General features: G+C 63.5%; 114 protein-coding genes, 1 tRNA gene and 3 pseudogenes (2 of these 118 only partly in view). 55 read left to right on the top strand and 63 right to left on the bottom strand.

From position 1 onward, the window contains the following. The 3 genes from RX331_RS16840 to rpoZ all read right to left on the bottom strand — a co-directional run. Positions 1–163: the 5' end (the start) of a pyridoxine 5'-phosphate synthase gene (locus tag RX331_RS16840; protein WP_317257588.1), read on the bottom strand. Its footprint begins 602 nt before the window's first position; 163 of the gene's 765 nt are visible here — the first part of the coding sequence; its start codon is at positions 161–163; its stop codon lies beyond the left edge, outside the window. 154 nt (positions 164–317) lie between these two features. Beyond that, the gene (locus RX331_RS16835; protein WP_317257587.1) at positions 318–2,615 is read right to left on the bottom strand and encodes a bifunctional (p)ppGpp synthetase/guanosine-3',5'-bis(diphosphate) 3'-pyrophosphohydrolase; all 2,298 of its coding nucleotides are present in this window, start codon (positions 2,613–2,615) and stop codon (positions 318–320) included. A gap of 295 nt (positions 2,616–2,910) precedes the next feature. Continuing rightward, positions 2,911–3,303 (bottom strand): DNA-directed RNA polymerase subunit omega, encoded by a 393-nt coding sequence (rpoZ, locus tag RX331_RS16830; RefSeq protein ID WP_024512695.1) that lies wholly within the window; start codon positions 3,301–3,303, stop codon positions 2,911–2,913. Between the two features lie 354 nt (positions 3,304–3,657). Here rpoZ and RX331_RS16825 point away from each other — a divergent pair, with 354 nt between their 5' ends. Together RX331_RS16825 and RX331_RS16820 are read left to right on the top strand one after the other, a co-directional pair. Then, positions 3,658–4,290 carry an NYN domain-containing protein gene (locus tag RX331_RS16825; protein ID WP_283034422.1) on the top strand — a complete coding sequence of 211 codons (633 nt, stop codon included), beginning with the start codon at positions 3,658–3,660 and terminating at the stop codon, positions 4,288–4,290. A 143-nt stretch (positions 4,291–4,433) separates the two neighbouring features. Beyond that, entirely contained in the window at positions 4,434–5,087 is a 654-nt protein-coding gene (locus RX331_RS16820; protein WP_317257586.1) for a uracil-DNA glycosylase, read from the top strand. 45 nt (positions 5,088–5,132) lie between these two features. Here RX331_RS16820 and RX331_RS16815 read toward each other — a convergent pair whose 3' ends face one another. The 4 genes from RX331_RS16815 to dapA all read right to left on the bottom strand — a co-directional run bounded on the left by RX331_RS16815 (position 5,133) and on the right by dapA (position 7,639). Continuing rightward, entirely contained in the window at positions 5,133–5,708 is a 576-nt protein-coding gene (locus RX331_RS16815; RefSeq protein ID WP_317257585.1) for a peroxiredoxin, read from the bottom strand. Positions 5,709–5,816: 108 nt separating this feature from the next. After that, positions 5,817–6,290, bottom strand: a complete 474-nt coding sequence (gene smpB / locus RX331_RS16810) for an SsrA-binding protein SmpB (RefSeq protein WP_317257584.1) — start codon at positions 6,288–6,290, stop codon at positions 5,817–5,819. A 1-nt stretch (position 6,291) separates the two neighbouring features. Next, a complete protein-coding gene (mscL, locus tag RX331_RS16805; protein ID WP_283034418.1) occupies positions 6,292–6,705 on the bottom strand; it encodes a large conductance mechanosensitive channel protein MscL in 414 nt (137 codons plus the stop codon). Positions 6,706–6,748: 43 nt separating this feature from the next. After that, positions 6,749–7,639, bottom strand: a complete 891-nt coding sequence (dapA, locus tag RX331_RS16800; protein ID WP_317257583.1) for a 4-hydroxy-tetrahydrodipicolinate synthase — start codon at positions 7,637–7,639, stop codon at positions 6,749–6,751. Positions 7,640–7,930: 291 nt separating this feature from the next. Here dapA and RX331_RS16795 point away from each other — a divergent pair, with 291 nt between their 5' ends. The 4 genes and pseudogenes from RX331_RS16795 to RX331_RS38805 form a co-directional block, all read left to right on the top strand. After that, positions 7,931–10,174 carry a lytic transglycosylase domain-containing protein gene (locus RX331_RS16795; protein ID WP_317257582.1) on the top strand — a complete coding sequence of 748 codons (2,244 nt, stop codon included), beginning with the start codon at positions 7,931–7,933 and terminating at the stop codon, positions 10,172–10,174. A 481-nt stretch (positions 10,175–10,655) separates the two neighbouring features. Next, positions 10,656–10,749: transfer RNA gene (locus RX331_RS16790), tRNA-Ser, on the top strand. A 161-nt stretch (positions 10,750–10,910) separates the two neighbouring features. Next, positions 10,911–11,486: pseudogene (locus tag RX331_RS38810) on the top strand (DUF1186 domain-containing protein); the annotation flags it as partial. A 215-nt stretch (positions 11,487–11,701) separates the two neighbouring features. Then, positions 11,702–11,818 (top strand): annotated as a pseudogene (locus tag RX331_RS38805) (SEC-C metal-binding domain-containing protein); the annotation flags it as partial. An 18-nt stretch (positions 11,819–11,836) separates the two neighbouring features. On the opposite strand, the gene RX331_RS16780 reads toward RX331_RS38805, so the two are convergent. The 8 genes from RX331_RS16780 to gatC form a co-directional block, all read right to left on the bottom strand. Beyond that, positions 11,837–12,103, bottom strand: a complete 267-nt coding sequence (locus RX331_RS16780; RefSeq protein WP_317257580.1) for a hypothetical protein — start codon at positions 12,101–12,103, stop codon at positions 11,837–11,839. A 310-nt stretch (positions 12,104–12,413) separates the two neighbouring features. Continuing rightward, complete coding sequence (locus RX331_RS16775) at positions 12,414–13,100, bottom strand: HD domain-containing protein (RefSeq protein ID WP_317257579.1); 687 nt, start codon at positions 13,098–13,100, stop codon at positions 12,414–12,416. A 23-nt stretch (positions 13,101–13,123) separates the two neighbouring features. Next, positions 13,124–13,702 (bottom strand): helix-turn-helix transcriptional regulator, encoded by a 579-nt coding sequence (locus tag RX331_RS16770; protein ID WP_317257578.1) that lies wholly within the window; start codon positions 13,700–13,702, stop codon positions 13,124–13,126. A 1,119-nt stretch (positions 13,703–14,821) separates the two neighbouring features. Then, the gene (gatB, locus tag RX331_RS16765) at positions 14,822–16,306 is read right to left on the bottom strand and encodes an Asp-tRNA(Asn)/Glu-tRNA(Gln) amidotransferase subunit GatB (RefSeq protein WP_317257577.1); all 1,485 of its coding nucleotides are present in this window, start codon (positions 16,304–16,306) and stop codon (positions 14,822–14,824) included. Beyond that, positions 16,303–16,596 (bottom strand): hypothetical protein, encoded by a 294-nt coding sequence (locus tag RX331_RS16760; protein ID WP_317257576.1) that lies wholly within the window; start codon positions 16,594–16,596, stop codon positions 16,303–16,305. Before RX331_RS16760 ends, gatB begins: the two co-directional genes overlap by 4 nt. Positions 16,597–16,598: 2 nt before the next feature. Further along, complete coding sequence (gene gatA, locus RX331_RS16755) at positions 16,599–18,074, bottom strand: Asp-tRNA(Asn)/Glu-tRNA(Gln) amidotransferase subunit GatA (protein ID WP_317257575.1); 1,476 nt, start codon at positions 18,072–18,074, stop codon at positions 16,599–16,601. Then, a complete protein-coding gene (locus RX331_RS16750) occupies positions 18,071–18,283 on the bottom strand; it encodes a hypothetical protein (RefSeq protein WP_317257574.1) in 213 nt (70 codons plus the stop codon). Before RX331_RS16750 ends, gatA begins: the two co-directional genes overlap by 4 nt. Positions 18,284–18,367: 84 nt before the next feature. Further along, positions 18,368–18,655, bottom strand: a complete 288-nt coding sequence (gatC, locus tag RX331_RS16745) for an Asp-tRNA(Asn)/Glu-tRNA(Gln) amidotransferase subunit GatC (RefSeq protein WP_317258154.1) — start codon at positions 18,653–18,655, stop codon at positions 18,368–18,370. 370 nt (positions 18,656–19,025) lie between these two features. Between gatC and RX331_RS16740 the strand changes: the two genes are divergently transcribed. From RX331_RS16740 to RX331_RS16730, 3 genes are all read left to right on the top strand, one after another. Beyond that, on the top strand, positions 19,026–19,190 hold the full coding sequence (locus RX331_RS16740) for a hypothetical protein (protein ID WP_283034407.1): 165 nt from the start codon (positions 19,026–19,028) through the stop codon (positions 19,188–19,190). A 422-nt stretch (positions 19,191–19,612) separates the two neighbouring features. Then, positions 19,613–20,230, top strand: a complete 618-nt coding sequence (locus RX331_RS16735; RefSeq protein ID WP_317257573.1) for an alpha/beta hydrolase — start codon at positions 19,613–19,615, stop codon at positions 20,228–20,230. A 34-nt stretch (positions 20,231–20,264) separates the two neighbouring features. Next, positions 20,265–21,143, top strand: a complete 879-nt coding sequence (locus tag RX331_RS16730; RefSeq protein ID WP_317257572.1) for an MBL fold metallo-hydrolase — start codon at positions 20,265–20,267, stop codon at positions 21,141–21,143. 14 nt (positions 21,144–21,157) lie between these two features. Here the strand turns inward: RX331_RS16730 and RX331_RS16725 are convergent, their stop codons facing one another. Next, positions 21,158–22,234, bottom strand: coding sequence for a nitronate monooxygenase family protein (locus RX331_RS16725; protein WP_317257571.1), 1,077 nt, complete (start codon positions 22,232–22,234; stop codon positions 21,158–21,160). 34 nt (positions 22,235–22,268) lie between these two features. Then, entirely contained in the window at positions 22,269–23,243 is a 975-nt protein-coding gene (locus RX331_RS16720) for a nitronate monooxygenase (RefSeq protein WP_317257570.1), read from the bottom strand. Between the two features lie 104 nt (positions 23,244–23,347). Here RX331_RS16720 and RX331_RS16715 point away from each other — a divergent pair, with 104 nt between their 5' ends. The 4 genes from RX331_RS16715 (at position 23,348) to RX331_RS16700 (ending at position 26,087) form a co-directional block, all read left to right on the top strand. Next, the gene (locus tag RX331_RS16715; protein WP_317257569.1) at positions 23,348–24,229 is read left to right on the top strand and encodes a LysR family transcriptional regulator; all 882 of its coding nucleotides are present in this window, start codon (positions 23,348–23,350) and stop codon (positions 24,227–24,229) included. Between the two features lie 195 nt (positions 24,230–24,424). Beyond that, the gene (locus tag RX331_RS16710; protein ID WP_317257568.1) at positions 24,425–24,598 is read left to right on the top strand and encodes a hypothetical protein; all 174 of its coding nucleotides are present in this window, start codon (positions 24,425–24,427) and stop codon (positions 24,596–24,598) included. A gap of 73 nt (positions 24,599–24,671) precedes the next feature. Further along, the gene (ruvX, locus tag RX331_RS16705; RefSeq protein WP_317257567.1) at positions 24,672–25,154 is read left to right on the top strand and encodes a Holliday junction resolvase RuvX; all 483 of its coding nucleotides are present in this window, start codon (positions 24,672–24,674) and stop codon (positions 25,152–25,154) included. 3 nt (positions 25,155–25,157) lie between these two features. Continuing rightward, positions 25,158–26,087, top strand: a complete 930-nt coding sequence (locus tag RX331_RS16700) for an AEC family transporter (protein ID WP_317257566.1) — start codon at positions 25,158–25,160, stop codon at positions 26,085–26,087. Here RX331_RS16700 and RX331_RS16695 read toward each other — a convergent pair. The 3 genes from RX331_RS16695 to RX331_RS16685 all read right to left on the bottom strand — a co-directional run bounded on the left by RX331_RS16695 (position 26,084) and on the right by RX331_RS16685 (position 29,395). Continuing rightward, positions 26,084–26,866, bottom strand: coding sequence for a type II CAAX endopeptidase family protein (locus tag RX331_RS16695; protein WP_317257565.1), 783 nt, complete (start codon positions 26,864–26,866; stop codon positions 26,084–26,086). The genes RX331_RS16700 and RX331_RS16695 overlap by 4 nt on opposite strands. A 132-nt stretch (positions 26,867–26,998) precedes the next feature. Beyond that, on the bottom strand, positions 26,999–28,642 hold the full coding sequence (locus tag RX331_RS16690; RefSeq protein WP_317257564.1) for an acyl-CoA dehydrogenase family protein: 1,644 nt from the start codon (positions 28,640–28,642) through the stop codon (positions 26,999–27,001). A 21-nt stretch (positions 28,643–28,663) separates the two neighbouring features. Then, a complete protein-coding gene (locus RX331_RS16685; protein WP_317258153.1) occupies positions 28,664–29,395 on the bottom strand; it encodes a M15 family metallopeptidase in 732 nt (243 codons plus the stop codon). A 252-nt stretch (positions 29,396–29,647) separates the two neighbouring features. Here RX331_RS16685 and RX331_RS16680 point away from each other — a divergent pair, with 252 nt between their 5' ends. From RX331_RS16680 to plsY, 3 genes are read left to right on the top strand one after another with little or no spacing between them, the layout of a single operon-like run. Beyond that, a complete protein-coding gene (locus RX331_RS16680; protein WP_317257563.1) occupies positions 29,648–30,601 on the top strand; it encodes an aspartate carbamoyltransferase catalytic subunit in 954 nt (317 codons plus the stop codon). Positions 30,602–30,605: 4 nt separating this feature from the next. Further along, complete coding sequence (locus RX331_RS16675; RefSeq protein ID WP_317258152.1) at positions 30,606–31,907, top strand: dihydroorotase; 1,302 nt, start codon at positions 30,606–30,608, stop codon at positions 31,905–31,907. Between the two features lie 36 nt (positions 31,908–31,943). Continuing rightward, positions 31,944–32,534, top strand: coding sequence for a glycerol-3-phosphate 1-O-acyltransferase PlsY (gene plsY / locus RX331_RS16670; RefSeq protein WP_317257562.1), 591 nt, complete (start codon positions 31,944–31,946; stop codon positions 32,532–32,534). Positions 32,535–32,537: 3 nt separating this feature from the next. Here plsY and RX331_RS16665 read toward each other — a convergent pair whose 3' ends face one another. Further along, on the bottom strand, positions 32,538–33,779 hold the full coding sequence (locus tag RX331_RS16665) for an amidase (protein ID WP_317257561.1): 1,242 nt from the start codon (positions 33,777–33,779) through the stop codon (positions 32,538–32,540). A 143-nt stretch (positions 33,780–33,922) separates the two neighbouring features. On the opposite strand from RX331_RS16665, the gene dprA reads away from it, so the two are divergent. After that, the gene (dprA, locus tag RX331_RS16660; RefSeq protein ID WP_317257560.1) at positions 33,923–35,041 is read left to right on the top strand and encodes a DNA-processing protein DprA; all 1,119 of its coding nucleotides are present in this window, start codon (positions 33,923–33,925) and stop codon (positions 35,039–35,041) included. A gap of 98 nt (positions 35,042–35,139) precedes the next feature. On the opposite strand, the gene RX331_RS16655 is transcribed toward dprA, so the two are convergent. After that, positions 35,140–35,541 (bottom strand): helix-turn-helix domain-containing protein, encoded by a 402-nt coding sequence (locus RX331_RS16655; protein ID WP_317257559.1) that lies wholly within the window; start codon positions 35,539–35,541, stop codon positions 35,140–35,142. 99 nt (positions 35,542–35,640) lie between these two features. On the opposite strand from RX331_RS16655, the gene RX331_RS16650 reads away from it, so the two are divergent. Further along, positions 35,641–36,249 carry an FMN-dependent NADH-azoreductase gene (locus RX331_RS16650; protein WP_317257558.1) on the top strand — a complete coding sequence of 203 codons (609 nt, stop codon included), beginning with the start codon at positions 35,641–35,643 and terminating at the stop codon, positions 36,247–36,249. Positions 36,250–36,321: 72 nt separating this feature from the next. Here the strand turns inward: RX331_RS16650 and RX331_RS16645 are convergent, their stop codons facing one another. Together RX331_RS16645 and RX331_RS16640 are read right to left on the bottom strand one after the other, a co-directional pair. Continuing rightward, complete coding sequence (locus tag RX331_RS16645) at positions 36,322–36,462, bottom strand: hypothetical protein (RefSeq protein WP_317257557.1); 141 nt, start codon at positions 36,460–36,462, stop codon at positions 36,322–36,324. A 147-nt stretch (positions 36,463–36,609) separates the two neighbouring features. After that, on the bottom strand, positions 36,610–37,383 hold the full coding sequence (locus RX331_RS16640) for an SDR family oxidoreductase (RefSeq protein WP_317257556.1): 774 nt from the start codon (positions 37,381–37,383) through the stop codon (positions 36,610–36,612). A gap of 101 nt (positions 37,384–37,484) precedes the next feature. On the opposite strand from RX331_RS16640, the gene RX331_RS16635 reads away from it, so the two are divergent. Continuing rightward, a complete protein-coding gene (locus RX331_RS16635; RefSeq protein WP_317257555.1) occupies positions 37,485–37,961 on the top strand; it encodes a helix-turn-helix domain-containing protein in 477 nt (158 codons plus the stop codon). 169 nt (positions 37,962–38,130) lie between these two features. Here RX331_RS16635 and RX331_RS16630 read toward each other — a convergent pair whose 3' ends face one another. Beyond that, positions 38,131–38,379 carry a hypothetical protein gene (locus RX331_RS16630; RefSeq protein WP_410708231.1) on the bottom strand — a complete coding sequence of 83 codons (249 nt, stop codon included), beginning with the start codon at positions 38,377–38,379 and terminating at the stop codon, positions 38,131–38,133. Positions 38,380–38,608: 229 nt separating this feature from the next. Between RX331_RS16630 and topA the strand changes: the two genes are divergently transcribed. The 6 genes from topA (at position 38,609) to rpmG (ending at position 46,838) form a co-directional block, all read left to right on the top strand. Beyond that, positions 38,609–41,383 carry a type I DNA topoisomerase gene (gene topA / locus RX331_RS16625; RefSeq protein ID WP_317257554.1) on the top strand — a complete coding sequence of 925 codons (2,775 nt, stop codon included), beginning with the start codon at positions 38,609–38,611 and terminating at the stop codon, positions 41,381–41,383. Further along, positions 41,384–43,729 carry a ribonuclease R gene (gene rnr / locus RX331_RS16620; RefSeq protein WP_317257553.1) on the top strand — a complete coding sequence of 782 codons (2,346 nt, stop codon included), beginning with the start codon at positions 41,384–41,386 and terminating at the stop codon, positions 43,727–43,729. Next, complete coding sequence (locus tag RX331_RS16615; RefSeq protein WP_317257552.1) at positions 43,717–44,157, top strand: DUF983 domain-containing protein; 441 nt, start codon at positions 43,717–43,719, stop codon at positions 44,155–44,157. Before rnr ends, RX331_RS16615 begins: the two co-directional genes overlap by 13 nt. A 39-nt stretch (positions 44,158–44,196) precedes the next feature. After that, complete coding sequence (locus tag RX331_RS16610; protein ID WP_317257551.1) at positions 44,197–44,934, top strand: NUDIX domain-containing protein; 738 nt, start codon at positions 44,197–44,199, stop codon at positions 44,932–44,934. 223 nt (positions 44,935–45,157) lie between these two features. Further along, a complete protein-coding gene (locus RX331_RS16605) occupies positions 45,158–46,483 on the top strand; it encodes an LLM class flavin-dependent oxidoreductase (protein ID WP_317257550.1) in 1,326 nt (441 codons plus the stop codon). 187 nt (positions 46,484–46,670) lie between these two features. After that, complete coding sequence (rpmG, locus tag RX331_RS16600) at positions 46,671–46,838, top strand: 50S ribosomal protein L33 (protein WP_057756569.1); 168 nt, start codon at positions 46,671–46,673, stop codon at positions 46,836–46,838. 199 nt (positions 46,839–47,037) lie between these two features. On the opposite strand, the gene RX331_RS16595 is transcribed toward rpmG, so the two are convergent. Beyond that, on the bottom strand, positions 47,038–48,270 hold the full coding sequence (locus RX331_RS16595) for an MFS transporter (protein WP_317257549.1): 1,233 nt from the start codon (positions 48,268–48,270) through the stop codon (positions 47,038–47,040). Positions 48,271–48,404: 134 nt separating this feature from the next. Between RX331_RS16595 and RX331_RS16590 the strand changes: the two genes are divergently transcribed. Further along, a complete protein-coding gene (locus tag RX331_RS16590) occupies positions 48,405–48,989 on the top strand; it encodes a TetR/AcrR family transcriptional regulator (RefSeq protein WP_317257548.1) in 585 nt (194 codons plus the stop codon). Positions 48,990–49,157: 168 nt separating this feature from the next. Next, positions 49,158–50,384, top strand: a complete 1,227-nt coding sequence (locus RX331_RS16585; RefSeq protein WP_317257547.1) for a serine hydrolase domain-containing protein — start codon at positions 49,158–49,160, stop codon at positions 50,382–50,384. 149 nt (positions 50,385–50,533) lie between these two features. On the opposite strand, the gene RX331_RS16580 is transcribed toward RX331_RS16585, so the two are convergent. Together RX331_RS16580 and RX331_RS16575 are read right to left on the bottom strand one after the other, a co-directional pair. Further along, a complete protein-coding gene (locus RX331_RS16580; protein ID WP_317257546.1) occupies positions 50,534–51,907 on the bottom strand; it encodes a PleD family two-component system response regulator in 1,374 nt (457 codons plus the stop codon). Positions 51,908–51,920: 13 nt separating this feature from the next. Then, positions 51,921–52,286, bottom strand: a complete 366-nt coding sequence (locus tag RX331_RS16575) for a response regulator (RefSeq protein ID WP_027538546.1) — start codon at positions 52,284–52,286, stop codon at positions 51,921–51,923. A gap of 224 nt (positions 52,287–52,510) precedes the next feature. Between RX331_RS16575 and RX331_RS16570 the strand changes: the two genes are divergently transcribed. Then, on the top strand, positions 52,511–52,810 hold the full coding sequence (locus tag RX331_RS16570) for a DUF3572 domain-containing protein (protein WP_317257545.1): 300 nt from the start codon (positions 52,511–52,513) through the stop codon (positions 52,808–52,810). Next, the gene (locus tag RX331_RS16565) at positions 52,807–54,117 is read left to right on the top strand and encodes a DNA polymerase IV (RefSeq protein ID WP_317257544.1); all 1,311 of its coding nucleotides are present in this window, start codon (positions 52,807–52,809) and stop codon (positions 54,115–54,117) included. Before RX331_RS16570 ends, RX331_RS16565 begins: the two co-directional genes overlap by 4 nt. A 106-nt stretch (positions 54,118–54,223) precedes the next feature. Here RX331_RS16565 and RX331_RS16560 read toward each other — a convergent pair whose 3' ends face one another. Next, positions 54,224–54,625 carry a RidA family protein gene (locus RX331_RS16560; protein WP_317257543.1) on the bottom strand — a complete coding sequence of 134 codons (402 nt, stop codon included), beginning with the start codon at positions 54,623–54,625 and terminating at the stop codon, positions 54,224–54,226. A gap of 405 nt (positions 54,626–55,030) precedes the next feature. On the opposite strand from RX331_RS16560, the gene RX331_RS16555 reads away from it, so the two are divergent. Together RX331_RS16555 and RX331_RS16550 are read left to right on the top strand one after the other, a co-directional pair. Continuing rightward, positions 55,031–55,852: a hypothetical protein gene (locus RX331_RS16555; protein WP_317257542.1), complete on the top strand. Its 822-nt coding sequence runs from the start codon at positions 55,031–55,033 to the stop codon at positions 55,850–55,852. Between the two features lie 133 nt (positions 55,853–55,985). Continuing rightward, complete coding sequence (locus RX331_RS16550; RefSeq protein WP_317257541.1) at positions 55,986–56,540, top strand: hypothetical protein; 555 nt, start codon at positions 55,986–55,988, stop codon at positions 56,538–56,540. A gap of 87 nt (positions 56,541–56,627) precedes the next feature. On the opposite strand, the gene RX331_RS16545 is transcribed toward RX331_RS16550, so the two are convergent. Then, positions 56,628–56,828, bottom strand: a complete 201-nt coding sequence (locus tag RX331_RS16545; protein ID WP_317257540.1) for a hypothetical protein — start codon at positions 56,826–56,828, stop codon at positions 56,628–56,630. On the opposite strand from RX331_RS16545, the gene RX331_RS16540 reads away from it, so the two are divergent. The 3 genes from RX331_RS16540 to RX331_RS16530 all read left to right on the top strand — a co-directional run bounded on the left by RX331_RS16540 (position 56,827) and on the right by RX331_RS16530 (position 59,899). Then, positions 56,827–57,666 carry an MBL fold metallo-hydrolase gene (locus tag RX331_RS16540; RefSeq protein ID WP_317257539.1) on the top strand — a complete coding sequence of 280 codons (840 nt, stop codon included), beginning with the start codon at positions 56,827–56,829 and terminating at the stop codon, positions 57,664–57,666. The two genes, RX331_RS16545 and RX331_RS16540, sit on opposite strands and share 2 nt — an antisense overlap. Before the next feature lie 104 nt (positions 57,667–57,770). Further along, entirely contained in the window at positions 57,771–58,916 is a 1,146-nt protein-coding gene (locus RX331_RS16535; protein WP_317257538.1) for a hypothetical protein, read from the top strand. Positions 58,917–58,933: 17 nt separating this feature from the next. Continuing rightward, the gene (locus RX331_RS16530; RefSeq protein WP_317257537.1) at positions 58,934–59,899 is read left to right on the top strand and encodes a hypothetical protein; all 966 of its coding nucleotides are present in this window, start codon (positions 58,934–58,936) and stop codon (positions 59,897–59,899) included. Positions 59,900–59,979: 80 nt separating this feature from the next. Here RX331_RS16530 and RX331_RS16525 read toward each other — a convergent pair whose 3' ends face one another. The 4 genes from RX331_RS16525 to RX331_RS16510 all read right to left on the bottom strand — a co-directional run bounded on the left by RX331_RS16525 (position 59,980) and on the right by RX331_RS16510 (position 64,691). Further along, positions 59,980–60,855, bottom strand: a complete 876-nt coding sequence (locus RX331_RS16525; protein WP_317257536.1) for a hypothetical protein — start codon at positions 60,853–60,855, stop codon at positions 59,980–59,982. Between the two features lie 375 nt (positions 60,856–61,230). After that, a complete protein-coding gene (locus RX331_RS16520) occupies positions 61,231–61,995 on the bottom strand; it encodes a slipin family protein (protein WP_317257535.1) in 765 nt (254 codons plus the stop codon). Next, on the bottom strand, positions 61,985–63,394 hold the full coding sequence (locus RX331_RS16515) for a nodulation protein NfeD (RefSeq protein ID WP_317257534.1): 1,410 nt from the start codon (positions 63,392–63,394) through the stop codon (positions 61,985–61,987). Before RX331_RS16515 ends, RX331_RS16520 begins: the two co-directional genes overlap by 11 nt. A 430-nt stretch (positions 63,395–63,824) precedes the next feature. Continuing rightward, complete coding sequence (locus RX331_RS16510; RefSeq protein WP_317257533.1) at positions 63,825–64,691, bottom strand: cell envelope integrity EipB family protein; 867 nt, start codon at positions 64,689–64,691, stop codon at positions 63,825–63,827. A gap of 255 nt (positions 64,692–64,946) precedes the next feature. On the opposite strand from RX331_RS16510, the gene RX331_RS16505 reads away from it, so the two are divergent. From RX331_RS16505 to RX331_RS16490, 4 genes are all read left to right on the top strand, one after another. Then, positions 64,947–65,414, top strand: coding sequence for a RidA family protein (locus RX331_RS16505; protein WP_317257532.1), 468 nt, complete (start codon positions 64,947–64,949; stop codon positions 65,412–65,414). A gap of 15 nt (positions 65,415–65,429) precedes the next feature. Further along, positions 65,430–66,182, top strand: coding sequence for a glycerophosphodiester phosphodiesterase family protein (locus RX331_RS16500; protein WP_317257531.1), 753 nt, complete (start codon positions 65,430–65,432; stop codon positions 66,180–66,182). 107 nt (positions 66,183–66,289) lie between these two features. After that, positions 66,290–67,531 (top strand): GNAT family N-acetyltransferase, encoded by a 1,242-nt coding sequence (locus RX331_RS16495; RefSeq protein ID WP_317257530.1) that lies wholly within the window; start codon positions 66,290–66,292, stop codon positions 67,529–67,531. A 51-nt stretch (positions 67,532–67,582) separates the two neighbouring features. Next, positions 67,583–68,005 (top strand): HIT family protein, encoded by a 423-nt coding sequence (locus RX331_RS16490; protein WP_317257529.1) that lies wholly within the window; start codon positions 67,583–67,585, stop codon positions 68,003–68,005. Positions 68,006–68,052: 47 nt separating this feature from the next. Here RX331_RS16490 and tsaA read toward each other — a convergent pair whose 3' ends face one another. The 5 genes from tsaA to RX331_RS16465 all read right to left on the bottom strand — a co-directional run bounded on the left by tsaA (position 68,053) and on the right by RX331_RS16465 (position 71,964). Further along, on the bottom strand, positions 68,053–68,544 hold the full coding sequence (tsaA, locus tag RX331_RS16485) for a tRNA (N6-threonylcarbamoyladenosine(37)-N6)-methyltransferase TrmO (RefSeq protein WP_317257528.1): 492 nt from the start codon (positions 68,542–68,544) through the stop codon (positions 68,053–68,055). 7 nt (positions 68,545–68,551) lie between these two features. Continuing rightward, positions 68,552–69,523 carry a tripartite tricarboxylate transporter substrate binding protein gene (locus RX331_RS16480; RefSeq protein ID WP_317257527.1) on the bottom strand — a complete coding sequence of 324 codons (972 nt, stop codon included), beginning with the start codon at positions 69,521–69,523 and terminating at the stop codon, positions 68,552–68,554. 60 nt (positions 69,524–69,583) lie between these two features. Continuing rightward, entirely contained in the window at positions 69,584–69,928 is a 345-nt protein-coding gene (locus tag RX331_RS16475; protein WP_317257526.1) for an AzlD domain-containing protein, read from the bottom strand. Further along, positions 69,925–70,704, bottom strand: coding sequence for an AzlC family ABC transporter permease (locus RX331_RS16470; RefSeq protein ID WP_410708227.1), 780 nt, complete (start codon positions 70,702–70,704; stop codon positions 69,925–69,927). The genes RX331_RS16475 and RX331_RS16470 overlap by 4 nt, the downstream gene beginning before the upstream one ends. 306 nt (positions 70,705–71,010) lie before the next feature. Next, positions 71,011–71,964 carry a lytic transglycosylase domain-containing protein gene (locus tag RX331_RS16465; protein ID WP_317257524.1) on the bottom strand — a complete coding sequence of 318 codons (954 nt, stop codon included), beginning with the start codon at positions 71,962–71,964 and terminating at the stop codon, positions 71,011–71,013. A 234-nt stretch (positions 71,965–72,198) separates the two neighbouring features. Between RX331_RS16465 and RX331_RS16460 the strand changes: the two genes are divergently transcribed. Both RX331_RS16460 and RX331_RS16455 read left to right on the top strand, forming a co-directional pair. Then, positions 72,199–72,582, top strand: a complete 384-nt coding sequence (locus tag RX331_RS16460) for a PilZ domain-containing protein (RefSeq protein WP_317257523.1) — start codon at positions 72,199–72,201, stop codon at positions 72,580–72,582. Between the two features lie 40 nt (positions 72,583–72,622). Beyond that, positions 72,623–72,808 (top strand): DUF1737 domain-containing protein, encoded by a 186-nt coding sequence (locus tag RX331_RS16455; protein ID WP_410708225.1) that lies wholly within the window; start codon positions 72,623–72,625, stop codon positions 72,806–72,808. 161 nt (positions 72,809–72,969) lie between these two features. Here the strand turns inward: RX331_RS16455 and clpA are convergent, their stop codons facing one another. Both clpA and clpS read right to left on the bottom strand, forming a co-directional pair. Continuing rightward, entirely contained in the window at positions 72,970–75,381 is a 2,412-nt protein-coding gene (gene clpA, locus RX331_RS16450) for an ATP-dependent Clp protease ATP-binding subunit ClpA (protein WP_317257522.1), read from the bottom strand. A 273-nt stretch (positions 75,382–75,654) separates the two neighbouring features. Beyond that, positions 75,655–75,987: an ATP-dependent Clp protease adapter ClpS gene (clpS, locus tag RX331_RS16445; protein ID WP_317257521.1), complete on the bottom strand. Its 333-nt coding sequence runs from the start codon at positions 75,985–75,987 to the stop codon at positions 75,655–75,657. A gap of 64 nt (positions 75,988–76,051) precedes the next feature. Here clpS and RX331_RS16440 point away from each other — a divergent pair, with 64 nt between their 5' ends. After that, positions 76,052–76,327, top strand: a complete 276-nt coding sequence (locus RX331_RS16440) for a hypothetical protein (RefSeq protein WP_317257520.1) — start codon at positions 76,052–76,054, stop codon at positions 76,325–76,327. A 355-nt stretch (positions 76,328–76,682) separates the two neighbouring features. Here RX331_RS16440 and RX331_RS16435 read toward each other — a convergent pair whose 3' ends face one another. Beyond that, positions 76,683–77,021 (bottom strand): phasin family protein, encoded by a 339-nt coding sequence (locus RX331_RS16435; RefSeq protein WP_317257519.1) that lies wholly within the window; start codon positions 77,019–77,021, stop codon positions 76,683–76,685. 401 nt (positions 77,022–77,422) lie between these two features. Between RX331_RS16435 and RX331_RS16430 the strand changes: the two genes are divergently transcribed. Then, a complete protein-coding gene (locus RX331_RS16430; protein WP_317257518.1) occupies positions 77,423–79,243 on the top strand; it encodes a serine hydrolase in 1,821 nt (606 codons plus the stop codon). 253 nt (positions 79,244–79,496) lie between these two features. Here RX331_RS16430 and RX331_RS16425 read toward each other — a convergent pair whose 3' ends face one another. The 4 genes from RX331_RS16425 to RX331_RS16410 form a co-directional block, all read right to left on the bottom strand. Next, on the bottom strand, positions 79,497–80,222 hold the full coding sequence (locus tag RX331_RS16425; protein WP_317257517.1) for a DnaJ domain-containing protein: 726 nt from the start codon (positions 80,220–80,222) through the stop codon (positions 79,497–79,499). A 67-nt stretch (positions 80,223–80,289) separates the two neighbouring features. Beyond that, entirely contained in the window at positions 80,290–81,048 is a 759-nt protein-coding gene (locus RX331_RS16420) for a VWA domain-containing protein (protein ID WP_317257516.1), read from the bottom strand. Positions 81,049–81,153: 105 nt separating this feature from the next. Next, entirely contained in the window at positions 81,154–82,053 is a 900-nt protein-coding gene (locus RX331_RS16415) for an alpha/beta fold hydrolase (RefSeq protein ID WP_317257515.1), read from the bottom strand. Between the two features lie 291 nt (positions 82,054–82,344). Further along, complete coding sequence (locus RX331_RS16410) at positions 82,345–83,118, bottom strand: helix-turn-helix transcriptional regulator (protein WP_317258149.1); 774 nt, start codon at positions 83,116–83,118, stop codon at positions 82,345–82,347. A gap of 117 nt (positions 83,119–83,235) precedes the next feature. Between RX331_RS16410 and RX331_RS16405 the strand changes: the two genes are divergently transcribed. Then, positions 83,236–84,306, top strand: coding sequence for a zinc-binding alcohol dehydrogenase family protein (locus RX331_RS16405; protein ID WP_317257514.1), 1,071 nt, complete (start codon positions 83,236–83,238; stop codon positions 84,304–84,306). 23 nt (positions 84,307–84,329) lie between these two features. Here the strand turns inward: RX331_RS16405 and RX331_RS16400 are convergent, their stop codons facing one another. Further along, entirely contained in the window at positions 84,330–85,265 is a 936-nt protein-coding gene (locus RX331_RS16400) for a division plane positioning ATPase MipZ (protein WP_317257513.1), read from the bottom strand. A 314-nt stretch (positions 85,266–85,579) separates the two neighbouring features. Between RX331_RS16400 and panC the strand changes: the two genes are divergently transcribed. Together panC and RX331_RS16390 are read left to right on the top strand one after the other, a co-directional pair. Further along, positions 85,580–86,431, top strand: coding sequence for a pantoate--beta-alanine ligase (gene panC, locus RX331_RS16395; protein ID WP_317257512.1), 852 nt, complete (start codon positions 85,580–85,582; stop codon positions 86,429–86,431). Between the two features lie 81 nt (positions 86,432–86,512). Further along, on the top strand, positions 86,513–87,271 hold the full coding sequence (locus tag RX331_RS16390) for a hypothetical protein (protein ID WP_410708284.1): 759 nt from the start codon (positions 86,513–86,515) through the stop codon (positions 87,269–87,271). 3 nt (positions 87,272–87,274) lie between these two features. Here RX331_RS16390 and RX331_RS16385 read toward each other — a convergent pair whose 3' ends face one another. The 4 genes from RX331_RS16385 to RX331_RS16370 form a co-directional block, all read right to left on the bottom strand. Further along, complete coding sequence (locus RX331_RS16385; RefSeq protein WP_317257510.1) at positions 87,275–87,715, bottom strand: DUF1489 domain-containing protein; 441 nt, start codon at positions 87,713–87,715, stop codon at positions 87,275–87,277. Between the two features lie 56 nt (positions 87,716–87,771). Continuing rightward, positions 87,772–88,743 (bottom strand): hypothetical protein, encoded by a 972-nt coding sequence (locus RX331_RS16380; RefSeq protein WP_317257509.1) that lies wholly within the window; start codon positions 88,741–88,743, stop codon positions 87,772–87,774. A 152-nt stretch (positions 88,744–88,895) separates the two neighbouring features. After that, a complete protein-coding gene (locus tag RX331_RS16375; protein ID WP_171712330.1) occupies positions 88,896–89,099 on the bottom strand; it encodes a hypothetical protein in 204 nt (67 codons plus the stop codon). A 297-nt stretch (positions 89,100–89,396) separates the two neighbouring features. Further along, on the bottom strand, positions 89,397–90,053 hold the full coding sequence (locus RX331_RS16370) for a glutathione S-transferase family protein (RefSeq protein WP_317257508.1): 657 nt from the start codon (positions 90,051–90,053) through the stop codon (positions 89,397–89,399). A gap of 104 nt (positions 90,054–90,157) precedes the next feature. On the opposite strand from RX331_RS16370, the gene RX331_RS16365 reads away from it, so the two are divergent. Continuing rightward, positions 90,158–90,835, top strand: coding sequence for a DUF599 domain-containing protein (locus RX331_RS16365; protein ID WP_317257507.1), 678 nt, complete (start codon positions 90,158–90,160; stop codon positions 90,833–90,835). Between the two features lie 42 nt (positions 90,836–90,877). On the opposite strand, the gene RX331_RS16360 is transcribed toward RX331_RS16365, so the two are convergent. Then, entirely contained in the window at positions 90,878–91,111 is a 234-nt protein-coding gene (locus tag RX331_RS16360; protein WP_317257506.1) for a hypothetical protein, read from the bottom strand. Between the two features lie 428 nt (positions 91,112–91,539). Between RX331_RS16360 and RX331_RS16355 the strand changes: the two genes are divergently transcribed. Next, positions 91,540–92,352 carry a phytanoyl-CoA dioxygenase gene (locus RX331_RS16355; protein ID WP_317257505.1) on the top strand — a complete coding sequence of 271 codons (813 nt, stop codon included), beginning with the start codon at positions 91,540–91,542 and terminating at the stop codon, positions 92,350–92,352. 48 nt (positions 92,353–92,400) lie between these two features. Here RX331_RS16355 and RX331_RS16350 read toward each other — a convergent pair whose 3' ends face one another. The 4 genes from RX331_RS16350 to mgtE form a co-directional block, all read right to left on the bottom strand. Continuing rightward, a complete protein-coding gene (locus RX331_RS16350) occupies positions 92,401–93,234 on the bottom strand; it encodes a hypothetical protein (protein WP_317257504.1) in 834 nt (277 codons plus the stop codon). A 65-nt stretch (positions 93,235–93,299) separates the two neighbouring features. Continuing rightward, on the bottom strand, positions 93,300–94,118 hold the full coding sequence (locus tag RX331_RS16345; protein ID WP_317257503.1) for an aldo/keto reductase: 819 nt from the start codon (positions 94,116–94,118) through the stop codon (positions 93,300–93,302). Between the two features lie 110 nt (positions 94,119–94,228). Beyond that, a complete protein-coding gene (locus tag RX331_RS16340; RefSeq protein WP_317258148.1) occupies positions 94,229–94,558 on the bottom strand; it encodes a helix-turn-helix domain-containing protein in 330 nt (109 codons plus the stop codon). Positions 94,559–94,632: 74 nt separating this feature from the next. Continuing rightward, positions 94,633–96,066, bottom strand: a complete 1,434-nt coding sequence (mgtE, locus tag RX331_RS16335; RefSeq protein WP_317257502.1) for a magnesium transporter — start codon at positions 96,064–96,066, stop codon at positions 94,633–94,635. Positions 96,067–96,170: 104 nt separating this feature from the next. Here mgtE and RX331_RS16330 point away from each other — a divergent pair, with 104 nt between their 5' ends. Together RX331_RS16330 and RX331_RS16325 are read left to right on the top strand one after the other, a co-directional pair. Beyond that, positions 96,171–96,965 carry a polysaccharide deacetylase family protein gene (locus tag RX331_RS16330; RefSeq protein ID WP_317257501.1) on the top strand — a complete coding sequence of 265 codons (795 nt, stop codon included), beginning with the start codon at positions 96,171–96,173 and terminating at the stop codon, positions 96,963–96,965. Between the two features lie 213 nt (positions 96,966–97,178). Beyond that, a complete protein-coding gene (locus RX331_RS16325; protein WP_317257500.1) occupies positions 97,179–98,447 on the top strand; it encodes a polysaccharide deacetylase family protein in 1,269 nt (422 codons plus the stop codon). 102 nt (positions 98,448–98,549) lie between these two features. Here RX331_RS16325 and RX331_RS16320 read toward each other — a convergent pair whose 3' ends face one another. Continuing rightward, positions 98,550–98,924, bottom strand: a complete 375-nt coding sequence (locus RX331_RS16320; protein WP_317257499.1) for a hypothetical protein — start codon at positions 98,922–98,924, stop codon at positions 98,550–98,552. 456 nt (positions 98,925–99,380) lie between these two features. Continuing rightward, positions 99,381–99,806 carry a hypothetical protein gene (locus RX331_RS16315; RefSeq protein WP_317257498.1) on the bottom strand — a complete coding sequence of 142 codons (426 nt, stop codon included), beginning with the start codon at positions 99,804–99,806 and terminating at the stop codon, positions 99,381–99,383. A 262-nt stretch (positions 99,807–100,068) separates the two neighbouring features. Between RX331_RS16315 and RX331_RS16310 the strand changes: the two genes are divergently transcribed. From RX331_RS16310 to RX331_RS16300, 3 genes are all read left to right on the top strand, one after another. Beyond that, entirely contained in the window at positions 100,069–100,857 is a 789-nt protein-coding gene (locus tag RX331_RS16310; RefSeq protein ID WP_317257497.1) for a hypothetical protein, read from the top strand. 422 nt (positions 100,858–101,279) lie between these two features. Beyond that, a complete protein-coding gene (locus RX331_RS16305) occupies positions 101,280–101,471 on the top strand; it encodes a hypothetical protein (RefSeq protein WP_317257496.1) in 192 nt (63 codons plus the stop codon). A gap of 123 nt (positions 101,472–101,594) precedes the next feature. Next, entirely contained in the window at positions 101,595–102,737 is a 1,143-nt protein-coding gene (locus tag RX331_RS16300) for a DUF2235 domain-containing protein (RefSeq protein ID WP_317257495.1), read from the top strand. 1,660 nt (positions 102,738–104,397) lie between these two features. On the opposite strand, the gene RX331_RS16295 is transcribed toward RX331_RS16300, so the two are convergent. After that, positions 104,398–104,862, bottom strand: a complete 465-nt coding sequence (locus RX331_RS16295) for a hypothetical protein (RefSeq protein WP_317257494.1) — start codon at positions 104,860–104,862, stop codon at positions 104,398–104,400. Between the two features lie 156 nt (positions 104,863–105,018). Here RX331_RS16295 and RX331_RS16290 point away from each other — a divergent pair, with 156 nt between their 5' ends. Genes RX331_RS16290 through RX331_RS16280 form a run of 3 tightly spaced genes read left to right on the top strand, consistent with a single transcriptional unit; the run spans position 105,019 to position 107,333 of the window. Next, complete coding sequence (locus RX331_RS16290) at positions 105,019–105,576, top strand: diguanylate cyclase (protein ID WP_317257493.1); 558 nt, start codon at positions 105,019–105,021, stop codon at positions 105,574–105,576. A 3-nt stretch (positions 105,577–105,579) separates the two neighbouring features. Continuing rightward, entirely contained in the window at positions 105,580–106,854 is a 1,275-nt protein-coding gene (locus tag RX331_RS16285; protein ID WP_317257492.1) for an SDR family oxidoreductase, read from the top strand. Next, positions 106,854–107,333 (top strand): DUF2269 domain-containing protein, encoded by a 480-nt coding sequence (locus RX331_RS16280; RefSeq protein WP_317257491.1) that lies wholly within the window; start codon positions 106,854–106,856, stop codon positions 107,331–107,333. Before RX331_RS16285 ends, RX331_RS16280 begins: the two co-directional genes overlap by 1 nt. A gap of 95 nt (positions 107,334–107,428) precedes the next feature. On the opposite strand, the gene RX331_RS16275 is transcribed toward RX331_RS16280, so the two are convergent. The 4 genes and pseudogenes from RX331_RS16275 to RX331_RS16260 all read right to left on the bottom strand — a co-directional run. Continuing rightward, positions 107,429–107,668 (bottom strand): hypothetical protein, encoded by a 240-nt coding sequence (locus RX331_RS16275; protein WP_317257490.1) that lies wholly within the window; start codon positions 107,666–107,668, stop codon positions 107,429–107,431. 919 nt (positions 107,669–108,587) lie between these two features. After that, positions 108,588–108,824 carry a hypothetical protein gene (locus RX331_RS16270; RefSeq protein WP_317257489.1) on the bottom strand — a complete coding sequence of 79 codons (237 nt, stop codon included), beginning with the start codon at positions 108,822–108,824 and terminating at the stop codon, positions 108,588–108,590. 436 nt (positions 108,825–109,260) lie between these two features. Then, positions 109,261–109,875: a hypothetical protein gene (locus RX331_RS16265; protein ID WP_317257488.1), complete on the bottom strand. Its 615-nt coding sequence runs from the start codon at positions 109,873–109,875 to the stop codon at positions 109,261–109,263. 247 nt (positions 109,876–110,122) lie between these two features. Then, a pseudogene (locus tag RX331_RS16260) lies at positions 110,123–110,492 on the bottom strand (SIR2 family protein); it runs 448 nt beyond the window's last position.

Below are 110,492 nucleotides of genomic sequence, written 5' to 3'. Positions count from 1 at the left end.
TGTGCCGGCGGTCTTCGCGCAGATGCGCGGTGATGCCGTCGGCGCCCGCCGCGATCGCGGCCAACGCAGCGCGGACCGGATCGGGCCGTTCGCCGCCGCGCGCGTTGCGCAAGGTGGCGACGTGGTCGACATTGACGCCGAGGCGCAGCGGAGGAACGGGCATAATGGTCTCACAAACTGGCTTGCCGGCCGAAAAATGGCACGGACGTCATGCGCGGGCGTGACCCGCGCATCCATCTACTTGAGAAGGATGGATTGCCGGGTCGTTTAATTCAAGGGACGCGCTTCGCGCTTTTGCCCGGCAATGACGATACCGCCTAGCCATTGACCCGCTCAACCTTGGCGACGACGGCCTTGGCGCGCAATTGCGCGATAATTGCACTGAGATGCTTGAGGTCATAGACCTCGAGGTCGATGGTCAGCTCGGTGAAATCGGGCGAGCGGCGTGACATGCTGATATTGTCGATATTGCCGTCGTGCTCGGCGATCACGGTGGCGACCTGGGCGAGGCTGCCGGGCTCGTTGACGTTGTGCACCAGGATGCGCGCCGGGAAACGTTGCGGCATGGTCTCGTCGATGTCCCAGCGCACGTCGAGCCAGCGCTCCGGCTCCTCCTCGAAATCCTTCAAGGCGGGCGACTGGATCGGATAGATCGTGATCCCCTCGCCCGGCGTGACGATGCCGACGATGCGGTCGCCCGGCACGGCGCCGCCGTTCGGCGCGAACTTCACCGGCAGGTCGGAATTGATGCCGCGCACCGGGATAACCGAGGCAGAGCGCGCCGGATGCGGCGGCTCCGACTTCAGCTTCAATTTCACCGCCAGGCTCTTCTTGGCAGCGCCGTACTTCACCAGCCGCTCTTCCTTGTAGTCCGGATACATCGCGCGGGCGACATCGGAAGCCTTCAGTTCGCCGCGCCCGACGGAGGCCATCACGTCCTCGATCGACGCGCGCGCCAGCCGCGGCAGCGCGCCCTTCAGCTTGTCGTCGGCGTATTCGATCTTGGCGCGGGCGAACAGGCGGTCGATGATGCGGCGGCCGAGGCCGGCATATTGGTCGCGCACCGCGGTGCGGGTGGCACGCCGGATCGCCGCACGGGCCTTGCCGGTGACCGCCAGCGATTCCCAGGCCGAGGGCGGCGCCGACTGCGCCTTCGAGGTCAGGACCTCGACCTCGTCGCCGTTCTGCAGCTCGGACGACAGCGGCGCGAACTTGCCGTTGATCTTGCAGCCGACTGCTGAATTGCCGACGTCGGTGTGCACGGCATAGGCAAAGTCGATCACATTGGCCTGGCGCGGCAGCGCAATCAGCTTGCCCTTTGGGGTGAAGCAGAACACCTGGTCGTGGAACAGCTCCAGCTTGGTGTGCTCCAGAAACTCTTCCGGATTAGAACTTTCCGACAGGATTCCGACGGTATGGCGGAGCCAGGCAAAGGCGTTGGATTCATGCTTGAGCCGTTCGGTCGGAGAGCCCATGCCCTCCTTGTAGAAGGCATGCGCGGCGATGCCGAACTCGGCGATCTGGTTCATCTCCTCGGTGCGGATCTGCAGTTCGACGCGCTGGTTACCGGGGCCGATCACGGTGGTGTGGAGCGAACGATAGTCGTTCTGCTTCGGCGTCGAGATGTAGTCCTTGAAGCGTCCCGGCACCACCGGCCAGGTGGTGTGTACGACGCCGAGGGCGCGGTAGCAGGCCTCGACGTCGGTCAGGATGATGCGAAAGCCGTAGATGTCGGACAATTGCTCGAAGCCGACCGATTTGCGCTCCATCTTGGTCCAGATCGAGAACGGCTGCTTGCGGCGGCCATAGACGCGCGCGGCGATCCCGTTGTTCTGCAGGTTCTTGGAGAGCTGGCTTTCGATCTCGCCGATCAGGTTGCGGTTGCGGTCGGCGAGCGCGTCGAGCCGCTGCTTCACCACCGCATAGGCTTCGGGGTCGAGCACGTGGAAGGACAGGTCTTCCAATTCCTCGCGCATCTCATGCATACCCATGCGGCCGGCGAGCGGCGCATAGATGTCGAGGGTCTCCTCGGCGATACGGCGGCGCGAGGCGTGCGGCACGAATTCCAGCGTGCGCATGTTGTGCAGACGGTCGGCGAGCTTGATCAAGAGCACGCGGACGTCGTCGGCGATCGCCAGCAGCAGCTTGCGCAGGTTCTCGGCCTGCTTGGCCTCGCGCGAGACCAGCTCCAGCCGTTTCAGCTTGGTGAGGCCTTCGACCAGCGCGCCGATCTCATGGCCGAAGATGTTGTCGATCTCGGCGCGCGTCGCCTCGGTATCCTCGATCGTATCGTGCAGCAGCGCAGCGACGATGGTGGCGTCGTCCAGCTTGAGGTTGGTCAGGATCGCCGCGACCTCGAGCGGATGGGAAAAATAGGGATCGCCGGAGGCGCGCGTCTGCGTGCCGTGCGCCTTCATGGCGTAGACGTAGGCGCGGTTGAGCAGGTCTTCGTTGGTATCGGGGTTATAGGAGCGGACGCGTTCGACCAGATCGTATTGCCGCATCATGCGCGAGCGCGGCGATTTCGGCCTCTCGGCCACGGGCGAGCTCGGGGCGACCGCTACCCCGCCGGTTGCGGCCTGCATCTGCCGGGAGCTGCGGCGCCAGTACGCCATCACATCATCGCCTTCTTCCACCAGACCCGTAAGCCGGGTCTCGCCATTTACGTATCTAATGCGGTTTCGAACGGCGATGCACGCCGTTCGGGCCGCAAAGCGGTTCAATTTCGCTTGGGCGAGCCACCGTGCGGTGTCCCCGCCCGATCCGGTCGGACGGACGATTACTCCGATTTCGGCTCGCCCCGACAAGGACGCATCGTAACTTCAGAAATGTCAACAAAAGCAAAGGCCCGGACGGGGTGTCCGGGCCTTTGGCAAATCGGGCGTTCAGGAAGGTCCGGAACCGTCCGGCTTATTCATCTTCCTCAGGCTGCTCTTCCGGCGGCGCCAAGCCTTCGAGACCCTTGAGCAGCTCTTCCTCGGTCATGCGTTCGACCGCAACCTCGGTGTCGTCGGCATCGACGCTGGCACCGGCCGAGCCGATCAGCGGCACGGTATCGGGCTCTGGCTCGTCCACCTCGACGAACTTCTGCAGCGAGTGAACCAGTTCCTCGCGCAGGTCTTCCGGGGAGATGGTGGAATCGGCGATTTCCCGCAGCGAAACGACCGGATTCTTGTCGTTGTCCCGATCAACCGTGAGTTGTGATCCGGACGAGATCATACGGGCGCGATGTGCCGCCAGCAACACCAGGTCGAACCGGTTGTCGACCTTATCAATGCAATCTTCCACGGTGACGCGCGCCATAGACTGTCGCTCCGCTATTTGGGGCCAAATATGTCAGATATGACCGCTAGTTATAGTGGCAAGGGCGGTTTCGCAAGACCAAATTTGTGATTTGCGTTCCCAAGGGGCTCTGGTACCCCAAGTCCGGGGCCAGACGGGCCGGAGCGTCCAGACGCGGCGAGGTTGCCGTACAGGACAAGTAAATCTCTTCATTGCACAGTCAAAAGTCTAGGTTTTTCGCCCTCGCCTCACCATAATTGCAGTGGTGACTGTCGTGGGGCACGATTCACCGAACTTTAGGCAACAGACCTGGAAAGTGCGCGCGGTCGTTAGCCGCTGCGCTAGAAAAGCGAACCACAACGTGAGAACCATTTGATGTCACCAGCTTCCAACAAGATTGCGCTCTTCATTGATGGCGCCAACCTATACGCAACGGCCAAGACGCTCGGTTTCGACATCGATTACAAGCGCCTTCTCAAGGAATTTCAGAGCCGCGGAACGCTGTTGCGTGCGTTCTACTACACGGCGATCATTGAGGATCAGGAATACTCCTCGATCCGCCCGCTGATCGATTGGCTCGACTATAACGGCTACACCGTCGTCACCAAGGCGACGAAGGAATTCATCGACGCTTCCGGCCGCCGCAAGGTGAAGGGCAACATGGATATCGAACTCGCCGTCGATGCCATGGAACTCGCAGAGCATGTCGACCAAATCGTGCTGTTCTCCGGCGACGGCGATTTCCGCTCGCTGGTCGAAGCGGTACAGCGCCGCGGTGTTCGCGTTACGGTGGTGTCGACGATTTCGAGTCAGCCGCCGATGATCGCCGACGAGTTGCGTCGCCAGGCCGACGTCTTCACCGATCTCGTTGAATTGCAGTCCAAGCTCGGCCGCGACCCCTCCGAACGCCCCGCCCCCCGCGAGCCGCGCCATCACTCCCCGCAATTCCTGCAGCGCGCCACCACCGTGGCGCCGCGCGGTGCCGCCGACGACGATTTCGACGATTGAGAATAGGCCACACCGCTGCTAGAGCCTCGGTTCTGATTGAACGCAGAACCGGGGCTTTTTATTTTCGCGCGCATCGGCGGCGCAAGCCGGCATTCGCCACGCTCCATCCGCTTCAGGCTGCCTTTCGAAAGCACTCTGGATACATGACCAGCCTGCCCATCCCCGCTGAAGCCGAACCCGAGCGCAACTGCCCGCTTTGCCCGAGGCTCGCCGAATTCCGCGCCGAGGCGCGCGCCAAGCAGCCGACCTGGCACAACGCCCCGGTCTCATCGTTCGGCAGCGCGGCCGCGCGATTGTTGATCGTCGGCCTGGCGCCGGGCCTGCAGGGCGCCAACCGGACCGGACGTCCCTTCACCGGCGACTATGCCGGCGACCTCTTGTACGCGACCCTGCTCGAATACGGCTTTGCCAGGGGCACCTACCAGGCGCGGCCTGATGATGGGCTGAAGCTGGTCGATTGCCGCATCAGCAATGCAGTGCGCTGCGTGCCGCCGCAGAACAAGCCGCTGCCAATCGAGATCAACACCTGCCGGCAATTCCTGGCGACAACGATTGCGACCATGCCAAAGCTGCGCGCGATCGTCCTGCTTGGCCGCATCGCGCACGATACGACGCTGAAGGCGCTCGGCCTCCGCGCTGCCGCCGCCCCATTTTCGCACGGTGCCGTACACAAGACGGATGGTTTCAAGCTTTACGACAGCTATCACTGCTCGCGCTACAACACGAACACCGGCGTGCTGACGCCAAAGATGTTCCGCGAGGTATTTGCGAAGGTGCGCAAGGAGCTGGATTCGTAGGGCAATCGTAGGTGGGCGCGCTTCGCCACCCTACAATTCAGCACTCTACGCGGGATTCTCCCGCAACCACGCCAGCACGTCGGCGGCGTTACGGTCGGGCGGGAATACCGGGTAGAAGACGTGGCGGATGCGGCCGTCATCGATGATCAGCGCCAGGCGCTTGATCAGCGTCAGTCCGGCGACTTCCATGGTCGGCAGGTTCAGCGCAGCCGTCAGCTTCAGCTTGTCGTCCGACAGCACCGGGAACGGCAGATGCAGCCGCGAGGCCATCTCCGTCTGATAGGCATTATCCTGCGTCGAAACGCCGAAGACCTGCCGGGCGCCGGCGGCTTTCAGCTCGGCAAAGAGGTCGCGGAACGAACAGGTCTGCGGCGTGCAGCCGCGCGCGCCGGGGATCATGTCCCAATCGTCGACCAGGCTGATCTTGCCAGGCTCTCCGGTGCGGGGATAGGCGAACACCACGGTACGTCCGGAAAGCTCGGACAGCGTCACCGAATTGTCGTCGGTGGCGAGCAGCGTGACCGGCGGGATCGCCATGCCGAAGAGATGCCCCGCTCCGCCGTCGTCCTCCGGCGCGGGTATCTTGCTCCAGTCGACGTCGAGCAGATTTTTCTGGTTCATGGATCTCTTCCTCTATCCGCCGTCATTGCGAGGAGCGAAGCGACGAAGCAATCCATTGCGCCGCAAAGAAGATGGATTGCTTCGCTTCGCTCGCAATGACGGGTGAGACTACCCCCGTGCCCGCATCAGGCGGCCTTTTTCGCGGCCCCAGTCGCGCTTCTTCTCGCTCTCGCGCTTGTCGTGCAGCTTCTTGCCCTTGGCGATCGCCAGCAACAGCTTGGCGCGGCCGCGCTCGTTGAAATAGAGTTTTAGCGGGATCAGCGTCATGCCGTCGCGATCGACCGCGCCCATCAGCTTGTTGATCTGCTTACGGTGCAGCAGCAGTTTGCGCGGCCGCTTCGGCTCGTGGTTGAAGCGGTTGGCCTGCAGATATTCCGGGATATTGGCGTTGATCAGCCAGATCTCGCCGTTCTTGGAATCCGCATAGGATTCCGCGATGGTGGTCTTGCCGTTGCGGATCGACTTCACCTCGGTGCCGGTCAACGCAATGCCGGCCTCGATCGTGTCCTCGATTGCATAATTGAACCGGGCCTTACGATTTTCGGCGGCAACCTTGATCGGGCGTTCTTTTTTTTCGGCCACGTTAGCTCTTCTTCAGGAGGTCGCGGATCTCGGTCAGCAACTCTTCCTGCTTGGTCAGTTTGGGCGCCGCAGGGGCAGTCTCTTCCTTGCGCTTGAACTGATTCATGGCGCGGATCACGATGAACAAGACGAACGCGATGATAAGAAAATTCAGCGTCAGCGTGAGAAAATTGCCCCAAGCCAGCACTGCGCCTTGCTTTTTGGCATCCGCCAGATTGTTGGCGGTCACCGTCTTCGCGAGTGGCGTGAAATAGTTGGAGAAATCAAGACCGCCCGTGATGGCGCCGATGATCGGCATGATCACGTCGCCGACCAGTGAGTTCACGATGGCGCCGAAAGCCGCGCCGATGATGACGCCGACGGCGAGGTCGACGACGTTACCCTTCATCGCAAATTCGCGGAATTCCTTCAGCATGTTGGCTTCCCTTCTTCGTCCTTGGGGCGAAGACCGTGCAGCCCTAATTGAGCAGGCCGGCATGCACCATGGCGTCGCGGATCACCTTGCCGGTCGGCGGCGTCACGTTCATCAAGGGCAAGCGCACTTCTTCATCGATCCGCCCCAGCAGTTTGAGGCCATGCTTGGCTCCCGCAAGGCCGGGCTCCTTGAAGACGGCATCATGCAGCGGCGTCAGGCGATCCTGGATCTTCAGTCCGGTGGCGTAATCCCCCTGCATGACAGCTGACATCAGGTCCGAACATAGCTTCGGCGCCACATTGGCGACCACCGAAATGCAGCCATGTCCTCCGGCCGCCATATAGGCCAGTGCAGTCATGTCCTCGCCGGAAAGTTGGATGAAATCCGGCCCCATCGCATGGCGCTGCTGCGATACCCGGGCAAGATTGGCGGTGGCGTCCTTGACGCCGGCAATGTTCTTCAACTCGAACAGCCTTGTCATGGTCTCGACCGACATGTCGACGACGGAGCGCGGCGGGATGTTGTAGATGATGATCGGAATCCCGATCGCGTCATTCACCGCCTTGAAGTGCTGATACATCCCTTCCTGGGTCGGTTTGTTGTAGTACGGCGTCACCACGAGAACGGCATCGGCACCGGCCTTCTCGGCGTGAACAGCAAGGTCGATGGCTTCGCGAGTCGAGTTCGAGCCCGCGCCGGCGATCACAGGCACGCGTCCTCTCGCCTCCTCGATGCACATCTCGACGACCCGATGATGCTCGGCATGGCTCAGCGTCGGGCTTTCGCCGGTGGTGCCCACGGGAACGAGGCCATGGGACCCCTGCTCGATCTGCCAGCTTATGAGACCCCGGAAGGCGGCTTCGTCGAGCGAGCCGTTTTTGAATGGCGTGACCAAGGCCGTGAGCGACCCTCGGAACTTTGTCTTGGCTGCCATGGACTTCCTCCGAACGCTTAAGAAAACGGCACGACCGAAACTGGATTTCAATTCATATCGGGTCTGACGAGCGGGCGAAAGGGCCGTACCATATGGCGCTAGCGCTTTGTTTCGACGCCCTTTCTTGGTCCGGGCCGAACACCGTCCCGCGACAGCGGCTATAGCCGCGATTTTGCCGCGGTGATGGCGTAAACAGGACGGCCGCGACCTTTTTAGCAATTTGTCCACATATTCGGTCAAATAGACCTAGGGCTGGAGCGATTGAATGATTCGCCGCCGCAGAGGAAAGCCGTGACCCTTCCCGTCCGCGCCGCCGCATTGCGATCGACCGCTCTGGCAACCAGCCTGGCGCTGGCGGTCGGGTTTGCCGCCTTCTCTGTGGAAGCCTGGGCCAAGCCAAAGGTTCCACTGCCGAAGCCACGGCCGGTCGCCCGCAACGTCGTCCCCAAATCCGCTGGCACCACCAACACGCCGCCCGCTCACACTGCGACGGCGGCTGCCCCAGCGGCCCGTGCCCCGATGGCGGCACCGACCCCCGCGCCGCCGGTGCTGGCGCCCGCCACGCGCCAGCACGCCGCTTTGCCGCCGCCGCGAAAGCATGTGGCGCCGGCAGCGGTCGCTGCGACGACGTCGACCTCGCAGGCCGACAAGGACGCGCTGGAAAACGTCATCGAGCTCGTGCGCAAACAGAAGGCCGGAGATGCCACGCAGGTGCAGGCGACCATTTCGGACCCCGTCGCCCGCAAGCTCGCGGAATGGCTGATCCTGCGCAGCGACAACAACAATGCCTCGGTCGAGCGCTACCGCGCGTTTATCTCGGCCAATCCGAGCTGGCCGTCGCAGATCTTCCTGCGTCGGCGCATCGAGGCGGCGCTATGGGACGACCGCCGCGATGACAGCGCGGTATGGTCGTGGTTCGAAAACGATTCGCCGATCTCGGCCAAGGGCAAGTTCGCGCTGGCCAAGGCGATGATTGCGCGCGGCGATCGCGCCAATGCCGAGCGGCTGGTCCGCGAGGCCTGGCGTCACGACGGCATGTCGGAAGACACTGAGAGTGCCGTGCTCGACATGTTCGGCGCACTGCTGACCGCGGGCGACCACAAGGCGCGGATGGAATCGCTGCTGTACAGCACCGAGCAGGAAGCCGGCGGCATGCGCGCGGCTAAACGGCTCGGCTCCGGCCATGTCGCGCTCGCCAAAGCGCGCATTGCGGCCAACAAGAAGGCCTCCAACCTCCGCGCCCTGCTCGAGGCGGTGCCGCACGAGCTGCACGGCGAAACCGGCTACCTCTTCGCCAAGATCCAGCTGCTTCGCCGCGAAGAGAAGTTCACCGAGGCCGCGCAGCTGATGCTGAGCGCGCCGAAAGATCCAAACCGCCTGCACAATCTCAACGAATGGTGGATCGAGCGTCGGCTGCTGGCGCGCAAGATGATCGACGTCGGCGAGCATCGCAACGCCTACCTGATTGCGCGGGATGCCGCGCTGCCGACGCGCGACATCTACAAGACCGAGGCGGAATTCACCGCGGGCTGGATCGCGCTGCGCTTCCTGAAAGATCCGGCGCTTGCCGCCCAGCACTTCGCCCGCATCGGCGTCGGCAGCGCCAACCCAACCGCGCTGGCGCGCGCCGGCTATTGGCAGGGCCGTGCGGCGGAGGCTGCGGGCCGCGGCCAGGAAGCCCGCGCGGCTTACGGCCGGGCGGCCGAGCAGTCGACCAGCTATTACGGCCAGCTCGCGCGCGCCAAGCTTGGCCTGCCGCAGCTCGAACTGAATGGCGTGCCGCGCAGCCGCGGAGCGGACCGGCTGGAGATCGTCCGCGCCGTCCAGTTGCTCTACGAGCTCGACGAGCGCGAAATTGCGATCCCGATCTTCAGCGACATGGGCGAGAACGGCGATCCCGAAGCCGTGGCCGGGCTCGGTGAACTCACCGCGCGCTACCATGACGCCCGAGGCATGCTGCTGCTCGGCAAGGCTGCGCTCAACCGCGGCCTGCCCTTCGACCACTACGCCTATCCCGTTGTGGGTATCCCGTCATTCAAGCAGCTCGGTCCCGAGGTCGAGCCGAGCGTCGTCTATTCGATCGCGCGGCAGGAAAGCGCGTTCAATCCGGCCGTGGTCTCGCCGGCCCAGGCCTACGGGCTGATGCAGGTGACGCCGGATGCCGGCCGCTATGTCTGCAAACGCGCCGGCGTCAGCTTCGACCTTCAGCGGATGAAGACCGATTCGGTCTACAACGCTATGCTGGGGGCCGCCGAGCTCGGCGGCCTGCTCGAGGACTACCGCGGCTCCTATATCCTGACCTTCGCCGGCTACAATGCCGGCCGCGGCAGCGTGAAGAAATGGATCGAGCGTTACGGCGACCCGCGCGATCCCAAGGTCGATGCCGTCGACTGGGTCGAATTGATCCCCTTCTCCGAGACGCGCAACTACGTCCAGCGGATCATGGAGAACCTGCAGGTCTATCGCGCGCGCTTCGGCGGCGGCGCCAAGCTCCAGATCGAAGCCGACCTGCATCGCGGCGCCAGCGTTGAATAGCGGCAATGCCGGCCGCCGAGACCAAGGATTTGGCAAAGCATTGTTTCTATTCGACTATTTCACATAGTTCCATTTGATTGGGGCCGATTGTGGTGCGCGTGCCGCAAGCCTCCGGCATCCCATTATAGAGTGTTCGAGATTGCTCCGACGCAGTCGGGTTCCGCGAGATGCGGTAGCGCCCGACTTGCAACGCTCATTGGATCCGGGTTGAAGCCCCCTCCCGGTCGAAGGAAGCCCAATCGGGGCGAAATCGGACCAAAATGACGGAATCCGGTGCGTCCGGATTGGAAACCGGCATCGGGCCCGCCGGCGCCGATGCGATGGTGGCGCCCGCGCGGCGGCCAGAACCGGAAAAGATGCGACCAGAACGCGCACGACCGAGCGGCTATCGGCGGAAAATACCCGCGCCTCTAAATAGCCTTGTCGCAAACCTCATCTGCCGCTTGCGGCTGGCCCTCGCGTCAGGCATATCCGCGCCTATGGAGCTGTGGCCGAGTGGCTGAAGGCGGCGGTTTGCTAAACCGTTATAGGCTTGTAAAGGCCTATCGAGGGTTCGAATCCCTCCGGCTCCGCCATCTGCTAACGCTCTGGCACCTCCGCAATCAACCCAACCACTGAAGGCGGATGCTGCACTGGACCAGCGGAGCGGCCAGGCGGTTGGTCGGCCTCACTCCTTTCCTATGCGGAAGGCACCGACCTGAGGTCGCACGTTCGGAACGAGAGGCACATTTCTTCATTGCCGCAGCCATTACGCTATTTGCGACGATGCTGGAACGGTCCTAGCGCGCTTGCGAGATCGGCTATCAGGAAATCGCCACCACCTAATTGGCGGAGCAGCCCCAAATTGCGTGCCGTTCTGCTGCGGGCTGCCGATGGCGAACCATTGTCGGATGAAGACAGCCTGCTGCTGTTCCGCGGGCTTCACATTCTCGGAGGCGCGCGTGACCGAGAATCATACCAGCCGCTCCTCCGCCTGCTGCGCCGGCCTTTCGATGAGATCGACGATCTGCTCGGCAACGGCATCACTGAGAGCCTGGCAAAAATTGTCACTGGCGTGTTCGATGACGATGCTGAGGGCCTGTTTGCTCTGATGGTCGACCGCTCGATCGATAAGTTTATCCGCGAAGCTTTGTTCGGCGCGGCAACTTTTCTGGCATGGGAAGGCCGCATCCAACGCGAGCGGTTTCGGCAATTTCTTGTCCGATTTCATGAAGAGAGGTTGGCTGACAACGGCGATCAGGCTTGGGCGGGCTGGCTGCAGGCAATCATGCTGCTCGGGCTGCGCGATCTGGTGCCGCTCGTTGATGAGGCCTGGCGCGAAGGCCGCTTATCCGAACAATGGATCGATCGTTCGAATTCGATGACGAACTTGCCGCAGCCGAACGCGCGCCTGACAACATCGATCGCTTTACGCAAAGGTACCTCGGCTACATCGAAGATGTGCTCGTATCGCTCGATTGGACCCGTGGCAGCGAAGACGAGTTCGAAGGCGACGAAGAGCAAGACCCATGGGCTGATTTCGATTATCCCAACGAGCCGGTCAGGAATCCCTGGCGGCACGTCGGGCGTAACGATCCATGCCCTTGCGGAAGCGGCAAGAAAGCGAAGAAATGCTGCCTTGCCAACGGCGAGCCCCCGCTGTGACCTGGCCAGCCGCTGGCATTAGCGCGCGGTCATCCAGGCGCGCGCTTCGCGCTGCGCGGCGGCGATCTCTGCATCCGACATCATGGCCGCGACCTCGCGGCGCATCGCGATCGCGTCAGTGCGGCCCTTCAGCGCGGCGAGATTGAACCATTTATGGGCCGCGACCAGGTTAACGACGCCCGAACGGCCGCTCGCCCAGTAAAGGCCGCGCTCGAACAGCACGTCGGGAACCGCGGTCGCTTCCACCCGAATGGCCGTGTCGAGATCGATCTGCCCCTGAAACATTATAGGTCCCCTTGTTATCGTTGCCGCTCTCCCCCGAGTGCGGCCCCCGTCCACTATCTGCTTGCATCTCCAACGCCGTTTTCCGGTCTGTTGTTGAGGCGATCATGGCCGATCAAATTTGAAGGGCAGTTTAAGGTTCGCGATGAACGGGGTGTAAACGTGCAAACGGCGCGGCCGCGCCAGAATCGCAAAAGTGCCTGGGCACAAGCAGAAGTCGGAAATCGTGAAGACCTGTTTACCGTCCGGTTTCGCACAACGATAACCATTGCCGGCGTGTGTCGTATCTCGCTCCGTCCCTCGAGCGGACCGCTTAGCCGCTCAGGTTCCCGGCGCCGGGTTTGAGCCATCCTCGATCGACCGCGTCCTTGATGACCGCCTCTGCCGCGCGCCAGAGCGTCGGCGCGCCTTCGGCGATACGGCAGGTCAAGGCGCGCTCGCGCGCCTCGTCCACATCATAGTCGGTCCACGTACCGCCGCCGACCGCGTGGTTCAGCAGGATGGGCTGCAGACGATCGACCGACTTGGCGAACCGCGCATCCGCCGTCGCCGCGGCCTCGAACTCCTGCCACAGCGAGAAGATTTCAGCGGCCTGGTCCGCCGGCAGTAAGCCGAACAGCCGGCGGGCGGCGGCCGTCTCACGCGCCGCCTGCGTCGCGGATCCGACCGCGTCGTACAGCAGCGTATCGCCACAGTCGATTTCGACGACATCGTGGATCAGGAGCATCGAGATCACGCGGAGCAGATCGATCCGCTCCGCCGCGTGAGGCGCCAGCACGAGCGCGAAGAGCGCGATATGCCAACTATGCTCGGCGGTATTCTCGCGGCGCGAGCCGTCGGCGATGCGGCTGCCGCGAACAACGGACTTGAGCCGGTCGGCCTCGAGCAGGAAGCGCAGCCGCGAAGCGAGCGGTTCGGCAAGCTGCAGCGAATTAGGGGGCCTAACGCCCTGTTCCCAAGTCATGCTTCCAGCTTGAAGGAGCCCGCCGGCGGGCGCCACGCATAAGATATGCGCGCATGAAGCTAGACCGGGAGGCCGTCGGGCGGGCTTGTGACGAGCCGCGCCGGCGAACCGTCGGACAGCAGGATGCGTTCCCAGATCTGCACACCGGGCACGATGCGCAGTTCGGCGAGCCCGTTGGCGCCTGTCACGAAAGTCAGCGCGTGGGCTCCGTCGCGCTCACCCCAGCCAAGATCCAGCAATTGCGCTTCGGCCGATCGGATCGCCTCGCTCGCAAACCGCCACAGCGGATGGCCCAGCAACTCGCCGGCAGCGCGTCGCCACTCACGCTCGCGAGGAGCGGAAGCGGCCAGCAGCCGATGGGTGAGATCGCAGACGAGATGGACGGGGCTTGCGGAGCCTTCGACAAGACGACGAAGCGCCGCGTCGCGCGCCGGATGGATGCGGGCGGAGACGAGATCGAGCAGCCGGTTTCGCAAGGCGCCCGCCGGCTTCAGCTCACCATGCTCGATGCGGCTGACGGTCGACTGGGTTACGCCGAGCAGTTCGGCCGCATGCGCCTGCTTGATGCCGCGATGCCTGCGGACAAGCCTTAGCGTTAACGCGAGCGAGCAAGGGTCTTCTCGGCGGACCTCGACCATGCGCCAAGCATATGCCCGACCCGGCCGGGGATTCAACGAACGAGGCAGCTAGAAGCGCCGCACGGGCCCGCGATGATGCAGGTCTCTGATGGTCGGGCTGGAGATGTCGGGATTGCGAAGGATTGTGGCCCAGATGCCGGGAGGCGCGGCCATCGAAACGATCGGTTTGGGAAGCGGGTCGTTCCGGGGGAAGAATACGCCCGGAGGGAACGAGGGCGTCGGCGAACACGTCAGGACCAGATTTCGCGCCGGGCGTGGGCCCGGTGAAATTGCGGATAGTTAAGGATACCCGCACCGAACGAAGAAAACTCGTTTCTTCTGCCGGATCTTTTTGAAGTGCGATCCGACCGTTGACCTGATGTCTCGCCGACACCCTCTTTCGTCGACAGAGCCTTCAGATGTTCATCCGGGGCTCGTGTGACGTGCCGGCATCAAGCCGCCGGCAATTCTCAAAGAAGCGAAGTTACTTCTTCTTGGCGACCTTGCGGGTCTTCTTCGCAGTCTTCTTCACTGCGCTCTTCGCCTTCTTCGCCTTCTTAGCTTTCTTGGCCATGTTGCCCTCCAATGTGTGAGATGGCTTTAGTCTGCTGCGTGCATTCGGGAATCGAGATGCACTCCATTCCGAATACACCAACACGTTCAAAAAAACAGCGTCCCGCTTAAGGAAGTGTTGACACGGCGATGAGAGAGCGCGCGAAGCACCGACATCGGCGACTTCACAACACGTCCGCATCTCGATGCAAAAAGTCCCGCGACGAGGAGCGTTGGCTTTCGTGAATTTTGCAGGAATCGCCTTTACTGCAGCGCTTTTTTGAATTCACGACAACGACGTTCGATGCACGATCAATGGAATAACGACTCAGCGATGCCGCGAAAATGCCGCGTGCACGGACTCTGAGTCGCAGGGTTTGGCAACAAAAAAATTTTCATGGTCACAGCGCTGAAGTCTCGCCGACGCGCGCCAAAACGAACTTTCCGGACGAATCGCGACCGCCGATTCGGAAGCATGCGAGCGGTCGCGACGCTCACGTTTTGGATCGCGATGAGCGATCGATGCATGCGCGCACACATCGATCGCGACGTCGCCGACGTTGCCAGCATGTCCCGTTACGGGACGATTCAGATGCCGAGCTTCGTCTTCAAGAGGTCGTTGACCGCCTGCGGGTTGGCCTTGCCGCCGGACTGCTTCATCACCTGGCCGACGAACCAGCCGGCGAGCTGCGGCTTGGCTTTCGCCTGCGCGACCTTGTCCGGATTGGCGGCGATGATCTCGTCGACCACCTTCTCGATCGCGCCAAGATCGGTGACCTGCTTCATGCCGCGGCTTTCCACCAGCTCGCGCGGGTCGCCACCTTCCGTCCAGACGATCTCGAACAGTTCTTTTGCGATCTTGCCTGATATCGTGCCCTCGCCGATCAGGCCGACGATCGCAGCGAGCTGCGCGGCCGACACCGGCGAATCCCCGATGCCATGGCCTTCCTTGTTGAGACGGCCGAACAGCTCGTTGATCACCCAGTTGGCCGCGAGCTTGCCGTCGCGCGTCTTGTCGGCGATCCCTTCGAGCACGGTCTCATAGAACTCCGCGCTTTCGCGCTCGGCGACCAGCACGCCGGCATCATAGGGCGACAGGCCGAGGCTCTCGATGAAGCGCGCCTTCTTCTGGTCCGGCAATTCCGGCAGTTCCGCCTTCAGCCCATCGACATAGGCTGGCGTGAACTCGAGCGGCAGCAGGTCCGGGTCCGGGAAGTAACGATAATCGTGCGCCTCCTCCTTGGAGCGCATCGAGCGCGTTTCCCCCTTGTTGGGGTCGAACAGGCGCGTCTCCTGGTCGATCGCACCGCCCTCCTCGATGATCTCGATCTGGCGCCGCGCCTCGTACTCGATCGCCTGGCCGATAAAGTTAATCGAGTTCATGTTCTTGATTTCGCAGCGGGTGCCGAGCGGCCCACCGGGCTTACGCACGGAAACGTTCACATCTGCGCGCAGGCTCCCCTTCTCCATGTCACCATCGCAGGTGCCGAGATAGCGCAGGATCGAGCGCAGCTTGCTCACATAGGCCTTGGCCTGCTCGGAATCGCGAATATCTGGCTTCGAGACGATCTCCATCAGCGCCACGCCGCAGCGGTTGAGGTCGACAAACGTCATCGAAGGCGACTGGTCGTGCAACAATTTGCCGGCGTCCTGCTCCAGGTGCAGCCGCTCGATGCCAATGGTGGCGGTCTTGCCGCCGTCCAGTTCGACAACGACCTCCCCTTCGCCCACGATCGGCGACTTGTATTGGCTGATCTGATAGCCTTGCGGCGAGTCCGGATAGAAATAGTTCTTGCGATCGAACACCGAGCGGAGGTTGATCTCTGCGTTAAGACCAAGGCCGGTGCGCACGGCCTGCCGCACGCATTCCTCATTGATGACAGGCAGCATGCCCGGCATTGCGGCATCGACCAGCGAGACATGGCTGTTGGGCTCGCCGCCGAACTCGGTCGGGGCCCCCGAGAACAGTTTTGACTTCGAGGTGACCTGGGCGTGCACCTCCATTCCGATCACGACTTCCCAGTCGCCGGTCTGGCCTTTGATCAGTTTGCCCTGTCTGGCTGACGCGCTCATGCTTTTCCACCCCCGAGCAGCGCGGACACGATCCGCTCCCATTCGGCTTCCAGAGAATCCTTCGCGACCGGCTGACCGGCCTGCCGGTACCAGTAGCCGGCATTGCCGAGATCGCCTTCGACGCGGTGCAGATAGGCGTGCACCCAGGCGGCGTCACGCGTGCCTTCATCCTGCACGATCTTGTGCGCCCGGTCCCAATCGCCCTTGGCCGCCCACCACAGCGCCGCCAGCGGCGGTTCCAGGTTTGACGCGGGCACGGCGTCCTTGAGGCTGGCGCGGAAATCGGCCATCGCTACCACCACCTCTGCGGCGTGAAGTGACCGGCTGCCTGCTCCACCACCGCGCCGAGCGAGAACAGCGTCTCCTCGTCGAACGGACGGCCGATCAGTTGCAGGCCGAGCGGCAGGCCCTGCGCGTCCTTGCCGGCCGGCACCGCGATGCCCGGCAGGCCCGCCATGTTCACCGTCACCGTAAAAATGTCGTTGAGATACATCTCGACCGGATCGGCGCCGCCCTTTTCGCCAACGCCGAACGCTGCCGACGGCGTCGCCGGTGTCAGGATCGCGCTGATGCCCCTGGCGAAGCAGTCCTCAAAATCCTTCTTGATCAGCGTGCGGACTTTTTGCGCGCGCAGATAATAGGCATCGTAATAGCCCGCCGAGAGCACATAGGTGCCGATCATGACGCGGCGGCGAACTTCGTCGCCAAAGCCGCTCGCGCGGGTGTTCTCATACATGTCGATGATGTTGCGCCCCTCCTCACGCAGGCCATAACGCACGCCGTCGTAGCGCGCGAGGTTGGACGAGGCTTCCGCCGGCGCCACGATGTAGTAGGCCGGCAGCGCATATTTGGTGTGCGGCAGCGATACCTCGACCAGTTCGGCGCCGGCCGCCTTCAGCCACGCCGCGCCCTCGGTCCAGAGTTTTTCGATCTCCGCCGGCATGCCGTCGAGACGATACTCCTTGGGAATACCGATCTTCATGCCCTTCACGGATTTGCCGATTGCGGTCTCGTAATCGGGCACGGCGATCTCGACCGACGTCGTGTCCTTTGGATCGTGTCCGGCCATCGAGCGCATCAGGATCGCGGAATCGCGCACCGTGCGCGCGATCGGCCCGGCCTGGTCGAGCGAGGATGCGAAAGCCACGATGCCCCAGCGCGAGCAGCGGCCATAGGTCGGCTTGACGCCGACGGTCGCGGTGAACGCGGCGGGCTGGCGGATCGAGCCGCCGGTATCGGTCGCGGTCGCGCCCATGCAGAGCAGCGCCGCCACGGCGGATGCCGAACCGCCGGACGAGCCGCCCGGCACCAGCGTGGTGTTGGAACCCTCGCGCCGCCACGGGTTGACGACAGGGCCGAAGCACGAGGTCTCGTTCGACGAGCCCATCGCGAACTCGTCATTGTTGAGCTTGCCGAGCATCACAGCACCGTCGCGCCAGAGCTGCGAGGTCACGGTCGATTCATACGGCGGCACGAAATTGCCGAGGATCTTCGAGCACGCGGTGGTGCGCACGTCCTTGGTGGCGAACAGATCCTTGATGCCGAGCGGAATGCCGGCCAGCGGCCCACCCTCGCCCTTGGCGATCTTCGCATCGACCGCACGCGCCATTGCGCGGGCATGGTCCGGTGTTTCCAGCACGAAGGCATTGAGCGAGCGGGCCGCTTCCATTGCGGCGAGATGCGCATCCGTCAATTCAAGCGAGGTGAAAGACTTAGCCGCGAGGCCCTCGCGGGCCTCCGCGATCGTCAGGGATGTCAGGTCGGTCATTTATTGATCGGGCTGCAGAAGAATGGAGAAAGCGTCTTGTCGTCGGCGGGATCGTTGGACTTGGACCGGGTCCTTTCATTGGCCTCGAGCTGATCGAGGACAGCGTCCATCGCCTTGTCGGGATCGGCGGCCTTGCCCTGCCGCTCCATCGCGTCGAGATAGTTCATGTAGGCCTGATAGGCCTTTTCATCGTCGCAGAGCAGACACATCGGACTTCCGATCTCTAGACTTCATTGTTTGACGCGCCTCTTAACGCGAACCGGTACCCACTTCGCTCGAAAACGCCATCGCCGTTATTCAATGACCTTCGGCACCAGGAAGAAATGATTTTGCGTCTCCGGCGCATTCCCCACGATATCGTCGGGAATTTCGCCGTCGTTGACCACGTCGGGCCGCTTCTTCATTTTCATCGGGGTCACCGAGGTCATCGGTTCGACGCCGTCGATATTCACCTCCGAAAGCTGCTCCACGAAGGCCAGCATAGCGTTCAGCTCGCCCTGCAGGTGGGGAACCTCGGTGTCGGTGACTGCAATTCGCGCCAGATGCGCGATGCGGCGAACGGTAGCGGCATCAACGGACATTAATATAGGCCTCAAACGGAGATTTCGCACCTGCCGTATAGCAGAGGCCGCTTTTGCGCCGCAACCGGTGGGAACAGCCTGCGGCGGCTCCTTGGCGTCCTGCCCCAACAGACAAGTTTTCGTGTGCGAGGCGCCGATTACCTCGCAAAAACGCCTGACGAAACCATTTCTAGCCCATGACGTAGTCGTCCTGAAACAGACGGGGAATGTAGTCGCGGCCAGAACATCGGGAGGCCGTGTCATGTCGACCATCGAAAATGACAATGCCGGGTCGGAAAGCTGGGATCCCGCCCTATGGTCCATCGGGACCGTGCTCGGTATCGCGATCGTCTATCTCGCCTGTTTGACCTGACCGAATGGGAGCAGAGTCGTGTCCCAGGCTAAGATCCTGCAAGAAAAGGCGGAAATGTTCGAACGCCGCGCCGAAAGCGCGACCGATCCGATCTCCAGGCAGCATTACAAGGAGATGGCCGCGCATTACCGGTCGCTGGCGGCGGAACATCTCGACGTCAGACGCGACGAACCGGCGCACTAACGCGAAAAGTCCGTATTTCCGGCGGTACGACTGGCTGGTTTGGCCGGAGCGCGAGCTTGCTTCTGCGCGGCCTTATTGGCGCGCCGTACCGGCCGTCGCGGTTGCCAAAGACGGGTCTTGCGCCTCACCCCTCTCCCGATTTGAACTTGGTAGCGCCTCCGCTATCGTATGCCTCGTGTCTCGAGGTCGACGCGGGCCCTCGCTCGCCGGGTGACAACAAAAAGATGAAAAGGATACCGGGAGCGAAGCATGGATTTCGTCGAGGCCAATGGCGTCGCCCTGCGCTGCGAACTGAGTGGTGCCGGCGACCGCACGCTGGTGCTGGTTCATGAAATGGGCGGCTCGCTCGAAAGCTGGATGAAATCGCGCCGCGCTTCGCCGGATCCCGCCGTGTCCTGCGTTATGATACCCGCGGCGCCGGATTGTCGCAGAAGGTGCGTGGCGAGCTTACTCTCGATACAATGGCCGGCGACATCGCTGGCCTGCTCGATCACTTCGGCATCACCGGCAAGGTCGCGCTCGCGGGCATCGCCGTCGGCGGTGCGATCGCCCTGCATTTCGCCGCTCGATACAAGGAACGCACCAGCGCTGTCGCCGTGGGCAGCCCGGCTACGGGCATCGCCGCCGAACGGCGCGCGCCCGCCCTCGAACGCCTGCTGAAGATCGAGGCTGGCGGCATGGCCGTCGCGGTCGAAGACGCCATGCTTGGTGGCTACGGGCCGGAGCTTCGCGGCGACGTGGCGCGGTTCGAGCGCTTCCGGAGGCGATGGCTGGGCAACGATCCCTCGAGCTATGCGACGATCTGGCGAATGCTGGCCGCGGCCAAGATGGGGGACGAACTTGCCCGGCTGGCTTGTCCGGTCCTCGTGATCGGCGGCAGCCTGGATCGGGTGCGCCCGCCATCGCTGGCGCAAGACGTCGCCAAGGCTATTCCCGGCGCCCGCTACACCGAGATCCGCACCGGCCACTACATGGCGGTGCAAACTCCCGATCTGCTCGCCGAGGGCATCGACGAGTTCCTGCGATCGGTCGGTGCCTGACCGGACCCGCCGCTCAAGCTCCGAGGATCTCCAAATGCATCAGCACCCCACACAGCAGATTGCCGGCGTCTATCATCGCCGCATCGGAGACCTCGTCGTCACCGCCATCAGCGACGGCTATCTGGACGGCACGCTCGACGTGATGCGCAACGTCGACCTCGAAAAGGCGCGTCAAACCCTCAGCGACGCCTTCCGTCCGGCGCGGCGAACCAGCGTCAACACCTTCCTGATTCATTCGAAGGGACGCATCGCGATTATCGACACCGGGTCAGGCAACTATCTGCAGCCGACCGCCGGCTTCGTGCAACGCAGCCTTACGGCTGCCGGCATCGATCCGAAATCAATCGACACGGTATTACTGACTCACATGCACCCTGATCATTCCGCCGGCCTGGTCGACATGTCGAACGGCCAGCTCCTGTTTCCGAACGCCGAGCTGGTGATGCACGAGAACGAGCCGGCGCACTGGTTCGACGACGGCGCGATGGCCAAGGTCGACGAGCGATCGGCAAAACTCTATTTTCTCGCCGGCCGCGAACAGGTCGCGCCTTACAAGAGCCGGACGCGGTTGTTCAGGGAGGGTGAGGTATTCCCCGGCGTCACCGCTGTGCCGAGCCTTGGGCATACGCCGGGCCACACCGCCTATCTCATCGCCTCAGGCAACGAGCAGCTGATGATCTGGGGCGATACGGTGCATGTGCCGGAAGTGCAGACCGCGTTTCCGGAAGCCGGCATGGCCTTCGACACCGACCTCGCCGCGGCAGCAGTCGCGCGCAAACGCATGTTCGACCGCGTCGCCACCGATGGCATCCTAATCGCCGGAATGCATCTGCATTTCCCGGCATTTTCGCGCCTGGCGCGACGAGGAAATGCCTATGCGCTGTATCCCGAAGCCTGGGTCCACGCGTTGTAGGCGACAGCGGCAGTCTACCCGCCCAGTGCGCTCAATCGCGCCAGCGCCGCGTTCGCCAGCGATCGGGTCAATTCAGCCGCGGGCATCTCGCGGCCCAATCGCACCGCCTGCCCGGCCCAGAGATTGGTGAAATCGACCTTGCCGAGCTTTTCGGCCGCGGCCTTCAGCGGCCCAAGCGCGGTGGCGGCGTGCGGGAATGCCGGGGCATCCGGCGAGATCGGGCCGACCTCGCGCATGATGCGGTTGGCGACGCCGCGCGCGGGACGGCCGGTCATCACATTGGTGATGACGGTAGTATCGTCGTGCGCGGCCGCCAACGCGGCCCGCGCAGGCCCACTCACCTTGGATTCCGGGCAACGCAGATACGCGCTGCCGATCTGCGCGCCGGCCGCACCGAGCGCAAAGGCTGCCGCGATGCCGCGTCCGTCGGCGATGCCGCCGGCTGCGATGACTGGCACCTTCACCGCATCGACCATCTGCGGCACTAGCGCAAACGTGCCGGGCTGCTCGGCGATGTTGTCGGTCAGGAACATGCCGCGGTGGCCGCCGGCTTCCGCGCCCTGCGCGATGATGACGTCGGCGCCGTTCTCCTCCAGCCAGATCGCTTCCTTCACGATGGTTGCCGACGACATCACGATTGAACCCGCCGCCTTGACGCGCTTGACCAGCGCGGGCGCCGGCAGGCCGAAATGGAAGCTGACGACTTCCGGCTTCAATTCTTCGACGACGGCGCACATCGCCTCATCGAACGGCGCACGGTTGGCGGCGCTGATCGGCGCGGCCGGATCGACGCCATATTCCCTGTAATAGCCGCCGAGCCGCGCCTTCCAGCCGGCCTCGCGCGCCGGATCGGTATCGACAGGCGTGTGGCAGAAGAAGTTCATGTTGACCGGCGCAGAAACGCGCTGGCGGATGATGTTGACCTGCTCGCGCGCCTTCTCGGCCGTGATCATCGCGCAGGGCAGCGAGCCCAGCGCGCCGCCGTGCGCGGCTGCGATCACCAGCTCGGCATCCATGATGCCGGCCATCGGGGCCTGCACGATCGGAAATTCGGTCTTGAAGAGGTCGATGATCCGGCGGTCTGGCCACATGGTTTCTGCTCGCTTGAGTAACTGGAGGTCTGGATCAGGCGGCGACGGAATTGCGCCGTCCGCTCAATATCTGCTCGGCTTCCGTGACGATCCTGCCGACGATCACGGCGGCCGGCGGAATGTCATGGATCAGCCCTGCGGATTCTCCGGCAAAGACGGCGGCGACATCGAAATTGCCGGCCGCTTTCGCCGCGGCATAGTCCGCTGCAATCTGCTCCGCCCGCTGCATCAGCTCGATCTCGCGGCCGGTCCAGGTCCGCACATGGTCGTTGATCAGCGAGCGCGCGGTGAATGGCGCCGGCCACAACAGCTGTCGCGACCAGTCGAACACCACGCCGCGCACCGTCTCGCCACTGTTGGCCGCACAGATCAATTGCTTTGCCCGCTCGGCGCCGTCGGCCTCGACGCTCGCATAGAAGCGCGTGCCCATCAGCACGCCAGAGGCTCCCAGCATCAGCATCGCTGCCAAGCCGCGCCCGTCAGCAATGCCGCCAGCAGCGACGACCGGAACGCGTCCGGCCGCCACATCGACGATCGCGGGCACGATATCGAGCGTGGTGCGCGAGGCGCCGTGTCCACCCGCCTCGGTTCCCTGCGCAATCAAAACATCGGCGCCGGCATCGAGCGCCTGACGTGCCATCTCCTCGTTCTGGACCTGGCAGATCAGCAACGCATGCGCCGCCTTGATCTTTGGCGCGAATGGCGCGGGATCGCCGAACGACAGCATGATGGCGCGCGGATCGGCGCCAAGCGCGATGTCGAGAAGTTCGGGTTTCTGCGCGAGGCTCCAGGTGATGAAGCCGATGCCGAATGCCTCGCCGAGATCTTTCAGCTTCGCGGTCTCGGCTTCGAGTCGGAGGCGATCTCCATAGCCGCCGCCAAGGATGCCAAATCCGCCGGCTTCACTCACCGTCCGGGTTAGCCGGCTGCCCGAGATTGTGTCCATCGGCGCCAGCAGAACCGGATGTCGGATGCCCAGAAGTGCCGTCAAATCGGTGCTGATCGGCATGCGCTCACTCCCCTCGTCTGGACAGCGATCCTAGTCCGATCTACCATTCTATAAAAGTGAATACTAGAGAATGCTACGATCTCTAAAATGAAACGGCACGCATCATGGAATTGAGCGATCTCCAGACCTTTTCCGCCGTTGCCCGCCTTGGCGGCATCACCCGCGCCGCCGACGAGCTCAACACCGTGCAGTCCAATGTCACCCAGCGCGTCAAGGCGCTGGAAGCCCAGGTCGGCACCGCTCTGTTCGAGCGGCACAGCCGCGGCATGACGCTGACCGGCGCCGGCCGCCGCCTGCTGCCCTATGCCGAACGGATGGCGGCGCTGTCGCGCGAGGCGCTGCTCGCCGCGCGCGACGACGGCGAGCCGAAGGGACCGCTTGCAATCGGCTCGATGGAGACGACGGCGGCCGTCCGCCTGCCCTCCCTACTCGCCGAATTCCATCGCCGCTTCCCGGCGGTGCAATTGAGCCTGCGCACCTCGACAACGGCCGAGCTGGTCGCCGGCGTGCTCAATGGCACGTTCGACGGCGCGTTTGTGGCAGGCCCGATCGAGCACGCCGAACTCACTGCGACAGTCGCTTTCCGCGAAGAGCTGGTGCTGGTCACGGCGCGGCGCTGGCAAAGCCTTGCCGCTCTGCGCGCGGGCACGCCGGGTTCAGGCCCGACGGCGCTGGTGTTCCGCACCGGCTGCACCTACCGCCAGCGGCTCGAGCAGGTGTTTTCGGAATTCGGCTGGCCATCGGCCACGCGGTTCGAGCTCGGCACGCTCGACGGCATGGTCGGCTGCGTCGCCGCCGACATGGGCGTGACGATGCTGCCACGCGCCGTGGTCGGGCGTAATGACAGCGTGAGCATTCACACGCTGAGTCCGGCGCAGGCGCAGGTCGAGACGCTCTTCATCACCCGCCGCACCGCGCATCGATACAGCGCGCTACAAGGGTTTGCGTCCTGCCTGAGCGACCATGGCGAGGTTATTGCCGCCTGACATGCCAGTGGGGCGGCGCTCGGCCAGCCGCGCTTCAAGGGCGGCGTGCAGAGCACGATCAACCCGGTTGCGATCCGATAGCTCCCCTTGCCAGGGAACGGTGCGGCCTCTTCCGAGTTGCCGCACCGTGATCTGTGCCCCGGCTGAGCGTCGAGCCAGCCGGCCGTCCCTCTCGATTGCCCTGATGGAGCGATGGTGAAGGAAACCAAATTCTTTCGGAAGCAGGCCGACAAGGCCGAACGCATGGCGCGATCTGCCTCGGACGAGCAAATCGCCGGAAGTTTCCTCAACATGGCGCGGGGCTACCGCGCCCAGGCTGAGGTTTTGAAGACCGAGAAGAAAGCCAAAAAGAAGCGCCGCCAGGCCTAGCGTGACGTCCTCGCATGCGACGCTGTACCGTCATCTGTTTTGCGCGCATGGCGCGCCGGTGGTATGCGGGAATATGCCCGCCCCTATCCTCCCCCTGATCGATGCCGCCGCGCACTGGCCCGCGCGCGGCGCCCTGATCGGCATCGATCTCGGCACCAAGACCATCGGCGTCGCCGTGTCCGATCCCGACCGCAGGCTCGCGACCGGGGTCGAGACGATCCACCGCAAGGCCTTCAAGGCCGACGCCGCGCGGCTATTGGCAGTATCGGGCGAACGCCATGCCGCCGGCTTCGTGCTCGGCCTGCCCATCAACATGGACGGCAGCGAGGGACCGCGCGCGCAATCGACCCGCGCCTTCGCCCGCAACCTCGCAAACCTCACGGACCTCGCGATCGGACTGTGGGACGAACGGCTTTCGACCGCGGCCGTGGAGCGCGAACTGATCGGGATGGACGTTTCCCGTGCCCGCCGCGCTGAGGTGATCGACGAGCATGCCGCGATCTTCATCCTGCAGGGGGCGCTGGACCGGCTCAAGAAGCTGCGCGGAGAGGCTTGAGGCATGGCGGTCGTCATTGCGGCCCTGCTGCCGGTATTTTTTCTGATCGTGCTCGGCTTCATCCTGAAGCGGACGCTGATGCGGCTCGACACGCATTGGCACGGGCTGGAGCGGCTGACCTATTACGTGTTGCTCCCGGTCTTTCTGATACAGACGCTGGTCAAGGCCGATCTGAGCACGGTGCCGATTGGCGGCGTCGGGGGCGCGCTGCTGTTGTCGGCGCTCGCGGTATCGCTGCTCTGTCTTGCGCTGCGCCCACTGCTCGCGCGCGCCGCCATCGATGGCCCAGCGTTCAGCTCGATATTCCAGGGCGCGACGCGCTGGCAGACCTATGTTGGGCTCTCCGTCGCCGGCAGTCTGTTCGGCAATCTCGGGCTGGCGATCGCATCCGTCGCGATGATCGCGATCGTGCCGCTGGTCAACGTGCTCAGTGTGACTGTGCTTGCCCATTACGCCTCACCGGAGAAGCGCTCGGCCGGTTCCATTGTCCTGACGGTGGCGGGCAATCCCCTGATCTGGGCCTGCGCCGTCGGGCTGGCGCTCAACGTCACCCACATTCCGCTACCAAAACTCTGGCACGAGGTGGCGGACGCGCTCGGCCGTTCCTCCCTCGCCATCGGCCTTTTGGTGACCGGCGCGGGTCTGCAGCTCAAAGGCCTGTTCAGGCCAAGCCTCGCCGCCAGTGTCGCGGTGTTCCTCAAGCTGGTGCTGATGCCGGCGATCGCCGTCGCGCTGGCGCTGCAGTTTGGCGTAACTGCTTCCAACCTCGCCGTCGTGACGATCTGTTCAGCGGTACCCACCGCATCGAGCGCCTATGTGCTGGCACGGCAAATGGGCGGCGACGCGCCGCTGCTGGCCCAGATCATCACGCTGCAGACCATTTTGGCCGCGGTAACGATGCCGATCGCGATTGCGCTGGCGACCATGCGCTAACTGGAGCCCGCCAGCCAAAACGTCTGAATCGTCGCCGCCAGATTATTGATGCCGTGCAGAACAATGGTGAGCCACAGCGAATTGGTGCGGTAGCGGAGGTATCCCAGCAGGAGGCCGATCGAAAACACCTCGCCGAAGAAGAACCAGTCATACTGCAGATGCAGCGAGGTCCAGGCCAGTGACGACAGGAAGATGGCGCCGCCGACGCCGAGTTTTGATTCAGACCAGCCGCGATAGAGAAAGCCGCGGGCAAAAATTTCTTCCCACATCGGCGCCGCGACGCAGAACGCGATTACCAGGAGCCACAGCGCGCCATCGGCCTGCGCGGATTTCAGCACCTCGCCCATGAAACCCGACGTCACCTCGCGGCCCAGCGCCCGTGACAGCAGGTCCCAACAGCCGACCAGGATGGCGAGCGCCGCAAGGCCGATGAAGGAGTTGCGCCATGAGGTCCAGCGCAAGCCGAGATAATCGGCGAAGGATATGCGGGTCGGACGGATAGCGACCCACGTCGCCAGCAACACGGCGGGTAATCCGAGGATCACCGAGAGCGAGATGGTGAGGCCGCCACCGACGACCCGGATCGCCTCGGCGACATCGAATGATCCGCCTTGGCGCAGCACGAAATAGATGATGACCGCGAGCTGGCCGAGGAACATGGCGGCGAAGATGAACAGACCCCACAGCGCGGTGCCCCAGAATTTCCAGATGCGTGGCGGCCGCGGATCGGGAAGGACGGGTGGGACGGCAGCAGGGCTTGCGGTGGTAAGGGAGTCCATCAAAGGGTTCTCATGACTAGGGAGACTATCTCTCGTCGTCATACCCGGGCTCGACCCGGGCATCCACGTGGCCGCGGCCAGGAAGAACGTGGATGGCCGTGACAAGCCCGGCCATGACGGCTGATGTTGTGGTCAAGGCAGCACCCGCTCCAGCAGGCCGCGAATATCTTCGGGAGCGAGATCAACCGCGCCATACATGCCGGCGTGATTGCCGGCAAGCCGCGTGGCCGCGAACAGTTCGGCATGGCGGGGCGATACCGCATTGAGTGCGGCTGAGGCCGCCAGTAGCGCCAGCTTCTCGACCGCCAGCCGCGCCACGCGTTCGTTGTCCGGCCGGCGGAACGCCTTGCCGATGAAGCTGGTTGCTTCGACCGCGCCCGGCAGGCCAAGCGTCTCGCCGGTCAGCTCATGCACGATGCCGGCCGCCGCCTCCGGCTCACGCGACACCGCGCGGAGCACGTCGAGGCACATGACATTGCCCGAGCCTTCCCAGATCGCGTTCACAGGCGATTCCCGGTAATGCCGCGCCAGAATGCCCTCCTCCACATAGCCATTGCCGCCGAGGCACTCCATCGCTTCATAGAGAAAGGCGGGCGCGCTCTTGCAGATCCAGTATTTGATGGCGGGCGTCAGCAGCCGCATATAGGTGGCTTCCCTGGTATCGAAAGGCGAACGGTCGAACGAACGGCACAGCCGCATCACCAGCGCGACTGTTGCCTCGACATGCAGCGCCATGTCCGACAACACCGCCTGCATCAGCGGTTGATCGGCAAGGTGTTTTTGGAACACGCTGCGATGCCGCGCATGATGCAGCGCATGCGCAAGGCCCGAGCGCATCAGTCCGGCGGAGGCGATCGCGCAGTCCTGCCGCGTAAGCTGCACCATCTGGATGATGGTGCGGATGCCCTTGCCCTCGGCGCCGACGCGCTCGGCATAGGCGCCGTGAAACTCGACCTCGGACGAAGCATTGGACCGGTTGCCGAGCTTGTCCTTCAGCCGCTGGAACCTGATCGCGTTGACCGCGCCGTCGGGCGTGAAGCGGGGCATCAGGAAACAGCTCAGGCCCTCCTCGGCCTGCGCCAGCACCAAGAAGGCGTCGCACATTGGCGCCGACATGAACCATTTGTGGCCGGTGATCTGATAGGCATTTCCGTCGCGCTCCGCCCACGTCATGTTGGAACGCACGTCGGTGCCGCCCTGCTTCTCGGTCATTCCCATGCCGAGCGTCATGCCGCGCTTGGTCCACCACGGCGCAAAGGCCGGATCGTAGGACCGCGTTCCCAGCACGGGCATCACCCGGGCCAAGAGATCCGGCTGCTCCGCCAGCGCGGCGACCGAGGCCCGTGTCATGGTGATCGGACAAAGATGCCCGGTCTCGACCTGCGCGGCGATGTAGAATTTTGCCGCGCGTATCACTTCCGACGCGCCCCCCGCCGGCTTGCCCAGGGATGTCCAGGTCGAATTATGCACCCCGGCATGCGCGGAGTGCGCCATCAGCTCATGATAGGCCGGATGAAATTCGACCTCGTCACGGCGATGGCCCCTCGAATCGAAGGTGCGCAGTTTCGGCGTGTTCTCATTGGCGAGACGGCCCCGCTCGGCCATCGCCGCCGAGCCCCAATGTCTGCCGAATTCAGACAATTCCTCCTCAGCGGCAGCGCCGCCATTGGCAGCGACAGCGTCAACCAGCGGCCGGTCGGCCGCATAGAGATCGACATCGCAGAAGGGCGGCGACTGGTTGAAGACCTCGTGGGTCGCGAACGTTGCCTGGCTCATGTCTGATCCTGGAACAGTGAATCATTTCCGGGGCGTGATCGGGAAATCATAGGCTTGCCGGCCTGTTCCGGGCAGCGAAAAGTGCCACCATTCCTTCGAATAGTTTACAAACCCTCGCCGCGCCATCGCCAGAACCAGCCTCTCCCGCCAGCGGCGCTGGGCTGCCGTAATGGATGTCGCCGACGTATTGGCCTTGACGTCGGAGCAATCGTAGCTGGTCCCCATATCGACACTACCCTCCGGTGCGCGCAGATTCACGTTGGCGGTACAGTCGGCATAGTCCTTGTTGGGATCGAAGACGGCTGAGTTGTCGGCCTTCAGATCGACCAGCGTCAGGTCGAGTGCGGCTCCGGTGGAATGGCCGGAACGTTCGGCGATATAGCCGAGGCGAAACAGATCAGTCTTGCTGAACGACGGATTGTAGCGCTTTTGTGCCGGTGTCTCGCGGCCGTCGCGCGACCACGCCACCATGTCGGCCACCGCGCGCGCCGGCCGGTAGCAGTCGAACATCTTCAGCGACAAGTTCTGCAGCGCGAGCTCCTCCTGCACGCCCTTCAGGAGCAGGCCGACCTCGCGCTTCACCACGCATTCGGCGGCCTCATAGCCGCGGAGCGGACGGCCGACAAAATTGTTGGAGCTGGCGTAGCGGATGTCCTGGATGATTGTTGGATCGATGTCGCGGAGGTAGACGAACCCGCCGGGCAGTTTTTGCGCCTGCGCCGCGACGTCCGCTGCGCCGATGACTGCGAACATCAGGGCAAGTGCGGCGCGTCTTCCCGCACCGCTGCCAGACATCGTCAGAACCGGCAAGTTGATCCGGATTGATTGAGCGAAATCCCGCACGTTCTTCATGGCCCGATACACCCTACGCACCCTAGCGGAATCCCCCTTTCGGGAACACCAACGGGCGGCGTTTACCCTGCGCGGAAGCCCCTAGTGGATAAGTCCGGTAGGTGGATTTGCCGCTTGCCCTGCCCGGCATCTGCACCTATAGCTCTGGCTTTAATGACCCCTATCTCGAAATCGACCTTCGTCCTCGGGCACCGGCATTTGCTGGGAATCGAGGGGCTTTCCGCTTCCGACATTACCGGCCTGCTCGACCTTTCCGAGGAATATGTCGAGCTCAATCGCCAGGTGGACAAAAAGCGCACCTCCTTGCGCGGTCGCACCCAGGTGAACCTGTTTTTCGAGGCTTCGACCCGCACCCAATCCTCGTTCGAACTGGCCGGAAAGAGGCTAGGGGCCGACGTCATGAACATGTCGGTATCCTCGTCCTCGATCCGCAAGGGCGAGACGCTGATGGATACGGCTGTGACGCTGAACGCCATGCACCCTGATATCCTGGTGGTGCGGCACCACGCCTCCGGCGCGGTGGAACTGCTGGCGCGCAAGGTTGACGGTTCCGTGATCAATGCCGGCGACGGCAGCCACGAACATCCGACGCAGGCGCTCCTGGACGCGCTGACCATCCGCCGCAACAAGGGCCGGCTCGAGGGCCTTGTCATCGCGATCTGCGGCGACGTGATGCACTCGCGGGTGGCACGCTCCAATATCCTGCTGCTCAACACGATGGGCGCGCGCGTCCGCGTCGTCGCCCCCTCCACACTGCTGCCGCGCGGCATCGAGCGGATGGGCGTCGAGGTTGCGCGCGACATGCGCGAGGGCCTCAATGGTGCCGACATCGTGATGATGCTGCGACTGCAGCGTGAGCGCATGAACGGCTCCTTCGTGCCGTCGAGCCAGGAATACTTCCACTATTTCGGCCTCGACCAGAAGAAGCTCGCTTATGCAAAGCCGGATGCGCTGGTGATGCATCCGGGGCCGATGAACCGCGGCGTCGAGATCGACTCGATTGTGGCTGATGGCGCGCAGTCGCTGATCCGTGAACAGGTTGAAATGGGAGTGGCGGTGCGGATGGCGGTGCTCGAAGCGCTCGCCCGCAACCTGCCGAATGCGTAACATCATGCTGACCGAACGCCGACCGATCCTGCTGGCCAATGCCCGCGTCGTCGATCCCTCCAGGGATTTTGACGGCCCCGGCGACGTCCTGATTGCCGACGGCACGATCCGCGACAGTAAACGCGGCATCGGCGCCGCCGGCGTGCCCGAAGGCACCGACATCATCAACTGCGCGGGCAAGATCGTCGCCCCCGGGCTGATTGACATGCGCGCCTTCGTCGGCGAGCCCGGCGCCAGCCACCGCGAGACCTTTGCCTCCGCAAGCCAGGCGGCCGCGGCGGGCGGCATCACCACGATCATCTGCCAGCCGGATACCTCGCCCGTCATCGACAATTCGGCCACCGTCGACTTCGTGCTGCGCCGCGCCCGCGACACCGCCATCGTCAGCATCCACCCGATGGCGGCGCTGACCAAGGGTCTGCGCGGCGAGGAAATGACCGAGATCGGGCTGCTCAAGGCCGCCGGCGCGGTCGCCTTCACCGACGGCGAGAAGAGCGTGACTAACGCGCAGGTGATGCGCCGGGCGCTGACCTATGCCCGCGATTTCGACGCGCTGATCGTGCATCACACTGAAGACCCGGATCTCGTCGGCGAAGGCGTGATGAACGAGGGCGAATTCGCCGCCAGACTTGGACTTGCCGGCATTCCCAACGCGGCCGAAGCCGTCATCCTCGAACGCGACATGCGCCTCGTGGCGCTGACCGGCGGGCGTTATCACGCCGCGTCGCTGTCATCGATGGAGTCGCTGGAAATCCTCAAGCGCGCCCGCGAGACCGGGCTCGATGTCAGCGCCTCGGTGTCGATCAACCACGTCACGCTGAACGAAAACGACATCGGCCCCTATCGCACCTTCTTAAAACTGTCGCCGCCGCTGCGCACCGAAGAGGATCGCAAAGCGCTGGTTGCCGCCGTCGCCTCGGGTCTCGTCGATGTGATCATGTCCGATCACAATCCGCAGGATGTCGAGGTCAAGCGGCTGCCGTTCGCAGAAGCGGCCTCCGGCGCGGTCGGGCTGCAGACCATGCTGCCGGCGGCGCTGCGGCTGGTTCATAACGGCGAGATGGACTTCAAGACGCTGATCCGGGCGATGTCGACCCGGCCGGCCGAACTACTAGGCCTGGCCGGCGGCACGCTGCGGGCCGGTTCCCCGGCCGACGTCATTGTCATCGACCCCGATACGCCCTGGGTCCTCGATCCGGCCGACCTCAAATCGCAGTGCAAGAACACCCCGTTCGACGAAGCCCGCTTCTCGGGACGCGTCGTGCGTACTATCGTGGGCGGGCGCACCGTCTATGAGCACGTCTGAGTCGGAAGGACGCGCTGCCGCGGTAGGAGCACGTTGATGTCTGATGCATTCCTCATCGTCGCCTTCCTGGTCGGCTATCTCTTTGGCTCCATCCCGTTCGGCCTTGTGCTGACCAAGCTCGCCGGCACGCAGGATCTACGCTCGATCGGCTCGGGCAATATCGGCGCCACTAACGTGCTGCGCACCGGCCGCAAAGGCCTCGCCGCGGCAACGCTGATCGGCGACGCGCTCAAGGGTACGGTCGCGGTGATCATCGCGGGCTATTACGGCGGCGCCAATGCGGCGATGCTGGCGGCGCTTGGCGCGTTCCTCGGCCACCTCTTCCCGGTCTGGCTGAAATTCCAGGGCGGCAAGGGCGTCGCCACCTATATCGGCGTCTTGATCGGCCTGTTCTGGCCGGCCGCCGTGATCTTCTGCCTGATATGGCTGGCGACCGCCTTCACCTCGCGCTATTCGTCGCTGTCGGCACTGGTCGCCGCCTTCGTCACCCCGCTGTTCCTGTGGTGGTTCGGCCACCCCGCGCTGGCGTCACTGTTTGTCGTCCTGACGCTGCTGCTGTTCTGGAAGCACAGCGAGAACATCAGGCGGCTGCAGGCAGGGACCGAGGGACGGATCGGGGCGAAGTAGGCTTTATTGGCGCGCGATCGCCTGCTCGACGAACCGCGCCGCGGCGAGCACCTTGGCATCAGCGCCGTATCGCGCAATCACCTGCACACCGACGGGCAAATTGCCTTCAGCCACATACGCCGGAACGTTGACGCACGGCACGCCCATCAGCGTCCAAAGCCGGTTGTAGCGGGCATCGCCGGTAGAAGCCAAACCCTGCGGCGCCGCACCGGGAGCCGACAAGGTGAGCAGCACGTCGACCTCGTCGAACGCTGTTTCCAGCGCCTGTCTGGCACGGTGCGCGATCGCAATCGCGGCATCATAGGCAGCGGGCGTCATATCCCTAGTCTCGTCAAGCTTGGCGCGCAACAGCGGCGCCATCGCGTCGTAATTTTCGCGATACTCCCAGGCGAGCGCCTGGTGCGCCTCGAATTCCTGGATCATTGGATGCAAGCGCCACGCTTCCGCAATGATCTCGGGCACGTTCAGTTCACGCACCGAAGCGCCCGCGCGCTCGGCCACCTTCGTCGCGATCCGCAGCGCCTCTCCGCCTGACGCCTCCGAGCTACCTGCGAAATCCTGGGTCACCACGCCGATACGCGGTGTCGGAATCTCCGGCGGCAGCAGCAATTCAGGCCGGCCGGTCATCGCAGCCAATCCGCGCGCCACGTCATCGACGCCGGCCGCGAACAGACCGACCGTATCGAGCGTCCACGAGTAGCATTTGACGCCGACCGTCGGCAGCAAACGGTAGGACGGCTTGATCGCAGCGACGCCGCAGAACGAGGCCGGCCGGATCACCGACCCACCGGTCTGCGTTCCAAGCGCGAGCGGGATCATCCCGGCCGCGACCGCCGCCGCCGAACCGGATGATGACCCGCCCGGCGTATGGCCGTGATTGTGCGGGTTCAGCGTCGGCGTCGGGTCCACGGAGGCAAAAGCCGTCGTCGTGGTTTTGCCGACAATGCTCGCGCCAGACTGCTTCAGCAGCATCACCACGGCGGCATCGCCGCGCGAGCGGAATCCCCGGTAGATCGGCGATCCCATTTCGGTCGGAAACTCCGCCGTATCCATGATGTCCTTGATGCCGACCGCAATGCCGCGCAATGGCCCGGCACTCGCCACGTGCAGACGATCGGCATGGCAGACGAAGGCGCCGATGGTCTTATCCTTCGTGCGGGTCGCTTCCAGCGACTGCGCAACGGCGGCCTCTGGGGAAAGATCGCCAGCATCGATGCGGCGTTGGAGTTCGGCGAGTGAGATCATTGGGACGTACTTTCGGGCGTGCGGCGGACCAATTGACGGATCAGCAGCATTGGAGAAGGCGTTGATGGCCGGGTCAAGGCCGCCCATCCTGATTGCTTGAAACAGCTTGCTCGCAATCTCAGGTTGGGCAAAGCTGCGTTCGCATGCACGACCGCACCCACCAGACACTTCACCTCACCGACGCCGAACGGATCGACCGGCTGCGGCTGATCCGGTCCGACAATGTCGGGCCACGCACCTTCAACTCGCTGATCGCCCATTTCGGCTCTGCGCGGGCGGCGCTGGAGCGGCTGCCCGATCTGGCGCGGCGCGGCGGGGCCCAGCGTTCGGGGCGCATCTGCAGCGAGGAGGAAGCGCGCGCCGAGCTTGCCGCAAGCAAGAGGATCGGCGTCTCGCTGGTTGCGCCCGGCGAAACCGCCTATCCGCCGCGGCTGGCGGCGCTCGACGACCCGCCGCCCTTGCTCGGCGTGCGCGGCAATCCCGACACGCTGATGCGGCCGATGATCGCCATCGTCGGCTCGCGCAACGCCTCCGGCGCCGGGCTGAAATTCGCCGGCCAGCTGGCGCGCGACCTCGGCGATGCCGGCTTCGTCGTCATCTCGGGCCTGGCCCGCGGCATCGACCAGGCTGCGCATCGCACCACGATCGAAAGCGGCACGGTCGCCGTACTCGCCGGCGGCCACGACCGGATCTATCCGCCGGCGCACGAGGATCTGCTGGCGGCACTGCTCGAACGCGGCGGCGCCATCTCCGAAATGCCGCTCGGCCACGTGCCGCGCGCCCGCGACTTTCCCCGCCGCAACCGCCTGATCTCGGGCGCATCGCTCGGCGTTGTCGTGATTGAGGCCGCGCATCGCTCCGGCTCGCTGATCACGGCGCGGATGGCGGCCGAACAGGGCCGTGAAGTGTTCGCCGTACCGGGCTCGCCGCTCGATCCGCGCGCCGCCGGCACCAATGATCTGATCAAGCAGGGCGCGGCGCTGGTCACCGAGGCCAGCGACGTCATCAATGCGATTGCCCCGATCATGGAGCGGCCGATCGTGCTCGCGGCCCGCGAAGGCGATGACGAGCCGCTTGACTTCGACACCGATCCGGACCAGCGCGAGCGCATCGTTGCGCTGCTCGGACCGAGCCCTATCAGCCTCGACGATCTGATCCGGATGTCGGGGCTATCAGCCGCGCTGGTGCGCACCGTGCTGCTGGAGCTCGAACTTGCCGGCCGGCTGGAGCGCCATGGCGGCGGGCTGGTGACCCTGGTCTAAGGCACGCCCAAACAAAATATCGAAAACAACCCCATGCACAGTAGCCGTCAAGGGGGGCGCGTAGCAGACGATCTGGCTGAACCTGATCGGATCAGGCTCTAATCCTTCAGATTGCGCGCGTCGAAATTGGTCCGCGCGCCCTGGATCTCCGGCAGGTGCTCGAACGCCCATTTGCCCAGCGCCTGCACGGGCTCGGCCAGACCGCGGCCAAGATCGGTCAGCTCGTAATCGACGCGCGGCGGGATCGTCGGAAAGATCGTGCGCGTGACGAGGCCGTCGCGCTCCAGCCCCCGCAGTGTGAGCGTCAGCATCCGCTGCGAGATGCCGCCGATCTTGCGCTTGAGCTCGTTGAAGCGCTGCGGCCCGTCGATCAGCATCATGATCACGAACACGCTCCATTTGTCGCCGACCCGCGCCAGCACCGATGCCACGGCGCGGCAGTTTTCCCCGTCGTGACCGTGGGGCGGCAAGGCAGGAACATTGATGTGCTCGGGTCTCATTGCTGTGCTCGGGTGAAAAAAATGTGCGTTCTTGCGGGCTTATGCCACGGTCACTCATATAGCGCCAGTTACAAACCTATACCAAAGGGTGACCCCTCCATGAAACTCCTGCATCTCGATTCCAGCGTCCTCGGCCCCCACTCCGTCAGCCGCCAGGTTTCCGCGGCCATCGTCGAGCGGCTGCGCCAGGCCAATCCCGGGCTTGAAACCGTCTATCGCGACGTCACGGCTAAGCCGCTCGGCCACCTCACCGGCCTGCACCTCGCCGCCGGCCAAGGCGCCGCGCCCGAGCCTTCGCTGCGCGAGGACATCGCCACGGGACAGGCCGTCCTGGACGAGTTCCTCGCCGCCGACATCATCGTGATCGGCGCCCCCATGTACAACTTCACCATCCCGAGCCAGCTCAAGGCCTGGATCGATCGCATCCTGGTCGCGGGCAAGACCTTCAAATACGGCGCGGAAGGCGTCGTAGGGCTGGCCGGCGGCAAGCGGGTCATCGTCGCGATCTCGCGCGGCGGCTATTACGGCCCGGGCACGTCGGCGGCGGCCGGCGAGCACCTCGAAACCTATCTTCGCTGGGTGTTCGGTTTCATCGGCATCAACAATCCGGAATTCATTGCCGCCGATGGTATCAAGGTCGGCCCCGACCATCGCGAAAAGGCGGTGGCGGGTGCGCTGCAAGCCGCAGGCAATCTCAACGCCGCTTGATCCGAAGCATAGTAGCTGCCGTCGCAGCATTCGAATGCGACGGCAGTCCTTGCATGATCATGAAGTGCACGGTCAGAAAAGACCGCGCATGCGGCAGATGACGATGACGAGGGAGATCAGGAGGCCAATGCCGGAGAACAGCGCAGTTGAAGCGAATTGAGCGCGGTCCGAAGCCTGCAAGGCGGACGAAAGGACGCCGACCCGTTTCGGCATGATGGCAGCTCTCCAGTTCTCTCCGTCAGAAGACTCCTTTATTTTGTCCGGCAAACGGCGTCGTGGTTCAATGCGCCCTTCCGGCTCAGTGCCAATCCGCCGCAGGGCGCGCGGATTGGCCGAAAGTCAGTTTGCAGTGGGCAAGTCCTACCCCCGATAAATCGGCGCGCCGCTCGGAGAGGCGGTGGCACCGCCGTCGACGAACAGTTCCTGCCCCTGCACATGGGCGGAATCGTCTGACGCCAGGAACAGCACCGTCTTTGCCACATGGTCGGGTTCGCCGAGGCGGCCGAGCGGGGTCGATAGCGCGATGCGCTTTTCGAAGGCCTTTTCCGCTTCCGGCGTCGCGATCGCCGGCCCCCAGATCGGCGTGCGGATCGCCCCCGGGGCGACCACGTTGACGCGGATACCGCGCGGCGACAGTTCCGAAGCCATGATCCGCGCCATCGCCCGCACGCCGGCCTTGGCCGCGCCATAGGCCGAATAGCCGGGAATGCCGAGCACAGAGATGACCGAGCCGTTGAGAATGATCGAGGCGTTATCATTCAGATGCGGCAGCGCGGACTGCACGGTGAAGAACACGCCGGTAAGGTTGGTGCTGATGACCTTCTCGAAAGTCTCGACGTTGGCAGCACCGAGCGGCGTGCCGCCGGCAATGCCGGCATTGGCAAACAGGATGTCGTACTTGCCGAACTTGTCGGCCCCATTTCCGATCGCGGCTGCGGTGGCGGCGACATCGGTCGTATCCGCCGCCAGCGCGAGCGCGTTTGGGCCCAACTCCCTCGCGGCAGCGTCGAGCGTTGCCTGATTTCGCCCGGTAATCACTACCCTGGCGCCTTCGGCCACGAACAGCTTCGCGGTCGCAAGCCCGATGCCGCCGTTACCCCCTGTGATCAACGCCGTCTTGTTCGCAAGCCTCATGGCCCTCTCCGATGGTTGCATAATTAAACTAGATTGCCTACGTAGGGCATTAGGTTTAATGTTGCAACTACACAAGGCTGTGATCATTCGAGGAGCCCGTCATGGTGAAACGCACCAGCTTCGAGCGTGACGATTGCCCGATTGCGCGCTCACTGGACGCGCTCGGCGATTGGTGGTCGATGCTGATCATTCGCGAAGCGCTGTTTGGCGTCCGCCGCTTTGGGGAATTCCAGAAGAAGCTTGGGCTCGCCAAGAACATCCTCACGGTGCGCCTGCGCGCGCTGGTCGATCAGGGCATCCTCAAGACGGCGCCCGCCTCCGACGGCAGTGCCTATCAGGAATATCTGTTGACGCCGAAGGGCCGCGGCGTCTTTCCGATCCTGGTCGCCTTGCGGCAATGGAGCGAGGAATTCGACGCCCACCCGGAAGAGATCGCCACCATCCTGGTCGACAAGGAAAACGGCCGCCCGGTTCGCAAGCTCGAACTCCATGCGCAGGACGGGCGGCTGTTGAGCGCGGCGGATATCGCGCTGAAACCGAGGCCGGCGGGGAGGCAAGCCAGACGCGCGACGGCGTAGGCTGGATCTTCTCCCTCTCCCCGTTCTTACGGGGAGAGGGTTGGGGTGAGGGGCTATCTCCGCGCGCTCCATGCCAGCGAGTATTTGGAAGCAGCCCCTCTCCCCGACCCTCTCCCCGCGAAAGAGCGGGGAGAGGGAGAAGACGACGGCGCGCATCCGGATTGACCTCTCACGACAGCTTGTGCTTGCTTCGGGTACGCAGGCGCTCTTCCGCTTCGAGCTGCGCCATGCCAAGCAAATGGGTGAGCACCTCGAGCCGGTGGCGCTCGGCCAGCTTGACCAGTTCGGCAACGGTTTCGGCAATGAAGGCCACGGCCTCATCGGGGCCGCCTTCCTCACCTCGTTCGGGCACTTCGGTTGGCGAGTCCGGTTTCTTGCCTGAAGCCTTACGCTTCCGGCCGCCAGCAGCTTTGCTCAAAAAATTTGCATCCCAAGATACAAAGTATGACCAAGAAATAGCCCCTTTGAAGTCGCAACTCTAGGGCGTATTTCGCAACTCACTAGATATTAAGTCGCGCCAAAAAGTTCCCGCGCAGCATTTGCTGATTTGACAGGGGCCGCCTCACCACCCATGTTCGGGTCCAAACGGTGGGCCGCGAGTCTCGTGGAACCCGCCTTTATCTTTTCCCGTAAGCCCTTGGAATGACATGAATATCGTCATCGTGGAGTCGCCGGCGAAAGCCAAGACGATCAATAAGTATTTGGGCGCCTCCTACGAGGTTCTGGCCTCGTTCGGCCATGTCCGCGACCTCCCCGCCAAAAATGGTTCCGTCGACCCGGAGGCCAATTTCCAGATGATCTGGGAGGTGGATCCGAAGGCGGCCGGCCGACTCAACGACATCGCCAAGGCGCTGAAGGGCGCCGACCGACTGATTCTCGCAACCGACCCTGATCGCGAGGGTGAGGCGATCTCCTGGCATGTGCTGGAGGTGATGAAGGAGAAGCGCGCGCTAAAAGATCAGAAGATCGAGCGCGTCGTGTTCAACGCCATCACCAAGCAGGCCGTGACCGACGCGATGAAGGCGCCGCGCCAGATCGATGGCGCGCTGGTCGACGCCTACATGGCGCGCCGCGCGCTGGATTATCTGGTCGGCTTCACGCTGTCGCCTGTGCTGTGGCGCAAGCTGCCGGGCGCACGCTCGGCGGGCCGCGTGCAGTCGGTGGCGCTGCGGCTGGTCTGCGACCGCGAGCTCGAAATTGAAAAATTCGTCCCGCGCGAATACTGGTCGCTGGTGGTGACGCTGACCACGCCGCGCGGCGACGCGTTTGAGGCCCGCCTCGTCGGCGCCGATGGCAAGAAGATCCAGCGCCTCGACATTGGGTCCGGCGCCGAGGCCGAAGACCTCAAGAAAGCCATTGAAGCCGCCAGCTTCACCGTCTCGACCGTCGAAGCAAAACCCGCGCGGCGCAATCCGCAGGCGCCCTTCACCACCTCGACGCTGCAGCAGGAGGCCAGCCGCAAGCTCGGCTTTGCGCCGGCGCACACCATGCGGATCGCGCAGCGGCTCTATGAGGGCATCGATATCGGCGGCGAGACCACCGGCCTAATCACCTATATGCGAACCGACGGCGTGCAGATCGATCCCTCCGCGATCACGCAGGCGCGCAAGGTGATCGGCGATGATTACGGCAAGGCCTATGTGCCGGACGCCCCGCGCCAGTACCAGGCCAAGGCCAAGAACGCGCAGGAAGCGCACGAAGCGATCCGCCCGACCGACCTGTCGCGCCGCCCCGCCGACATGCGCCGCCGCCTCGATCCCGACCAAGCCAGGCTTTACGAACTGATCTGGATTCGCACCATCGCGAGCCAGATGGAATCGGCCGAACTCGAACGCACCACCGTCGATATCGAAGCCAAGGCCGGCTCCCGCGTGCTGGAACTGCGCGCCTCGGGCCAGGTCATCAAGTTCGACGGCTTCCTCGCGCTGTACCAGGAAGGCCGCGACGACGAAGAGGATGAAGATTCACGCCGCCTGCCCGCCATGAGCCAGGGCGAACCCTTGAAGCGGCAGGATCTCGCCGTCACCCAGCATTTCACCGAACCGCCGCCGCGCTTCTCCGAGGCGTCGCTGGTCAAGCGGATGGAAGAACTCGGCATCGGCCGTCCCTCGACCTACGCCTCGATCCTGCAGGTGCTGAAGGACCGCGGTTACGTCAAGCTGGAGAAGAAGCGGCTGCATGGCGAGGACAAGGGCCGCGTCGTCGTCGCCTTCCTCGAAAACTTCTTCGCGCGCTATGTCGAGTATGATTTCACCGCGGCGCTGGAAGAGCAGCTCGACCGCATCTCCAACAACGAGATTTCCTGGCAGCAGGTGCTGCAGGATTTCTGGAAGGGCTTCATTGGCGCCGTCAACGACATCAAGGATCTGCGTGTTGCCGAGGTGCTGGATGCGCTCGACGACATGCTGGGGCCGCACATCTACCCACCGCGCGCGGATGGCGGCGATATCAGGCAGTGCCCGACCTGCGGCACCGGCCGTCTCAACCTGAAGGCCGGCAAGTTCGGCGCCTTTGTCGGCTGCTCGAACTATCCGGAATGCCGCTACACCCGGCCCTTGGCCGCTGATAGCGAAGCTAGCGCCGACCGCGTGCTCGGCAAGGACCCGGAGACCGATCTCGACGTGACGGTAAAGGCCGGCCGCTTCGGCCCGTACATCCAGCTCGGCGAGCAGAAGGACTATCCGGAAGGCGAAAAACCCAAGCGCGCTGGCATTCCGAAAAACATGTCGCCCGGCGACATGGAGCTGGATCTGGCGCTGAAGCTGCTGTCGCTGCCGCGCGAAATCGGCAAGCATCCGGAAACCGGCGAGCCGATCACCGCCGGCATTGGCCGCTTCGGCCCGTTCGTGCGGCACGAAAAGACCTATGCGAGCCTGGAAGCCGGCGACGAAGTGTTCGACATCGGCCTCAACCGCGCGGTGACGCTGATCGCCGAGAAGGTAGCCAAGGGTCCCAGCGGCCGCCGCTTCGGCGCCGACCCCGGCAAACCGCTTGGCGAGCATCCGAGCCTTGGCGGCGTTGCCGTGAAGAACGGCCGCTATGGCGCCTATGTCACCGCCGGCGGCGTCAACGCGACGATCCCGAGCGACAAGACGCCGGAGACGATCACGCTCGCCGAAGCCATCGCGCTGATCGACGAGCGTGCCGCCAAGGGTGGCGGCAAAATCAAGCGTGCAGCGAAGAAGGCGGCGCCGAAGAAGGCTGCCAAGACAACAGAAAAGTCGGCAGAGAAGCCGGCCGATCCGGATACGCCAAAGCCGGCCAAGAAAGCCGCGGCGAAGAAGGCTGCGGCAAAGCCGAAGTCGGATTCCGTCAGCAAGGCGCGCGCGCCGGTCGCGTCCGCCGCCAAGACGTCGGCGGCCAAGCCCGCCAAACCGTCCAAAACGCCCGCCAAGAAAAGCGCGGGCAAGGCCCGGGGATAAGTGAAGAAAACACACGACCATGGCTTTCCGAGCCGGGACGCCATCGTTGCCTATATCCGTGCCCATCCCGGCAAGATCGGCACCCGCGAGATCGCCCGCGAGTTCGGGCTGAAGAATGCCGACCGCGCCGAGCTCAAGCGCATGCTGCGCGAGCTTGCCGACGCCGGCACGATCGCAAAGCGCGGCCGGCGCATTCACGAGACGGCGGCCCTGCCCCCGACCGTGATCGCCGACATCACCGGCCGCGATACTGACGGCGAATTGCTCGCCGTCCCCACCGAATGGGACTCTGAAGAGAGCGGCGAGGCGCCAAAGATCCGCATCGAGGTCCCGCGGCGGGCAAAACCCGGCACGGCTGCCGGCGTCGGCGACCGCGCGTTGCTGCGGATCGAACAGGCCGAGGACGGCGACAACGCACCCTATCGCGGACGCGTCATCAAGGTGCTCGATCATGCCCGCACGCGCGTACTCGGCATTTTCCGCACAACCCCCACCGGCGGCGGCCGGCTCGTGCCCGTCGACAAGAAGCAGGCCGGGCGCGAGCTGAACATCGCACCGTCAGACACAGCCGGCGCCGAGGACGGCGACCTCGTTGCCGTCGATCTCATTCGCTCGCGCGGCTATGGGCTCGCCGCCGGTCGGGTCAAGGAGCGGCTCGGCTCGCTGTCGAGCGAAAAGGCGATCAGCCTGATCGCAATCCATGCCCATGACATTCCGCAGGCGTTCTCGCCTTCCGCGATACGTTTGGCCGAGGCGGCAGAGCCTGCGACGCTCAGGGGACGCGAGGACTGGCGCGACCTGCCGCTTGTCACCATCGATCCGCCCGACGCGAAGGATCATGACGACGCAGTACACGCCATCACCGATCCTGATCCGAACAACAAGGGCGGCTACATCGTCCACGTCGCGATCGCCGACGTTGCCTTCTACGTGCGGCCAGGCTCGGCGCTCGACCGTGACGCGCTGCTGCGCGGCAACTCGGTGTACTTCCCCGACCGCGTTGTGCCGATGTTGCCCGAGCGTATCTCCAACGATCTCTGCTCGCTGGTGCCGGGCGAGCCACGCGGCGCGCTCGCCGTGCGCCTCGTGATCGGCCCCGACGGCCGCAAGCGCTCGCACAGTTTTCATCGCGTGCTGATGCGCTCGGCTGCAAAACTGCATTACGCGCAGGCGCAGGCCGCGATCGATGGGCGGCCTGACGACACCACCGGCCCGCTGCTGGAGCCGATCCTCAAACCGCTCTACGCGGCCTATGGGCTTGCAAAACTCGCGCGCGATGAGCGCGATCCGCTCGATCTCGATCTGCCCGAACGAAAAATCCTCCTCAAGCCCGACGGCACCGTCGATCGCGTCATCGTGCCGGAGCGTCTCGACGCGCACCGGCTGATCGAGGAATTCATGATCCTCGCCAACGTCGCAGCGGCGGAAATGCTTGAAAAGAAGGGGTTGCCGCTTATCTACCGGGTGCATGACGAGCCGACGCAGGAGAAGGTTCACAACCTCCAGGAATTCCTGAAAACGCTCGATCTGCCGTTCGCGAAGAGTGGTGCCCTGCGCCCTTCTCTGTTCAACCGCGTGCTCGGCCAGGTCCGCGGCGAGGATTACGAGCCGCTGGTCAACGAGGTGGTGCTGCGCTCGCAGGCGCAGGCGGAATATTCGGCGGAGAATTACGGCCATTTCGGCCTCAACCTGCGCCGCTACGCACATTTCACGTCGCCGATCAGGCGATACGCCGACCTGATCGTGCATCGCGCACTGATCCGCAGCCTGGGCCTCGGCGAAGGTGCGTTGCCGGAGAGCGAGACGCTGGAAACCTTGAGTGAAGTCGCCGCGCAGATTTCGCTGACCGAACGCCGCGCCATGAAGGCGGAACGCGAGACCGCCGACCGGCTGATCGCGCATTTCCTCGCCGATCGCATCGGCGCGACGTTTCAAGGGCGGATTTCCGGCCTCACCCGCGCCGGGCTGTTTGTGAAGTTGTCCGATACCGGCGCCGACGGGCTGATCCCGATCCGAACGCTCGGCACGGAATATTTCAACTATGACGAGACACGCCATGCGCTCGTCGGCTCACGCAGCGGTGCCATGCACCGGCTGGGTGACGTTGTCGACGTGCGTCTGGTAGAAGCTGCACCGGTAGCCGGCGCGTTGCGGTTCGAGTTGCTGTCGGAAGGCAAGGTAGAAGGCAAGTTCATTCCGCGCGGCAGAAAACGCGACGGCACGAAAGTACTTACGAAATCGCGTCCGGGCCGCAGCCCGCGCGAGAAGGTTCGCAAAGCGCGCAAGGACAAGTCGGCCAAAACCAAGTCCGGCAAATCGAAGAAAGGCAAGTCATGGAAACGGTGAACACTGTGACGACAGTCTGGACCCGCGACACCGTGCAGGCCGAGAAGCGCGATGTCTGGAGCGCGATGAAGCGCGGCTTCCGCTGCCGCTGCCCGCGCTGCGGCGAAGGCAAGCTGTTTCGCGCCTTTCTGAAGACCGCTGACAATTGCGACAAATGCGGCCTCGATTTTTCCCCGCATCGCGCCGATGATCTGCCGGCCTATCTCGTCATCGTCATCGTCGGCCACATCGTGGTACCGGCGGCGCTGTGGATCGAGACCAACTATTCGCCGGCGGTGTGGCTGCAACTCGCGATGTATCTGCCGCTGACCTTCATCTCCTCGCTTGCGCTGCTGCAGCCGATTAAGGGTGCCGTGGTCGGATTCCAATGGGCGCTGCGCATGCATGGCTTTGACGAAAACGCACCTGCCGACATTCCTCCGGTCTAGCTGGAGCCGAGGCAACAAGAGCATAAAAATGGGGATGGAATGAGCGACGCTGCGACTGACATACAGGAAGGAAAAGAGGCCGATCACCATCCTTACTTTCGGCCGAAGGACGCAGCCACGCTGATCCTGATCGACCGCTCCGGCGCAAAGCCGAAGGTGCTGGTCGGCAAGCGCCACGACAAGGTCGTGTTCATGCCGGGCAAGTATGTCTTCCCTGGTGGCCGCGTCGACAAGTCAGACAATCGCGTGCCGGTCGCCGCTCCAATTTCACCCGAGCTCGAGGCCAACCTGCTCAAGGGCAGCCCGAAGATCACGCCATCGCGGGCGCGCGCGCTGGCGGTCGCTGCCATCCGGGAGGCCTGCGAGGAAACCGGCCTCTGTCTCGGCTGCAAGGTCGACAAGAAAGTGACGCTCGACGGCGCCTGGCAGCCGTTTGCCGAGGCAGGCCTGCTGCCCGATCCGTCCGGGCTGTTCCTGATCGCGCGCGCGATCACCCCGCCCGGCCGCGTCCGCCGCTTCGATACGCGCTTCTTCACCGCCGATGCATCGGCGATCGCCCACCGCGTCGAAGGCGTGATCCACGCCGATGCCGAACTGGTCGAGCTGGTATGGGTCGAGATCGGCTCGCAGCCGCTTGCCGACGCCCATGCCATGACCAAGAACGTGCTCGCCGAACTCGACCGCCGCCTCGCCACCGGCCCGCTCCGCCACGATGCGCCGGTGCCGTTCTTCCATTTCTACGGCGGCAAGATGCAGAAGGACGTGCTGGGGGCGTGAGGCCCCGCTCTCTCCCTGTCATTCCGAGCGGAGCGAAGCAATCCATCTTTCTCCGTGCAGAGGCATGGATTGCTTCGCTCCGCTCGCAATGACGGTATTAGCGCCGTCGAACTGTTCTCCCCTAGTCCCTTAAATTGCAAAATTCTTCTCGGCGCCGCCCGCTGGCGCCGCCCTCGGCCATCCCTATCTCTTTCCCAACAACAACAGCGACGGAAGCGGGGCGATGGCACAGCGGCAACTCAAGCTCGGCGCGTTCATGCGGCCGGTCTCCATTCACACCGGTGCATGGCGCTATCCTGGCGCCTGGCCTGACGCCAATTTCAATTTTCAGCATATCAAGCGGCTGATCCAGAAGCTGGAGGCCGGCAAATTCGACGCCTTCTTCATGGCCGATCATCTGGCCGTGCTGAACATGCCGATCAATGCGCTCAAGCGCAGCCACACCGTCACCTCGTTCGAGCCGTTCACGCTATTGTCGGCGCTGGCCGGCGCCACCGAGCATATCGGCCTGATCGCGACGGGATCGACGACCTTCGACGAGCCCTATCATGTCGCCCGCCGCTTCGCCTCGCTCGACCACATCTCGGGCGGCCGCGCCGGATGGAATATCGTCACCACCTCGAACCCGGATGCGGCGCTGAATTTCGGGCTCGACGACCACATGGAGCATGCCGAGCGCTACAAGCGGGCGCGCGAGTTCTATGACGTCGTCACCGGCCTGTGGGACTCTTTCGCCGACGACGCCTTTGTGCGTGACGTCGAGAGCGGGCTCTATTTCAATCCCGACAAAATGCATGTGCTCAATCACAAGGGCAAATATCTCTCGGTGCGCGGGCCGCTCAACATCGCCCGCCCGGTGCAGGGCTGGCCGCTGATCGTGCAGGCCGGCGCCTCCGAGGACGGCAAGCAGCTTGCGGCGGAAACGGCGGAGGCCGTGTTCACCGGCGGCGGCAGCCTCGCCGACGGACAGAAGCTGTATGCCGACATCAAGGGCCGCATGGAGAAGATCGGCCGCGATCCCGAGCATCTGAAGATCCTGCCCGGCGCCTTCGTCGTGGTCGGCGACAGCGTCGAAGAAGCCAAGGAGAAGCGCGCGCTGCTCGACAGCCGGGTGCATTACGACAGCGCCATCGCCTCGCTCTCGGTGCAGCTCGGCACCGACGCCTCCGGCTTCGATCCCGACGGGCAACTGCCGCCGATTCCGGAGACCAACGCCAGCAAGAGCGGCCGTCAGCGCCTCGTCGATCTCGCCGCGCGGGACAAGCTCACCGTGCGCCAGCTCGCGCAGCGTGTCGGCGGCTATGGCGGCCTCTCCTTTGTCGGTACGCCCAAAACCATCGCCGACCAGATGGAGGACTGGCTGACGAGCCGCGGCAGCGACGGTTTCAATATCATGTTCCCGTTCCTGCCCGCCGGGCTCGACGACTTCGTTGACAAGGTGATTCCGGAACTGCAGAAGCGCGGGATTTTCCGCAAAGAATACGAGGGCCGGACGCTGCGGGAGAATTTGGGGCTGCCGAGGCCGAAAAACCGGTTCTTTGAGGGTTAACGCGCGTATTCCGCAAAAGTGGACACCGGTTTTGCGATCAGAATACGCGCAAAAACATGGATTCTATCCCGGATCGGGGCGGTTTTTGCCCCGAAAACCTTGACTTTGGGCGATCAGAGGCTAGGTTGCCCGGCAAATGCAGGCCGGTTTGGCCGGCGCCTGACACCCCTATTTTGAGGTTCTGAACATGGCCAAAGCGGTCACCATCAAGGTCAAGCTCGTTTCCTCGGCGGACACCGGCTTCTATTACGTCGCCAAGAAGAATTCGCGCACCATGACCGACAAGCTGGTCAAGAAGAAGTACGACCCGGTCGCGCGCAAGCACGTCGAGTTCAAGGAAGCGAAGATCAAGTAACGTCGCAAGCCATTGCTGACGGTTTGAACGGGGCCTAGCGGCCCCGTTTTTGATTCCGTGCTCTGGTGCCCCGGACGCGGTGCAGCGCTTCTTCAGCGGTGCACCGCAGAGCCGGGACCCACACGGCGCCAAAAGATGGACCCCGGATCAGCAGCGCACCGCTTCGCGCTGCGCAGCGTCCAGGGAACGACCAGATCGATCACGCCGCCTGCATCTGCGGCGGCCGGCCCGGCCGGATCAGCGCGAACGCAACCTGGATGATGCCGCCGGCAAGGCCCAGCGTGACGCCGATGCGCCACGCCATGGTGTAGGAGCCGAGCGCGTCATAGAGCACCCCTCCGCCATAGGCGCCGAGGAAGCTGCCGATCTGGTGGCTCATGAAGGCGAGCCCCTGGATCATCGCCTGCCATTTCAGGCCGAACATTTCTGCCACCGCACCTGCGACCAGCGGGCCGACGCCCATCCAGAGGAAGCCCATGATGGCGCCGAACAATAGCGTGGTTGCCGGTGTCGGCGGCAGCGTGAAGTACCAGGCGAGCGCGAGCGAGCGCAGGATGTAGATGCCGCCGAGCAGCGCCAGCTTGTTCCAGCGCTGGCCGGCCCAGCCGAAGAAGATGCTGCCGAGCACGTTGAAGCCGCCGATCATGCCGAGCGTCTGCGCGCTCAGCATCGGATCCATGCCGCAGATCGCCAGATAAGACGGCAGATGCGTGGTGAGGAAGACGAGCTGCATGCCGCAGACGAAATAGGCCCCGGTCATCACCACAAAGGACGCATTGGAGAATGCCATCTTCGTCGCGACCGCCGCTGACGCATCGTCGATCTGATCGTCGGCGGGCTTAGGCAGCGGGATCCTATCTACTTTGCCCGCGTACCATGCGGCCGGAATCATCAGGAGCGACAGCACCACGAAGCCGACAAGGCCCATTCGCCAGCCATAGCCCTCATTAAGGATCTGCCCGATCGGCGCCGACAGCAGCGCGCCGAGCGATCCCACGCCCGAGACAAGGCCGAGCACGGTCGAGCGCACAGAGGCCGGCACCGCGCGGGCCGCAACCGACATCGCAATCGCCGCTGCAGTGCAGGCCAGCGACATGCCGATCAGGACTCCGCCGCCGATCATGACGCTGAGAAGCCCGTTTGCCCCTGCCATGAGCGCCAGCCCGGCGACATAGAGCAATGCGCCCACCACCATGACCGCGCGAAACCCGTAGCGCACCGTCAGCGCGCCGGCGAACGGCTGCAGAAAGCCCCAGGCGAGGTTCTGCACGGCAAGCGCCAGCGTGAAATCGGAAACCGAAATCCGGATGTCCTGCGTCAGCGGTTGCATGAAAAGGCCGAGCGATTGCCGCAGGCCCATGCTGATCGTCAGCATGACGGACGCTCCAATCAGAATCGGCAGCGTCGGACGCAGGATTTGCAGCAGGGCCATTGTTTTTGTTCTCCCGAAGGTGCGCGGTTCGAAAGCCGCGTTCTGCAATTGACATCTGAAATAGGTACACAGACCTGTGTACTTACGCTATAAGGGGGTACTGCTGTCAAGCTAACGGCGACCCGCGCATTCGCATGGCACCCCTGCCCGCCAAACCCGACATGAAGGACCGCATTCTCGAAACCGCGGACAGGCTGTTCTATCTGCAGGGAATTCGCGCTGTCGGCGTCGACACCATCGCGGCCGAAATCGGCATCAGCAAGCGTACGCTGTACAATCACTTTCCGTCGAAGGACGCGCTGATCTCGGCCTATCTGGCACGCCGATTCGTCGCCCCGCGCCCGTCGGACAAGTCGCCGGTGGACCAGATTCTCGGCACGTTCGATTCGCTGGAGCGGCGCTTTTCGGCCAAGGATTTTCGCGGCTGCCCCTTCGTCAACGCGGTCGCCGAGCTCGGCGAGGACCGCGCGGTCCGCAAGATCGCCGTCGCCTTCAAGGAAAGCCGTCGGCTCTGGTTTCGCGATCTCCTCGTGCAGCTCGGCGCCAGCGATGCCGACGCGCTGGCGACGCAGCTCGCCTTGCTCGTCGACGGCTCGATCGCGCAGGATCTCGTCCGCAACGATCCCGCGATGGCGCGCGCGGCCAAGGAAGCAGCGACGGTGCTGCTGAGGAATGCGGGGGTGAAGGTTGGCGGGAGCACGGCAAAGAAACGGCGGTAAGGACCGATCTCTTGAGGCTCGCTCCGCCGTCGTCCCTGCGAACCCATACGCCGTGGCTTTTCAATGGGCCGATGTGGTAGTTACCTTCCTACAACAACAAGCGCTGGTGGTTATGGTCCCCTGCTTTCGCAGGGACGACAGATAAGGCACGGCGACACGGGAGCGAAAATGGAAGACCTGAAAGTGACCGCCGATGGTTACGACTTCAAACCGGCCCGCGCGGCGATGCAGCGCTATATCGACAACAACCTGTTGTCCGGCATTTCCTGGGCGGTCATGGTCGGGCGCGAGCTCGCTAATGTGAACTGCGTCGGATGGGCCGACAAGGAAGCGCAGGTGCCGCTCCGCACCGACCATATCTTCCGCGTCTTTTCCAACACCAAGCTGATCACTTCCTGCGCGGTGCTGTTGCTGTTCGAGGACGGCAAGCTCAAGCTCGACGACCCCATCGAAAAATTTATTCCGCAGCTCGGAAATCGCATGGTGTTGCGGCCGGGCGCTACCGCGCTCGACGACACCGAGCCCGCGAAGGGTTCGATCACCATCCGTCATCTCCTGACCCACAGTTCGGGGCTGAGCTACGGCTTCTTCGATCCGGGCACGCTGATCTACAAGGCGCTCAATGACCGCGGCGTGCATGACCCGCGAACGACGCTGGCGCAGATGGTCGACGTGCTCGCCGACATGCCGCTGATCTATCATCCCGGCACGTCCTGGGAATATTCGCTCGCCACCGACGTGCTGTCGCGGCTGGTCGAGGTCGTCAGCGGCCAGAGTTTTGATAAATTCATCCATGCGCGCATCTTCGCTCCCCTCGGCATGGTCGACACTGGCTTTGTCGTGCCGGAAAAAGATCACGGACGGCTCGTTGCGTATTACGCCGGCGCCGACCTGATGGAGCCGATGAAACCGGGATTGACCCGGACCGACAACGCGCCATTTCCCGGCGCTTATCTGCGTCCGATCGCACGGCTCAGCGGCGGCGGCGGGCTGGTGTCGACGCTGCCTGACATGGTCGCTTTGATCCGCAGCCTGCTGCCCCGCGGGCCCACCCTGCTCAAGCCGGAAACGATTGCGCAGATGACGTCGAACCAATTGCCGGAGGGACAATGGATCCGCTTTGCGCTGCTGGGAGAACAACCCGGCAAGGGTTTTAGCCTCGCCGGCGGAATGATCCTGCAGCCTTCGCCGTTCGATCATCCCGATGCCGCGGGCGAACTTTATTGGGGCGGCGTCGCTGGCACGCAGTGGTGGATCTCGCCCAAGCGCAACATGGCCGGCGTGATGATGGCGCAGCGTCAGATGTCGTTCGTTCACCCGTTCTCGTTCGAGTTCAAGCGGCTGGCCTATGAGGCGGTGAAGCAGCACGCCGAAGGGATGCGCCCGTCGGCTTAAGCAGCCACACAATGGCCGTCATCACCCGCGCAGGCGGGTGACCCAGTATCCCAGAGACGTCAATGATTGATCCGAGAAGCCGCGGCGTACTGGGTCCCAGCTTCGCGGGGATGACAAACTGAGCAAGGCAGCGCTAGCTCGCGCTACAACTACGCCGCCGCGGAAACGACCCTGTTCCGACCGTCGTTCTTGGCACGATAGAGCGCGGTGTCAGCGCGCTTGAGGACGTCGGCGACCGGCTCGCCCTTGCGGTCGAGCGTTGCAAGGCCGATCGAGATCGTGACGTCGATCCGCTTGGTGCCCTTGTTGACGGCAAAGGTCTCGCTGGCGATCGAGCGGCGCAGGCGCTCGGCGATCAGGCCTGCGACCTGCATGTCGGTCTCCGGCATCACAATGACGAATTCCTCGCCGCCGTAGCGGCAGGCGAGATCGATGCCGCGGATCGACTTGCGGATGCGCACAGCGAATTCGCGCAGCACGTCGTCGCCTGCGTCATGGCCGTAGGTGTCGTTGATGGATTTGAAGTAGTCGATGTCGAGGATCATCAGCGAGAGCGGCTTGGCGCGGGTGGATGCCTGCTCGCCGAGCGTCGCAAGATGGCTCTCCATGTAGCGGCGGTTATGCAGCCCGGTCAGCGCGTCGGTGATCGCCATTTCGATCGAGTTCTGCACATTGTCGCGCAGGTGGTCGGTATAACGCCGCTTGCGGATCTGGGTGCGCGCCCGCGCCAGCAGTTCGTTCTTGTCGACCGGGCGCAGCAGATAGTCGTTGACGCCGATCTCCAGCCCGCGCAGCAGCCGCGCATTGTTGTCGGCATCTGATATCGCAAGGATCGGCAACTGGCGGGTGCGCTCAAGGGAGCGAGCCTGGCTGCATAGCCGCAGCCCGTCGTAATTTTCCAGGCTGAGGGAGACGATCAGGAGATCGTAATTGCCGTCGGCGGCGTGAAACAGCGCCTCGGCCGGATTGATCTCGACGTCGACGGTGTGCTCGGCTGCGAGGATCGGCGCCAGCCGCTCGTAGGACGACGGCCGGTCGTCAACCAAAAGGATGCGGCCGCCGACGCCCTTGTCGGCGATCGCGCTGCGCTCGGGCGCTTCCATGCCGATCTCGAGCGAGGTGATGGCGCGCATACGCAGCTCATCGGTCATCATCTTGAGCCGCGTCAGCGAGCGAACGCGCGCGATCAAAACGACGTCGGACACCGGCTTGGTTAGAAAGTCGTCGGCGCCGGCTTCCAGCCCGCGAACGCGATCAGCCGGGCTGTCCAGTGCGGTAACGATGACGACGGGAATGTAATGGGTGGCGGGGTTGGACTTCAGGCGGCGGCAGACCTCGAAGCCGTCCATGTCGGGCATCATGACATCGAGCAGGATGATGTCGCATTCGGAGCGCGAGCAGAGATCGAGCGCCTCGGCGCCGTTGGAAGCCGTCAGCACGTCGAAATATTCGGCCGACAGACGGGCTTCCAGCAGCTTGACGTTCGCTGGAACGTCGTCGACGACAAGGATACGCGCAGACATTGAAACTCCATTCCTACCCGATAAAACGCCGCACTGTTTCAATGAACTTGCCGACGGAAATTGGCTTCGACAGATACGCCTCGCAGCCGCCTTCGCGGATGCGCTCTTCGTCGCCCTTCATCGCGAAGGCGGTGACGGCGACCACCGGAATGGCGCGCAGCTCCGGATCGTCCTTGATCCAGCGCGTCACTTCGAGGCCCGACACCTGTGGAAGCTGGATGTCCATCAAAATCAGGTCGGGGCGCAGCTTGCGGACGAGATCAAGCGCCTCGAAACCGTTGCTGGTACCCGAGGTCTGATAGCCATGCGCCTCCAACAGGTCGCGAAAGAGCTTCATGTTAAGCTCGTTGTCCTCCACGATCAGGACGGTTTTTGCCATCCCGTCCCTCCCCTCATCTCAGGAAACAAGTCCGGCCTTCCAGTCCTTCGGCACCACCCCGGCTTGCCGAAAAGTGAATTCAAACTAGCGCCAGATTCGCTCTAAGCGGTTAAATCGATGCGCCAAGTTTTACGAAGCGGTCCGATTATTGAACACACCACGTAGACTCGGGCATGATGGTTCCAAATTAGAGCCCATAAGTTAACGGAAAGGCAAATCATCTGTTGAAAAAGCCTGTTCACAACCCACGCGAAGTAGCTGAAATCGTTGCGGTTCAGGCGCTGAGTTTCATCGCCGGCGACCCCGAGCGACTGGGGCTTTTTTTGGCCGAAACCGGCATCGGCCCGGAGACGCTGCGCACGGCGGCGGCGGACCCGCAATTTCTGGCCTCGGTGCTCGATTTCGTGCTGCGCGACGACGCCACTGTGAAGGCGTTTGCGGCCGCCTCGCAACTGCATCCGACGAACATCGCCGCCGCCCGGGAGGTCCTCGGCGACCCAGACTGGGAGCGCGACGTGCCGTGACCGCAGCCGCGCCCGCGCTCGATGGTCCGCGCGCTTTCTGCCGGGATTGTCTCGGCGACCTCGATATCAAGGCCAGGCGCTGCGGCACCTGCGGTTCCCCGCGCCTCGTCCGCCACCACGCCCTGCCCGCGCTGACGCTGGCGCATATCGATTGCGACGCGTTCTACGCCACGGTGGAGAAGCGCGACAATCCGGAACTTGCCGACCGGCCCGTGATCATCGGCGGCGGCAAGCGTGGCGTGGTGTCGGCCGCCTGCTACGTTTCGCGTACCTATGGCGTGCGGTCGGCGATGCCGATGTTCAAGGCGCTGGAGCTTTGCCCGCAGGCCGCCGTGATTCCGCCCGACATGCCGAAATATGTCCGCGTCGGCCGCGAGGTGCGCCGTGCCATGCAGACGCTGACCCCGCTCGTGGAACCGCTCTCGATCGATGAGGCGTTCCTCGATCTTTCCGGCACCCAGCGCGTCCACGGCATGATCCCGGCCAAGGTGCTGGCGCGCTTCGCCCGCGACGTCGAGCGCGACATCGGCATCACCGTGTCGGTCGGCCTGTCCTGCAACAAATTTTTAGCCAAGATCGCATCCGACCTCGACAAGCCGCGCGGCTTTGCCGCCCTCGACCAGGACGAGGCCAGAGAGATGCTGGCGGACAAGCCGGTTGGCTTCATCTACGGCGTCGGCCCGGCGACCCAGGAAAAGCTGCTGCAGCGGGGTTTTCGCAGCATCGCCGATCTGCAGCGCGCCGACGAGGTCGAACTGATGAAGCAGTTCGGCGGCGAAGGCCGAAGGCTGTGGCGGCTGGCGCGCGGCGTCGACGACCGCAGCGTGGTGCCGGACCGCGGCGCCAAGACGATCTCGAGCGAGACCACTTTTGAGACGGACATCCGGGATTTTGCGACGCTCGAACGATTGCTATGGCGGCTGTCAGAAAAAGTGTCATCGCGGTTGAAGAACGGCAATCTCGCCGGCTGCACCATCACGCTGAAGCTGAAGACCGCCGATTTCCGCCAGCGCACCCGCTCGCAATCGATCCAGGCGCCCACCCAGCTCGCCGCGAAGATCTTTGCGGTGTCGCGCGAGATGCTGGCGAAGGAGATCGACGGCACCGCCTTCCGCCTGATGGGCACCGGCGTCAGCGCCCTGCGCGAGGGATCGCGGACCGACGACAGCGACATGCTCGACCGCCGCTCTGCGCATGCCGAGCGCGCGATGGATGATTTGCGGAAGAAATTCGGCAATGCCGCGGTGATCCGGGGCATTGCGTATAAGGGGCCGGCGAAAGAGGAGACTGACGAGGAAGAGGAGTAGATCACTCTCTCCCCGTCATTGCGAGCGCAGCGAAGCAATCCACCTCACCGCCCGGGGATAGATGGATTGCTTCGTCGCTTCGCTTCTCGCAATGACGGAACGAACATCAATCGACGACGGCCACGGCCTCGATCTCGATCAGCCACTCCGGCGCCGCCAGCGCCGAGACGCCGACGAGCGTGCTCGCCGGCGGGTCCATGCCTTCAAAGAAGGCGGAGCGCGCCTTGCCGATGATGGGGCGAAGTTCCGGCTTGTAGCCGACGACGTAGGTGGTGATCTTGACGATATCGGCATAGGTCGCGCCGGCGGCTTTCAGCGCCAGGCCGATATTGGTCATCACCTGCGTGGTCTGCGCGGCGATATCGCCCTCGCCGACCACCCGTCCCTCCTCGTCTGTGGAGACCTGCCCCGAGAGATAGATCGTGCGCGCACCGGAAGCCGTAACGACGTGCGAGTAAGCCGGATTGTTGTGAAGTCCGCTCGGTCGAAGTTTCTCGATCTTGCTCATGTTTGCGCCTTCCTGACATGCATGATGAGCGGCAAGCCTATCCGGGTCCGGCGCTCTCGGCCAGCGCTCTCGAACAGACTAATCGATGGGAAGCTGAGCGCATCCTAGAGCCTGATTAGGTAGGTCGTTTACTCATAAATCACGAAGCTCGGCGAGGGCATATTTGATGTCCGCTTGGCCCACAGCAGCGGCACAAAAGCGGACATCGCTGGAGGTCCGACAAGGGCTAGGACCACACATAGTTCGGGAAATCCTGTTCCAAGAGCACGCGGGGCCGGCTGCCATGCCCCGCACCGTGGCCGTGTCGCGGGCATGCGCATAGGGGAATTGGTGTTGGGTCTAAATGCTGTTTTAATGATGAACGGGGATCGCCATTTTGGTACGTGCGCAATGACTGGAACTGCCTTGAACGTTGTGTCCTTCCTGTTTCTCGGCTTCTTCCTCGGGATGCGGCATGCGACCGACGCTGACCACGTGGTCGCCATTGCCACGATCGTCAGTCGCGAGCGCAGCATGGCGGGCTCGGCGCTGATCGGCGCCGCCTGGGGCATCGGGCACACCATGACGGTGATGGCGGTTGGCGCAGCGATCATCGTGTTCGGGGTCGTGATCCCGCCAAAGGTCGGTCTGTCGATGGAGTTCGCCGTCGGCATCATGCTGGTCCTGCTCGGCATTCTCACCTTGACCGGGATGGGCCGGGCGGTCGGCGCTGCCCATGCCCATGCGGATATCCCCGGCGGACATACCCACGACCTTCACGATCACCTGCATGCGCATGGCGACTATGTGCACACGCACCCACACGGTCATGACTCGGATGCGCACGGGCACGCCGAAGACCAGACGCCGCTGGCGCGGCTGGACCGCAGTGCGTTTGGGCGAATGGCGTTCTATCAGTGGCTGCGACCGTTTGTGGTCGGCCTCGTGCACGGTCTTGCAGGATCGGCCGCCGCGGCCCTGATGGTGCTGTCCATCATCCGCGAACCGGTCGCAGCGCTTGGCTATCTGCTGCTGTTCGGGCTCGGCACTGTGGTCGGTATGATGCTGATCACGCTGATCTTGTCAGCGCCGTTCGCGCTCACCGCCGTCAATTTGCCGAAATTCAATTGGCGGCTCCGTGTGGCGTCGGGCCTGATCAGCTTCGTCTTCGGAGTGATCCTGATCTATGCCATCGGCTTTGCCGAGGGCGGCCTGTTCACCGACGCGCCGAGTTGGGAACCGCACTGACGGCTGGCGCACGACTGGTGACCAACGGCAACATGCGTTTCCGCAAGACCTGTTTCGGTTGACCGTCGCGGAAACCGAGAGGTACAGTGTCGCAACTACAAAGAATGGAGGATGCGCCATTCGGACGATCGGCATGCCCGGTAGGCGGCCGTTGTTGCTGGTCGGCGTCGTTGTGGCGCTCGCGGCAACCACCGGTGCCGCGTGGCTGCACGAGATACGGCCGCGGTCGGTGGCGGAACCTACGGCGCAAACCAGCGGAGCACGAGCCGAGAAAACCCAGCCGCCGGCATTGACCGCCGACGAGGAACGCTTCGCGACAGAATTGTGGGCCCTCCACCGGGAGGCAACCCGGTCGGCGGTAGCGATGAGCTTTGCCGGCATCTCCTATCAGACCGATGATCGGGACCCACGCGCGTTCGCGCGAAAGATCGAGCCGCTGGCGAAATTCTTCAATGCCGCCGAAACGCGGGTCCGCACCATGAATGCGCCGCCGTCGCTGTCCGGGACGCAGGCGCAATATGTCAGCGCCATGGCGCTCTACGCCAATGCCGCTGCCGAAATACTTAAATTCACGGAGGATGGCGACGCGCAACGTCTCGGCGAAGCCCACCGCATGGATCTGAAGGCCTCCGAAGACATGCTGCGCGTCGGCGAAGTGCTGTGGCCGGGACAATACAAGCCGCATTGAAGCGTTTCGGCTGAAGTGGAGGCCAGTTCGCATCGAGACAAGATAAGGCCATCGAATCGCAGGAGAAGAGACCAGCGCAGTCCAATCTCAATCGGAAAAGCTCAAAGAAGCTGCAGGGAGGAAGACGATGAGAAAGCGTGCGTTACGAACCCGTCCGTTCGCGTGGGCCGCAATGATGGCGGGGCTGGCGTGCCTGTTCAGCGCGGCTGCACAGGCCCAGCAACCGGTCTGTTCGGCATGGCTGATCGAGAGCAGCCGTTTCATGAACGTCCCGTTCGGATCGTTCATGCCGGATCGTGCTTTCGTGCCCGGCAGCACCAAGCCGGAGAGCAACATTCCGAGCGTCGATCTCCCAGTCAACATCGGCGTGATCAAGTGCGGCAACGAGTTGATCCTGTATGATACCGGCTGGAAGCAGCAGGACTATCTGAAGATGACCGGGTCGGAGCACTGGGCTCCGCTGCCGGACCAGTTGAAGGTTCTCGGCTTGAATGCCGCCGATGTCACCAAGGTAGTGATCGGCCACGCCCACTGGGATCACGCCGGCCAACTGTCCGACCTGCCTAATGCCGTACTCTACGTCCAGCGCGAGGAACTCAAGGCGATCGAGTGGGCGCTCAACTATCCAGAGCCGCACATTCGGGCGATCAACTCCGATCCGGGCGGCTGCAATCGTACGCCTGCTTGCGGCTACATGCCGCTCACCGTCGAGGAAGTCTACGGCAAGGTGCTGAAGGGCAAGGCGGTGATCGTCGACGGCGAGATGGAGATCCTGCCGGGCGTGCGGATTCATCCGGCGTTCCGCGCCCATACCGCTGGCTCGCAGCTGCTCGAGGTGCCGACCAGCATCGGCAAGGTGGTGTTCGGCTCGGATGCGTTCTCGTCCTACGAGGGCATCCGCGACTGGATGACGGCGAACGTGCAGCAGACCGACACGGTCCAGCAGTTTCTCTCCTACGAGAAGTGCTACAAGATCACCGGCGGATACAACAACTGCGTCGCCGCCCACGAGCCGCTGAGCTACACCGACAAATATCCGCTGACGAAGAATTCCTGGGTCGCGTTGAACGGCGGACGGATGGCCGAACTTGCGCTGGCGCCGGGTGAGAAATCGCGCAAGCCATGAATGGTGTGCTCGGGGTGGGACCAGCCTTCCCACCCCGACCGCCTCTTATTGAAGCTGGAAAAAACCAGATCGGGTTGCGCCAGTTGGCCCTATGGGTGCGTCGGTTGGCGTTCGTGCTCGCCTGCACGCTGTTCTTGCTGCCCGGCAGTGCGTCGTCGCATGATGCGAGCAGCTATGGCGGCGTGTTTCGTTCCCGCGATCTCGGCGCGGCTTGGCTCAATGCGGATGTCGGTCTGTTTCTCAATGCTGCGCTCGTCATTGCTGTCGATCCACGCGATTCATCGCACCTGGTGGTCGGTACCGATCTCGGTATCCTGAGTTCGCGCAACGGCGGGCGCAGCTGGGTGCCGGAGGGGCGCGACGTCATCATCGGCGCGGTATTTGCGCTCGCCTTCTCGCCGGACGGTGAACTGGCCATGTGTGCGGCCACCAGCGGCGTTTTTCTTCGTGACCAGAACGGCTGGCGGCGCGCCGAAGCGCCTTCTTCCGCGATCCCTGCGCGGGCGCTGGTCGCGGGGGCAGCGAAGGATCACTTCTATCTGCTCGGCCGCAGCCGGCTGTTCGCGAGCCAGGATGGCGGCCGCAGCTTTGCCGTCGTGCCCGGATTGTCGCAAACGAGCGAGATGACGGCGCTGGTGGCGATCCCGGGACCGGCCGAACTTCTGGCGGCCGTGATCGACGGCCGGGCGATGATCAGCGACGATGGAGGGCGCAACTGGCGCAATACCGGTTTTGGCGGCGCGGATGCGCCGGTCGACATGATCGCGGCCGATGCGACGCGGCCGCAACGCATCTGGGCGGCGGCCGGCGGCCGGATCGTCGTCAGCGATAACCTCGGCGCCGATTGGCATCCCATCGGACGTTCGCTCCCTCTGGCGGGAGCGAGGGTGCGCGGCATCGCGGCGAGCGCCGACGCAACCACACTCGTGGTCTCGTCCGATCGTGGCGTCTATCGCAGCGAGGACGGCGGTCAAACCTGGGCGCCAAAAGAAGACAACCTTCCTATCCATATCGAGGCCGGGCCGCTCGCCCGCGATCCGAACGATGCGGGTGTGATCTACGCGGTGTTCTCACTGATGCCCTATGCCGAAGTCTGGCGCACGGCCGTCGAAGGCGGCAACCTGCTGGCGCGCATCGACACGATCAGCCTCGCCGGCGGGCTCTCGTTCTGTGTGCTGATGCTGATCGGCGGCCTTCTCGCGGCGCGGCACCTATCGCGCCTGCGCACCACCACACATTCGCCGCGATGATCCGCGCATGGCCACTGATGCTGCGAATATCAGCCGCGGTGCTCGGCATCGCGGTGTTGGCTGGAGTAGCGTTTCTCATGATGCGCGCCGTGCCGGTGCAAAAATTTGTCGAGTACCGCATGAGCGAGCCGCAGGATGCGCCGATCGCGATTGCGGCGGGCGCCGACGGCAGCATTTGGTTCACCATCGACCATGCCGATGCGATCGGCCGTCTGCGCGACGGCCGCGTCGAGCGGCTGCCGACGGTAAACCGCAACGTCGAGCCGCTTGGCCTGGCGGTCGCGGCCGACGGCAGCGCCTGGTACACCGACCCCGCCGGACGCGCCATCGCGCGCCTCAGCAGCGCCGGCGAGATCGCGCGGTTTGCGTTGGACACCCCGATTGCGCGCCCCGGGCGACTGACGCTCGCGCCCGACGGCGCGGCCTGGTTCGCCGAGCCGACCGGCTATGGCGTGACCCGGCTGAAGGACGGCGTTTTTACCCGCCACCAGATCGATTCCGCACGCGGTGGACCCTATGGGATCGCCGCGTCGGCCGACGGCGCCATATGGGCGACGCTGCAGAACGGCAACCAGCTGCTCAATCTCGCCGCCGACGGGACCAGCAGGACAATCGATCTCCCGCGCCGCGGCGCCGTACCGACCGATGTTGCCGTCGGCTCCGACGGATCGGTGTGGTTTCTGCAGTTCCGCGCCAATCGCATCGGGCGCTTCAAGGATGGACAATTCTGGGATGTCGAGGCGGCTCGCGAAAATGCAGGCCTCAGCGGCATTGCCGTATCTCCCAACGGTGACGTCTGGTTCGGCATGATGCGCAGCGCAAGCCTCGGGCGGTTGCGCGACGGCCGCATCACGGCCTTTGCGCTTCCCCGCGACAACGCCCGGCCGTTCAGTGTTGCGGTCGATCGCGACGGCAATGTCTGGTACGCCGACATTAGCGGATATGTCGGCATGCTGCCGGCCAGCTATGCGGGTGCACGGTAGCAGTGGATTGGATTTGGAGTTTCTATGGTACTCGCGGCAAACCCAGTAGGATGTGCCGCTAGGTGGTGCGAACTACGGAATCAGCCCGCCGGCAGCGCTGCCAGCTCGGACACGGCGCGGATGGTCAGCACCACGCCCATGCCGACGATCAGCAGGCTGGTGCCGATCTGGAGGCGGATCATCCAGATGCTGGCCAGCCAGTCGAGCACCTTCTCGCCGACCTTCGCGGCAACGATGCCGACCACCACGAGTGTTGCCGCGAAGCCGAGGCTGAACATTAAGACGGTGACTAGGCCTAGCATGACTTTTCCGCTCGACAGCGCGCCGAGCAGCAGCGCGAGCGCGGCTGGATCGGGGAGCAGGCCGCCCGCAATACCCAGCGCCAGCAGCACTGGCAGTTTCGGACGGTTTTCGGCCACGACATCCAGCCGGTGGGCGTGGACCTTGCCGTATCCGTGGCTGTGCCAGACCACAGGCTCGCCGTGCCCATGGCCAGGCGGGTGGTCGTGAGCCGCGTCATGCGCGTGGTCGTGAGCATGGCCCTGCGCATGAGCATCCGCTCGATTGGCGACATCGCCTGGCTCGCCCATCGCGAGCGCCACCAGATCGCGCTGCGTCCACAACATCCATAGGCCGAGCACGATCACCAGGATGCCGACCGCGGCCGCCAGGTAGGCTTCGATGCGCTGCGGCCGGAGCCAGGTCGAGCCGAGTGAGGCGAGCACGCCGACCAGCACGATTCCGCTGGTGTGGGACAGCGTCACGAAAATTCCCAGGATCACCGCATCGATCGGCTTGCCGCGCGCGCCAACGATGTAGGCGGCCGCGATCGTTTTGCCGTGCCCCGGCGTCGCCGCATGCGCGGCACCCGCCCAGAAACTCGAAACGAAGAAGAACAGGAGTTCCCGCATTGAGGCAACCGTCAGTTGGCCGGCTACGGCCGTGGGATTTGCCACTTTAACTCGGTCAAGAATCCCATCAAGGCGGCCAAGAGACTTTGGGTGTCACTGGCCCTTGTCTAACAACAGCCCGTTTCGGTCGTTGTCCGCTCCAGCAAACTGGCCCCGGCAAGTTATGCCGGAAGGACATTCCTACATTCGCGGACCGAGCCAACTTCCGCGTTGGGTCACAAGCGGCGGTCGAAAGATCGCTCATGCGAAGTCCAGGCCGCGATTTCCGGGTGACCATGCTTGCGGTATAGGCTGGCAGTTTTCTTCATCAGAGCGTGCGGGAACCCGCACATTCCTCCCACGGCCATCCGGAAGGCCGGACCACAGCTTGAGGGCGTGCCGGCGATATGCGAATGGCTTCTAGCCGACAAGCGACCACAGTCACGTCGCTTCGCTCCGCCTCCCTGTCATATGGCCCAGCAGATCCATCGGCAGCGGAAACACCACGGTCGAGGATCGCTCGCCGGCAATGTCGTGCAACGCCGCGAAATAGCGTAACTGCATCGCCTGCGGCTCCCGCGCCAGCGTTCGACCAGCTTCGACGAGCTTCTCGGCGGCTTGCTGCTCGCCCATTGCGTTGATCACTTTGGCGCGCCGCAGCCGCTCCGCCTCCGCCTGCTTGGCAATTGCGCGCACCATGGTTTCATTAAGATCGATATCCTTGATCTCGACGGTGGTGACCTTGATGCCCCAGACGTCGGTCTGCTGATCGAGGATCTCCTGGACATCGGCATTGAGCCGGTCCCGTTCGGCGAGCATCTCGTCCAACTCGTGCTTGCCGAGCACCGAGCGCAGCGTGGTCTGCGCCAGCTGGCTGGTCGCGGCCATGTAATCGCCGACCTTGATGATCGCGCGCTCGGGATCGATGATGCGGAAGTAGAGAACTGCGTTGACCTTGACCGAAACGTTGTCACGCGAAATCACGTCCTGCGGCGGTACCACCTGTACCATCACCCTGAGATCAGCCTTCACCATCTGCTGCACGACCGGAATCAGGATAATCAGTCCCGGCCCCTTCACGCCGGTGAACCGGCCGAGCGTGAACACGACGCCTCGCTCGTATTCCCTGAGGATGCGAATGGCCGAGGACAGAAACAGGACTACGAGCACCGCGAGCGTCGCATAAGTCAAATAATCAAGCATCATCACGTACCTCCTTTGCGGGCGGTACCGGTCGGCGCCGTACCACCAGCGTCAAATCCACGATGTTGGCAACCTCGACGACTTCTCCGGGCTTGAAGGCTTCGCTGCCGCGCGCCTGCCAACGCTCACCATGGGCGAAGACATGGCCTTCGCTCCCGAACCAGTCGAGGATTTCGGCTGACAGCCCGCGCATGGCTTGAGCGCCGAGCCGGACAGGACCTTTTCGGGCACGTCGAAGCGAGCTGAGAACCGCCAGAAGCAGACTCACGAACAGCGTGGCTGCGATGCCGATCACCGGCCATGACAGCCGGAAACCGGGCGCTTCGAGCTCGAACAGCATCACCGCACCGAGCACGAATGCGATGATCCCGCCGAGACCGAGAACCACAGTCGGGTTGTAGACTTCGATGACCAGGAGCGTGATCCCCAACAGGATCAGGGCGAGACCCGCATAGTTGACGGGCAGCATATTGAGTGCATAGAGGCCCAACAGCAAACAGATCGTGCCGATCACACCGGGCGCAACCGTACCAGGCGAGGAAAACTCGAAAATCAGCCCGTAGATGCCGACCAGCATGAGAATGAAGGCAATGTTGGGATCGGTAATCACCCTCAGAAATTGCGAGATCCATCCGGGCTCGATCGCTTCACGCGTGGCATCGACGGTCGCCAGACGCCGCGTCCCGCCACCTGCAATCTCGACCGCGCGACCATCGATTTGCGCGAGCAGTTCGGCCTGGTCGCGTGCAACGAGGTCGATGACTTTCTCCTGCAATGCGGCTTTGGCGGAAAGGCTGGCGGCTTCCCGCACCGCCTTCTCCGCCCAATCGGCATTACGGCCGCGTAGCTCGGCAAGACTGCGGATCAAGGCGACGGCGTCGTTGGTTGCCTTCGCGGTCATGGCATCCTTCGTCTTCGGCTTCTGCTCGCCGCCGTCCTTCTTGTCCTTGTCGCTCTTTTCGGGGGTAGCGTCCGGCAGGCCCGGCAGCGGGCCGCCAATCTGCACCGGCGTCGCCGCTCCGAGATTGGTCCCCGGCGCCATGGCCGCGATATGCGTGGCGTAGAGGATATAGGTTCCGGCGCTGGCCGCATGGGCTCCGGAGGGCGCAACGTAACCGACGACGGGGACGCGCGAGGCCAGCACGTCTGTAATGATCTCGCGCATGCTGGTTGAGAGACCACCCGGCGTATTCATGCGCAGGACGACAACCTCGGCACGGCGTTCGCTTGCCTTGGTCAGCGCGTCCCTGACGTATCGGGCCGTCGCCGGCCCGATCGCTCCATCGACCGAGATGGTCAGCGCAAGCTTACCGTTGCTCTCACCCGCCGGGGCAGCAAGCGGGGAGACCAAGAGAGCAACCGCCGCAGCGGCCGCGACAAGAGCCGTCTGTACGTTCTGCACAGCAAAGACTCCCTTATCAGACGGATATGGGGGCCTCTCGTAAGATCTCAATATGCCCGGGGATTGGCGGCCCGGCGGCGATCCCCGGTGAAGCGCGCCGGCGGGGATCAGCCACCATCATCGTGGAAGCGGTACGCATTCAGTGATATGTCAAAAGGCATGGCAAATGGTCATGTTGTCCTCGTAACAACTGAACCGTTGGGAGGCGGTGCACCCGTTCGCTCGATCTACTATGTGGCTGAACAGGACCCGGCAAAGGCCGAGGCAATTATCGCGGCAATGATGGCCCCGAATGAAAGGGTCGAAGCCTGCGGGGCGCTTCCGGAGCCGGCAGTCAAAGCGCTCGGATTGAAACCCGGCGACTTTACACGTGGATGAAATCAACTGAATATTTGATACGCTCGCGCGCGGGTCCGGTTCGACGGTGTCGTCACTTGCAGGGTTTGGAATCCCTGACGTCGAAGCGGCCCATCGCGCCCGCGATCACGAAATCGTTGTAATCGAGCACCAGCGCGCGGGAGACGCCGTTCTCGAACAGCTCGAACGACATCGCGTAAACCGGCGTCTGCTCGCCTTCCTTCGTCTTGGCGTCACGGTCGTAATAGCTCACGGTCACCGGCCAGCGGGTCAACCCCTTCATCTGGTCGTTGTCGGTCGACGGATCGGGCGTCGTGATGCTGCGGGAACCTGGGATCGGCTGGCCGATCACCGACAGCGTGTTGTAGACCTTCTCGCCATTGTCGGAGCCGTCATAGACCATCAGCTCCAGCACCGATTTGCCTTCGCGCGCAGCGGCGATGATGTGCTGGATCTGCTCGGTGGGAAACACGGTCTTGCCGTCGAGCTCGAACGTCTTGTTGACCGGCTGTTTCAGCTTGACCTTGATACGGTCGCCGACCCGTTCGGCGATGCCGTCGACCGGCGGGGACTCGGCGTCGTTCATCCGCGTGTCGATCTTGAAGCGGTAGCTCTTGCCCGCGGCGTCTTCCCAGGAATGCGAACGCAGGTCGCTCAGCGTCAGCTTGCCCTCGCCGCTGTCGAGCTCCGAGACCTGGCGGAAATCGGAGGTGTAGCCTTCGCAGGCGCTGCCCGAGAAATTGTAGAGAATGCGGCCCCGCGCGCCCGATATCGCGTTCGTTCCACGCGATTTGACCAGCTTCAGCTCGTAGAGCGCCTGATGGGAGAGAAACGGCCCGCCGGCGCCGGCCTGCGCCGGTTCGTTTGCCAAGGGCGAGAGCACAACGGCCGCAGCCGAGAACACCAAAGCACGAACCGGAATCGGAAACGAGCGAGCCATGTCCTGTCTTTTCCTCGGTGGAGATTCGCTACATTAGTGATGGCTCCATTGCGTCGCAACTAGGGCACGCTTCTGGAAACGCGGGAATTTGACACCATCAGCCTCGTTTTTCAGGATTTTTGCGGGAAATTGCGCCAGCGCGGGGCGACGCACCGCCAAATGCTACCTCGCTTGCAACAAACGGCGCGATGCGCGAAACAGTCACGCCTGATCTGCGGGTCAGAAACAGTCACATCTCGAGTGGGGACAAAAGCAATGGCGGGTACGGTCGAACAGAAGCTAGCGGAAAAAGGCATCGTCCTGAACGAGCCGCGCACCCCCATGGCGAACTATGTCGGCTTTGTCCGCTCCGGTAATCTACTGTTCGTATCTGGTCAGGTCTGCGCCAATGCCGAGGGCGGCCTGATCGCTAAGGGCAAGTTAGGCGCTGGCGTCACCATCGAACAGGGCTATGCGGCAGCCCAGGGCTGCGGCGTCAACCTGCTGTCGCAGGTCAAGGCCGCGCTCGGCGACCTCGACAAGGTCGTGCGCGTCGTCCGGCTTGGCGGCTTCATCAATTCCGCGCCGGACTTCCTCGACGGGCCCAAGGTGCTCAACGGCGCCTCCGACCTGATGGTCACCGCCTTCGGCGACAAGGGCCGGCACGCCCGCACCACCGTCGGGGTCGCCTCCCTGCCCGCGGACGCCGCCGTCGAAGTGGACGCGATCTTCGAAGTGGCCTGAACGGAGCGCTTCGTCATGCGCGCGCCGGATTGGCTGACGGCACGGCCGGTCGCCCATCGCGGCCTGCACGACATTTCCCGCGGCATCGTCGAGAACATGCCGGCGGCGGCGCAGGCTGCCATCGACGGCAATTTCGCCATTGAATGCGACATCCAGTTGTCGTCCGACGGCGAAGCGATGGTGCATCATGACAATGCGCTCGGCCGCCTCACCGAGGGTTCCGGCGCGCTGCTCGGCAAGACCGCCGCCGAGCTCAAGGCGGTCACGTTCAAGAACACGCCGGAGCGGATGATGACGCTCGGCGATCTCTGCGCGCTGGTCGCCGGCCGCGTGCCGCTGGTGATCGAGGTCAAGAGCCATTTTGACGACGACCGGCGGCTGGTGAAGCGGATGGCGGAGGTGCTCGCCGCCTATGATGGCCCTGCGGTCGGCATGTCCTTCGATCCGGACCAGGTGATGGCGCTGCGCGAATTGATCCCTACCCGCGCACGCGGCATCGTGGCGGAGCGCGAATATACCGCTGAGGAATGGCCGGAAGCCTCGCCCGAACAGCGCCGCGGCATGACGCATCTGCGCCACGCATGCCGAAGCCGGCCGCATTTCGTCGCCTATTGGGTGGACGAACTGCCGGCCGCCGCGCCCTGGATCGCGCGCAACGTCTTCGGCCTGCCGCTCTTGACCTGGACTGTGCGCACGCCGGAACAGCGCGCCCGCGCCGCGCGCCATGCCGACCAGATGATTTTCGAGGGGTTCCTGCCGGGAACCTGATGCGCGGCCCCCACCTTGAACTCGCGCCGCCGATGCACGATCTTTGCAGGGGCGTTGGTCACCATGGCGATGGCTGATCGCATGATGGGACCGGTTTGAATTTCTAGATGGCATCATCCGAAATCACGCTCGAAGCCGTCCCCTCCGCCAGCGACATTCCGGCTGCGGATTGGAACGCCTGCGCCAATCCGACCGGCGATCCGAACAGTCTCGAACATTTCGATACGTTGGCGCCGCGCGAGGCAGATTCCTGCGCGGTTTCAAAGCCGGCCTATAACCCCTTCGTTTCGCACGCATTTTTCGCGGCCGCCGAGGCCTCCGGCTCGGCCAGCCCGCGCACCGGCTGGGCGGCCCGGCATCTGCTGGCGCGGCTGGATGGCGATATTGTCGGCGTCGCGCCCTGCTATCTGAAATCGCATTCGCAGGGCGAATATGTCTTCGACCGCGGCTGGGCGGATGCCTATGAGCGCGCCGGCGGGCGCTATTATCCGAAGCTGCAGGTCTCGGTGCCGTTCACGCCGGCGACCGGACCTCGGCTGCTCGTCCGCGACGGCGTCGACCGCGCGCAGATCGGCTCGGCGCTCGCGCGCGGGCTGATGGCGCTGTGCGACGCCACCGGCGCCTCCTCCGTGCACGTGACCTTTGCCCGCGAGGCGGAAGCCAAGCTTTTGGGGGCGCACGGCTTCCTGCAGCGGAACGACCAGCAGTTTCACTGGCACAATCAAGGCTACGCCACGTTCGACGATTTCCTGGCCTCGCTGAACTCGCGCCATCGCAAGGCGATCAAGCGCGAACGGCGCGAGGCCGTCGCCGCCGGGATCACGATCCACCATCTGACCGGAAGCGACATCAGCGAGGAGGCCTGGGACGCCTTCTTCACGTTCTATATGGAGACCGGCTCACGCAAATGGGGCCGGCCGTATCTGACGCGGAAATTCTTCTCGCTGATCGGCGAGAGCATGAGCCGCGACGTGCTGCTGGTGATGGCCAGGCGCAACGGCCGCTGGATCGCGGGCGCGATCAATTTCATCGGATCGGACACACTGTTCGGCCGCAATTGGGGCGCGGTCGAGCATCACCCCTTCCTGCATTTCGAGGTCTGCTATTATCAGGCGATCGATTTCGCGATCCAGCGCGGCCTGCAAATCGTCGAGGCCGGCGCGCAGGGCGAGCACAAGCTGGCGCGCGGCTACCTGCCGCAAACCACCTACTCCGCGCACTTCATCGCCGATCCCGATCTGCGCCGCGCGATCGCCGATTACCTTAAGCGCGAGCGCGCCTATGTCGCCGAGGTCGGGCGCGAGTTGACTGAGGCCGGACCGTTCCGCAAGACCGCCGACGAAGCTTGACCTGTCCGGCGAGCGAACCGAAATTGGGATCAAACTCCGAGGGAACAAGCCATGCCCGCTTATGACACCAACAACCCCTTTGCAAAAATCCTGCGCGGCGAGTTTCCCTGCCACAAGGTCTATGAGGACGACCATGTGCTGGCCTTTCTCGACATCATGCCGCGTTCGCCGGGCCACACGCTGGTGATTCCGAAAGCTCCTGCCCGCAACATCCTCGACATCACGCCTGAGGATTACGCCCATGTCGCCCGCGCCGCCCACAAGATCGCCTCCGCCGCAATGAAGGCGTTCAAGGCCGACGGCATCACCGTGCAGCAGTTCAACGAGCCGGCCGGCGGCCAGGTTGTGTTTCATTTGCACATGCACGTGATGCCGCGCCACGACGGCGTGGCGCTGCTGCCGCCCGCGAGCCGCAAGGAAGACGTGAAGGTGCTCGAAGAAAATGCGACCAAGCTGGCCGCAGCGCTAGGGTAAGCCCTCGACCCGCCCCTTCGAGGGGCGGGCGAAGCAAGCAGCAGCACCTACTCCGTCTGGAAATCCCCGGGTTGCGGCGGTGCCAGTGGCGTGAACTCGCAGCGGTCGGGCTTGACGTCGAGCAGCGGCGTCTCGTCGAGACAGTCGAGGCCACGCACAAAAATGACATTGCCCTCGATCTTGACGAATTTGACGATCGAGGTGCCGATCGGGTTCGGCCGCACCGGCGAGCGCAGCGAGAAGGTGCCGCGGGTCTTCTGGTTGTTCTTCGGGCTTTGCAGCACCATGTCGCGGCGAGACTGATGCAGCCAGTAGATCACCTCGAGATTTTCGTAGAAGTCGACGCCCTTGATCGCTGGCACCCAGGGCTCGAAAATTTCCAGCCGGCAGACCGGGCCGTCATGGCGGCCCTGGCGCGGCGTCTCCAGCCGTGACTTCCAGGGCGTGCGGATGCGGCCGATAAAGACCAGACCGGCATCGCGCGCCTGTGGCATATCGACGATGACTTCGCCCTCGCGTATTTCGCTTTCTCGAACCATTCTCGATTTAATCCAGTGAAATGTTGAGCGCTTTTATCACGCCCGCCCACCGCGCGCGATCGGTTGCAACGAATTTGTCGATCTCGGCCTGGCTCTGCGGCCGCAGCGGCGGGAAGCCGACCTTGTCGAGCGAGGCGCGGAACGTGTCATCGCCGAGCGCCTTGTTGAGGCTGGCAATGAGCTTCTGTGCGACATCGTCAGGCAATCTGGCCGGCGCAGCGACGCCGTACCAGACGCTGACACCATACTCGGGATAGCCGCTTTCGGCCATGGTCGGCACATCGGGCAGATCCGGAATGCGCTGCGCGGAGGAAACCGCCAGCGGCCGCAGCAGGCCGCCCTTGACCGGCGGCAGCGCGGTGCCGAGCGTGTCGAACATCAGCTGGATGTTGCCCGACAACAAATCGGTCAGCGCCGGTCCCGCGCCTTTGTAGGCGACGTGGACCATGTCGACGCCGGCCATCTGCTTGAACATTTCGCCGGCCAGATGAATGGTGCCACCGGTGCCGGCCGATCCGAAATTGAGTTTTCCGGGATTCTGCTTGGCGTAGGCGACGAACTCCGCAACCGTCTTGGCGGGTACGGATGGATGCACCTCCATTATCACGGGCAGGTCCGTGACCACCGTGAGCAGGCGGAAATCCTTCTGGGGATCGTAGGGCAGCTTCTTGTAAAGCAGCGGGTTGAGCACGAAGATCGAGGCCGCCGTGAAGAACAGGGTGTAGCCGTCGGGCTCGGAACGCGCCGCAGCTTCCGCGCCGATCGCGCCCTGTGCGCCGGCCTTGTTCTCGACCACGACCGCCTGCTTGAGGTCACGGGCCAGATAGTCCCCGACCACGCGTCCCAGCACATCGGTCGGGCCGCCTGCAGCATAGGGCACGATCAGCTTGATCGGCCGCACCGGATATTCCGCAGCATGGGCTTGAGGCATCGCGAAGATCAGCGCGCAGGCGAGCGCCGGCAATTTGAACCAGTTCATTTGCGTTTCCTCGGGCGTTTCTTATGCGCCGGAGAGTAACGGATTATCGGCTGCCTGCAATCAACCGAGCCATGCTTTGCCGGCCAGCAGCATCACCTCGCCCGCAACCACGCCGGCGAAGATCGAGCGCCGCGTCAGCATGAATACCGCAAAGCCGCCGGCGACCGCGCCGTAGCGCAGCCAGTCCGGCACGCCGGCCAGCGCGCCCGGCGGCTGCACCAGGATCTGCGCGATCACGCCGGCGAGGATCGCGGTCGCCACCGCCCTCACCCACACCAGGACTTCGGAGCCCTCGTCGACGCCGGCACCGAACCACAGCCCGGCCATGCGCCAGATCTCGTTGGGCAGGAAGCCCGCGAGCACCAGCACCAACAGCGCATGCGGGCTGCCGAAGAACTCGCTCATGTGCGCGCCCTTTCCCGCCAGCAGTGCGCGCCGTAGGCGATGGTGCCGGCGGTGACGCCGCTGATTAGGATATCGACGCCGGTATGCAGCATCGAGATCAGCGGAAACAGCGCGAGCCCGAGCACCAGCGCCAATACGTCCGAAATCTCCTTGCAATTCCGCGCGGTCGACAGCAGGAACGCCAGCGGCGTCAGCAGCAGGATCGCGGCCGCAAACAGCGGCGGCAGGTTGGCGGCAAGGCCATAGCCGAGCGTGGTCGCGACCATGCAGACCGTGAGAAGCCCGCAGCCGAGCCCGTGCGTGAACGCGATGCGCCGCTCGCGCGGCACTTTCGGCAGCAGCCGGTAGCATTCGACCCACAGCGTCACCGCGATGAAATGCGTCACCAGCACGAGATGCCGGCGCCGCGTCCTCGGCGTCTTCACCAGTGGCAGCACCGAGACGACCATCGGAAACAGCCGGATCGCGCTCACTGTCACCGCGATCGCCGCCTGCACCACGGTCGCGCCCGACCCCAGCGTCGAGATCAGGATGATCTGGGCAGGCCCCGCCCAGACCAGGATTGTCGAGACTAATGCCCAGCCGAGGCTGAAATGGCTATCATGGGCCAGCGCACCGATGCCGAGATAGGTCGCAAACAACACCAGCGTCAGCACGGTCGAGGCAACCGAGCTCATCCCCCATGCGAAGGCGCGAATGGGGCTTTTCCATTGGGGAGAAGAGAGCTGAGGTAATGGCACGGGTGACCGGATTGAACGATGAGTAGTCGTTGGCATAGGGCTGGCGAAAGCAGCCAGCGTCAAGCAACGCAGGATTCAGGGCAGTTATGCAGGACAGCCGTCCCGTCGTTGCGAGCGAAGCGAAGCAATCCGTAGCGCTATTTGCCGAGACACGGATTGCTTCGCTTCGCTCGCAATGACGCTGAAATAGCACCGCACACCGCTGTCATCCCCGCGAAGGCGGGGATCCAGTACGCCGCGGCCTATCCGTCCAATCACTGCTGCCTCTGGCATACTGGGTCAACCGCCTTTGCGGGTGACGACGACTGAATGTGTGTCAGCGATCTCGCGACACAATTCTCCTCACCCCGCCACGCCCCTGTTCCTCAGCACAAAACACGCCCCGCCTGCCTTGCGGATGCGATTGCAGAGATCGTCGGCCTCGGGCCGGGTGTCGGCCCCGAAGCGCACCTGATAAAACGTCGCCGGGCCGCGGCTGCGCATCCGCGAGGCGAGGATCGAGGGATCGCGATTGCCGATCACGTTCGAAAGGCGCGAGACCGCGCGGCCGTACATCGCGAGTGCCTTGTCGCGGGAAAAGCCGGCGGCGAGCTGCACGCCCCATAGCTTGGCGGCAGCGAGCGTCACGCGCTGCTCCAGCCCGGCGATGAAGGGATTGGGCGCCTGTTTCAGCAGCGCCATCAATTCGCGACAGCTCGATGTCCTCTGGCGTTCGGGCGCCTTGCCGCCCTTCCCGGCCTTCGCCCAGTCCTCCACGGGCGAGCCGGTGATGGCGAGCACATAGTTGCGAGTTTCCTGCGGCATCGCCCCGGTGCCGGCCAGCCATTCCCGCACACGGCGCGGACCGGCATTGTAGGCAGCCGCCGCGAGCCCGAGATTGCCGAACTGTTCGCGCAGCTCGGCCAGAAACTCCGCGGACTTCGGCAGCGCCTGCACGGGACTGAAGGGATCGAGCAGACCGCGTTCGTTCGCGGTTCCCGGCATGAACTGCGCGATGCCCTGCGCGCGCGCGCCGCTGCGCGTCACAGGCCCCACCGCGCCGGGCTGGAAACGGCTTTCCTGCCAGATCACGCGCGCGAAAAATTCGAGCGGCAGCCCGGACTCCCGCGCCGCCGATTCGATCATCAGGCACATCGCCTCGCGCGCGCCACTTTCGCGCTCAGGTGCTTCCGTCTTCTGGAATGCTGTCGCGCTCGACCGCGTCGCCTCCCCTGCATCCTCGGCGCGTGCATTCGTCAGGGCGCACAACAGCGGCACCGTGCAGCATAGGGCGCGAAGAAACCAACCTCTTTGCATGGCAGTTTGCGATCCAACAGCATCTCGCGGTCAAAGCGTCGGTTAACGATTATCGATGGCAGGTCGATCCGCCGGTGCGACGCTTCGGCCCGCCATTTTGCGCTGCAATTGCTCCGAAATGCGCACAATTGGAGCCGCCGTTAATTTACGTTAATGCCGCATTTTGCGCCCGCCGGACTTCTGCGCGCAACAAAGCGCGTTAAAAGTCTCCTCACTTTGTTGGGAGACTTTCAAATGCAGGACCGGCGCGAGAGCGTGCGCGATAAAGTGATGTATGGCGGCGTCGCCGAAATCGGCGAACGCGGCACGACGCACGAATGCATCGTCCGCAACATCTCCGACAAGGGCGCGACCATCGAGTTTGGCCGCGACTTTCAGTTGCCCAAGGAGCAGCTTTCGCTGCGCATCGCGCGCAAGGGCCGCTCCTTCCTGGCCAAGGTGATCTGGTGGCGCGACAATTTCGTCGGCGTCGCGTTCAGGGGGAAAGCCCCGCGGCGCCCGTCTCCGATATCGAGGAGCGGCTGCGCAAGAGCGAGATCAAGAAGCGCCAGCTCCAGCGGCGAATCGAGGAGCTGCTCGGCGAACGCTGAGCGCCCGCGGCGATCCGTGATACAATAGACATCCTGTGCTGCCGCAAATTGCCCACGGTGGAATTCGCATGTCTACAAAACCGCCAGATGACCTGCCTGTTTATCGCCTCCTGACCGGCAAGGATGACGCCGCCTTCTGCCGGCGCGTCTCGGAGGCCATCGAGCTCGGCTATGTCTTGTACGGCTCGCCTTCCCTGACGTTCAACGGTGAGCATGTCGTGGCCGGCCAGGCGCTGGTTTGGCCGGGCAGCTAAAGCGGGACGAGATGGGGTTGAATCATCATCGCGCTTTAGCTCTTTGTTTGCGCATGATCTTTTCGGAAAACCGCTTCACACTTTTCCGGATCATGCTTTAGGCGCAGCAAAAAGCCGGCGGTGTTGCGACACGCCGACTCTTCGTTTCGAATTGCAGCCGTTTACACCTTGACCAGCGGCCCCTTGGAGGCCGGCCCCTTGGAGCCGCCGCCACCGCCGCCATTGTTGGGGCCGCCCGACTTCGGCTTGCGCTTGCGCGCCACCGGCAGCTTCTCGGGCTTCGGCGTGACCGGACCCTCGACGAACTCGAAGCCGATCTTGTCCTTCTCCTCGGCGTCCTTGACCAGCACGACGCGGACGTGGCCACCGCCCTTGAGCTGACCGAACAGCACCTCGTCGGCCAGCGGCTTCTTGATGTGCTCCTGGATCACGCGGGCCATCGGCCGCGCGCCCATCTGCTCATCATAGCCATGCTCGATCAGCCAGGCCTTGGCAGGCTCCGACAGCTCGATGGTGACGTCGCGGTCGGCAAGCTGCGCCTCGAGCTGCAGCACGAACTTCTCGACCACCATGCCGATGACGTCGGCATTGAGGTGGGCGAACGAGACGATCGCGTCCAGCCGGTTGCGGAATTCCGGCGCGAACTGGCGGTTGATCGCCTCGTGGTCGTCGCCTTCCCGCTTGTTGCGCGTGAAGCCGAAGGCCTGACGCGCGAGCTCGGCGGCGCCGGCATTCGTGGTCATGATCAGGATCACGTTACGGAAGTTGACCTGCTTGCCGTTATGGTCGGTCAGCCGGCCGTGATCCATGATCTGCAGCAGCACGTTGTAGAGATCCGGATGCGCCTTCTCGATTTCGTCGAGCAGCACCACGCAATGCGGATGCTGGTCCACGCCGTCGGTCAGAAGGCCGCCCTGGTCGAAGCCGACATAGCCGGGAGGCGCGCCGATCAGTCGCGACACCGTGTGTCGCTCCATATATTCGGACATGTCGAAGCGCAGCAGCTCGACGCCGAGCGAGGCCGCGAGCTGTTTTGCCACCTCGGTCTTGCCGACGCCGGTCGGTCCGGAGAACAGGTAGGAGCCGATCGGCTTCTCCGGCTCACGCAAGCCGGCGCGCGCCAGCTTGATCGAGGCCGACAGCGACTCGATCGCCTTGTCCTGGCCGAACACCACGCGCTTGAGCGTCTGCTCGAGATGCTTGAGCACCTCGGCATCGTCCTTCGACACGCTCTTGGGCGGAATCCGCGCCATGGTCGCGATCGTGGTCTCGATTTCCTTGATGCCGATGGTCTTCTTGCGTCGGCTCTCGGCGACCAGCATCTGCGCCGCGCCCGACTCGTCGATCACGTCGATCGCCTTGTCCGGCAATTTGCGGTCGTGGATGTAACGCGACGACAATTGCACCGCCGCCTCGATCGCCTCATTGGTGTATTTCAGCCGGTGGTAATCCTCGAAATAGGGCTTGAGGCCCTTGAGGATCGCAATGGCGTCTTCCACCGTCGGCTCATTGACGTCGATCTTCTGGAAGCGCCGCACCAGCGCGCGGTCCTTTTCGAAGTGCTGACGGTATTCCTTGTAGGTCGTCGAGCCCATGCAGCGGATCGTGCCCGACGCCAGTGCCGGCTTGAGCAGGTTGGAGGCGTCCATCGCGCCGCCGGAGGTGGCGCCGGCGCCGATCACGGTGTGGATCTCGTCGATGAACAGGATGGCGTTCGGATGCGCCTCCAGTTCCTTGAGCACCTGCTTCAGCCGCTCTTCGAAATCGCCGCGGTAACGGGTGCCGGCGAGCAGCGTGCCCATGTCGAGCGAGAACACGGTGGCAGCGGCCAGCACTTCCGGCACTTCGGAATCGACGATGCGCTTGGCGAGCCCTTCGGCGATCGCCGTCTTGCCGACGCCGGCCTCACCCACGAACAGCGGATTGTTCTTCTGCCGACGGCATAGCACCTGGATGGCGCGGTTGATCTCCGAATTGCGTCCGATCACCGGATCGATCTTGCCGTCGCGCGCCTTCTTGTTGAGGTTGACGCAATAGGTTTCGAGCGCCTCGCCCTTCTTCTTGGCGTCCTCGTTGCCCTTGGTCTCGGTCTCCTCGTCGACGCCGCGCACGGGCCGCGCTTCGGAGACGCCCGGCCGCTTGGCGATGCCGTGGCTGATATAGTTCACCGCGTCATACCGCGTCATGTCCTGCTCCTGCAGGAAGTACGCGGCGTGGCTTTCGCGCTCCGCGAAGATCGCGATCAGCACGTTGGCGCCGGTCACTTCTTCGCGACCGGAAGACTGGACGTGAATCACCGCGCGCTGGATCACGCGCTGGAAGCCCGCGGTCGGCTTGGCGTCGTCTGCGCCGTCCGTCACCAGATTTTCGAACTCGGTCTCGAGATAGTTGACGAGGCTGGTGCGCAGCTTGTCGAGATCGACGCTGCAGGCACGCATCACCGCTGCCGCATCCGAGTCATCGATCAGCGACAGCAGAAGATGTTCGAGCGTCGCATATTGGTGATGACGCTCGTTAGCAATCGCCAGCGCACGATGCAGGGATTGTTCAAGGCTTTGGGAAAAAGTTGGCATTCGCGTCCTCTATGGCCCCCGGTCATCATGATCGCCATTACCCGGTGAGGCAACAACAACCTTCGTCATCCCCTGTCACATAGCGTCATATAGTTACAAACGATCGTGGCGAAAGACCGGTTCCGCAAGCGTGGTTTTCCTCTAAATTCGCGGCCGTGCCAGCGGCATTCGCACCCCTCCCCCGAAAAACTATCGGGAATACGATCGGCTCGCCTCAGCGCCTATCAATGCAAGACCCGTTCCTTTTCGCCGGCCGGGTCGCGCCATGCGCCGCTACTTCTTTTCCATCACGCATTGCAGCGGGTGCTGGTGCTTGCGCGCGAAATCCATCACCTGCGTGACCTTGGTCTCGGCGATCTCGTAGGTGAACACGCCGCACTCGCCGATCCCATGATGATGGACATGGAGCATGATCTTGGTGGCCGCCTCGACGTCCTTCTGGAAGAACTTCTCCAGCACGTGAACGACGAATTCCATCGGCGTGTAGTCGTCGTTCAGGATGAGGACACGGTAGAGGTTCGGCCGCTTCGTCTTCGGCTTGACCTTGGTGATGACCGACGTCGACGGCCCGCCGGTTCCGGTGTTGCGGTTTTCGTCATTGCTCATTCGCGGAGCGGAAGCAGATGACGTTGCCAGCACGGACGAACAAGCTTTGAAGGTTGACTGCAACATGGCTCAGGCGTTCGAGATTCCAAAAGGGGTGACCGCAGGACGCATACCAGCATACCCGCGGGTCGGCTCTGCCGTGAACCGCCGCCAAGCACCCGGCAACGTCATTTTCCAGATCGCCGCTCCCGACCCGACCCGTGGCCGGATCGGCACCTGGAATATGGGTCCGCCGCCTGATCGCCGCAAGCGCGTTAACACCGCCCTTGCGCGCTCCTCGGCCAGCCCGATTCCCGGCTCGGCTATCCGCCTCAAGGTTAATCGTTTCTGCCGGATTTGACAAAGGATCCGATTCGGCCGTTTGGCCGCTCGCGAGGAATAATAGGTCCACTCTTAGCGGCCGGCCCGGCGATGCGCCGAACGCCAAGTCCGGCACGAGCGGGGCGATGGACGAGCAAGCGAGTCGACTCACCGGTCGCGTTGGTGCGGGAACATCAAAGAACAGTGCTGCAAGTCGAGCATGCCCCGTCAGATCACCGGTTTGATGTTACTGTTTTCGTCGGGGGCGTGTTCGCGTACCACGATGCGTGATCTCAGCGACGCAGACACTGCATGAAAAAGCCCGACCATCGCGGCCGGGCTTTGTTACGGAAGCGCTTCGCTGAATGAGTGACATCAACCGTTGACGTCAACCGCTAGTGTGCCGCCGAGGTGTACTTCGAGACCAGGCCCTCGTAGGGCTTGAACGTCTGCTTGGCGAGATCGGTGTAGAGGCCCGCGATCTTCTGCGATTCAGCGACGAAGGTCTCGTAGGACGAACGGGCGAATTCGGTCTGCGCCTCGAGCGCCTTATCCAGCGACTTTACGCCGGAGAGCTTCTCGACAAACGACTTGGTGTCTTCGAACGACTTCTTGGCATAGTCGCCGTAGGCCGTCGCGATCGCCTGAACGCCGCTCTGCAGGTTGCTCGCGGAAGCGGCAACGGTTTCGAGATGCTCTTTGCCGTAGTTCTGAATGTCTTCAACCTTGACCATCAATGGAGTCCTTTCCCAGACTGCAGGTGCAAACCGATGTGCCGGGAGGTCCCGGCTCCCTGACGCATCACATATATGTGCACTGCACAATAAAGTCAAGAATTGTTGTGCGGCGCACAATGTGACGTATTAGCGGAAAAACCAGGGGTCTTGCGCAACGGTTAATTAATCTTTTGGAAACTCGCTCCGCCTAACCTGATTCCTGGACATGTTCGCCTTCCGACAGACGACATGAAAGTCGTTTGTGAACAGCAACTTAGCTAGAACAGCGACCTAATCGACCGAGCCGGCCGTCCACCAAGGCCAGACCGGCATCTCGAACGGGGAAATCTCAGCGGTTGTTGGGCACAATTTTGCCTCACGGGCCGGTGATCAAGACAGAAATTGGGACGGGGAAGTAAATGCTTCGTACAACCTTGGCTTCCTCACGCGCTTTGCGCGTGTGCGCCCTCGGACTGATTACCTTCACGACAACGATCCTGATCTCGAGCGAGAGCGCCGAAGCGCGCCGCTACAAGCACCGCCGCCACCATCACGTCGTGCGGGAAAGCTACAGCCCGCAATTCTCCTCGATCATCGTCGATGGCAATTCCGGTGCGGTCCTCAGTTCCAACAATCCGGACGGTATCCGGCGCCCGGCGTCGCTGACCAAGATCATGACGCTCTATCTGCTGTTCGAGCGCCTCGAATCCGGCAAGTTGAAGCTCGACAGCGAGATGGACGTTTCCGAGCACGCCTCCGAACAGGCGCCGACCAAGCTCGGCCTGAAGCCCGGCCAGACGCTGCGGGTCGAGGACGCCATCAAGGGCCTGGTGACGCGTTCCGCCAACGACGCCGCCGTCGTGATCGCGGAGGCGATCGCCGGCGATGAAACCGAATTCGCCAAGCTAATGACGCGCAAGGCGCGCGCGCTCGGCATGAGCAAGACCACCTATCGCAACGCGTCCGGCCTGCCCAACGACGAACAGCTGACCACGGCGCGCGACCAGGCCACCCTCGGCCGTGCGATCCAGGATCGCTTCCCGCGCTACTACCGCTATTTTGCGACCTCGGTGTTCAATTATCGCGGACAGGCGATCCGCAATCACAATCGCCTGCTCGGAAATGTCGAAGGCATTGACGGCATCAAGACCGGCTACACCCGAGCCTCCGGCTTCAACCTCGTCAGCTCGATGCGCCGCGGCAACCGTCACCTCGTCGGTGTCGTGCTCGGCGGCCGCAGCGGCGGTTCGCGCGATGCCATCATGCGCAACCTGCTCGCCGAAAACCTGGACAAGGCGGCGACCAAGCGCACCGTTGCCGCGATCACCGAACGCAATCCTTCCGCTGACGGCGCCGTCGACGTGGCGGAAGCCGAAACGGCCCCCTCGCGCATGATGGCTGAGGCACAGTCCGAGCCGGGCCTTGCCGCCATGCCAACGACCCGCTCGATCGCCCCGGCAAAGCCGTCGCTGATGGCCGCCGCCGCGGCAGCCCTCCCTGCGCCGCCCGCCAAGGTCGAGCCGCAGGCCAAGCCCGAACCCGCCCCGTTGACCAGCGGCGTCATCCAGACCCAGCAGATCTCGGCAATCCCTGGTTCGGCCGAACCGATGAAGCCGGTCAAGGTCAAGACGGTCCAGGTCAAGGCCGGCCCGATGAAGCTGGCCGCCGCCGGTCCCTCGCAGCCGGTAGCTCCGCCAGTCACCAGCGCGATTCCGGCGCGTCCCGAAGTCGCCGAAACCTCCAGCGCCGTCGTCGAAAAAGCCGCGGAGACCAAGGCGGAAGCTGCCAAGGAAGCTCTCCGGGCAGCCATGCCGCCGCAGCCGGCAGGTCATGGCACCGGTAACGGCGTGCTCGGCGTGTTGCCCGCTTCCAGCCTGACGCAGGCGCCCTCGCAGGCCCCGCACGCACAGGCGCTCGCCTATGCCGATCCGTCCCCGCGGCCGCAGCCTGTGGCCGCGCCGCCGAGCGAGGCGGTCAAGCCGGCTGTGGTTCGCACGGGCTGGATCGTCCAGGTCGGCGCGCTCGAAAGCGAAAGCGAAGCCAAGCAGCGGATCGATCTCGTCCGTAGCAAGGCGAGCAGCCTGCTCAGCAAGGCCGAGCCCTTCACCGAAACGGTCGTCGCCAAAGATCACCGCACGCTCTATCGCGCCCGCTTCGCCGGCCTCGACCGCGATCAGGCCGAGGCGGTCTGCAAGACCCTGAAGCGCGCCGACATCTCCTGCATGACCGTTCGCAACTGATCATTTTTCTTTTGAAATTTTCAAAGCCGGCGCCGCAAGCGCCGGCTTTGTTGTTTTCGGGGCACAGAAATGGCGACGCGCGCGTGATCTTGCAGAACGCGCCAAACGAAAACCTCTCGTCAAGAATTTGCCGCTAGGTTCCTTGTAACGAAGAGATCGACCACGCCGGAACAATGGCGGGCGATACGGGGGCTCAATAAGAGAACAGCAGCAACTCGCGGTTTGTAGCGTCGGTGGCGTGAGCCGGAGTTAGCTAGAGATGCGTGCGAAGAAGGGTATCCTTGGCCTCGTTTACGCGGGCAGCGAGATACGTCGAGCCCCCCTGGTCGGGATGCAGTTTCTTCATCAGGGTGCGGTGCGCCCGGGTGATGTCGTCGCGCCCCGCGCCCGGCTGCAGGCCAAGGATCTGATAGGCCTCCTCATTCGTCATTTTTCCGCTCGCCGCCGTACGGCGCTGCCCCCCTGCCGCGTCGCCTTGCGCGTTCTGACGCCAAGCGGGAAACCGGCGGTCAAGATAGCTTTCAAGTAAGGCGACGCTCTCGGCGTCGAAGGCGGCGGCCATCGCCAGCAGTTGCGGCAGGTCGAATTCGTCGAGCGAGCGGCCTGCATTCGGCCCATCGACGATCCGCCCGGACAATTCGCCGCTGTCGTGATCGAGCATCATCTCCAGAAACTGCGAGCGGACGCGCGAGGCCTGGCCTGACGAGCGCTGCGCCCCGCCGCCGAAAATCCCGCCGATATTGCCAAAGCCGCCCGGGCCGAAAGGCGACCAGCCGAGCAGGCCGGCGCCGAAAATGCCGAGCGGAATTGCAACGGCCAGCTCGCCGCGCAAGCCGGTATAGGCCGCAACGGCCAGCGACAGCACGCCGCCCGCGATCTTGATCGCGCGCGCGAGAACGACCGGATTGGCCGCCCGAAACATCTGCAGCAGCAAATACAGAACGACAACGGCGACGACGCCGGCAATCAGGGTTGGCATGGCGACAATATAGCCTTACCGATTCCGAAAAGCATGGTGCCCCGCACCGCGGCAACCAAAGTCGCCATCACTTCATCTGACCAATCAGCGCAGCCGCCCCGCCGGTCGTTTTCGCCAGGCGCAGCAGCGCTTCACGCCCGCCGGCGGCATAGGCCGCGGCGGCGCGCAGGAGCTCGCGCAGCTGCGCCGCAGCGCCCGGATCGAATCTGCACCACGCGCCGCCGGTGAGCCGCGCAATCTCGCGGAACGCCTGTTCGGCGACGGGATCATGGCCCTCCTGAAACATGAAGACGGGCACCTTGAGCAGGCCGAGCTCGCCGGCCCTGGCACAGAGATCGTCGACCTTCTCCTCCATGGCGTCGCCGACGAACACCACGGCGCGCACGCCTGATGCCACCGCCTCGCGGCGCGACTCCGACAGCACCTTGCCGATCTGGGTATTGCCGCCCTGGCAGTCGATCTTGCCCATCAGCCTCGCCAGTTGCGCCGAGTCGGAGATCCACCCCGTGGCACGGCATTCGTTGAAGCCGCGGTAATAGACCAGGCGGATGTCGAGGCTGCCTAGCGAAGCGGCCTCGCGAAACATGTCGGCCTGCAGCGCGCAGGCCATGTCCCAGGTCGGCTGCCGGCTCATGGTGGCATCGAGGGCGAACACCAGCCTTCCCTTCGCGCCGGCGCTATGCGGCGACATCGCGCGTGCTCTTGCGACGAAGGCGGCGATATCCTCCGATGTCGACGGCTTGGTTTCAGGCAGCGAGCCGTCTCGACGTGCCTTTGTCGAGGCAACGTCGCCGGCCGATTTCGGTTTGGTGGGCTCGCCAGCCATAAGCGCTCGCAGGGTAGCTGCAAGCCTTATGTGGGATGGCTGGAGGTGCCGGTCAATGCGCCGTCAATGCGGCGCAGCGGCGACGGTGCGACGGCTGTCGGCGGCCTAGTTCGTGACCGGCTTGTTCTTCGGCTGCGGATTGCTGGCCAGTGGGGTCGAAAGCGGCACCGGTCCCGGGCTGCTGCTCAGCACGTCCGGCACCTTGGTCGGCACCGGCTTCAACGCGCCGCTCTTGTCGGACTCGTCGAGGAACTTGTCGAGCATCGACTGGATCGACGACTTGGCGGCCTCCGGTCCGGTGTCGCGCATGTCGTTGTGCTGGAAGCCGGTGTTCACGACCGTGATGCCAGCCTGCTCGCACTGTTCGTCGTCAGGCACGACGCCGGGGTCCGCCTTGAAATGCGTATCCTTGGAACGGAACGACAGGATCTTGAACTTGCCGTCGGTCAGGAACGGAACGCGCAGATTGTCGAGCGTCACGACCTTCTTGATCTCGTCGGGAAACTCCTTGGCGAAATACATCGAGATGTCGCCGCCCATCGAATGGCCGACCATCGTCACCTTCTCATAGTCGGCGTTGGGCTGGATCTTCTTCATTTCGTGGATGGCGAAATGGATGTTGGCGACGCCGCGCTGAATCTGCGGCAGGCGGCCGACATAGGGTTCACCGATCTTGGTCACCATCGGCGGATCGGTCGGCAGATCATGCTGCGGGCTGATGGTGAGATAACCGCGCCAGGCGAAGATGTTCGCGAGGAACGAATACTCGGTGTTCTTGACGGTATTGCCGTGGTTGAGAATCGCAACCGGCAGCTTGATCAGGCCGGTATTGGCCTGCATCTCCTTGTCGCGACGAACGGCGATCTGCACAGCGACAAGGCGGTTGTCGCGGTTGGCATCGTGGAAGGCGATCGTCTCGTGACGGATCGCCCACTTGCTCGCGGTAAAATACGCGACAGCGACCAGCACCGAGAGTGAAAGCAGAACCAGAATTCCACGTTTCATTGTCGTCCTCGAGCCCGGCGAGGGGCCATCCCTGTTTGAGACTCTTCGGTCCCTTGTTGATGATATATGTCACGATGGCGTGACATAAAGGCCAAATGTTGTGTGTTGACCGCCTGATCGTTGTGCGGCGCACCTAGATATTGGGCACCGCTCAATCCCCACAAATTGACCCCGTTTTTACTTACGACGGCTCCTCTCAAGCTTTGGTTCGACCGCTGGATAAAAGTCTAATGAAAACGGGATGCTGCCCTCCCGGTTCCCAAAAATCCGCAAGGTGGAACAATACCGGCGCTAAGCCGCCGTGTAGATGACCAGCTTTAGCGCCGGATCGTCATTGGCTTGAAAGCTTACATACTCCAGTTTGAGCCGACCCTTTTTGGGATGGATCAAGGATTTCCGCCCCGCCGCTACGCTACTCACGTCATGGGCTTCCCACCAGCCTGCAAATTCGGGGCAGCCCTCCTCAAGTCGCGCCAGCAGATCGCGGAAGGCGGGATCGCCGGCCCAGAGGTCGTGCGTCGCCCGGAACTGCGCCACCATGCGCCTTGCCTCATCCGCCCATGACGCGCCGAACAGGCGCCGCGTCGCCGGATTGGTCAGCACGGAGAGCAGGCTATTGCGATCGGCTTCCGCCAGGCGACTGAAGGCAAAGATCTCGTCGGCCGCCGCATTCCAGGCGAGCACATCCCAGCGCCGGCCGGTGACGTAGGCCGGCAAATTGAGCTGCTCGACCGCGCGCAGGATCGCGGCGGGAACGCTCTCGCGGGCGAAGGTGCGGCGGTCGGCGTTTTGCGTCAGGTCCTTCAGATGCCGGTGCTCGGCCTTTGTCAGCCGCAGCGCGCGTGCGAGGGCGTCGATCGTCGCCGCCGAAGGGCTGACGGAGCGTCCCTGTTCGAGGCGGATGTACCAGTCGACGCCGATGCCGGCGAGCTCGGCCACCTCTTCCCGCCGCAGCCCTGGCGTGCGCCGCCGCCGGCCAACCGGCAAGCCGACCGCCTTCGGCGTCAGCTTCTGCCGCCGCGACCGCAGGAAGTCGCCGAGTTCGCTCTGCCTAGAATTCGCAATCGATGCGGTCATGCGCGCAAGTCCTGAGAGGGTCTGACAGTCCTAGGATAATACCAGGTCTTGTTGATCCCCTGAAGCTCGCCGAAAATGCGGATCTCACCGAAATGAGGAGGCCCCATGAAGGCAGCCGTTCTGAATGCGCTCGGATCGCCGCTTGCGATCGAAACCCTGCCTGCCCCGACGCTCGGCACCGGCGAAGTCATTGTCGATGTCATGGCGAGCCGCGTGCTCGCCTACGCCGGCGACGTGCTCAGCGGAGCGCGCAAATATCTGATGGAACTACCCATGGTGCCCGGCCCTGGCGGGATCGGCCGCGTCAGCGCCACCGGTCCCGATGCTACTCGGCTTCGTCCGGGCGACTGGGTCTATTGCGATCCAACGGTACGCTCGCGCGACAATGCGCTAGCGCCGGATATCGCGCTGCAGGGTCTAACCAGTGGCAGCGAGAGTGGCCTGCGCCTGCAGCGATATTTCCACGACGGCGCCTGGGCCGAGCAGATGCGCCTGCCGACCGAGAACGCGGTTCCGATCGGGACCATCGCGGAGAAGGACGCGGCGCGATGGTGCGCGCTCGGAACCCTGCTCGTTCCCTACGGCGGATTCCTGGCCGCGGAACTGCACGCCGGAGAGATCGTGCTGGTCAACGGAGCCACCGGCAGTTTTGGCAGCGCGGCAGTCGCTGTCGCCTTGGCAATGGGCGCGAGTTGCGTCATCGCAACCGGACGCAACGAGCAGGCGCTGGCAGCGCTGACACGGCGGTTCGGCGGCCGCGTCCGCACCGTGGCGATGCGCGGCGATGAGGCCGACGATCGCGCGCGCATTCTGCAGGCGGCGCCCGGCCCGATCGACTGCGTGCTCGACATCCTCCCACCCGCGGCCAACGCGGTGCAGGTGCGGACGGCGGTCATGGCGGTGAGGCCATACGGACGGGTGGTGCTTATGGGCGGCGTCGGCAGCGGTCTCGACTTGCCCTATTCCTGGATGATGCGGAACTGTATCACGGTGCTCGGGCAATGGATGTATCCGCCACATGCCGCCGTGCTGATGACCGGCCTGATCCGCGCCGGACTGGTCGACCTCGATCAGTTCGAGGTTACCACCTTCGCGCTCGACCATGCCAATGAGGCGGTCGCGCATGCCGCAGCTCACACAGGTCCGTTCAAGATGACGGTAATCCAGCCGCGATAGGCGGCGCAGCCCGCCGGCCGGGTTCAGGCGCTGATGATGTCGCCGATCATGTCGTCGACTTCGAGCGGCTTGTCGACCTGGGTAAACCATTCCGCCCGGTTGGCGGCCCGGCGGCGGCCACGCTCATCGAGCGGCAGCTTGAGCTGGCGCAACAGGCTGGTCACCTCCTCGCGCGCCGTCACATGGCCCATGCTCGGCCGCGTGCCGAGCGTGGCCTCGTCGATGTCGTCCAGCGCCGTCAGGCCGCGCGGGAAGAATTCCCGGTAGACCACCCGCTCGGCAAACCCGTCGATCGAACGGAAGCCGAGCCGCAGCGACAGGTCCTTCAGGCTGTCGGCGACCAGCTGCTTATTGCGCGAACCGATCATCGACAGGCGATTGCGCACCACGATCCAGTCGGTGGTGGCGCCGTCGAGCTGGCGGCGCTTGCGCCTGACATCGCGGACCATCTCGGCATAGTGACTCTCCCCAGTCACAGTATAGGTCGCGGGATCGACCGTGCCGAGCACGTCGAAATCGAGGAAGCTGTCGTTGATCGGGGTCACCAGCGTGTCCGCCATCGAGTGCGCCAGCCGCATCAGGTAGGAGTCCGAGCCCGGGGTGTCGATGACGATGAAGTCGAAGGCGCGCTCGACCGAGCCGACCGCCTCGGCGAATTGCTGGAACTCGGAATTCTCGTTGTCGGCGATCTGCATCGTCTCGCCGAGCTTGATGCAGTAATGCACCGGGATTTCGAGATCGAGGCCGGTGCGGCGGGCCCACGCGTTCCGGTTGGCGATGTAGCGGGTAAAGCTCTTCTGGCGGCAGTCGAGGTCGATGGTGGCAACGCGCTGGCCGGCCTTCATCAGGGCAACAGCAATATGCAGGGCGGTGGTGGATTTTCCGGATCCGCCCTTCTCATTGCCGAGCACGACGACATGCGCCGAACCCAATTGACCCTGACTCGCTTGCAGCAACATGACTCAACCCCCGCACGATATCTTCAAATCACGCGCGACTGCGCGTCAAGTGAAATGCGTACCGACGCATTCAATTCGCGCGTGGTGTGTCTTAATCATGAATCCCGATGGTGCGGTTTTCGTTCCGTCGCAGCGATCGGCGCGCAACGATTGCTCTGGCCTGCGCCAATCTCGGCGTTGAGCTGCCGCAAGCTTGCCATGTCAGCGCAACCTTGGCGGCAATGCTCCGGCCTTATAAGGTCGGCGCGCCCGCCGAACCGATCGGGGCTACTCGCCCCCGCGCCCCACCACCAGCCGCAAGAGATCGAAGCCAGATGTCGCGAAGTCCCATGGTCGTCCGTACCGTTCCCGCATTGCGCCGCGCCGTCGAGGCCTTGCGCGCCCGAAAGGCCGCCGTCGCGCTGGTGCCGACCATGGGTGCGCTCCATGACGGGCATGTGTCGCTGGTGCGGCTCGCCAGGCAGCGCGCCCAGAAGGTCGTCGTCTCGATCTTCGTCAACCCGACGCAGTTCGCGCCCACCGAAGACTTCGGTTCCTACCCGCGGACCTGGAAGGCCGATCTCGCCCGGCTCACGGAGGAGAAAACCGACCTGATCTGGAATCCGGACGTCAAGGTGATGTACCCGGACGGCTTCGCCACCAGGATCGTGCCGGAAGGTCCGGCGACCGTTGGGCTGGAAGATCGCTTCCGGCCGCATTTCTTCGGCGGCGTTGCCACCGTGGTCGGCAAGCTGTTCACGCAGGTACGGCCGGACGTTGCGATCTTCGGCGAGAAGGATTTTCAGCAATTGCGGGTGGTGACCCAAATGGCCAGCGACCTCGACCTCGGCGTCAAGGTGATCGGCTCGCGCACGGTGCGCGAGCGCGACGGGCTCGCGATGTCCTCGCGCAACGTCTACCTGTCGGCCGAGGAGCGGCAGATCGCGCCGACGCTCTATCGAGCCATGAAGGAAACCGCCAAACGGCTGAAGGCCGGCGGGGATTTCGAGGCCGCGATGGCCGCCGGCCGCGAACAGATCGCCGCTGCCGGCTTCGCGCTGGACTATTTCGAAGCCCGCCACGCCGCGACGCTGGCCCCGATCGCCTCGATGAAGGAAGGACCGGTGCGGCTCCTCGTTGCCGCCAAACTCGGCACCACCCGCCTGATCGATAACATCGGCGTGTAAGCCGCCGGGGCCTGCTTGCGCGGTGCCGCCGCCGGATTGAAAATCCTGCCGCAATGGATTTGTCCGCTGCAGGAACGGCCGATGTCGCTACGCGCTGCAATCCTCGGAGGCCTGATCGGCGTGATCGCGGCGGGGGCCGCGCAGGCCCAGGACCCACGACGGCCGGCGGTCGGCGGGATCGGTTCGCCGGTCGACGCCATGATCTTTTATGTCGCGCGCGGTGCAGATGGCGCCTGCGGGCCTGGCTGTTCTGAGTGGATCGCCGCCGAAGGCACCGTGCAATGGGACACCCACAAGCGGCTGATCGCGATCCTCGACCGCCAGGCCGGGCGCAAGCTTCCGGTGATCATCCACGCCTGGGGCGATTCCAACCTCAACGTCGCGGTAAGCCTCGGCCGTATCCTGCGCGACCACGGCATCGACACGACCGCGGGCACGACTGACGTCGAGGCCTGCAACGGCAAGAGCGAGGCCGAGTGCTTCGCGCTCAAGCGCCCGGGCGGGCCGCTTGAGGCCAAGGTGACGCTGACGGGCACGCGCTGCGATCTGGCGTGCGTGCTGACGCTGGCCGGCGGCGTCCATCGCACCCTGCCCGCCGGCACCCGGATGATCCTGGGCAGCATGTCGATTTATAATCGGCTGGCGCCCAATGTTTCGGAAGAACGGCGCCAGGGCCTGACCGCCCTTTTTGGCGATCAGTTCCGGCGCTACCTCAAGGAGATGGGGATCGAGCCTGAATTGCTCGACATCGTCGACCGGAATTCAGAAACCCGGCGCCCGACCGAAATGCCACCGTCCGAATGGCTTCGGCTGCACATCGTCACGTCGGCGGCGCTGTGAACGCTAAAGCAGACCGAGATCGCGCAGTTCGCGCCGCATCGGCTCCGGCATCGCCGCCACGCTGGCAGCGGAGGATTTGGTGAGGTCCGGCGGCGCGGAATCCGCGGTCAGATAGCGCCAGCCCTGGAACGGGCGCATCGGCCGCGGCGAGACGGCGAAGACCTTGGGCTGCATCACCAGGCGGCAACGTCCGATGCCGTCCTTATCGCGGAACGGCTCGATCGCGATGATCTTTTCGCGCGCGGCGATTTCGCCCTTGATCACCCAATAGAGCGAACCGCCGGCAAGGATTTCCACGTCGCGCTTCGGCGTCATCCGGGTGACATGAACGTGACGGATCGGCAGGCCTTTTTTCTTGGCGGTGGCCATGCGTTCGGCAACCCAGCCCTTGAGTTCCTTGACCGACTCGCAACCGACAGCAAGCTTGATGAGATGAAGCGGCATGATCACGCCGATTTAGCGGGCCGTGCGCGCTTTGGAAAGATCACTGCCTGTGGAGATCACTGCTCGTTTTCAGAAGCGGCCTGCCCTGACGGCGCGAGCTGCACCGGCGCAGTGGCCGGCCGCTTCGGCGCAGGAGGCGGTTTCTTGGCGGCGGCCGCCGCGGGGGATGGCGCCGGAGCCGGCGGCGTCGCCGCCGTGACCGAGCGCTGGGGAGGCGGCGATGCCGGCGCGGCGGCTGCGGGGGCCGACGGCTTTGCCGGCGGCTCGGGCGTCATGATGCTGACCGGCGGGGTGGAGGCCGAGGTCGGGAATTCGGCATTGGTCGGCTTGCCCGTGGGCGCGGATGACGGCAGCGCAGCGACCAGGCCGGCCCCGTTCTGCCCCGGCGCAGTCCACGAGGATGCATAACGCATGATCAGGCTTTCGTAGACGCGATCTTCCATATTGGCGGCGATCTGCCGCGTCTCGGTCAGCGAGCGGAACGCACGGCAGGACGACGGCGTGCAGCGGTCGCGCACCATCAGCACATAGGCCATCAACCCATAGCGGTCGCGCTCGACGGCGCGGCGCAGCGCCAGCAGGTCGGAGCCGCCTCCCTTGTTCGCGGTCGCGACATCGCCGAGCGAAGTCAGCAGCGTGATCTGGGACGCCGCGTAAGCCACGGCCGCGGCGATCGACTCGGCCGAACCGAACAACACCTTTTCGCACGCGGCCAGGACGGCATCGCCGGCGAGTTCATCGATGCATGAAAGCTGCGGCAACGGAGCAGTCGCCGTTTGGACCGGGCGCACCTCGGCCTGCTGCGGCACGGGCGCCGGGCCGAAGCCGCGGAAGGTCACCGCGCCCGCGACCCCGACGGCAAGCAGCGTGATAAGCGCCAACACGCCGGTGGCCACGGATCTCTCCGAGCGCAGCAGCGTGATCAGCACGACGATCCCGACAAATCCGGCCGTGGCCAGCGTCAGGTACAATGGAAGGTTCGGCGAGCGCCAGATCTGATCCAGCGAGACAGCCCAGTCCCAGTTCATGCGCGGTATCCCCTAGCGCAGCATCAATCGCAGTCGAAACAGGAATGCGACTTTCTCGCATTCGCTTTTCGGCAGAATGGTTCTGCGAACGGGGCCTTTTGACGGCGCTTAGATTGGAACTCCGTCAACAGGCTGGCTTGCACACAAATGATTCAGGAAATCGCGAGCTGGCTTTCCTTGGCGACCCGTTCGAAAGCTTCGGTCGAGCTTTTGATGCGATACTGGCAGTCGTCGCCATCGGTCGGCAACAGCCGGACGACCTCATAGGTGCCGCTGGCGGCCGGACGGGCAACATTGCTGGCAGTAAAATAGACAGTCTCTCCAACGGAGTACTTATGCTTCAACGCCCTCTCCATTACGCAAGAACGCCGGCCGCGCTCACGGTCCCGCTAGCTTTCGGCCGACTTGAGAACCCTGCGGCAACCTAGCACAGCCGCCTGCCCAAAAGCCAGCAGCATCGAGGCATGGCAAGCAGGTAAATTCCGCATATTTTTCAGGGCGGTAAGCGGTAATTTTTAGGGTTCCCGGGAAACCCGGGGCCCGCTCCCGCGGCCGGTTTTCCCAATTTAGGACAATCCACCTGGAATTGATCGAATGCCGCGGGCCGGCAGGCGCGGTCAGCCGGGCTGCCCGTCCGCAGCTCCCTGCCCTAATCAGACCGTCTCGAACCGCTCGATCACGAGCGTTTCGGCGAGACCGGCGCGGGTCCATTCCTGAAACGCCGGCAGCGACATCATCGCATCGTAGTAGTGGCCCGCCTCGCCCTTCACCTCGATCGCATAGGTGCGGAAACGGTGCACGACCGGCGCGAACATCGCGTCCGCGCCACCGAATGCGCCGAACAGGAACGGGCCGTCCTTGCCATAGCGGCGATGGCAGTCGGCCCACATCTCTTGAATGCGCGCCACGTTGGCACGCGCATCGTCCGACAGATCGATGGCGCCAACAGGACGGTGCAGATTCATGCCGCATTCGTTGCGCAGCGGCAGGAAGCCGGAATGCATTTCCGCCGAGATCGAACGCGCATGCGCCCGGCGCGCGCGGTCTTCCGGCCACAGCTTCGCCTGCGGGTATTTCTCTGCGAGATACTCGATGATCGAAAGCGAATCCCACACCGTGACGTCGCCGTCGATCAGCGCCGGCACTTTGCCGGAATCGGAAAAGCTCAAGATGCGATCCTTGTCGGCCTTGTCGTTGGTGTAGAGCGGGATGAACACTTCCTCGAACGGAATTTCATTGGCGCGCAGCGCCAGCCATGGCCGCATCGACCATGACGAATAGTTCTTGTTGCCGATAACCAGTTTCAACATTTGCGGGGAAATCCTGTTGGAACCCGCATCTTGCCATAGTGCACCGCACGCGTTCAACCTGTAGATCACGGTGCTAGCCACGCCATCATCGGAGATGCCGCCGCATGGCCGCCTATTGGGTCGATATCGCCGCCGTCGCCTTCTTCGTCGTCGAATGGCTGGCCTATGGCTTTACGCTCGAGCACACCGCCTACGGCCGCAACAGCCTGTCGGCGCGCATGAATGCCTATCGCGAGGTCTGGGTGCGCAACATGCTCGATCGCGAGGCGCGCATGGTCGACATGCAGATCATGGCCTCGCTGCAGAACGGTACCGCCTTCTTCGCCTCCACCAGCCTGTTCGCGATCGGCGGCGCGCTGGCGCTTTTGCGCGCGACCAACGACGCGCTCGCGGTGCTGCGCGAGCTGCCGGTCAATCTCAGCCCCTCGCCGGCGCTGTGGGAGATCAAATGCGTCGGGCTGATCCTGATCTTCATCTATGCCTTCTTCAAATTCGCTTGGTCGTATCGCCTGTTCAACTATGTTGCGATCCTGCTCGGCGCGATGCCGCCTTCATCACAGCGCGACACCGCTGATGCGGAAGCCCATGTGATGCGCACGACGCGCCTGTTCGAGGCGGCGGGCCGGCACTTCAACCGCGGCCAGCGCGCCTTCTTCTTCGCGCTCGGCTATCTCGGCTGGTTCGTCAGCCCATGGGTGCTGCTGATCACGACGGCGCTCGTCGTCATCGTCACGTGGCGGCGGCAGTTCGCATCGAACGCCTGGCGCGCGATGGGGAGTTAGGGCGCCTTCAAGCGAACCTGCCCGCGCAAACCAGTTTCAAATTCAGATGGCTGCCCCCGCCAGCAAGGAGGCGCCGCCAAGCGCGACCAGCGTGAGGCCAGGCCAATTCGATTTGAACCCAAAGCCGCCAGCCGGTCTTTCTGGTTCCAGGGTGTCGCCGGGCTGCCCGGCGCGAAGTCGTCTCCTACCGCTTAGTCGGCCACGCCAGATGGGCTGATAGGCCATCTGCAACACGCCGCCGAGAACAAGGAGCACACCAAGCCAAATGAATGTCATGCTCGTCTCCCGCCAGTGAATGGGCCGCGAGATTGCCCCCCTCAATGGCTCGAGGTCCCTGTTAGTCGGTTATGTTTCAACGTCTGGCGGGGGCTTTCGGACCATATCATTTTGTATCATTCCGTTTCGGAGACCGCAGTTCCATTTGGCCCCATGGGAATCGAACGCCTAGCCGGCGATGACGAGGCGCCCATAAAGCCTTTGTTGCCGTCTCCCGGCCGGGCATGTTATCTCCTCCGTCACCATGATGATGATCCGCATCAATATCGCTTCGGTCTTTTTCCTCAGCCGCTAACGGCTTGCCCGCACCGACGGGTGAACGGATGCGCCAGCCGTTTTCGGCAATGGCGCGTTCAAGGACCGAAATGAGCCGCCGCTAACCTCGCTGCGCGAGGTGATACCGGCTGGCCAGGCGATATGAGGACTTCATGCCTTCAAATACAGATGCACAACTGCGTGCGCTCAGCGACGCACAAATTGACCAATTTGTTGGAGATGGGTTTGTCCGGCTGGACAACGCCTTCCCGCGCCAGTTGGCCGAGGAAGGGCGCGCCATCCTCTGGCGCGATACGGGATGCGATCCCAACGACAGCAAGACCTGGACGCGACCGGTCGTGCGTCTCGGCTATTACGGACAGGGGCCGTTTCGGAAAGCGGTCAATACACCGGTGCTCCATGCTGCCTTTGACCAGCTCGTCGGCCGCGGGCGCTGGCTGCGGCGCGGGGACCTTGGCAGTTTTCCCGTGCGCTTCCCGCACGCGGATGATCCCGGCGACACCGGTTGGCACGTCGATCTCAGCTTCCCCGGCCCATCGGTTGATCCAAAGGAGCGGAACGACTTCGCTTCATGGCGGGTGAACGTCACCTCGCGCGGCCGCGCGCTACTGATGCTGTTCCTGTTTTCCGACATCAGTGAAGCGGATGCGCCGACGCGAATACGCGTCGGTTCGCACCTCGATATGGCGCGGCTGCTCAGTCCTGCCGGAGACGCCGGGATGTCGCACCTGATGCTCAGCGAGGTGTCCGCCGATCGTCCGGAAGCGCTGGCGACCGGCGGGGCAGGCACGGTCTATCTGTGTCATCCTTTCCTGATCCACGCCGCACAGCCGCATTGGGGATCGTCGCCACGCTTCATGGCGCAGCCGCCGCTGCATCCCGCCGAGCCTTTGCAGCTCGAACGGAAAGACGGCGATTATTCACCGGTCGAACTGGCGATCCGCCGCGCCCTGCAGGAACGCTGAGACGCGATGCCTCAAGGCCGCCCGGCATCCGGGCGGCCGCAATCCTTGTCAGCCGCTGAAATCATGCGGCGTAAAGCTGAGGTCGATCACTTTCCATTCGCCGTAGCGGTCTGCCGGCAGCATCGCGTAGGGCTGGCACGCCTGTAACGCCCGGATGGCGCCCTGCATCAAGAGCGGACCCTTCATGGAGGCGCTGGCCTCGATCAAGATCGGGTCTGCCGCGAGGCGGCCGTCGGGCGTCATCAAGACGCGCAGCTTGACCCTGACATCGTCATTGCTGGCCAGCGAAGCCGGCAGCTTCGAACAGGTCTTGAGATGCCGCCGGAATTCCGCAACGACGCTGCTCGATAGATCGGCAGCCTCGGTCGCCGGCCCATCGAAGGCATCGTCGCCCCTGTTGTGGGCTTGTGCCGATGTCGGCGGCATTGGCGAGAGGTCCGGCGGCAGGCCGAGCAGCACCTGATATTTGATCGAGACATCGGGCTCGGGCTGCTTGTAGGCCGGGGCCGCCGGCTGCGATGGAGGCGGAGGCACCGGCTGGGGCGCAGGTGGCGTGAGTGCCGCCTGCTTCTGCGGCCGTGCGGCTGGCGCAGGTTGTGCGACGGGTGCAGGCTGTGCGGCTGGCGGTGGAGATGCCGCGGCAGGCTTGTCAGCCGGCGCGAAATCAGGTGGCGGCTCCGGCCTGGTCTCGGCCGCCTGTTGTTCAGGCGGGTTCGGCTGCTCGGGCACGTCCTGTGGCGTCACGATCTCGACCGGAATCTGTTCGGCGGTCACTGTGCCGAACGGATGCACCTCGGAAAACAGCACGAGCAGCGTCAGCAGCGATACATGCGCAACCGCCGACGCCGTGATGTCAGAGGATATGATCCGCCGCAGCTCCATCGGATCGCAACGATGTTCGCTAGCCCCCTAATATCCTCCAGCATAGCGTCCGGCGGCGCCCGTCCTCAATCCCATTTCGGCGCAAAGCCGAAATCGGTGAGCCGGCCGCTGGCGCTGCCCATGGCGGAAATCTCCTGCATGTCTTCGTCCGACAGCTCGAAATCGAAGATCTCGATGTTTTCCGAGAGCCGCTCGAGCCTGGAGGTTCGCGGGATTGCCGCGACGCCCTGCTGCACCAGCCAGCGCAGCGAGACCTGCGCCGCCGTCTTGCGGTAGCGGTCACCAATCCGTTGAAGCGCGCGGTCGTTCTTGATGCGCCCCTTGGCCAGCGGATTATAGGCGACGACCGCCATGCCATGGCGCGCGCAGGCGTCCTTCACCTTGGTCTGGTCGAGATAGGGATGGTATTCGACCTGGTCGCACACCAGGGGTTCCGAACACGCGGCCACCGCTTCCTCGATCAGGGCGACGGTGAAATTGGACACGCCGATATGCCGCGCGAGCCCCTGCCGCTTGACCCGCGCCAGCCCGCCCAATGTCTCGACCAGCGGCACCTGTGGATTCGGCCAGTGCAGCAGCAGCAAATCGACCTCGGTCAGGCGCAGCCGCACCAGGCTTTCCTTGGCGGAACGTTCCAGATCATGGGGCGCGAAATGCGACGGCCAGACCTTGGTGGTGATGAAGACCTGGTCGCGCTTCACGCCCGCGGCGCGCAGGCCCTCGCCGACCTCGCGCTCGTTGTCGTACATCTGCGCGGTATCGATGTGGCGATAGCCGAGCCGGAGCGCCTGCTCGACGAGCCGCGCGCAAGCGCGGCCGCGCAATTCCCAGGTGCCCAGCCCGATCGCCGGAATCTTTGCGCCATTGGCTTCGACAGACAGCATCGGTTGTATCCGCGAGATCAGCCCCATTATGGGCTGCGTAAACAGCCGTGCCAACAGTTACCGCGGTGGGCGAGCGCATGCCACGCATCGATCCCTGGTAGACCGGATGACTAGGCGGGCGCTTGTTCCGGTGCAAGCGCAGCGAAGACTGTCTCCGGCGAATGGGCGATCACCGCGAGGAGCGCCCGCGCCGGTCCGCGGGGCACCCGCTTGCCCTGCTCCCAGTTCCGGATCGTTTCGACGGGCACGCCGAGCCTTGCCGCGAATTCGAGCTGCGTCAGCTGGGCACGGCGGCGCAGATCGCGCACCGCGGGCGGCGGCGCAGTTTCGCAGGGGGCCGGAGCCGCGGTCATCTCGACAAGCGCCGGCGCGAGCGGGAACTCCTGCCCGTCCCGCAGTTCGACGATCCGTCCGTCCGCTTTCAGCCGCAAGCGCTGCATATTGACCCCGCGAGCCAACATCATGGGCCAAGCGCGTTAAGGCGCGATTAACGATAAATACGGCGCCTGACCGATTACTTCAGCCCGAACCACAGCGTGGCGATGCCGAGGAAGGAGAAGAAGCCGACCACATCGGTGATGGTGGTGACAAAGGTTCCGGATGCCACCGCCGGATCGGCGCGGACCCGTTCCAGCACCATCGGAATCAGGATGCCGCCGAGCGCACCGGCGACCAGGTTGCAGATGATGGCAAGGCCGATCACGACGCCGAGGCCTGGGATCTTGAACCAGGCGACCGCGGCCACGCCGGTGATGATGGCGAAGGCGAGCCCGTTGACGAGGCCGACCATCGCCTCGCGCAAGACGACGCGGAACGCATTATTGGAGCCGAGTTCGCGGGTCGCCAGCGCCCGCACCGCCACCGTCATGGTCTGGGTCGCGGCATTGCCGCCCTGGCTCGCGACGATCGGCGCCAGCACCGCGAGCGCCACCATCTTTTCGAGCTGGCCCTCGAACAGGCCGAGCACGGAGGACGCGAGGAACGCGGTTGCGAGGTTCACCAACAGCCAGTTGAAGCGGCCGCGCGCGATGGTCCAGACATTGTCGGACAATTCTTCGTCGCTGGTGACGCCGCCAAGCGCCTTCAGGTCCTCATCCGCCTCTTCCTCGATGACGTCGACGACGTCGTCGATGGTGATGACGCCGACCAAACGGTTGGTGGTGTCGACCACGGGGGCCGCGACCAGATTGTATTTGCCGAACATCCGCGCGACCTCTTCCTGGTCGTCCAGCACCGAGACGCGGCGGCGGTCCTCCTCGATCAGCTCGGCGAGCGGCACCGGGCGGCGCGCGCGCAGCAGCGTGTCGAGTGAAACCGCGCCCTGCCAGTGCTTGTCGGCATCAACCGCGTAGATCTCGTAGAAGCGGTCCGGCAGATCGGGCGTGTCGCGCATGTAGTCGATCGCCCGCCCCACGGTCCAGTCCGGCGGCACTGCGATGAACTCCGAGCTCATCCGGCGGCCGGCGGAATTCTCCGGATAAAGCAGGCTCCGCTCCAGCGGCTCGCGCTCGGCCGGCGGCAGCTTGTCGAGGATCTCTTCCTTGTCCTCCTCGTCGAGGCCTTCGAGCAGTTCGACGGCGTCGTCGGATTCCAGTTCGCGGACGCCCTCCGCGACCGTCTCCGGTTCGAGTTCCTCGAGGATCTCCTCGCGGACGGCGTCATCGACTTCATTCAGCGCCGAGAAGTCGAAATCGGTGCCGGTGATCTCGACGAGGGTGACGCGATCCTCCGGCTCGAGCGCCGCGATCAAATCGCCGAGATCGGCCTCGTGCAGTTCCGCCACCACCTCGCACAAAAGCGGCCGGTCGGCAGCGTGGATGGCGCGCGCGATTTCCTCGACAAACTCGTGACGGAGCTGCCCCTCCTCGTCCCGCATCAGGAGATGGTCAAGCACGGAGCCTTGCGCTGACAGCGCGTCGGCTTGGGCAACGTCGATATTCTCGGCCATGCCGCGCCTCGCCGGTTTGACAGATTGCGGGAACTTGTCTGATTACGTTGCACGCTTACCCAATCGGCGACACAAAGCGCAATGCCAAATATGTCGAACTGCAAATGACCCGATATCTCAGCGCGGCGCTGGCCTCGGCGGCCCTGGCATTGACGAGTTTCTTTGCCGGTGCCCAGGCTGGCGAATGTCCCCGCAAGGATGCGCTCGGCACCTCACGCGTTCTCACGGTGGACACGGCCAGCTTCCCACGCGTCGGCCTCAAGAGCTTTCCACAGACGCTGCCTCTGGAAGACCGCGAGGTGGTGCTGACCTTCGACGATGGGCCATGGCCGCCGACCGACAAGAAGATCCTGGCCGCGCTGGCACAGGAATGCGTACGCGCCACCTTCTTTTTGATTGGAAGGAACGCTGTGGCGCACCCCGAACTGGTGCGACGAATGGCAGCCGAGGGCCATACCGTCGCGCACCACAGCTTTGCCCATCCCAATCTGAAATACCTGAAGCCCGATGCAGCCATCGGCGAGATCGACAAGGGTATCGCGGCGGTCGAGACTGCGCTTCACGGGACAGCCACGACGACGCCGACGACGCCGTTCTTCCGCTTCCCCTATTTTGAAGCGACGCCAGCTACGCTGGAGGCGCTGCAGAAGCGCGGCATCGCCGTGTTCGGTGCCGACCTCTGGGCCAGCGACTGGAATCCGATGAAGCCGGCGGAACAACTAAAGCTGCTGACCGAGCGGCTGCAGGCCGCCCGCAAGGGCATCATCCTGCTGCACGATCCCAAGGCGCAGACGGCCGCCATGCTGCCGGCCTTCCTGCGCTACCTCCGCGACAATCATTACCGCGTGGTCCATCTCGTTCCACCCGGTGCCAAAACCGTGTCCGGCAAAGCACATTAGATCACGAAGTTTTTGCTTGGCGCCGTTCTGTGGTCCGGATCACGTTGGCATTCCAAATTAAGTCTGGAATTCAGACGATTAAGGCGGCATTCATGGCGGCGCTCGCAAGCCGTTTGCGTGCTCTTGGAATGAAGCCGGGGTTCAATGATCGCTAGCGTATGTGGGGAGCTACGGCGTCGTCCTTGGACCGCCCTGTGCGTGTGCCTGGGCCTTTTGGCCGCCCTTCCCGCGCAGACGGCGTCGGCCGCCGATTGCCCGGGTCATCCCGATGCCATCGGCACGTCGCGCACCCTTGTGGTCGATCCGCACGCCCATCCGACCATCGGTACCATGCAATACGGCAAGACGCTGCCGCTCGCAGACCATGAGGTGGTGCTGACCTTCGACGATGGTCCGCTGCCGAAATACAGCAACGAGATTCTCAACATTCTCGCCGCCCACTGCGCCAAGGCCACCTTCTTCCTGGTCGGAAGCCAGGCCCATGCCAATCCCGAAGGCGTGCGCAAGGTACGCAATGCCGGCCACACGGTGGGCACCCACACCCAGAACCATCCGACCGGTATGGATCGCCTGCCGTTCGAACGCTCCAAACAGGAGATAGAGCAAGGCATCGCCTCGGTTACCGCAGCGCTCGGCGACGGCGGCGGGCTGGCGCCTTTCCTGCGCATTCCTGGCCTGCGCCGCACCGAAGAAATCGAGGAATACGCCGCGTCCAAGGGGCTGCAGCTCTGGAGCGCCGATTTTCCCGCCGACGACTGGCGCGACGTCACGGCCAATCGCGTCTATGAGCTCGCGATGCAGCGGCTGGAGAAAAAGGGCAAGGGCATCCTGCTGCTGCACGACATCCAGCCGCGCACGGTCGCGGCGCTGCCGCGGATCCTGAAGGAAATGAAGGCGCGCGGCTATCGCATCGTCCATGTGGTGCCGGCGACGGCGGAGCGTCCGGCGACGCCGACCGAACCGCAGCAATGGCAGTTGCACCCGGCCTCGGAAGTGGTGGCGACGTCGCGCTGGCCGAATATCCCGAACTTCGCTTTTGCCAGCGGTCCGGCGCTGCCCGCCCCGGCCCTGTCCAATCTCGACTGGCACACGAGCAATCTCGGCGCGCCACACCGCGGGCGCGGCGTCCCGCTGCCGCCGGTTGCGCCATGGCCGCGCCGGGCGGCATTGCTGCCGGGCACGACGCTGGCCGCGCTGCCGGCTCCCGCGGCGGACGTTTTCAAAATGCCGGAATCGGCACGGCTGATCCTGCTGGCTTCGTCCGCGCGCCGGGCGGCGCCGGTGCCGCAGGCGCGTTCAACGGAGGTCTCCTCCGCAAAGCTCGATGGGAAATCGCGCCGCCAAGGCCGCGCGGCGGCAGCGCAGGCGGCGACGACCGAACCAACCGCTCAGGCACCGCGAGGTGCCGCCAGCGCGACGGCCGCCAAGCCCGCAAAAGACGGCAAGCGGACCACGCGCGTTGCCGGCCTGAAAAAGCGGTGAGCGCTGCGGCCCTAGCTGATCGGACCCAGGACCGCGCTTCAATCATCTGTTTGATTGATTTTCCTGGCGAGCCCCTCGCGCGGCCGGCAATCGGATGACGGCTCAGCTGGCGACGATCTTGGCGATGCAGAGCAGGATCACGATGGCGAGAAACAGCAGGTCGATATAGGCTTTGATCTCACCGGCCTGGCGCAGCGCGCTGACCTCGGTGATCACCTGCTTCCGCGTCGATGTCGAATTCGGCCCCTCGCCCAGTGCCGCCACGAGACGGCGCGCCTCCAATTCCAGACGTTCGATGCGCTGGAAGAAGTGAAACGAGCGCAGCGCCGACGCCGCGTGCATGCCGGCATAGATCAGCACGAGGACCGCGACCACCACGCGGTGCTGGTACTTTTCGAGAAAGTTCAGTGCGAAATAGACCAGCGCCAGGAACACGAAGTTGGAGAGGACCCGATAGGCGTAGCTCAGAAACAACATAGAAGAGGCTCCGGGTGGTCTTGGAAGCGCTGACGGTGACGATCGCCAGCCGGCCGGTCTTCTTAGCTTACGCGGGTGGTACGAAGGTAGGAGTAACAACGCAGCAGGCAGCAAAGGACTTGCGGTTCGTGTCATTGCGGACACGCAAAATGCTCGCCGGACCGATTGTAGTACGCCCGAACCGCCACGTTACGGTTGCGTCCGGCAAACCTGAGCACAGCAAGCCAACCACAAACCGGGTGCGGACCCGCCTGATCAGCAACTGCCATTACTGGCAGCGCCGTGAGGCTATTCCGACTGTCGGATACCGCAGAAGAGGACCCGCCATTTGCGGCGGGTGCAAGGTCAGGGAGGAGCTGCAAACTAGGCTGATTCGCGGCACTGACATGTACCGCAATTGACACACGCTATTTGAAAAACATCGCCTCCCGCGCGGACGGCGAACTGATGATACAACTATGCTTTGCCTTCGATCATCTTGAGTTTGACGCTCTCGCAGGTCTTGCGAACCTGCTCGGTGAAGATCGCGCATTCCTCGATGCGCTTGAAGATCTTCTTGGCTTCCTCGCGATAGCAGGTTGCGGTATCGCGCATGAAGGCAATGGCGTTGTGCACCTCCGCGGTCATTGCCTCGCACCTCTTCGCTGCGCTGATCAACTCTGCCCCCATGGCTTCGATTTCCTTGGCGGCGGCTTCGTAGTCGCGCACCACAGCTTCGGCACTAAGCGCGCCGACGCGCGTAATGCCCGCTTCGTGCTCGACGTAGTCGGGCATTGGCTCCGATGGAGCTGCCCTGATCGCCGGAAGGCTCCCCACGACATCTTCCTCAAGTTTAGCCAGGTCCAGCGGCGCAGTTTTGTGAAGTCGTTCGATGCTCGCCATTGGCGATCTCCATGACTCAAATGAACAACCCCCAGGCCGCGCGAGCATGGCGACCGATTCGTGGCGAAATCCCGGACTGAAGAAAGCAACTAGAAGGCGAACTTGTGAATACAGGCAGACCTGACCCTGCCGGCACATCGAGCCGCACATGGCGAGGCTTAATCGGCGCTTAACGGTTTTGCATCAATGATCGACGTTCCAGCGCACCATTTCTCAAGCCGCAAGAATTGCGGGGCCCACTCAACCTCTTCAGGAGGATCGATTGAGGACGCTTGTCATTTGCGCGCTGGCGACGGCCCTGGCCGGTTGCAGCAACCAACCCCCACCGCAGTCATCATGCGCGGGGCTGAACCCGCTGGCCTGCCTGACCGCGGTTCCTGTGCCGATTGAACCTGCGGGACAGGACAACAATCCTGCCGCAGAAAAACCCGTATCCACCGTTGCCTGGCGTGACCGGCCTTCCCCGTCCCGTTCGGACCACACCATCCGTCGAACGCCGAGGCCAGCCAAGGTAGCTAAAGCCGCGCCTGCCGTGCCCCTGCCGCTTCCCTCTCCGCAAACGAGCCAACAGACAACGGATAGTGCTGTTGCTTCCGAAGGCGGTCGTGCAAGCGCCGTCGATCCGCATTCAACGGCCGACGTTCCGCCGAGCCGAACGACAGAGCAGCAGGTTGCGGCCGCCTCCGCCGCCGCCGAACGAATGACAGTTCCGACACTGGATGCGTCGCTGGACACGCTCGTAGCCATCCTGGTCACAGGTCCCGAGGTAAAATCGGTCTCCGACCTGGCCGGCAAGACCATTGCGATCGACGACAGATATTCCGACGCGTCGATTGGCAGGGTCAGGACCGCGATGATTGCGGCCGGTGCGCCCGACATCGAACTAAGCAAGGGCCAGGCGACGGCGATCGGCCGGCTGGTCAGCAAGGAGGTTCCGGCCGCGGTCGTAGGGCTGGTCTCGGTCGGTGCCGCCGACAGCTTTCCCGAGCTTGCACGGCTCCGGATCTTTCGAGTCCCGCTCGCGCCTCGCGCCACGAACAAGCAACCGTAGGCGTGCCGCGGTCGTGGCTTCGCGACAGGAAAGCGCATTCCGGTCAAGGACGAACAGAGCCAAAATCCAGCAAAACCAAAGCTGGCTTGCTGATCTTGCAAGCCCTAAGGAGCCCTCGCTCCCTCCGCGAAGTAGCCTTTGTCTCGAAATCACCCAAGGGATCAACGTCGCGACCTGCGTTCGCGGAGGTATCGCGCCTGATGGCGAACCATTTGCCGACGGTTGATCCGGCCAACACACGCTGCAGACCGACCAGCATTTGCTCGATGCGTCAAAATCAACACCATCGCCCGCTCTCCCCTGGGGTATTTGGATAGTGGATTAGCTTGCGGTACTTCCCCGCGAGGCGTAATTTTCAACCCCACGTAGTTCCTCCGAGAGAGATCTATCTGATACGGCTTGGCGGGAGAGAGCGATGGCGGATGTCCCATGGCACCTTTCCGGTGACTTTTTCGAAAATTGCAGCTGCAGCATCGCACGATCTTGTCGTCGTGCGTCTCGGGCATTACCGGGGCGCTTCTTACGCCGCTCCAGGTTTCAGCAAGGCGCTCGCGCTGTTGGTCGAAGTGGTGTCAAAAACACAAAAGGCCCGGCCCCCAGAATTTGACAACTGAGGGCACAACGGGAGAGGCGAAGGAAACATAAAACGATCCAGGCTTCACTTCGCTTGGGGTTGGCCGTGCACGTCCCAAAGCGCCGACTGATGGGTCCCATTCCGGGCAAAGCGGAGCAATGATATGGCCAAGAACGTTGTGATACTTTCGGACGGAACTGGCCAAGGTGCTAGCATGCCAAAGGCGGTGCGCACCAATGTCTGGAAGCTATGGGACGCAACGGAAAAGGCTGCCCCTGCTCAACAGGTAACGTTCTATGATGAAGGGTTGGGTGCGGAGCACAAGCGCGAGTGGTGGCGTTGGGCGTACGATCTCGCCAGCCGGGCGACCGGCCTCGGAATCTCGCAAAATATCAAGGACTGCTACACAGCTCTCATCGAACACTATGAACCTGGTGACCGCGTTTTTCTGTTCGGATTCAGTCGTGGTGCCTTTACCGTACGTAGTCTCGGCGGCGTGCTGTCGCTTTGCGGTATTCCGCAACGCGACGCCGCCGGAAATAATCCCTGCGACCCTCAGAATAAGAAGGGTCGATTGGCCCTTGTCGAGGAGGCTGTTGAGACTGTCTACAAGCACTACGGAGACAATGAGAAGCAAAAAGAGCGCATTGCCCTTGGCCTGGAATATCGCGACCGTTACCAGAGCCTTTCTATCGATTCCAGCAACCCTCCCTTTCCCTATTTCGTTGGAGTCTGGGACACCGTGCGCGCGCTCGGCATTCCAGGCTCAAGCGGATTGGTCTTGTGGCGTCACGCCTTCCACAATGCCTCGCTAAATCCCTACGTCCCCTACGGACGCCAAGCGCTCTCTATTGACGAGAACCGCGAAATCTTCGCGCCGGAGATCTGGGATGAATCGGAAGAATCGCCGGAAGCCAAAGCGCGTGCTCGCATCAAGCAGGTTTGGTTTCCCGGTGTGCATTCCGACGTGGGCGGCGGCTATCGCGAGACGGGCCTATCCGATTTGGCGCTGGAGTGGATGATCAAGGAGGCAATGGCAGCCGAGCATCCGCTCATCGTGGACATGACCAAGCTGAAACTGGAGCCGTCATTCGCAGGCATTCAGCACGACGAGCGGACCGGATGGGGTCGCGTCTGGACCGAGGGCACCAGGGAAGGCGTGCGAGACGGCGACGGGCCGGACATCCTGCATGAAGACTTTGTTCGCAACCGCTTTGGCTTAGCCAAGGCGCGTTGCGTGACCGGCGACGGCCCCTATCGTCCAAGGGCACTGGCGAAGCACCGCGATTATTTGCGTTTCTATTGAATTCAAGTGGCGCACGAGGAGAGCCCTATACCTGAGCAAGCAAACCCGGGAACAGTCTTACCGCAAGTTCGGATTGATCAGGCCGGACCGAAGATGACGCATCGGAAGTGGCGTCCCCCTGTAAGCGCGGTCAGTCGCGCCGGCCGAGCCCACATGCGATAGCGACGAGGTATGGGTGCCCATCGGAGGCGTTGTGGCGTTACCTGAAAAGCGCCGAAAGCGGGTGAAGCGCATCTTGCGCAATTTCCGAGCACCACAATGATTTCAACTCTAAAGTGGGTATGGTGCGCTCGGAGGGCGGTCGCATTGACTGTGATTTCAGTGACTTGTCCAGATAGACAAACACATTAGGTCCATTTCGTGCCCGAAAGTGCCTTTCAAAAAGGACGCGCAATCGCCATGAAATCCAACGGACATTAGCGGCCAGCGCGAGCATTCCGCCGCCACTTGAACAAGAGATCCCCGAAGCTTTCCTCATGGGTCTATGTCGGGGCCCTGAGACAAAGTGACTGCAAACATTCGCCGACATGGCCATTCCGGCCTTACGGCGGGCGAGAAGCGAGCCATTCTTGCCTCATGGGCATCGGATGCGTCTGCGATAGCGTCCTGCCCGTCGATGCGCTCGCCTGCCGGACTGAAGCGGCCCGTCTCAATCGACGAGATCCTAGAGGCCTGTGCGAACTGGACGGCGTTCCTCGTAACCTCCCGGCGGAAAGCATCGACCGAACGTGCCACCGCCGCCTGAAGCTTGGATTGATTATCAGGAGAAACCGATGATGATCGACGAGAACTTGGCGCGGTTGCGGGCTCATCGCAACAATGTACATCGATACCGCAGGCTGCTCGCAACCCGGCTTTCGGATCTTGAACGTGCCCACACGAGCGCCGACTAGCTGAAGAGCAGGTTTGCATGGAAGCCCTTTCCCAGGAGACGTTTCCGTAAAGCCGGCCTGCTGCATGTCGCAGGTGTCGAGACCGGCCAAGATAGCCGCCATGTTTGAGTTGGACGCTTTCCGTTAATATCTTCGGACCGAGAAAGCAGGTCGCCTGTTTGCAGACGATCTGGCTAGGCTTTATTGCGCTTAGCAACCAATCGTGCCTCTCGGTGTTTGCCAGTGGGATGCCTCTCAGGGCATGCCCCCTGTGGAGATATATCTCGGCCGCTTACCGGTGCAAGCGATCGGGGCTCATCTTACGCGTCAAGGACGTGTTCCCATGAAGATTGCGATCGTATGTGCCATAGCGTTGCTATTGTCCGGCGCCAGTGTCTATGCGCAGGGAAATCCGTCGGGCCGTGGCTCGGTTACTGGAGATCCGGCTGCCAGCTCCGCGAATCCAAATGCAGAACCGACACCGCGAGGCAGGTCCACGAATAACCCCAGTGGCAGCGGCACCTCTACTTCGGGCGGCCGGGACGATAATGCCGATCAAGGCCGGGACATGATGCCGGAAACCGCCCGGCAACCTACGCCCCAAAGCCAGCAAGGGATTGCCGAAATAGTGCCCTGCGCGATCCCGCAACGTCAGCTAATCAAAAACAACCGACGTTTCACCTCCGACAACTGCGGTCATTGGTCCGCGAGCACGTGATCGCTCCCCCGCGAGCTTTGTCGTCTACAGGACATGCTCACGTAACCTGTCTGATCGGTATATTAGATATTTAAACGATGCTCCGCGACACCAGCGCTCCTGCAGCAAGACCCAGCGCAAGGCCTGCAAAAGCGCCTGCCATCGATTTCCTGGACAACGTCAGCTCCCAGCCAGGCGTCAGTCGCTTTGGCGTTATGCCATAATCGACGATCGCTGCGATCATCGACATCACGGCGGCATCTCGCGCTAGTTCGACAGGTGACCGAGGCGGATGAGCCGCCAACCAGGCCTCAAACGGCAGTGCCCAGAACAGCGCTGATGCATGATGGGTGGCGAGCCCTACGCCAGTATGTGCAGCGTCGATACGGGCAACGCGGGCTGCCTTCTCGCCGTGGAGCCAATGGCTGGTCGAGTTCACGGGTTGCGCAGCGTGTTTCCCTTCCATTTTCGCCAGAGCGGCAAGCGCGGCGATCGAAACGACGCTGGCTACGCTGCCGGTTACGAGGGTGGAAGCCAACAATTGCGCGGGTTTCATGACTGACCTGAGTTCAATTCGATCGCGACGACAAGTGCAAAGCGCTTGCAAACGTTCCTGACGCCCGCCCTGCTGCGAGCGCACCAGTTCCGTCCCGAGGAACGATCGCAGCCACCCTGCTTTATCCGTCCGCGCATTTTGCCATGGAGACCTGACATGGGACCCGAGGAGGTCCTGCGAGCGATGCTGATGTATTTTGTCCTGCCGCTTTGGCTGGCCGCTGGCTTTGCCGATTACCTCTGCCATCGCGCGACCCACATCGAAAAGACCAGCGGCTGGAAAGAATCCGTTCTGCACCTCGCCCAGTTTGCCGAGATGGCCGTCCCGGTGCTGGCTGCGCTTTTCCTCGAAATCACCTCGGGCGTGATTCTCGTGATGATGGTGTTTCTGGTTCTCCACGAAGCCACCGCTATCTGGGACGTCAGCTACGCCTCGACAAGGCGTGAGGTTTCGCCGACCGAGCAGCACGTGCATAGCGTACTCGAGATGCTTCCCTTGACCGGATTGCTGCTCGTCATCGCGCTTCACTGGCCTGCATTTGCGGCCTTGTTCGGCCATGGAACGCCCGACTTTTCGTTCAGGCTGAAGCCCTCGCCGCTCCCCCTGACTTACATTGTAACGATGCTGGCTTTGACCGCGCTGTTCGAGGTTCTGCCGTACCTCGAGGAATTGATCCGCGGCCTGCGATACCGCGACCTCCGAAGGAAGGAGTAGTCGATGCGTGTCCTTCTCGTTGGCGGCACTGGCCTGATCGGCTCGGCGATTCGTGCAAGGCTCTCCGCCGAAGGGCATGAATGCGTATTGGTGTCGCGCCATCCGACGGCGGTCCCTGATACCCATCACATCGCGCTCGATATGGCACGGACGACCGATGCTTCGGAATGGAAGGGCATTCTTGCAGGCGTCGACGCCGTTATCAACGCGGCGGGCGCCCTGCAGGGGCAGGATATGCAAGGCGTTCATGTCGCCGGCAGCGCAGCGCTCTATGCGGCCTGCGAAAACGCGGGCGTCCGCCGCGTGATCCTGTTCTCGGCGATTGGCACCAATCGCGATGCGCGCAGCGATTTTTCCCGGACCAAGCGGGAAGGCGAAGCCGCCTTGATGGCGCGCGACCTTGATTGGGTCGTGCTGCGGCCTTCCGTCGTGGTGGGCCGCTCCGCCTATGGCGGCAGCGCGCTGCTGCGCGGGCTGGCGTCGCTGCCGGTTCTGCCTGATATGCCCGACACGGCAGCCATTCAGCCGGTACATCTCGACGACATCGTCGAAACGGTGCTGTTCTTTCTGCAACCGGGTGCTCCTTCAAGGATCGCACTGGATCTGGCCGGTCCTCGGCAGATGGCCTTCAGCGACGCTGTCGCGCTGTTTCGCCGCTGGCTGCGCTGGCGGCCTGCTTACCGTCTGCACCTGCCCGCGTGGGCGGTTTCCGGCGCTTACCGCGCGGGAGACGTCGCGCAATTGCTGGGTTGGCGAACGCCCGTCAATTCGACGGCGCAGGCGGAAATGCGGCGAGGCGCGACCGGCGATCCCGAGCCCTGGCGTCAGATAACGGGCATGACGCCACGCGATCTTGAAGCCGCATTCTTAAGCGAGCCCGCCTCGGTGCAGGAACGCTGGTTTGCGCGGCTCTACGTCCTGAAGCCGCTGATATTCGGCGTCTTCGGCCTGTTCTGGATCGTCACCGGCATCATCTCCCTGGGGCCGGGCTGGGACATCGGCATGTTGTATGTCCGGGAAGGCGGACTGGGAGAAACGTTCGCCGCACTCACCGTCGTCGCGGGCGCCCTCGCCGATATCGTCATCGGCCTCGCCATTCTTTGGCGTCCCGCGAGCCGCTATGGGCTCTGGGCAGCGCTGATCATCTCGCTGACCTATGTCGTGATCGGCACGACGCTGGTGCCGCGGCTGTGGGCCGATCCGCTCGGGCCGATGCTGAAGATCTGGCCGGTCTTGATGCTCAATCTGGTCGCCATGGCGATTCGGGAAGAGCGCTGATGTTCTATTTCCTTCTCAAGTTGGTGCATATCATCGGCGCCGCCGTCCTGCTCGGCACCGGCGCCGGCATCGCCTTCTTCATGCTGGTGGCGCATCTGCGCGGCGAGCCGCGCGAGATCGCCGGGGTTGCACGCACGGTGGTGCTTGCCGACTTCCTGTTCACGGCGAGTGCCGTGATCCTTCAGCCGATCACCGGCATATGGCTCGCCTGGTCGAGCGGCTATTCACTTCGCGATGGATGGATTGCAGCGTCGATCGCACTCTATGTGGTGACCGGCGCCTTCTGGCTGCCGGTGGTGTGGATGCAGATGCGAATGCGCGATCTTGCCGTTCGTGCGGTCGAGACGCATGCCAAGCTGCCCGCCGAGTACCACCGCCTTTTCCGCTGGTGGTTCGCCTTTGGCTTTCCGGCGTTCGCGGCGGTGCTGGCTATCTTCTGGCTAATGATAGCCCGTCCATCTATTCCGTACTGGGATTAGGGCGCGTATTTCTCTTGCGGCCAAATGTGCATCCATCATGATCACCGGCAGGCGCTCGGCAGATGGAGGCAGGCGCTGATCTGTTTTGGGGCTTGTTAATTTACTCGAGGGCGCTTTTTTGGGCTGGTTAGTTCCGAGCTCAAGCCGAAATCTTTTGAGTGAGCGCCTTCTTCGGCCTGTTGGAAGCCCTCTGCCACCAATCCACGCCTGAGTAATTCTCGCACCGCTGATGCGCGGCTCGGCATCCGCTTCAAGAATCGCCAATTGTCGACCAGCTTCAATTCGGCTGATTTCAACATGATCTGAAGGCGTATCTCTCGAGTGAGCACACTCATTGTCCTCTCCTGCGTGTGCGAAATTTACTCACTAGAAGTACAAAGCATCAATAACGTTCCTAACTAATTAGGGGGCTTACGGTGCTCAGCCGCCAAAACCGTACAAGGCTCAACTCATTGCGAGCACTGAGATTTATTTGATTGTGTCGACTGCCGGACGGACCGGGCCTGCATGGCGAGATACCGTTTAAACCATCACCGCGGGGCCTCGCTGCATTCATCCGAGATGAGAACGCAAAAAAGATCCCGCCGTCATCCACAGATGGAGTTGGGCATGATCATCAAGCGTCGCCGTTTCAAGCAAACTCAATCCCTTGAGGAGCGTCTTGCCCAAGACACAGCGCAACTACTCGAGCAAGCTAAGGCGCTACCGTCAGGACCCGACAGGCGGCATATCATGCGCAGGATCAGACAGAACGAGACAGCCACTCATATGAGCGAATTGCTTCGCTCCCCACCGTTGCAGCCTACCAAGTAACGGAGTCTTGGTTGGTCAAGCATCAGGCGTACTTGGTCGGTGCAGACGGGCAATTCACGCTCTGTCGCGCGTTTGCGTGCTATACGTGACGAAGCGAGTAACGGACGAACGGCCGGCGGAGCTTCCATGCGGCGCGACTGGTGAGCGTCTTCCTCCGGACGATAATCAGTCCATCACATAACCATCGCTCGTGATCTAGGTTCATGCTCCATGAAAAAGTCTATGCCGTTAAGGCGTTCACCTTCGCGACGCTGATTTCGATGAGTCTTTGGGTAGGGCGCAACACCAGCAGGCAGTTTGGCCACACCCGGCAATGAAGGTGTTCGCAAACCAAGATGCCGCAGGGACTGGTTCGAGGAGAACGATCCTGAGGGCGTCGCGTTCGAGTAAAAAGTGCTCGGATGGAGGCCGCCAACTGAGGCGGCCTCGCCGACATCTGCTTTACTCCATTTCGGCGGCAACGGAATTTTCTACTTCCTTGGGTGGCTGGAGACCGGGCGAGTTCAGCCATTTATCAATGTGAGCGGCCGTCTCAGCTTGTCGCGCTCGCCGCAACAGCAGTTCTCGCGCCATACCAGGAGCAGCTTCTTTTGCCGCTTCCTTGAAGCGTATGGCCTCTTCGATTAATCGCGCGCGGAAGGTTTTTTCGTGTTTGATACGACGGCGACGCTTGATCATGCGCTGCTCCATTCCGTTTGAGGAAGGCGGGAGCGCAACAAGCGTTCTCATCACCGATAGAAGCCGGGGACCGCGCGGTGATGTCCTATAATTCATGGCTATCACGGGCAGTTCTCCCGCAAATGTTAACTTTGGGATGAGAAATCCAGAATTCCTTCTAAGACCCGCCAGCGCTGCGCGGCGGTCAGCACTTGCGCCGATCAATCTCTCGGCGCTGGAGATGATCACGCAGGGCTCAGCGCTTTGGTTTTTACCTCGTACCGAGACCGAGCAACACGACGACGGTGGAGGGTGGCAGGCTTGGGATATCGACCTTCTGCCGATAGGTCCGTACCGCCTCGATGAGTCCATCTCGGCTACGGACCCACCCGACATCACTACGACTCCAGATGGAACGACTGTGCCGTACCGTTTGCTAGTGCTGTGATGCGAATCCCTACGTAACTGGTCGTGCGGCTTCCTTGACCGCCTGACCTGTGGTCGCCATTCCGGCAGCGTAGGCCGCACCGGCACCAAGCAGCAGTGCGCAGAAGCTTGCAAACATTACATAGGCGAAGTGTTTGCGCGCTTCTTCGATTTGCGGTTGTGTCGGAGACCGGACATTCGAGCCGACGGTTTCGCGGTACGGCACTCCGGACAGAGCCGCGATGCGCGCGCTCGCCGCGTATGAGGGACCGACAAGGTTGCTGGCAATGCTGGTGGCGGACGCCGGGATCATCGCCGCAGCCGCTACTACGACCACGGTGGCGACCGACCACGCGGCCAAGGCATGCCCCACCCGCCCAAGACCGGTCTGATCGGGCGAGTTGGCCGCCGCGACCGCGCCGCCGATAAAGGCAGCGATAATGCCCGATACAGCCCACCACACGAAAGCAGCCCAACCGGCGCTCGCAGGCGCGGATTGGGCGGTCGGGACGTCGATCGCGAGCAGGCCAACGCCGAAGCCCAGCATGGTCAACAAAATCTGGACAACCAACGAGGCAAACACGCCGGCCAGGACGGCCGACCAGGTCCAGCCGAAAAAAGCGTTAGGCACTGTACGTGGGGCCATGATGAGTTCTCCTGAGTTTCACCATACTCTGCCGCCCAACGCTGCGTTCAAACTTCCGTTCCTATATTGGAACTGGCGATCCGCTTCTCCGTTTGGGCTCTGGAGAGACCTGCAAGAGGAGTTGACAAATGACGTTTGGCAGAGGCGCCCTGCTGTGGCTCTTGGGCATTCCGCTTCCCGTCATCCTGCTGCTCGCGTTGTTCTGGCGTTAGCTGCGAGAACGCGTAGCACGACGGAGTTTCCGCGGTCAGGACGAGCAAATTCTGTTCCGAATATCTGCAAGGAAGGCAGTCAGCAGATCGTCTGCGCATGCTCCGCTTTCGGGCGTCAGCAGCGTAATTCCCCAGCGCGGGAGCATTGCCTCTTGCAGGGGATTCGATGAAGGCATGAACACAAACAACCGCGGGCGGTGGTCGCGGTGGCCTGATCTTTCCCAGGTTTGCCAGATGCCATGCAGCAGCAGCCGGATATTGGGGTCAGACATGCTGTATCCAATGAACAGGATGGTGTGACCCAAGGCATCCCATCGAGAAAATCGGTCTCGGTAAGAACCAGCGACGCATCGTCATCAAAGTCGCCATGATACTTGACGATATGCGTCACCCCCTCCGCAGCTT

The organism is Bradyrhizobium sp. BWA-3-5 (genome assembly GCF_032917985.1).
GTDB lineage: Bacteria > Pseudomonadota > Alphaproteobacteria > Rhizobiales > Xanthobacteraceae > Bradyrhizobium.
This window is presented reverse-complemented; position numbering and strand designations above follow the sequence as displayed.

Excerpts from the sequence above, each read along its gene's own strand:
- RX331_RS16650 (WP_317257558.1), top strand. The coding sequence starts at position 35,641 with ATGAAACTCCTGCATCTCGATTCCAGCGTCCTCGGCCCCCACTCCGTC.
- RX331_RS16585 (WP_317257547.1), top strand. The coding sequence starts at position 49,158 with ATGGAAGACCTGAAAGTGACCGCCGATGGTTACGACTTCAAACCGGCC.
- RX331_RS16290 (WP_317257493.1), top strand. The coding sequence starts at position 105,019 with ATGGGACCCGAGGAGGTCCTGCGAGCGATGCTGATGTATTTTGTCCTG.
- RX331_RS16490 (WP_317257529.1), top strand. The coding sequence starts at position 67,583 with ATGCCCGCTTATGACACCAACAACCCCTTTGCAAAAATCCTGCGCGGC.
- RX331_RS16295 (WP_317257494.1), bottom strand. The coding sequence starts at position 104,862 with ATGAAACCCGCGCAATTGTTGGCTTCCACCCTCGTAACCGGCAGCGTA.
- rpmG (WP_057756569.1), top strand. The coding sequence starts at position 46,671 with ATGGCCAAAGCGGTCACCATCAAGGTCAAGCTCGTTTCCTCGGCGGAC.
- RX331_RS16330 (WP_317257501.1), top strand. The coding sequence starts at position 96,171 with ATGACCCGATATCTCAGCGCGGCGCTGGCCTCGGCGGCCCTGGCATTG.
- RX331_RS16320 (WP_317257499.1), bottom strand. The coding sequence starts at position 98,924 with ATGTTGTTTCTGAGCTACGCCTATCGGGTCCTCTCCAACTTCGTGTTC.
- RX331_RS16495 (WP_317257530.1), top strand. The coding sequence starts at position 66,290 with ATGGCATCATCCGAAATCACGCTCGAAGCCGTCCCCTCCGCCAGCGAC.
- RX331_RS16655 (WP_317257559.1), bottom strand. The coding sequence starts at position 35,541 with ATGAGACCCGAGCACATCAATGTTCCTGCCTTGCCGCCCCACGGTCAC.
- RX331_RS16665 (WP_317257561.1), bottom strand. The coding sequence starts at position 33,779 with ATGATCTCACTCGCCGAACTCCAACGCCGCATCGATGCTGGCGATCTT.
- RX331_RS16345 (WP_317257503.1), bottom strand. The coding sequence starts at position 94,118 with ATGCTGTCTGTCGAAGCCAATGGCGCAAAGATTCCGGCGATCGGGCTG.
- RX331_RS16635 (WP_317257555.1), top strand. The coding sequence starts at position 37,485 with ATGGTGAAACGCACCAGCTTCGAGCGTGACGATTGCCCGATTGCGCGC.
- clpA (WP_317257522.1), bottom strand. The coding sequence starts at position 75,381 with ATGCCAACTTTTTCCCAAAGCCTTGAACAATCCCTGCATCGTGCGCTG.
- RX331_RS16425 (WP_317257517.1), bottom strand. The coding sequence starts at position 80,222 with ATGCCAACCCTGATTGCCGGCGTCGTCGCCGTTGTCGTTCTGTATTTG.
- dprA (WP_317257560.1), top strand. The coding sequence starts at position 33,923 with ATGCACGACCGCACCCACCAGACACTTCACCTCACCGACGCCGAACGG.
- gatB (WP_317257577.1), bottom strand. The coding sequence starts at position 16,306 with ATGAGCGCGTCAGCCAGACAGGGCAAACTGATCAAAGGCCAGACCGGC.
- RX331_RS16715 (WP_317257569.1), top strand. The coding sequence starts at position 23,348 with ATGGAATTGAGCGATCTCCAGACCTTTTCCGCCGTTGCCCGCCTTGGC.
- RX331_RS16400 (WP_317257513.1), bottom strand. The coding sequence starts at position 85,265 with ATGTTGCTGCAAGCGAGTCAGGGTCAATTGGGTTCGGCGCATGTCGTC.
- RX331_RS16825 (WP_283034422.1), top strand. The coding sequence starts at position 3,658 with ATGTCACCAGCTTCCAACAAGATTGCGCTCTTCATTGATGGCGCCAAC.
- RX331_RS16475 (WP_317257526.1), bottom strand. The coding sequence starts at position 69,928 with ATGAGCGAGTTCTTCGGCAGCCCGCATGCGCTGTTGGTGCTGGTGCTC.
- RX331_RS16355 (WP_317257505.1), top strand. The coding sequence starts at position 91,540 with ATGCCTTCAAATACAGATGCACAACTGCGTGCGCTCAGCGACGCACAA.
- RX331_RS16350 (WP_317257504.1), bottom strand. The coding sequence starts at position 93,234 with ATGGAGCTGCGGCGGATCATATCCTCTGACATCACGGCGTCGGCGGTT.
- RX331_RS16375 (WP_171712330.1), bottom strand. The coding sequence starts at position 89,099 with ATGGAGAGGGCGTTGAAGCATAAGTACTCCGTTGGAGAGACTGTCTAT.
- RX331_RS16280 (WP_317257491.1), top strand. The coding sequence starts at position 106,854 with ATGTTCTATTTCCTTCTCAAGTTGGTGCATATCATCGGCGCCGCCGTC.
- RX331_RS16430 (WP_317257518.1), top strand. The coding sequence starts at position 77,423 with ATGCTTCGTACAACCTTGGCTTCCTCACGCGCTTTGCGCGTGTGCGCC.
- RX331_RS16385 (WP_317257510.1), bottom strand. The coding sequence starts at position 87,715 with ATGCCGCTTCATCTCATCAAGCTTGCTGTCGGTTGCGAGTCGGTCAAG.
- RX331_RS16685 (WP_317258153.1), bottom strand. The coding sequence starts at position 29,395 with ATGTTCGCAGTCATCGGCGCAGCGGACGTCGCGGCGCAGGCGCAAAAA.
- RX331_RS16760 (WP_317257576.1), bottom strand. The coding sequence starts at position 16,596 with ATGGCCGATTTCCGCGCCAGCCTCAAGGACGCCGTGCCCGCGTCAAAC.
- RX331_RS16360 (WP_317257506.1), bottom strand. The coding sequence starts at position 91,111 with ATGACATTCATTTGGCTTGGTGTGCTCCTTGTTCTCGGCGGCGTGTTG.
- RX331_RS16420 (WP_317257516.1), bottom strand. The coding sequence starts at position 81,048 with ATGGCTGGCGAGCCCACCAAACCGAAATCGGCCGGCGACGTTGCCTCG.
- RX331_RS16500 (WP_317257531.1), top strand. The coding sequence starts at position 65,430 with ATGCGCGCGCCGGATTGGCTGACGGCACGGCCGGTCGCCCATCGCGGC.
- panC (WP_317257512.1), top strand. The coding sequence starts at position 85,580 with ATGTCGCGAAGTCCCATGGTCGTCCGTACCGTTCCCGCATTGCGCCGC.
- RX331_RS16590 (WP_317257548.1), top strand. The coding sequence starts at position 48,405 with ATGGCACCCCTGCCCGCCAAACCCGACATGAAGGACCGCATTCTCGAA.
- rpoZ (WP_024512695.1), bottom strand. The coding sequence starts at position 3,303 with ATGGCGCGCGTCACCGTGGAAGATTGCATTGATAAGGTCGACAACCGG.
- RX331_RS16645 (WP_317257557.1), bottom strand. The coding sequence starts at position 36,462 with ATGCCGAAACGGGTCGGCGTCCTTTCGTCCGCCTTGCAGGCTTCGGAC.
- tsaA (WP_317257528.1), bottom strand. The coding sequence starts at position 68,544 with ATGGTTCGAGAAAGCGAAATACGCGAGGGCGAAGTCATCGTCGATATG.
- RX331_RS16575 (WP_027538546.1), bottom strand. The coding sequence starts at position 52,286 with ATGGCAAAAACCGTCCTGATCGTGGAGGACAACGAGCTTAACATGAAG.
- RX331_RS16780 (WP_317257580.1), bottom strand. The coding sequence starts at position 12,103 with ATGTTTCAGGGGCAGATCGATCTCGACACGGCCATTCGGGTGGAAGCG.
- RX331_RS16640 (WP_317257556.1), bottom strand. The coding sequence starts at position 37,383 with ATGAGGCTTGCGAACAAGACGGCGTTGATCACAGGGGGTAACGGCGGC.
- RX331_RS16550 (WP_317257541.1), top strand. The coding sequence starts at position 55,986 with ATGCCCGGTAGGCGGCCGTTGTTGCTGGTCGGCGTCGTTGTGGCGCTC.
- RX331_RS16370 (WP_317257508.1), bottom strand. The coding sequence starts at position 90,053 with ATGTTGAAACTGGTTATCGGCAACAAGAACTATTCGTCATGGTCGATG.
- RX331_RS16520 (WP_317257535.1), bottom strand. The coding sequence starts at position 61,995 with ATGATGCTTGATTATTTGACTTATGCGACGCTCGCGGTGCTCGTAGTC.
- RX331_RS16690 (WP_317257564.1), bottom strand. The coding sequence starts at position 28,642 with ATGAGCCAGGCAACGTTCGCGACCCACGAGGTCTTCAACCAGTCGCCG.
- RX331_RS16615 (WP_317257552.1), top strand. The coding sequence starts at position 43,717 with ATGGAAACGGTGAACACTGTGACGACAGTCTGGACCCGCGACACCGTG.
- clpS (WP_317257521.1), bottom strand. The coding sequence starts at position 75,987 with ATGAGCAATGACGAAAACCGCAACACCGGAACCGGCGGGCCGTCGACG.
- RX331_RS16340 (WP_317258148.1), bottom strand. The coding sequence starts at position 94,558 with ATGCAGCGCTTGCGGCTGAAAGCGGACGGACGGATCGTCGAACTGCGG.
- RX331_RS16465 (WP_317257524.1), bottom strand. The coding sequence starts at position 71,964 with ATGCAAAGAGGTTGGTTTCTTCGCGCCCTATGCTGCACGGTGCCGCTG.
- RX331_RS16695 (WP_317257565.1), bottom strand. The coding sequence starts at position 26,866 with ATGGACTCCCTTACCACCGCAAGCCCTGCTGCCGTCCCACCCGTCCTT.
- RX331_RS16415 (WP_317257515.1), bottom strand. The coding sequence starts at position 82,053 with ATGAAACGTGGAATTCTGGTTCTGCTTTCACTCTCGGTGCTGGTCGCT.
- RX331_RS16820 (WP_317257586.1), top strand. The coding sequence starts at position 4,434 with ATGACCAGCCTGCCCATCCCCGCTGAAGCCGAACCCGAGCGCAACTGC.
- RX331_RS16285 (WP_317257492.1), top strand. The coding sequence starts at position 105,580 with ATGCGTGTCCTTCTCGTTGGCGGCACTGGCCTGATCGGCTCGGCGATT.
- gatC (WP_317258154.1), bottom strand. The coding sequence starts at position 18,655 with ATGTCCGTTGATGCCGCTACCGTTCGCCGCATCGCGCATCTGGCGCGA.
- RX331_RS16770 (WP_317257578.1), bottom strand. The coding sequence starts at position 13,702 with ATGGTCGAGGTCCGCCGAGAAGACCCTTGCTCGCTCGCGTTAACGCTA.
- RX331_RS16560 (WP_317257543.1), bottom strand. The coding sequence starts at position 54,625 with ATGAGCAAGATCGAGAAACTTCGACCGAGCGGACTTCACAACAATCCG.
- RX331_RS16530 (WP_317257537.1), top strand. The coding sequence starts at position 58,934 with ATGCTGCGAATATCAGCCGCGGTGCTCGGCATCGCGGTGTTGGCTGGA.
- RX331_RS16700 (WP_317257566.1), top strand. The coding sequence starts at position 25,158 with ATGGCGGTCGTCATTGCGGCCCTGCTGCCGGTATTTTTTCTGATCGTG.
- RX331_RS16480 (WP_317257527.1), bottom strand. The coding sequence starts at position 69,523 with ATGAACTGGTTCAAATTGCCGGCGCTCGCCTGCGCGCTGATCTTCGCG.
- RX331_RS16390 (WP_410708284.1), top strand. The coding sequence starts at position 86,513 with ATGTCGCTACGCGCTGCAATCCTCGGAGGCCTGATCGGCGTGATCGCG.
- RX331_RS16730 (WP_317257572.1), top strand. The coding sequence starts at position 20,265 with ATGCATCAGCACCCCACACAGCAGATTGCCGGCGTCTATCATCGCCGC.
- RX331_RS16510 (WP_317257533.1), bottom strand. The coding sequence starts at position 64,691 with ATGGCTCGCTCGTTTCCGATTCCGGTTCGTGCTTTGGTGTTCTCGGCT.
- RX331_RS16580 (WP_317257546.1), bottom strand. The coding sequence starts at position 51,907 with ATGTCTGCGCGTATCCTTGTCGTCGACGACGTTCCAGCGAACGTCAAG.
- RX331_RS16455 (WP_410708225.1), top strand. The coding sequence starts at position 72,623 with ATGTCTACAAAACCGCCAGATGACCTGCCTGTTTATCGCCTCCTGACC.
- RX331_RS16405 (WP_317257514.1), top strand. The coding sequence starts at position 83,236 with ATGAAGGCAGCCGTTCTGAATGCGCTCGGATCGCCGCTTGCGATCGAA.
- RX331_RS16815 (WP_317257585.1), bottom strand. The coding sequence starts at position 5,708 with ATGAACCAGAAAAATCTGCTCGACGTCGACTGGAGCAAGATACCCGCG.
- RX331_RS16505 (WP_317257532.1), top strand. The coding sequence starts at position 64,947 with ATGGCGGGTACGGTCGAACAGAAGCTAGCGGAAAAAGGCATCGTCCTG.
- RX331_RS16435 (WP_317257519.1), bottom strand. The coding sequence starts at position 77,021 with ATGGTCAAGGTTGAAGACATTCAGAACTACGGCAAAGAGCATCTCGAA.
- mscL (WP_283034418.1), bottom strand. The coding sequence starts at position 6,705 with ATGCTGAAGGAATTCCGCGAATTTGCGATGAAGGGTAACGTCGTCGAC.
- RX331_RS16725 (WP_317257571.1), bottom strand. The coding sequence starts at position 22,234 with ATGTGGCCAGACCGCCGGATCATCGACCTCTTCAAGACCGAATTTCCG.
- RX331_RS16460 (WP_317257523.1), top strand. The coding sequence starts at position 72,199 with ATGCAGGACCGGCGCGAGAGCGTGCGCGATAAAGTGATGTATGGCGGC.
- RX331_RS16275 (WP_317257490.1), bottom strand. The coding sequence starts at position 107,668 with ATGAGTGTGCTCACTCGAGAGATACGCCTTCAGATCATGTTGAAATCA.
- topA (WP_317257554.1), top strand. The coding sequence starts at position 38,609 with ATGAATATCGTCATCGTGGAGTCGCCGGCGAAAGCCAAGACGATCAAT.
- dapA (WP_317257583.1), bottom strand. The coding sequence starts at position 7,639 with ATGGCAGCCAAGACAAAGTTCCGAGGGTCGCTCACGGCCTTGGTCACG.
- RX331_RS16835 (WP_317257587.1), bottom strand. The coding sequence starts at position 2,615 with ATGGCGTACTGGCGCCGCAGCTCCCGGCAGATGCAGGCCGCAACCGGC.
- mgtE (WP_317257502.1), bottom strand. The coding sequence starts at position 96,066 with ATGGCCGAGAATATCGACGTTGCCCAAGCCGACGCGCTGTCAGCGCAA.
- gatA (WP_317257575.1), bottom strand. The coding sequence starts at position 18,074 with ATGACCGACCTGACATCCCTGACGATCGCGGAGGCCCGCGAGGGCCTC.
- RX331_RS16750 (WP_317257574.1), bottom strand. The coding sequence starts at position 18,283 with ATGTGTCTGCTCTGCGACGATGAAAAGGCCTATCAGGCCTACATGAAC.
- RX331_RS16680 (WP_317257563.1), top strand. The coding sequence starts at position 29,648 with ATGACCCCTATCTCGAAATCGACCTTCGTCCTCGGGCACCGGCATTTG.
- RX331_RS16675 (WP_317258152.1), top strand. The coding sequence starts at position 30,606 with ATGCTGACCGAACGCCGACCGATCCTGCTGGCCAATGCCCGCGTCGTC.
- RX331_RS16545 (WP_317257540.1), bottom strand. The coding sequence starts at position 56,828 with ATGAACGATCCGAACGGGACGTTCATGAAACGGCTGCTCTCGATCAGC.
- RX331_RS16365 (WP_317257507.1), top strand. The coding sequence starts at position 90,158 with ATGGCCGCCTATTGGGTCGATATCGCCGCCGTCGCCTTCTTCGTCGTC.
- ruvX (WP_317257567.1), top strand. The coding sequence starts at position 24,672 with ATGCCCGCCCCTATCCTCCCCCTGATCGATGCCGCCGCGCACTGGCCC.
- RX331_RS16595 (WP_317257549.1), bottom strand. The coding sequence starts at position 48,270 with ATGGCCCTGCTGCAAATCCTGCGTCCGACGCTGCCGATTCTGATTGGA.
- plsY (WP_317257562.1), top strand. The coding sequence starts at position 31,944 with ATGTCTGATGCATTCCTCATCGTCGCCTTCCTGGTCGGCTATCTCTTT.
- RX331_RS16470 (WP_410708227.1), bottom strand. The coding sequence starts at position 70,704 with ATGCCAACGACTACTCATCGTTCAATCCGGTCACCCGTGCCATTACCT.
- RX331_RS16315 (WP_317257498.1), bottom strand. The coding sequence starts at position 99,806 with ATGGCGAGCATCGAACGACTTCACAAAACTGCGCCGCTGGACCTGGCT.
- RX331_RS16605 (WP_317257550.1), top strand. The coding sequence starts at position 45,158 with ATGGCACAGCGGCAACTCAAGCTCGGCGCGTTCATGCGGCCGGTCTCC.
- RX331_RS16300 (WP_317257495.1), top strand. The coding sequence starts at position 101,595 with ATGGCCAAGAACGTTGTGATACTTTCGGACGGAACTGGCCAAGGTGCT.
- RX331_RS16305 (WP_317257496.1), top strand. The coding sequence starts at position 101,280 with ATGTCCCATGGCACCTTTCCGGTGACTTTTTCGAAAATTGCAGCTGCA.
- RX331_RS16610 (WP_317257551.1), top strand. The coding sequence starts at position 44,197 with ATGAGCGACGCTGCGACTGACATACAGGAAGGAAAAGAGGCCGATCAC.
- RX331_RS16265 (WP_317257488.1), bottom strand. The coding sequence starts at position 109,875 with ATGGCCCCACGTACAGTGCCTAACGCTTTTTTCGGCTGGACCTGGTCG.
- RX331_RS16540 (WP_317257539.1), top strand. The coding sequence starts at position 56,827 with ATGCCGGATCGTGCTTTCGTGCCCGGCAGCACCAAGCCGGAGAGCAAC.
- RX331_RS16440 (WP_317257520.1), top strand. The coding sequence starts at position 76,052 with ATGGCTCAGGCGTTCGAGATTCCAAAAGGGGTGACCGCAGGACGCATA.
- RX331_RS16380 (WP_317257509.1), bottom strand. The coding sequence starts at position 88,743 with ATGAACTGGGACTGGGCTGTCTCGCTGGATCAGATCTGGCGCTCGCCG.
- RX331_RS16720 (WP_317257570.1), bottom strand. The coding sequence starts at position 23,243 with ATGCCGATCAGCACCGATTTGACGGCACTTCTGGGCATCCGACATCCG.
- RX331_RS16270 (WP_317257489.1), bottom strand. The coding sequence starts at position 108,824 with ATGATCAAGCGTCGCCGTCGTATCAAACACGAAAAAACCTTCCGCGCG.